The following is a 115,343-nucleotide window of genomic DNA, read 5'->3' on the forward strand; positions in this document are numbered from 1 at the left end:
TACATTATGATATATAAAAAGCCTGATATCAGGTATGTAACAGACTTTTTAGACAGAAATAATATATGATTCAACAAATTTAATATCAAAAAAATCATTTTTGAACAAAGTGTGAACAAGCTAGATAATAGACTATAATTTAATAAGCTATTTTTGCAAACAGTAAAATATAACTTTTAATAATTAAAACCTAATAAAGTATGAAGAACATCTTCTTTATTTGTATGTTCGCAACCGTTGCTTTTACCGGATGCGTAGATGATGATGATGACTTATTAACTGGTGAAGTTAGTCCAGGAGTAGAAATACTTCCTGAAAATAAACCGAATGAAGTAGTCGACTCAAAGTTATTTGAGATCATTAACCTCGATTACCCAGGATTAGAGAAAGTGAAAAAATTCTATGAAAGCGGAGAATACTATTATGCAGCTAACGAATTACTAGAGTATTATAGAACAAGAGTGGACGTAAATAACCCTAGCGTCAACTTGATTAACCCCACTATTTCTGAAAAAGATCAGCGAATTGCCGATCAAGCGCTTGAGCATCGTTTCTATGTAAAAGGATTCGCCGAAAGTGTAGATGAAGCAACCAAATTAGAAACATATTATTCTTTCTACGATGCATCTGCAAAAAAAATAGATTGGAGTGCCAACGAAGACAAGCAGAAGAAAGAGCAAGAGTTCAGATACCAGCTTCATCGTCATCAATGGATGCTTCCTCAAGCAAAAGCATACCGTATTAGTAAAGATGAGAAATACATTCAATCATGGATTGAAGCGTATGGCAGCTGGATAGAAACATTCCCATACACTCCCGGAACAGTATTTCCGCCGGCAGGTGGTTCAGAAAATGATGTAGACTATCAATGGAAAGGCTTGCAGGTAGCAGAAAGAGTCCTCTCTCAAGTAGACATCATGCCTTATTTCATTCATTCTACAAATTTCACACCAGAATGGCTTTCAACTTTCCTGGTTGCGTTTGAAAAAGAGGTAGAGTGTATTCGATTGAATTATTATCAAAGCGGCAATATCTTGATTTCTCAATATCAAGCCGTAGCCACTGCTGGTATATTAATGCCAGAATTTAAGAATGCATCCACATGGGCTACAGAAGGAACACAGGGCTTAAACGAATCATTAGATACACAATTTAATGATGACGGGGTAGAATATGAGTTGGATTTCAGCTATCACACTGCTGCCATTAGCGACTTTCGCGAAATATACCTTATAGCCCAAGCCAATAACAAGACAAATTTATTGTCTCCTAGTTATATTAGTAAATTAAAGAAAGCGACAGAATTTGTTATGGATATGATTTACCCTAATTATACCATAGACAATTTCAATGATACCCGTTCAGCTTCGTATGCTAAAAGTACGTTATTGAATAGACTAAAGGAGTATTCGGCTATGTATCCTGACGATAATGGATTATTATGGGTAGCTACAGAAGGAAAAAGCGGAAGTAAACCTTCATATACAACTAAGGCTTACAGCACTTCTGGCTATTACATGCTACGTAACGGTTGGGATAAAGATGCAACCATGATGATTTTAAAGAACAACTACAATCCGACCAATCAATGGCATTGTCAGCCCGATAATGGAACTTTCGGTTTGTATCGCAAAGAACGTAATTTCTTCCCGGACGCAGGTGTATTCACCTATAACACAGGAGCTGCCCGTAGCAAATATGCTTCGACTGTCAACCATAATACTATGACTATTATGAGTAAGACTATTGGAGTTGCTAAGCCAACCGGACAAGGTGGCGTAATGGAAGGGAAAATGATTAAGTTAACAACTAAAAACAATGTAGACATTTTAGTTACGGAAAACCAACAATCAGATGACATAACCCATCGTAGAACCGTCTTCTTTGTAAATAATAGAACGTTCTTTGTTATTGTAGACGAAGGTTATGGAGCCTCCACACTTGGAACAAAAACAAATATAAACTTCCATCTGCTTAGTGATAAAGATACCCCTTCTGTATTCGACAAGAATCTGCAAACATCTGTAAACAGCAATAAGTATTATCAAGCATATACCAATTTTGATAGTAATAACATTCTCGCTGCCACATTTACAGAAACGAGTCAAGATCTGACAGCTAAAGCATTATCTTCAACAGATGTGACCAATATAGTATCTACAAACACTGATAAAGAAGATGGTCCTATACGTCTAGGCTACCAAATTACTCTTCGTCAGCCTAAAATTACCCCTATCGAAATCAGTGCAACCCGTTATATCACAATTCTTTGCCCATTTGAGAGCGCAACGGAACGGGAAGAGCTGAAAGTTGATGCCAAATTCACTGACAATGAAGATGGGACAGCTGGAACATTCCATTCGGAAGGTGTATCTATTCAAGTAACAGTCAAAGGTACAGTATACGATCTTTCTTCAAAATAAATCTAACAATCATATAATATGAAATCTAAATTACTAAAAGACATTTCGCATTTTTTAGGTGTCTTGATGGCAGTTGTACTAGTTATGACTTATACATCCTGTTCAGATGAGGATACCACTGACACTACAGATTTTGCACTTTATTATTTGGGCATGACCGATATAGGTCCATCGATGAGTGGGATAATTTCAGAACCTTCTTACAAAGGAAGCGTTCCGTCTGATTTTACAATCACAGGTATCACATTAAATGGCGAGGCTTATACGGGTAGTGATTTTATTATCAATAAAGAAACCGGTGCTATTGAAATCAACAGCGCAAAGGACACCCCGGTAGGTTCATATAAAATATCCATTTCATGTATGGCCGGCGGTTCTTATCATGAATATAAGAATATTGTAGAAGTAAACATGATGAAACCTGTACCAGATGGTATTACTGTAGAACCTAATGAGATCCAAATAGAATACAGTATTGTTTCAGACGCAAAAAGCACGGAAGAATTACCTACTGCACAAGTAAAAACTGATGGAAATCATGTATCCATTACCAAATATGCAATTGCCAAAAGTGATATTTCTTCATTCTTCAATATCTCTCAAACAGGAGAAATAACGATTGTGAGAGGAAGTGATATTGCACCGGGAATACATACTCTTGCATTAAAACTCACTACAGGCGCATCGTCTGAAGACGAAGGCATTTTTGAGAACGCATTAACTATCAACGTTACCTCCAAACCTTTAGGATTGACTTATGAACCTAACGAAGGATTGATAGAAGCTGAAACAGCAGAAGAACCGGAAACGTCTTTTAAAAGCGAAACTCCAATGTTGAAAGGCTCTTTGGAAAACATAGCCTATTCTATTGAAAGCATTGAACCATCAACGGACAAAATTAAGATTGACCCAACAACAGGTGTACTTTCAGTAGATAAACATCACGGTTTTGAAATCGGTCAGGAATATGTTATATCTGTAAAAGTAGCAAACAAATATGCTACAGATGGAGTATCATTCAACAATGTATACACTCTCAAAGTAGTCAACAGAATTGTGCCTGTAGCAAACTTTAGCTATCCTGCTAATGTAGAAATATATGAATCGTCACCATTAAAAGTAACTCCTGATGAAGGACTTGAAGGAGATGGTATCACGTTCACATTGAAGGATGATTTAGGACAACAGTTGTCTGTTGACAAAAATGGAGTAGTATCCGCAAAGAAAGGTCACACCATACCAAACGGAGACTATATCATTACAGTCACTGCATCTAATACTAAAAATTCAAAAGAAGCGTCATTCAACCTGAAGGTTAAGAATAATCCGAATAAGTTCAGTTTTATACGCTACGGAAATAATATAGGCGTAGATGCTGAAAGCAACGCCAACCAATTTAGAATCACAGTAGACAAAGCTGCTAATGCTACTACCATTCTAAGTAAATTCACAATACCTGCTCCTACAACAGACATCACAGGAAAAAATGTACGATGGAGCATCAGAAATGGAAGGAACTGTGATAAGTTGGAAATAGATGAGAATGGTAAGATCTCATTTACCAATGCTATATGGCCAGGATTAGACGCAAAAGAGCCAGCAGCCACAAACGGTTCAGGATTCTTCTTTGTAACAGCCACTGTTGGTGAAGACAAAGATTCTGAATTCTCACTGGAAGTACCTGTATTTATACATTATGACTTGGTGGTAGCCGGTGTTCATGTATTATATAACCCATTTGTATTCCAGGTTAATCCAAAAACAATTGGCAACAGCACTTATTCTGAAAAACCAACTATTAAAGGTATAGATGCGGAAGCTTTATCATCGTTCACTTTAGACTATAGACGTTCATTCAATTATACGGCAATTAGCGGTACATTTACTAATGGTGATCCTAAAACTTCCAACTTCTTGAATACACTTTGGACTAAATTCGGAGAAGATTCCGGCAGAGGAGTTAATACAGGTTCCAGAAACGCCATTTCCTATTATAGCAATATAGATAAAAATAAAAACACATTAAGTTATGCTATAGGATATGTTGATCCGACTAATGGACTCGCCCTCAAATTGAATCCAAACAAATGGGTTTTGGACGGAGAGTATCCTAATGGTGTATTCACAGGCCAGATGACTTTCGATAAAAATGGAATAGATCCTCAGAAAGGTAGTCAGGTATTCCCGCTAATCATCTGGTTCGATCCTAACTTCTAAATACTAATACGTTAAAAATAGAAATTATGTATAACATAAACAATCTAATTAAATCAATAAGCATAAGAGGGTGGGTTACTCTCTTAGCACTGATGCTCACAATCAGCGTATATGCTCAAGAATTAACTTTAAAAGGTGTCATTGTAGACGAAACAGATACACCTCTTATCGGAGCAACGATACAAGCTAAAGGCACCTCAACAGGAGCTATTACGGACTTTGATGGTAAATTTACTTTAAAAGCAAAAAAAGGAGCTACCATTACCATTTCTTACATTGGTTATAAAACACAAGAGCTAAAATTCAATGGCCAGGGATCCATTAATATAAAAATGGTTCCGGATAACCAAGCATTGGATGAAGTGGTAGTTGTTGGATACGGCGCGATGAAACGTAGCGACTTAACAGGTTCTGTTGCTTCTGTTGCCGCCAAAGATATTGAAGGTTTCCAAACTAGTTCTGTAGCAGGTGCATTAGGCGGACAAATTGCCGGAGTGCAAATCACCTCTACAGATGGTACTCCTGGTGCGGGATTCAACATTAATATTCGTGGTGTAGGAAGTCTGACAGGTGATTCAAGCCCTCTCTATATTGTAGACGGTTTTCAAGTGGACGATATTGATTATATATCAAATTCTGATATTGAATCTGTTGAGGTGCTCAAAGACGCTTCATCTTCCGCCATCTATGGTGCACGTGCAGCTAATGGAGTTGTGATGATTACAACAAAATCAGGGAAAAGTGGTAGACCACAAATTAGCTACAACGGTTCTGCAAGTTACCGTAAAATATCTAAAATGCTAGATGTATTATCTCCCTACGAATTTGTGAAACTGCAAGGTGAAGTGAATAGTGACCTTTTAAACAGCTATATCTCCGACAAAGAATTTGACGACAACGGAAAACCTATCAGATACCATTCGCTAGAAGATTATGTAGGTGTAAAAGGGGTAGACTGGCAGGAAGAAACTTTCAACCCGACTTGGTCACAAGATCATAATATATCTCTTAGAGGTGGTAGCAATGACACACAATATAATGCAGCTTTTTCTCGTTATGTAGAAAACGGTATCTTTAACAACAGCGGTTTTGACAAAACAACAGCTAAATTCCGCATAGATCAGAAGATCAATAAAAATATATCATTCAATGCTACTATTAACTATGCTTTAACCAATCGTAAAGGTGTAGGAACAACAGCAGATTCCGGACGTTTCAATATGTTAGCTCAAATTCTTAGCGCACGTCCCACTGGTGGGAATAAACTGACCGATGAAGAATTATTGCATTCTGCTATTGACCCGGAAATGTTGGAGACAGGTGAAAGTTTGGCACAGGTTAACCCTGTTATGCAAACCCAATCCGTAACTAACAATAAACGTGGTGAAATGTGGTCAGGAAACGCATCTGTTAGCTGGCAAATCATCAAAGGTCTTACTTTTAAAAGTGCCGGAACATATAATACAACCAATAGCCGTACTGACATATTCTACAAGAATGGTTCTAAGGAAGCATATCGTAATGGCGAACAACCTTATGGACGGACAACAATGCAACGCGATGCACGTTGGACTAACTATAACACTTTAACCTGGAAACAAAAGGTAAAGAAACACAATTATGATGTATTGTTAGGTCATGAAGTATCCTACAGAAGCACAGAGTATTTGCTGGGTGAAGCAATGGGATTCCCTTTCGATCAGATGGGAAATGACAACATGGGGTTAGGCGCAACTCCAAGTAAGGTTGAAAGTACTTTCTATGATAAAACGTTATTATCATTTTATGCACGTACTAACTACAATTACGATAACCGTTATTTATTTACGGCAACTGTACGTGCCGATGGTTCTACCGTATTCTCGTCAAATAAGAAATGGGGATTCTTCCCTTCTTTCTCTGCAGCATGGCGTGTATCAGAAGAAGCATTCATGAAAGATGTCAAATGGATTTCTAATTTCAAAATTCGTTTAGGTTGGGGTACTGTAGGAAACGATAATATTCCTAACTATCTTTCTTTGGATCTATATGAAGCAAATAAATATGGCATAGGTAATAGTAGCGTTACTGTTTTAAATCCGAAACAACTCAGAAATAAGAATCTGAAATGGGAAGGTTCAAACACAACCAACTTAGGTATTGACTTAGGCTTCTTCGACAACCGTCTAAATGTAACAGCTGAATTCTTTATCAAAAATACAAAAGACTTGTTATTGTCACAATCACTGGCACATATTACAGGATTTGACTCACAAATGCAAAACGTAGGAAAAATCCAAAATAAAGGTATCGAATTAAGTTTAAACAGCACCAATATTCAAACCCGGAATTTTACCTGGCAAACCAACTTTAATATATCATTTATCAGAAATACATTAAAGTCACTGGCATCCGGAGTAAATTATATGCAAGCACGTTCTGGCTTCGATAGCAATTTCACATCATATGATTATATGGCTATCGTCGGACAATCTCTGGGTCTGATTTACGGATATGAATTTGATGGCATCTATCAATATTCTGATTTCTATTCTGTTCCGGGTTCCAGTACTTTGGTCTTAAAAGAAGGTGTAACGAGCAATCCTAGTCTTGGAAACAGATTGGCTCCAGGTGCGGTGAAATATAAAGATCAAGATGGTGATGGAGTGATAACAACAAAAGACCGTACAGTGATCGGTAATGCTTTGCCTAAATGGTATGGTGGTATCACCAATACATTCAATTATAAAGGTATTGACTTTAGCTTTATGCTGCAATTTAACTATGGCAATGACATTTATAATGCAACCCGTTTGTATGCAACTCAAACTAACACACAACGCAGAAACCAATTAGCAGAAGTGGCAGATCGTTGGAGTCCGACAAATGCTTCAAACAAAGTACCTAGCTATAACGGATACGTAGTAAATGATGTGTATTCACGATTTGTAGAAGATGGTTCTTTCTTGCGTTTGAAGAATATTACGCTAGGATATACACTTCCTCATAAATGGACTCGGAGTTTTCATGCATCCAAGCTTCGTATATATGCTACCGGACAAAATCTTTTCTGTCTTAACAACTACAGTGGATATGACCCGGAAGTAAGTACAGCTAGCAAGAGTCCTATGACCCCCGGACTGGATTGGGGTGCTTATCCTAAAAGTAGAGTATTTACATTTGGTATTGATTTACAGTTCTAATATGAGAAAATAATATGAAGAAATTAATATATTACATAGCGATGTCCATTCTGTGCATTTTACCTTATTCATGCTCATTAGATGAAGAGGCAAGAAGCGAAATGGAAAAGAAGAATTACATGACTAATGCTAAAGAAGCACAAGATGTTCTATTAGGAGTATATCGTACAACTGTTGAAGATGCTGCATACGGGTATCATCTATCTTTCTTGTTCAACATGGGAACAGATATATCTCAAGGAGAAGGCTCCGATATAACGAATTATCGTATCATTGTTAATAATGCTTTTCCTACTACCCAAGTAGAAATTCAACAAACATGGCAAGTACTTTATAAAGGTATCTACAGAGCAAACGATTTTCTGGAACGTATCAGTGGAAAAATAGACAGTTATACTGCTACTGATAAAAAAATAGCAACGCTTTATATAGCCGAAGCCAGAGCGTTAAGAGCTATGTTCTATTTCGAGTTAGTACGTCGTTATGGAAATATCCCTCTGATTACCAACACAGAGATGTCTTATCAAGCTCCCACCACTTATACGCAGGCCACTCCTGACAAAGTATATGAATTTATTGAAGACGATCTTCTTTACGCTAGTGAAGTACTACCGTATGCTGTCGATGATCAACTTCGCGATAACACATCATATCGTTTTAGTAAAGGAGCAGCACTTGGTCTCTTGGCAAAAGTATATGCTACATGGGCAGGATATCCTGTACAAAATACCGCTAAATGGGAAGACGCTGCCAAGACAGCCCGTATCCTCATAGAATCCGGTAAACACTCATTATTGCGTGATTACGAAAAATTATGGGAAAACACTTGCAGCAGTGTATGGGATCCTACAGAAAGCTTAATTGAGATTTCATTCTACTCTCCTACTGTATCTGGTTCAGGAGATCCCGTAGGACGTATTGGCAAATGGAACGGAGTAAAAACAACAGCTATCGCCGGTGTACGGGGAAGTTGTGCCGGAAATATGAAAGTAGTTCATACATTCGTTCTTGATTGGAGAGATGGTAAAAATGCGAATGACAAACGTCGTGACATATCAATAGCTAACTATAAGTATGATGATGATTATGTGTTGTGGGCTAAAGGTAAAAGTGATACGGAAGAATCTGCAAAATTAAAAGATCAAGATCCTACTCAAGCTCAAAAAGAGAAACAAAACTATACACCAGCTAAATGGGACCTTATAAAATATCAAAAGACAGGTGGCATTATCAATAATGATAAATCAAATGCTAATTGGTATTTCCTACGTTATGCAGACGTGTTACTTATTTATGCCGAAGCTTTGAACGAATGGAAACATGGTCCTACTACAGAGGCTTATGCCGCAATTAATGAAGTTCGTCGTCGTGGATATGGATATCCTAGCAATACAGGAAGCTGTGATCTTTCAAACTTAAATGAAAGTAGTTTCCGTGAAGCGGTCAGAAAAGAGCGTGCTTATGAATTGGCTTTTGAAGGTCATCGCCGCATGGACTTAGTCCGTTGGGGCATCTATTATGAAACCATACAAAAAACGAACGCTGCCTTAGCGAACTGGTGGGATTCTGCTGATAATTACAGATACCTGTTATATAAATATACAGAGAAAAACAAACACGAGTTACTGCCTATTCCACAACGTGAGAAGGACCTATGTACCCAGTTTGAACAAAATCCTGGTTGGTAACAAAAATCCCCATAAATCCTCTCCAATATGCCCTAATTAGGGCATATTGGAGAAAATTAAAACCTTTTTCAACAAAATCAAAACTTGAAAAGCAGAGTTCAAACTCCTTTTGGACAATCCTGCAACACAAAGTTAAGCCTTTCCACTACTTTTGTATCAGTTACAAAACTTCTAAAAACAATCACTTAAAATGAATAACATGAAAAAGAAACTTGTTCTCTTTGCTTCGGTTAGTATTGCACTTGCATCGTGCCAGACACCCCCAAAGGAAGACTACAGTTGGATAAAAAAAGGACTGGATGTAGCTTCTGCCCAATTACAACTTTCTGCAGAAGAGGTTAGTGGTACGGGAATGTTGCCACGCTCCATCCGTACCGGTTATGACATGGATTTCCTTTGCCGTCAGTTGGAAAGAGATTCATCAACATTCAAAGATTCACTACGAGCACAACCCACTGCTGACCAGCTAGGCAAACGTCGCCTCTGCAACGTTTATGACTGGACGAGTGGTTTCTTCCCCGGCTCATTGTGGTACGCATACGAACTGACAGGAAACGATACACTGAAAACTCAAGCCATCCAATATACAAATCTGCTGAATCCGGTACGCTATTATAAAGGTACGCATGATTTGGGATTCATGGTCAACTGCAGCTATGGCAACGCAGAACGTCTTTCACCCAACGACACCATTGCTGCTGTAATGAGAGAAACCGCCGATAATCTCTGCGGCCGTTTCAACGATTCTATCGGCGCTATCCGTTCATGGGATTTCGGAACATGGAACTTCCCGGTTATTATCGACAATATGATGAACCTCGATCTTCTGTTTAATGTAGCAAAAGCGACAGGTGACAATAAATACAAAGACATTGCTATCAAGCATGCTATGACTACCATGAACAATCACTTCCGTCCGGATTATACTTGCTGGCATGTAGTAAGCTACAACAACGACGGAACTGTTGAACGCAAGCAAACTCACCAAGGCAAGAATGACGATTCTTCATGGGCACGTGGTCAAGCATGGGCTGTATATGGCTACACAGCTTGCTACCGTGAAACAAACGACAGTACTTTCCTGAACTTCGCTATCAAAGTAGCTGATATGATTATGGATCGCGTTAAAACAGACGATGCTATCCCCTATTGGGATTATGATGCACCTGTGACTGAAGAAACTCCACGTGACGCTTCTGCCGCTTCTGTTACCGCTTCAGCATTGATCGAACTAAGCACAATGGTTCCCGACGGACAAAAATATCTGGATTATGCGGAAAAAATTCTGAAGAGTTTGTCAAGCGACGCATATCTTGCAAAAGTGGGTGACAATCAAGGTTTCATTCTGATGCACTCTGTCGGTTCACTGCCCAACGGTTCTGAAATCGACACTCCACTGAACTATGCTGACTATTACTATCTGGAAGCATTGAAGAGATTCATGGAATTGAAGAAGTTGAGGGTTGAGAATGGAGAGTTGAGAGTGATCCAATAATACAAAAGTAAGAGTGTTCTCAATCGTAAATAGTAAATCGTAAAATCGTAAATTATATCATGAATAAAACTTTAAAGTATATCGTTCTGCTGGCAATCGCTTGTTTTGTAGGCAAAGCTAGTGCCCAAGAACTGAAAAGCGAAGTATTTTCGCTTCTTAACTTGGACTATCCGGGATTGGAGAAAGTGAAAGCTTTGCATCAGGAAGGTAAAGATGAGGATGCTGCCAAAGCATTATTAGACTATTACCGTGCACGTACCAATGTAAAAACTCCGGATATCAATCTGAACAAAGTGACTATCAGCAAAGAAGAACAGCAGTGGGCAGATGACGGATTGAAACATACATTCTTCGTACATAAAGGTTATCAGCCTTCTTACAACTACGGAGAAGACATCAACTGGCAATACTGGCCGGTGAAAGACAATGAACTCCGTTGGCAGTTGCACCGCCACAAATGGTTCACTCCGATGGGAAAGGCTTATCGCATATCCGGTGACGAGAAATATGCTAAAGAATGGGCACATCAGTATATCGACTGGATTAAAAAGAATCCGTTGGTAAAGATGGACAAAAAAGAATATGAGCTGTTAAGTGATGGAAAAATCAAAGGTGAAATAGAAAACGTACGTTTCGCATGGCGCCCGCTGGAAGTTAGTAATCGCCTGCAGGACCAGACTTCACAGTTCCAGTTATTCCTTCCTTCTCCTTCTTTCACTCCGGACTTCCTGACAGAATTCCTGGTGAACTATCACAAACATGCTATACACATCCTTGCCAACTACTCTGATCAAGGTAACCACTTGCTGTTTGAAGCTCAACGTATGATCTACGCCGGTGCTTTCTTCCCTGAATTTAAAGATGCTCCGGCATGGAGAAAAAGCGGTATCGATATTCTGAACCGTGAAATTCATGTACAGGTATACGAAGACGGCGGACAATTCGAACTCGACCCACATTATCATCTGGCATCTATCAACATTTTCTGCAAAGCATTAGGTATCGCAGATGCGAACGGATTCCGTAAAGAATTCCCACAGGATTATCTGGATACTATCGAAAGCATGATTATGTTCTACGCAAACATTTCTTTCCCTGATTATACCAACCCATGTTTCAGCGATGCTAAGTTGACAACAAAGAAAGAAATGGTGAAAAACTACAAAGCATGGAGTAAACTATTCCCGAAAAACCAGGCTATCAAATACTTCGCAACTGAAGGTAAAGAAGGTGCATTGCCGGATTATATGTCTAAAGGATTCTTGAAATCAGGTTTCTTTGTATTCCGTAACTCATGGGGAATGGATGCTACGCAAATGGTAGTAAAAGCAGGTCCGAAAGCATTCTGGCATTGTCAGCCGGATAATGGTACATTCGAACTTTGGTTCAACGGCAAGAATTTGTTCCCGGATTCAGGTTCGTATGTATATGCAGGTGAAGGCGAAGTGATGGAACAACGCAACTGGCACCGCCAGACTTGTGTTCACAACACGGTAACGCTGAACAACAAAAACTTGGAAACTACAGAATCCGTTACTAGATTGTGGCAACCGGAAGGTACTATCCAAACTTTAGTGACCGAAAATCCTAGTTACAAAAACTTGAAACACCGTCGTTCCGTTTTCTTCGTTGACAGCACTTACTTTGTCATTGTAGACGAAATGATCGGTAGCGCCAAAGGTTCCATCAATCTTCATTATCAAATGCCAAAAGGAGAAATAGCCAACAGCCGCGAAGACATGACATTCCTGACACAATTTGAAGACGGCAGCAACATGAAACTGCAATGTTTCGGTCCCGACGGTATGTCGATGAAGAAAGAACTGGGTTGGTGCTCAACTGCTTATCGCAAACGTTACAAACGTATGAATGTATCTTTCAACGTAAAGAAAGACGGCGAAGAAGCTGTACGTTACATCACCGTTATCTATCCAGTTAAGAAAAGCGCAGATGCCCCTAAATTTGCAGCTAAGTTCAAGAACAAAGCGTTCGATGAAAACGGACTGGAAGTAGAAGTGAAAGTAAACGGAAAGAAACAGTCATTAAAATACAAACTATAATAAAGCTGACTAAAAAGTCGGTCGCATCTCAATTTCTCCTCCTTCCGGAAGGAAGGGAATTGGAGATGCAACCGACTTTTTAGTCACTCTCCTTCATCATTATGGAAAACTATTACATCCCCTCTGCCCTACTCCTCCCACTAGCTGCACTAAGTCTCGCTTCCTGCGGCAATCAAAAGAAAGAAGAGACCAGACAACCGAACATCATCTTCATGATGACGGATGACCATACCACTCAAGCAATGTCCTGCTACGGAGGAAATTTGATTCAGACTCCTAACATGGACCGGATTGCCAACGAAGGTATCCGTTTTAACAACTGCTACGCTGTCAACGCTCTTTCAGGACCTTCACGCGCCTGCATCCTCACCGGTAAGTTCAGCCACGAGAATGGTTTTACCGATAACGCCAGTACGTTCAACGGAGATCAGCAGACATTCCCCAAACTGCTTCAACAAGCCGGATATCAGACTGCAATAATTGGTAAATGGCATCTTATCAGTGAACCGCAAGGATTCGATCATTGGAGTATCCTTAGCGGCCAACACGAACAAGGCGACTATTACGACCCTGATTTTTGGGAAAACGGGAAGCATATTGTAGAAAAAGGATACGCCACGGATATTATTACTGATAAAGCCATTGAATTCCTCGAAGGTCGCGACAAGAACAAGCCTTTCTGCATGATGTATCATCAGAAAGCTCCGCACCGCAACTGGATGCCTGCTCCCCGTCATCTGGGTATATTCAACAATACCACTTTCCCGGAACCGGCTAATCTGTTCGACGACTATGAAGGCCGCGGAAGAGCAGCCCGTGAACAGGATATGTCTATCGAACATACACTGACAAACGACTGGGACCTCAAATTGTTGACTCGTGAAGAAATGCTGAAAGATACCACCAACCGTCTTTACAGCGTATACAAACGTATGCCTATTGAAGTTCAGGATAAATGGGATTCTGTATATGCCGGACGCATTGCCGAATACCGCAAAGGTGACCTGAAAGGCAAATCATTAATCAGCTGGAAATATCAGCAATATATGCGTGATTATCTGGCGACAGTTCTGGCAGTAGACGAAAATATCGGCCGACTGCTGAATTATCTCGAAAAAATTGGTGAGCTGGACAACACAATCATTGTCTACACCTCCGACCAAGGTTTCTTCCTTGGCGAACATGGCTGGTTTGACAAACGCTTCATGTATGAAGAATGTCAACGCATGCCGCTTATTATCCGTTATCCGAAAGCAATTAAAGCAGGAAGTACCAGTAATGCTATCAGCATGAATGTGGACTTTGCTCCTACTTTCCTCGACTTTGCCGGAATAGAGATTCCATCGGATATCCAAGGAGCCTCCCTGAAACCGGTATTGGTGAACGAAGGCAAAACTCCTGCCGATTGGCGCAAAGCTGCTTATTATCATTACTACGAATACCCTGCTGAACATTCTGTGAAACGTCATTATGGTATTCGCACACAAGACTTCAAATTGATTCATTTCTACAACGACATCGACGAATGGGAAATGTATGACATGAAAGCTGACCCAAGAGAAATGAACAATGTCTTCGGCAAACCGGAATATGCTGAAAAACAAAAAGAGCTGATGCAACTGCTTCAGGAAACTCAAAAACAGTATAAAGATACAGACCCGGATGAAAAGGAAAAGGTTCTTTTCAAAGGTGACAGAAGACTGATGAAAAATCGCTAAATGATTATTTTGCGGAGTGCCCTGAAAGGGCTTAATTATATAGCGTAGGGCAACGCCCTACGTAAAAACGACAATCTGAATTTGCGCCCTGAAAGGGCATAATTGTATACAGTTCCGCCCTTTCAGGGCTTGTGGCTGGTGTGCTTTTTTCGTAGGGCGTTGCCCTACGCTATATAATTAAGCCCTTTCAGGGCACCCCCAATAAATATATAATTGTAAGAACCGATAAATTCTTATTTAACCGATAAATTCTCATTTAACCGATAAATTCCCATTTATATAAATAAAGATTAACCAAAAACAATTATATCATGGATAGAAGAAAGTTTTTAAAAAACACAGGCTGGTCTTTCCTCGGACTGGCAGCTTCGGGCAGCTTGCTCGGTTCTTGCGCAGCAGGAAGCAAAGAGGCTAAGAAAATTATGCCATCAGCCAGCAACCTCAAAATGTATTGGGGCGACTTACACAACCACTGTAACATCACATACGGACACGGCGACATGCGCGATGCTTTTGAAGCAGCGAAAGGACAATTGGATTTTGTTAGTGTTACTCCTCATGCTATGTGGCCGGATATTCCCGGAGCAGATGATCCCCGCCTGAAATGGGTGATCGATTACCACACGGGAGCTTTCAAGCGTTTGCGTGAAGGCGGTTATGAAAAGTATGTAAAAATGACAAATGAGTATAACAAGGAAGGTGAATTCCTGACTTTTGTAGGATACGAAGCTCATAGCATGGAACATGGAGACCATGTTGCGTTGAACTATGATTTGGACGCACCACTTGTAGAATGTACTTCAATCGAGGACTGGAAAGAAAAAGCAAAAGGACATAAGGTATTCGTTACCCCGCACCACATGGGTTATCAGGGTGGTTATCGCGGTTACAACTGGAAATGCTTTACCGAAGGAGATATTACTCCATTCGTAGAAATGTATTCCCGTCACGGTCTGGCAGAAAGCGATCAGGGAGACTACCCCTATTTGCATGATATGGGACCACGCCAATGGGAAGGAACCATTCAATATGGTCTTGAATTGGGCAATAAGTTTGGTATCATGGCTTCCACCGACCAGCATTCCGGTTATCCGGGAAGCTATGGTGACGGACGCATCGGTGTTTTGGCTCCGTCACTGACTCGCGATGCCATTTGGGAAGCTCTACGTACCCGTCATGTATGTGCCGCAACCGGTGATAAGATTATTATCGACTTCCGCCTCAACGATGCTTTCATGGGTGATGTAGTTCGCGGTAACAGCCGTCGTATCTATCTGAATGTCACAGGTGAAAGCTGTATCGACTACGTAGATATTGTAAAGAACGGGCAGATTTTAGCTCGTATGAACGGTCCGTTGACTCCCGTTGCTCCGGAAGGTGATACGGTACGTTGCAAAGTTAAAGTTGATTTTGGTTGGAATCGTGAAGAGAAATACGTACATTGGCAGGGCAAACTGTCGGTAGACAAAGGACAGATTCATAGTGTAACTCCTTGTTTCCGTGGCGCAGCATTCACTTCTCCGCAAGAAGGTGAAACTGAATTCCACACACATGTCAACCGTATTGTATCCGTTGGCGACAAGGAAACCGAACTGGATATGTACAGCAGCAAGAATCCGAATACGACTACAGCAGCCATGCAAGCTGTAATCCTTGATGTGGAAATGCCAAAAGACGGTAAGGTCATTGCCGAATTCAATGGCAAGAAGTTTGAACATACGTTGGGCGAGTTGCTTGAAGGTTCACGTTCACACTTCATGATCGGTTGGTTGAGCGAGGCTATTCTCTTCAATCGTGCCATGCCGGAAAGCTGTTTCACTCTGGAACATTACATGGAAGATAAAGAGCCGCAGCGGGATACGGATTACTACTATGTACGCGTTCGCCAACGTGACGGACAATGGGCTTGGAGTTCACCGATTTGGGCGGAAAGAGTGTAGTTTTTAAGTATTAAGTATCAAGTATTAAGTATTAACGTGGTATGGAGAAAGAATACGCTATAGGAATTGACCTTGGCGGAACTTCAGTAAAATACGCCCTTATTGATAATGAAGGCGTATTTTACTTTCAAGGGAAGTTACCGTCGAAAGCCGATGTATCAGCAGAAGCTGTCATCGGACAGTTGGTTACTGCTATCAATGAAGTGAAAGCCTTTGCACAGGAAAAAGACTACAAAATTGATGGTATAGGAATCGGAACACCGGGCATTGTGGATTGTACGAACCGTATTGTTTTAGGAGGTGCGGAAAATATCAACGGCTGGGAAAACATTCACTTGGCAGACCGTATTGAAACGCAAACCGGACTTCCTGCTTTATTGGGAAATGATGCCAATCTGATGGGACTGGGAGAAACAATGTACGGAGCCGGTCAGGGAGCCACTCATGTTGTTTTCTTGACGGTAGGAACGGGTATTGGCGGTGCAGTAGTCATCGACGGCAAATTGTTCAACGGTTATGCCAACCGGGGAACGGAGCTGGGACACGTGCCTCTCATTGCCAATGGCGAACCGTGTGCTTGCGGTTCTGTCGGCTGTCTGGAACACTATGCTTCCACTTCTGCTTTGGTACGCCGCTTCAGTCAACGAATAATAGACGCAGGCATCTCCTACCCAGATGAAGAGATTAACGGTGAATTGATTGTCCGCCTTTATAAACAAGGAGATCCGATTGCAAAAATATCATTGGAAGAACACTGTGACTTTTTGGGACACGGAATTGCAGGCTTTATCAATATCTTCAGTCCGCAAAAGATTGTGATTGGTGGAGGACTCTCCGAAGCAGGAGACTTTTACATTCAGAAAGTAAGCGAAAAAGCACGTAGTTATGCCATCCCCGACTGTGCTGTGAATACTCAAATCATAGCTGCCGCTCTTGGAAACAAGGCCGGAAGTATTGGAGCTGCGTCACTTGTATTTACTCAATTATCTGCTCCAAACCTGATTAAATTATGAGAAAGAATTTAGGAATGTTGGCGCTGATTATGGCGTTTTGGTTCACCATCTCTTTTATTACTAATATTCTGGGACCACTCATTCCGGACATTATCCACAACTTCAATCTAAGTGACCTGGCAATGGCGGGATTTATCCCGACCTCTTTTTTCCTGGCCTATGCTATCATGTCTATCCCTGCCGGATTGCTCATCGACCGTTTCGGTGAAAAGCCGGTATTATTCGGTGGATTTCTGATGCCGTTCATCGGCACCATCTTATTTGCCTGCATGCACACGTATCCGATGTTATTGGCTTCTTCTTTCATCATCGGACTGGGAATGGCCATGTTACAAACGGTATTGAATCCGCTCCAACGTACCGTAGGAGGAGAAGAAAACTATGCATTTATCGCCGAACTGGCACAGTTCATGTTTGGCATTGCTTCTTTCCTAAGTCCTCTGGTATATACTTATCTGATTCGTGAACTTGATCCGGCAACATATACAGCAGGTAAAGGTTTCTTTATCGACCTGTTGGCCGATGTCACTCCACGGGAAATGCCGTGGGTATCTCTTTACTGGGTATTCACCATCCTATTATTAGTAATGCTGATTGCCGTCGGTGTCTCCCGCTTTCCCAAGATCGAACTGAAAGAAGATGAAAAAAGCGGGTCAAAAGATTCATACCTCGCTTTGTTTAAACAGAAATATGTATGGTTGTTTTTCTTGGGAATCTTCTGTTATGTAAGTACGGAACAGGGAACTTCTATTTTTATGAGTACATTCCTCGAACAATATCATGGAGTAAATCCGCAAACTGAAGGTGCACAAGCTGTAAGCTACTTCTGGGGGCTGATGACAGCCGGTTGTCTGGTAGGTATGATTCTACTCAAGCTGATTGACAGCAAACGGTTGTTACAAATCTCCGGAATATTGACCATCATCCTACTATTATCTGCTTTGTTCGGAAGCAAAGAAGTATCTATCATTGCCTTTCCCGCTGTCGGATTCAGCATCTCAATGATGTATTCCATCGTATTCTCATTGGCACTGAACTCCGCCTCACAACATCACGGCTCCTTTGCGGGTATTCTATGTTCTGCAATAGTAGGTGGTGCGGGTGGTCCGATGATTGTGAGTACACTGGCAGATGCTACATCGCTCCGCACAGGAATGTTATTTATCTTGGTTTTCGTAGGCTACATAACCTTTATCGGTTTTTGGGCACGTCCACTAATTAATAACAAGACCATCCGTCTGAAAGAATTGTTCAAACAGCGATAAACGCTGAATGATACATGATGAATAATAAATATTAAAATAAGATGATGAAACAACGAACGTCTATATTTTCTCTTTTGCTCGGTATTCTGCTATCCACCAATGGGTATGCGCAAAAAGGAATCATGCGTCTGACTCAACAGACATTGATGCACGAGGTCCGCGAAACGCCTTCGCCCCTGAACGGACAGCATATTACTGTCAATCCCCCACGTTTTATGTGGCCGGATAAGTTCCCGCACCTCGGTGCTGTATTGGACGGAGTTGAAGAAGAGGACTACAAACCCGAAGTAACCTACCGCATCCGTATTGCACGCGACCCCGAATTTAAATCGGAAGTGATTACCGCCGAAAGAAAATGGGCATTTTTCAACCCATTCAAACTCTTTGAAAAAGGGAAATGGTATTGGCAACATGCCTACGTTAACAAAGAAGGAAAAGAAGAATGGTCACCTGTTTATCATTTTTATATAGACGAACACATACGTACATTCAACCCTCCTTCTCTACAGGAAGTATTAACCAAATTGCCCAAGACTCATCCCCGCATCTTGCTTGATGCCGAAGATTGGGATAATATCATCGAACGGAATAAAAACAATCCGGAGGCACAGGCTTATATCCGAAAAGCCGATAAATGCCTGAACCACCCGCTGAAACATCTGGAAGAAGAAATTGATACAACCCAGGTTGTCAAGTTGACAAATATTGTTCAATATCGTTCTGCCCTGATTCGGGAAAGTCGTAAGATTGTAGACCGTGAAGAAGCAAATATCGAAGCCATGGTACGCGCTTACCTGCTAACGAAAGATGAGGTATACTACAAAGAAGGCATTAAGCGTCTTTCCGAAATTCTTTCCTGGAAAAAAAGTAAGTACTTTGCTGGAGATTTCAATCGTTCTACTATTCTGTCCATGAGCACTTCAGCGTATGATGCATGGTACAATCTGTTGACTCCGAATGAGAGAAAACTACTCCTAAGAACGATTCGTGACAATGGAAAGAAGTTCTATCATGAATATGTCAATCACTTGGAAAACCGCATTGCTGATAATCATGTCTGGCAAATGACTTTCCGTATCTTGAATATGGCGGCATTTGCTACGTATGGCGAACTCCCGATGGCTTCCACCTGGGTGGATTATTGCTACAATGAATGGGTATCCCGTCTGCCGGGCCTCAACGCGGATGGAGGATGGCACAATGGTGATTCTTATTTCCAGGTCAATCTTCGCACATTGATTGAAGTTCCCGCTTTCTACTCCCGTATCAGCGGATTCGATTTCTTCGCCGATCCGTGGTATAACAACAATGCATTTTACGTCATCTACCAGCAGCCTCCATTCTCAAAATCTGCAGGACAAGGCAATTCACATGAAAGCAAAATGAAGCCGAACGGTACACGAGTAGGTTATGCGGATGCCTTGGCACGTGAATGTAATAATCCGTGGGCGGCTGCTTATGTACGTACCATTCTGCAAAAGGAACCGGATATCATGGAAAAAACTTTCCTCGGAAAATCTGGAGACTTGACCTGGTATCGTTGTACAACCAAGAAAGTTCTCCCCAAAGAAGGACATACTCTTGCCGAACTACCCATGGCGAAAGTATTCAATGAAACGGGAATCGGTACGATGAATACCTCTTTGGGAGATATAGATAAGAATGCCATGTTATCGTTCCGCTCCAGTTCTTATGGTTCCACTTCCCATGCACTGGCCAATCAGAATGCTTTTAATACATTCTATGGAGGTAAAGCCATTTTTTACAGCAGCGGACATCGTACAGGTTTTACGGACGATCATTGTATGTATTCTTACCGTAACACCCGTGCACACAACAGCATTTTGGTAAATGGAATGACTCAAAAGATTGGAACGGAAGGATATGGCTGGATTCCGCGTTGGTATGAAGGAGAAAAAATCGCTTATATGGTAGGAGATGCTTCCAATGCTTATGGTAAAGTGACTTCTCCCCTATGGCTGAAACGTGGAGAACTATCCGGTACGCAATATACGCCTGAAAAAGGATGGGATGAGAACAAACTGAATATGTTCCGCCGTCATATCATCCAACTGGGAAGTACCGGAGTTTTCGTGATTTATGATGAACTGGAAGGAAAGGAGGCTGTTACATGGAGTTACCTTTTACATACTGTAGAATTACCGATGGAAATACAGGAACTGACCGATGAGGTGAAAGTAACCGGAAGGAATAAAGCTGGCGGTATCTCTGTTGCCCATCTTTTCAGTTCGGCAAAAACGGAACAGGCAATGGTAGATACTTTCTTCTGTGCTCCGACCAACTGGAAAAATGTGACGAATGCACAAGGAAAAGCAGTGAAATATCCTAATCACTGGCATTTCTCTTCTACAACTGTTCCTTGCAAAACCGCCCGTTTCCTGACTGTGATGGATACACATGGAGACAACCGTCCGGATATGCAGGTAGTTCGCAAAGGCAATATCATTCAAGTAGGTGACTGGACTATCACTTGCAACCTTACGGAAAAAGGAAAAGCCGCTATTCACGTTAGTAATAAAGTGGAGAAAGTTTCCTTAAACTACGATGCCGGTAAAAAGGAAGGTGCAACGACGGTAACAGATCAGGTAAAAGGGAAACAGGTTAATAAAGTCCTGACAGACTATTTACCGGATTTTGAGATTTAATCTCTCCCCCCAAAAAACTGTCCCGTTATTCAATTTATAGAAAATTGAATAACGGGATATTTTTTATAGAGAATAAAAGATAAAGAACAGAGTATAAAGTACATGATCCTATGAATTGTAACCAAGAAGAGTTCTCTCTACAAACATATACTCCTTTAAAAACGTTATATTTGCAGAGTAAAATAAATTAAGAAAGAACAATGAAATATATCGGAGCACATGTTAGCGCCTCTGGTGGCGTAGAGTTCGCACCCATTAATGCGCACGAAATAGGAGCAAATGCTTTTGCGTTATTCACCAAGAATCAACGTCAATGGGTAAGTAAACCTCTAACAGAAGAAAGTATCAGTCTCTTCAAAGAGAATTGTGAGAAATATGTTTTCCAACCGGAATATATCCTTCCACATGACAGTTACCTTATCAATCTGGGGCATCCGGAGGAAGAGGGACTTCAAAAAAGTCGTGCCGCTTTTCTGGATGAAATGCAACGTTGTGAGCAACTTGGATTGAAGCTTTTAAATTTCCACCCCGGTAGCTCTCTCAATAAAATATCAACAGAAGATTGCCTGTCGCTTATTGCAGAAAGCATTAATCTCGCTTTAGAAAAAACAAAAGGAGTAACAGCTGTTATTGAAAACACAGCCGGGCAAGGCAGTAATTTAGGAAGCGAATTCTGGCAATTGAAATATATCATTGATCGGGTAAACGATAAGAACCGGGTAGGTGTTTGTCTCGATACCTGCCATACCTATACCGCTGGTTACGATATTGTCAATGAATATGATAAAGTATTTGATGAATTTGATAAAGAAGTCGGATTCAACTACCTCCGTGGTATGCACTTGAATGATTCTAAAAAAGCATTAGGCACCCATGTTGACCGCCACGACAGCATTGGTAAAGGATTGATTGGCAAAGCTTTTTTTGAAAGATTAATGCAAGATTCCAGATTTGATAATATACCGTTGATACTCGAAACTCCGGATGAAAGTAAATGGAAAGAAGAAATTACATGGCTAAGAAGTATGGAATAATGAGACAAAAGAATAAAAAATACAAGTTATAGAATACATTTTCGAAAAATTATTCAACTTTTCGATGATTGTGTTGAATAATATATATATCTTTGTGCCCGTAAGCCTTTGACCTCCAAAGAACTTACGGGTTTATTTTAAAACACAAAACAGACTTAAATTATCGCATAAACAAAAAACAACGCATATGAAGAAGTTTTGGTTAGCATGTACAATGATTATTGCAATGGGTGTAAGCAGTTGTGTAGACAGTGACAAAGACTTATACCAGGAAGATCCAGGAACTGGTACTAATCCCTCTAGTTTCTCTACCGTACAAAAAGTACAAGTAGAAATTGACTATTCCGATTCTGAATCAAGAGTCCCTTTCTCCATTTATGATGGAAATCCATTAATTGAAGGTGAAAACACTATTGCCTTAAAAGAAAATGTTCAGGCATTAGACGGTGCATGGACAGACGAACAAGGTAAATTTACCGCAACGGTTGATTTGCCAGCTTATGTATCTGATGTATATATCGTTTCTACATCACCTTTCGCCAGACGAGCAATACCTGGGAAAATTGTTAATGGTGTTTTGAAAGTATCAGACACAGATGAGCAACCTACGACTAGAGCATCCTACAGAGAATCCACAAAATTTGATGAGAATAGATTTGATAATCTAGGATGGAAGACGAATCTAGGTAAATACGATGAGTACAGTGGAGTCATTTATTACGCTTATAAAGGTAAGGACCCTAAACTCACATTGAGTAAATCTGAAATGAATGAATTACGTACTACTGTAAATAAAGTATTGAATACTTTTAAAGATTGTCCTGAAGATTATCGTACTCAAGCAGATTTATATGTAGAGAAAGATGAAACAGCCGTAGTATTAACAGCATTGAAAGGTTGGACATGTTGGAACAGCTCATTAGGCTACTACTATTACCGAGCTGATCAGCTTCCTACTAGCCTGAAAGACGTAAAGGTATATGCTATATTCCCCAATACCCAAATGACGTGGAATAACGGGAGCCTCAAAGCTTCTCCTCAAGGTATAGAAGAAGGTACAGCTGTACAACTAAAATATTTTGATGATCCTGAACACCCGGAGGGGACGAACTTTCCCAAAGGATATAGCATCGGTTTTGTTCTCGCATGCAACGCATGGAACACTTATTTTACAGGTTTCAATAGCCATACTCTAACCTATGGATTTTATGCTTGCTCCACAAAAGGATTCAGCACAAAAGTTAATAGCGGTATAGATGTACGTACAGCTATGTTTAGAGATAAAAACAACAACATTGCTATTGCTTTTGAAGATTTCATGGACGACCAAAACTTTACAGATGTTGTGTTCTCATTAAAAGCTAATCCTGAAATAACCAATGTTCCTCCTGTAGATGAAGACTTGAATACAACCATCGAAAAAACCGGTGTATACGCATTTGAAGATGAATGGCCTAAAGCTGGTGATTATGACATGAATGACGTATTGGTTCAGTATACTTATCAAAAAGTTTTCAATATATACAATGAAATCTTAAGCGAGTCATTTACGTTTAAAACTTTATATAATAAGTATACAGTATTCACTAACGGATTAGGTTTCACCCTTTCAAATGCAGGAAATGCACAGTCAACCGAATACTTAATTAAGAAAGAAGGTGAAAAAGGGTTCACTGTAGCTTCGGGAACTGATAAATTTACCCGTGAAAGTAATGCAATCATATTGACTGATAATGTCAAAACAAACCCGAATGCCGAATATAAGGTAACGTTCAAATACGGAGATAAAAATTCAAATAAAAAACAGGAAACATCAATCGACGCATTCATTTATCGTCCCAGCAAAGAAGGTAATCGCTTGGAAATTCATTGCCCAATGCAAAAACCGACTTCCAAAGTCGACACTTCTTTCTTTGGACAAAACGATGACCGTTCCAAGCCCAATGAAGGTATTTATTATGTATCTAATCAAGAGAATATTTATCCTTTTGCATTCTATTTGGCAAATGCCAACGCTGATGATATTGCAGAATTAAAGAATTTCAATAAAAATGAGAAAAAGCCTATCAATGAAATCTATCCTAAATTTATAGATTGGGCTAAATATGGTACAAACTCCGATTGGTATAAGAAAAAATAAATACTTAATATACTAATACAAGAATAGCTGAAAGAGAGATTCTTTCAGCTATTCTTGTATATATCAAAGGATAAGAGTCAGACAATTAATAAATATTCGCCATACTGACTAAAGGTTCATACAGTTTCTCTATATCCTGCGAATCCATCTCTATTTGCACCTGATCGCCGGGCATTAATATCTGCCCTTTAGGAGGCAAATTCTTCCGGTCACGATGAACATTAATTATCACACAACGCTCCGGTAAACGAAGTTCATCTACTATTTTCCCGTCTAAATAAGAGCCGCTCATTATTTCTACAGACAATGTGTAACGCGGTTCTTCCTTAAATGCAGGCGAATGAATCATATCGTCATACAAAATAACATTGAACGGTTTGATTTGAAGCATTTCCGTAAAATAATAAGTTAATCCTCCTACAACAATAGAAGGATAAAAGACTTCCAAATGCCCCGTAATCTCGGTTATTAGTACAATAGCTGTCAAAGGGGTACGGATTACTGCAACAAGGAATGCAGACATACAAATCAACATGATATAACTAATATTCTCATAAGCAATAACACCCTGTTGAACCATAATTAATCCCACTATTTGTCCAAGAAGTCCTCCCGTCACCAGCGTCGGGATAAAACTTCCTCCCGGTAAACCCGAAGAAAAAGAAAAAGTGCTAAAAACAAAATGCAACAACATCATGCCGACAATCCAGAGAATATGCGTGTCCGGATGCATAGCTTGTGATAACAAGAACTGTTCCCCTCCTCCGGTCAGATTAAACTCGGCCATAGAAATCAGAAAAGCGATAAAAAGCAAATACAACATCTTCACGTATTCCGGATGCTTAATAGCAGGGTAAATACGTTTCACCTGAAGAGTGGTGACAGAAAAGAACTTTCCAAAGACAGAAACCACTGCTGCCAGCAAAAGAAACAATTTCACTTGCCCCCAGAAAGTCATCTCCGGTACAATAGCATCAATATGAAAATAAGGATTGATCGGGAAAATCCAACTGGCAACTCCACCTGCCACTACTCCTGCCAAAAGAGTGGTAATAGCTGTTTTAGGTGCATCGAACCGCTCGATAGATTCGATCACCAACAATGATGAAGCCAATGGGGCAGCAAAAGCAGCAGCTAACCCGGCACCGGCGCCGGCAGACAATAGTTGTTTCCGTTCACCACTAAGCACCCTCCCCCATTTGGATACCAAATATCCAACATACGAACCTATTTGCACGGAGGGACCTTCACGCCCCAAAGACAATCCGGTACTTAATGCAAGTATTCCACCTACAAACTTTGCCACCAATTCCAGAAAAGGATGTTTATAATCAACCCTACCATTGATAACTCCACGTGTTTGCGGAATACCCCCACCGGTAATAAGCGGCATTTTCTTTACCAACCAGGATACGAATACAAGTATTCCCCACATCAAAAGAAAAAGAGGTATGTACCAATACCATTTGGGACGAGAATCAAAGAAATCGTGACGGAGATTAAAGAAAAACTGTAATAGGTAATGATAAGGCACAGCCACAAGTCCTGTCAGTAATCCTACGAAGATACTGACAAAGTACAGTCGGGCATCAATCAACTTCAGTTTAAAAATGCGCCAACGACCTTTATCTTTTATCATTTTTATCAGTCGAAACATTCAGCCAGCCTTACATTGTTTTTATACGTAGGACATACAACAATCAAAACCCTGCTGTGGTTTTCAAACTAATGAAGATTTAATTTCTAATTATTTTCCCATCAAATTCAAACGAAGTATAGCATGCACCATAAAGTAAGAACCTAGCGCATTATAATCAGTGTCACGAATGGCAGTAGCGGTTATCGTGCGTATCATAGAAATGTCCTGATGAAGAATATCATATATTTTGAAGCGGATTAGTAACTGTTTCCTCTTCAAAAAGGCTTTTGACAGTTGGCAGTTCCACATGAAATTTGCTTTGGCATAACCCTCATAACCATATCCGGTACGAAGAAAATAAGTCAGGTCATTATATAACTCCATCCCCCAGGGAAGATAAAGCTGCAATTCGGTTCCTGCCTGATAATCAAAAGTTTCAGTACGTTTCTCCCATACGTCATTATAAGAATTGTTATAAGTCAGGCCAACAAGCCCTGTAAGTTCCATTTGGCGGGTACGATAAGTAATCCGTAGACGTTCACGTCCCGTTAAATGCTGTACGGAAGTTTTCACCGGTTCTTCTTTATTCAAGGTTGTATAGCCATTCTGATTCCGGTATTGCAGATAGGAGTAAGTACGAAATATCCAGTTACGATTCTTAAAAGGGGTATTGAGAGAAAAAGAACCCATGCCCCGCCAATTACCATTCATATTGACCGGAGATGTAGTTCGTACACCGGTTTCACTATCATAAGTCACCTGATTAGTTATATTGTTAATGGTATTCTCGAATAAAGCGGTAGCTACCATATTTCGCTGATATTTGGTATTATAAGAATTGAAATTCAGCGTAAAAGTATTCATATATGAAGGCTTCAACGAAGGGTTTCCGACACGGATATTCAAAGGGTTGGTACGGTCGGTCACAGGTTGGAGATCACGTATATTAGGCTGTTTCCCTTTTCCCCTATACACAATTTGCAAACGGGTGCGTTTTGAAAACTTATAGCGGAAATTGACAGTAGGCGAAAAATTCATGACCGATCTTTCCAACTGATCTTCGGGAGCATCACTCAACAATGAATGGCTAACAGACTTTTGAGGTTCAAAATCAACACCAATATTATAATTATACTTCTTTTGTGAAGTACGTATGGCAAGGTTCACTAAGTGATTACTGTATTGATTTTCAAAACGGTTACTAGAGTCTTCATCAAAGTCAGGAGCAAACTCTTCCAGTTCCTTATCCCAGTCATAGACAAAACGATCCGAATTGTTCACTCTATACTGATAGCTGTAACGAAGTTGCAGGAAATGCCGCCACGGCAATGGTTCTACATACACCAGTTGCACCCGGTAATTATAGCCGTCAACATCATCCTCTATTTTCTGATTCTGAATCTTCTTCGTATTATTTTTGAAGTACCGGGTGGTGGAAAGGCTCTTTCGGTCTGTAGCTGAAGCATTAGTACCATAGTCTACCTTCAAAGCAACATTTCTCCCCAAACGACTCAATTTCCGGCTAAGTTGCAACATCATCGTCAGATTATACCGGGAATTATGATTGGTGCCGGAGGACTCTCTTTCATTCAACAAGACATCATTCCCCCACCCTTCCTGAAAGCCACTATTCTCTCTGTCATTGGCTGAGAAACGATATTGAGGACGGAAAATCAATGTAGTAACAGAATCCATTTTCCATTCAAGAGAAGCATTGGCTACCAGTTCGTGATTCTGTTGTCGGCTATGACTCGTGCCCAGATTGATTGATTTATCTTCCCGGAGAAAGTTGTCGACTGTGGTACGGCTATCTTCCAAACGATCGGTGCCGACATATTGAATATTTGAACGTAATTTAACGCGCTTCCAATCATAAGTCGCATTAAGCCCCAATGAGCGGGAGGTAGTCAGTCCCATCCGGCTACGGATATTGCCTGTTGAACTGGAAGATTCATTCTGTAATTCCGAGAATCCCTGGTTATTGGTATTATTCAGATTCCCGATAATGGTTAATTGAGAGTTTTCACGAAAACGGTTCAAGGTATTGGCTAATTCATAACGGTCTTTACTTCCATATCCTCCCATAAAATTCTCCATCCAGCCCCGTTTCATATTTTTTTTCACAGACAAGTCCAGAATCATCTCTTCCTCTCCGTCATCTATTCCCGTAAGACGTGCCAAATCCGATTGACGTTCATACGCTTTTAACTTCTCCACCATCTCCACAGGAAGATTTTTAAGAGCAGCTTTCGGATCATCAGAGAAAAACTCTTTACCGTCCACCAAAATCTTTTGGCACTTATATACGACCCGACACTAGTGGGTTAGGTCATAACAAATAGTTATAGCTCGTAGAAATACGGGCTTTTTTATTAACTAAAANGGCACTTATATACGACCCGACACTAGTGGGTTAGGTCATAACAAATAGTTATAGCTCGTAGAAATACGGGCTTTTTTATTAACTAAAAAATTAGAAAGTATGAAATTTGATATTATTGATATAATTCATGTTTTAGGTCTTGTTTTTTTAAACTTTCTTTTTTTTATTATGTTCTATAATCCTAATAACAATAGAGGTAATAAAAATACCTGACATAAAAAATATGTAATTTATCACTATCTTCGATATGCCAACATTATTATCTACTATTTTTTCTAATATATATATGGAAAAAGAGTAAATAACTCCACCTGTGAATAAATACATTACAGAGCTGGTATCATAACGACCTAATATTATTGATACTATAAGTAAACCAAATATAGAAATGAAAAGAATAGACATATCTAAAGATAATGCAAAAATAGTTCTGTTTATGAAATCTTGTTGGGCAAAGAAATCACTATATATATACATAAAAGTATAGCATAGTGGTAATTGTATAATTAAACAAATAAGAGCACTTTTTTGCAGCTCATTTAACATCTCAAATATCTTTTCAAAATTCATAACAGTTTATTTTTGTGACAAATGTACTGTTTATAGTTTATAAGCAGTACATTGCTCTATATGTTGTATAAAAATGTTCTTTAGCATCCTTGCGAAAAACTTCCTTGAAAATATATTGCAAATTACTTGCTAATATCGTTGATTTTTAGTATATTTGGATAGCTAAAAATTTGACGTTATGAAAACCGATTTTACTCTTTTAACTCTATCTGAAAACTTTCCCGATGAAGAAAGTTGCATCAGATATTTTGAGAAGATGCGATGGGGAGATGAAGTCATTTCGCCTTATGACAGCAATTCTAAGGTTTATAAATGTGGTAATGGTAAGTATAAATGCAAGAATACTGGAAGATACTTTGATGTTAAAACTGGTACTGCATTTGCCAATACTAAACTGCCTATGAAAGCATGGTTTTATGCTATGATGTTATTCTTGTCACATAAGAGAGGTGTTTCATCATGTCAATTAGCGAGAGATTTAGGTATAACTCAAAAAACAGCGTGGAAGATGCTCCATAAGATTAGACAATATATGGAGATGGAGAATAGCCATACTTTATCCGGTGAGGTTGAAATTGATGAAGCGTTTGTAGGTGGGAAGAATAAAAATAGACATAAGGATAAGAAAGTAGAGAAATGTCAAGGACGTAGTTATAAGGATAAAGTTCCTGTATTCGGAATACTTGAAAGAGGTGGTAAGGTTGTTGCCAAAGTTGTTCCCAATACACAAGCTAAAACTATAGTTCCGATTATCAAAGAAAAAGTTGAATTAGGTAGTGTTGTTTATACTGATGGTTGGGATTACAGTGGACTGCATGGGAAGTATGTACAAAGGTCAGTAGACCATGAAAAACATTTCTATGGTACGACCTATGCAACAGATGAAGGCGAGATAATTGTTGTTAGTACGAACGGTATCGAAAATGTGTGGTCACATTTCAAGAGAATGATATTTGGGATATACTATCATGTAAGCAAAAAATATATGCAGAGGTATATTGACGAATATATTTTCCGATTTAATACTCGAAATTTTACCGATTCTCAAAGATTTAATTTACTTTTGCGTAATGCAGCTTAGTTATGGGAAAGAAAAAGAAACAAGAAATAGACCTAAGTAACATTAAAACAGTGAGGTTAGAGATTAACTTTTCTGTTCCTAAAGAACAGTTCGATGAACTGCTCCGAAAGATGGCGCACATTGCGGAAGGGAAAACACCGGATCAAGTCGAAGATGAGAAAGATAAAGACAAGGAGGAAAAGAAGAAGGACTAACAGTTTGTTATTTATGAAGTTATTCTTATATTTGCAGCGTATCATCGAATAGATGGTGCGCTTTTTACGTATTATAGCCTAATCGCCATCGAACTACCACATTGACAGCAATAAGGCTATTTTGGACTCACTTATGGGTGTATTGCGTTTATACGCCATATACTGGCGTAGACTTTTGCCTATAAGTGAGTAGGGTGTGGTAGCCCTCGATGGCGTTAGGCATTAGCTCTACGCCTTTTTCATATATATGCGTGAGGTGATGCTAACTAAATGGAAACATTATTATTTAGTATTAACCAATAAAACGCAAAATGTTATGGAAAAGCAATGTAAAAAGTGCGGCAAAAAGTTAGATAATGATTTTTCTGATTATTGTCTCGATTGTTTAAAGTTTAGCTACTCCAAGTTAGTTAAAGAAAAGCAAGAACAAAAAGAGGATTCTGTATTAAACTCATGTAACAAAGAAGAAGCTACTCTAATTGTAATTGCTAATATTGTACTTACGATAGGAATAATAGCTTCAATCGTTCTCACGTTTATTATGGCATACGATAAATATGGAGATATTCAATATACTGGATTAGCAATCACACTGTCTACTTTACTATCAAGTGTTGTAACTTGGGCTGTACTTTTATGTATAGCAAAAATATCCAAAAACATTAGGGAAATCAGAAATAAATTGCTATCTTAGCAGTCGAAAAAGAAACATGCTCTTTCCAGTTAACACCAACTAGAAAGAGCTTTTTTATTATAACTAAAAGTTATGGCACAAGGCTAGGTGTTGAGTCGTATATAAGTGCCANTTCCAGTTAACACCAACTAGAAAGAGCTTTTTTATTATAACTAAAAGTTATGGCACAAGGCTAGGTGTTGAGTCGTATATAAGTGCCAAAAATATTTATTGCTCATCTCCTTTTTACCTTTTTACTTTATAACCTTTTCATTGCTCTAAAAGCGATGCAAAGGTAAGCAGAAAGAGGGATGTCAAACAATCCCTATCTATTGGTAAAAATAAGACAACAAAAATGAGGTATATAGATATGTACAATACCTATATATAAGTAAATACTAGATAATTTAAATAAAAAAAGAAAAGAAACCCTACTTCAGCCAACTCGCCAACGCACGTTCCGTTACCTCCCACAACTGCTCTTTCTGTACATGATTCGTGTATTTATCAGACAAGTTTTTCCGGTGGTTATTAACATACAGTTGCCCTGTCACACCGGCTTCCTTCTCGTCCAACAGTAAACCGATTGCCGTAGAAGCCCCTTTCTTGGGTTTACGGATAAAAGGACGGAAAAAAATATCCGTCAACGGATCGAACCACTTGTGCATAGTGATGATATCAGTAGAAACAATTCCCGGATCGGCAGCATTGACGCTAATCCCTTTCTCTCGAAGTTGCTCGGAAAGTTCGAAAGTAAACAATAATAAAGCCAGCTTCGTGTTACTGTAAACAGGAATCCTCCAAAACGTTCCCGTTTTCCCTCTATGAAAGAAATCCGGGAAGTCGAGCTTGCCGATTGCGTATGTACAGGAAACCATATTTACGATACGCGCTCCACGCACCATCAGCGGAATTAATTTCCGGGTAAGCAGATAAGGTCCCATGTAGTTCACACTTACCGTTCGTTCGAATCCTTCGGAAGTAGTATGAAAACCTGTCTCCATCGTTCCGGCATTATTCATTAACAAAGAGATGGGAAGATTCCTTTCTAAGATCTGACTGGCAAAAGCAACTACGGATTGCATGGAAGATAAGTCAATAGCCATAACCTCCAAATCCGGGTTTCCGGTTTCCTTGCTCAAACGTTCACGAACAACCTCCGCTTTCTTCGGATGATAACAAGCCATTATGATTCGATAACCGGCTTTGGCTACGGCACGTGTTATTTCTGTTCCCATTCCTCCGTCCGCACCGGTGATGATTGCCCATTTCATTTCACTCATTTTTTCTCCAGTTTATCAATCTCCTTTTGTAAAGAGGAAGGTAATTGTTCTTTCAAATGTTGATGACAAGCCATTTCTATCGTATACATACGTCCTATGCAATAATTACTGTGTCCACAGTTGCAACGTGCTTGTTCCTCCTGTTTCATCCGGTTCACGAATCCCGGTTCGTTGAGTAACGCTCTCGCCATCTGCACGGCATCAAAACCGGAATCGAGCACTTCATCTATTTTCTGACGGGAAACAAGACCACCGACATAAATCAACGGCGCATCCGGAAGAGCCGCACGGAATTTCAATGCATCTTCAAGGAAATAGGCCTCTTTGAAGGGCACAGAGGGTATCATCCATTTGCCAAACATACGGACTCCGTATTTCAGCCACCAACAATTCATATAGTAAGACATCGAACGAATCGGCATGGCACCTCTCATTACATACATCGGCGCTTTGCTGACAAAACCACCACTCAACACCAATCCATGAGCACCAAGTTCCAACAGACGTTTGGCCACTTGTATGGATTCGTCTATCTCCATTCCTCCTTTGAAGCCGTCGCGCATATTCATTTTTACGAAAACTGCCATATCACTGCCTGCCGCTTTCATCACTTCTTCCATCACCATATCCATAAAACGCATCCGGTTTTCGAGCGAACCGCCATATTCATCTTTCCGATGATTGGTGTAGGGAGACAGGAATTGACTAATCAAATAGCCGTGCCCCGCATGTACTTCAACGGCGTCAAATCCGGCTTTCCTCGCCAGATTGACTGCATTTCCATACGCTTTCGCCATTTCCGGCAGCTCCTCTTTTTCCATTCCACGCACAAACGTAGGAGAATAGAGGTTGAAGCCTGAAGATGCGGATATAGGAGTGACACCACATATATTTTTATGGGACATATTTCCACAATGCCCGATTTGTATACCTACTGCGGCACCTTCATCGTGCACGGCTTTTGTCAGTTCGTGTAAACGGGGAATAATGGACGGACGCAACCACAACTGACGGTCGAAAGAAAGTCCGCTTTGTGTCACGGCAGCATAAGCCACTGTTGTCATACCCACTCCCCCCGCAGCTACCGACCGATGGTAATCCAGCAACATCTGCGTGGGAGTATTCTCCGGACACATGCTCTCAAAAGCTGCCGAACGGATCGTTCGATTCCGCAGCGTCAAAGGGCCAAAGGTGACCGGGCTAAAAAGTTTAGATTCCATAGTAGTTGATATTTTATTTAAGTCATACGTAAGTCATGATAAAAAACGCCCCTAATAAAGGAAAGGGAACACTCGTTTCCGTTCTCCCACTGCGTCTCCGAATTCTTCGCGGTAACGGCACCAAATGGCGTTGGCACGGGGAACAAGGTTAGCAATCGTCCACCAAAGGAAGACCAGACCGGAAAGTGAACAAGTGAGTATCGCCCAACCTGCCCATTCTACTATCTCGCCGAAATAGTTGGCGGAAGTGACATAACGGTACATTCCTTTTTGAGGCAGATAATGCCGGGTGTCTCCCGGTTTGCGCAAATGACGAATGATATAATCCGACTGCCAGTTCAACAGCATACCTGCGAAAAAGAGCAGTGCGCCGATAATAAACCACGGTGAAGTGAACCAACCGGCTTGATACATCGTTTCGGGAGCAAGATAGAAAATCCATTTTCCTTGCATATAACCATTCAGCAGATTAAAAAGAACTCCCATCGACATGATTGCCAGCGGCATCTTACTTTTTCCTTTCAATAGCAAAGGGAAGATGAAAGCACGCTGAAAATAGTGAATCTGAAAGAAGAGGAAGAAAGTGAAAATCACCGGTTCAAACCGACGTTCGGAATAGATCCACATCACGCACATCACCACAAAAACCGGAGCTTCCATCAATATCCAGGCTAGTTTATTGGAGATAGCTACTCCCCACGATGCTGTGCGGAAAATACCATATCCGGCTTTCACAAAGTAAAGGGCGATAAAAACAAACAAAGCAATCAGGCTCATCACCCCCAGAAACAGATTAAAAGTATCTATACTCATACCGATCTATTTTGTAACACGCAAAAATAACAAAAATGAGATAAACGACGATACAAAAAATAGAAAGAATCTGAAGTACATTCTTTTACGAACATAAAAAAGGAGAAAATATAAAATTTCCCGGATGCGCGTCTGAAATGATCGGGCACACATCCGGGATTACTTATCTATTTAATAAAAGGATTTGTTCTTATCAGCGTTTCTTAATTGGGATATAAGCCAAATCATCAAGTACATTTTTATAAGCCGGGCGGATAATCCGTTTACCGTCGAAGGTTAATTCTTCATTGCGGTGTGCACACCAGCCTACGATACGTGCCATGGCAAACAGTGGAGTGAAGATTTCCTGCGGCAAACCGATCATTTCATACACGAAGCCCGAATAGAAATCGATATTGCTGGACACTGTCTTTCCGTTGTTTTTAACCCGTCCGAAAGTAGCGATGGCACGTTCTTCCAACAGTTCGAGGAAAGCAAATTCGCTTTCTCTGCCTTTTTCACGGGCAAGGTCGCGAGCCAGTTCTTTCAATAGAAGAGCACGAGGGTCGGAGATGGTATAAACGGCATGTCCGATACCATAGATCAGTCCGGTTTTGTTATACACTTCTTTGTTCAACATTCGGGTGTAGTAAGTATCTATCTCATCTACACTTGTCCAGTCTTTGATATTTTCCTTCAGGTGCTGGAACATGTCGGCAACCTGAATATTGGCACCTCCGTGAAGCGGACCTTTCAGCGAACCGATACCAGCGGCGATGGCCGAATAAGTATCTGTTCCGGTAGAAGAAGTAACGCGAACGGTGAAAGTAGAGTTATTACCACCACCGTGCTCTGCCTGAAGAATCAGCAATAGGTCGAGGGTGCGTGCATCCAGTTCGGTATAGTCTTTTTTCAGCATATACAGGAAATTCTCGGCAATAGAGAGCTTTTCCTGCGGATGGCGGATATGCAGAGAACGTCCGAAAGTAGCATGACGAAGCATATTATAAGCATAAGCGATGATAGTGGGGAACTTTGAAATCAGTTCAATACTCTGACGCATCAGGTTATCCCGGGAGGTATCATCCGCATTTGCGTCAAAACGATACATTTCCAATACACTGCGAGAAAGAATATTCATGATGTTGTTTCCTTCCAACTCGATGATGTTCATTTTCGTTTTCTGTTCCAACGGCATATTGTCGTTAATCAACTCACGGAAAGAAAGCAATTCTTCTTTATCTGGCAGACGTCCGGAAAGCAATAGGTAAGCCACTTCTTCGAAGCCAAAGCGTTTCTCTTTGATTATAGCGTGAGAAATATCTTCTACATCATAACCGCGATAGAACAGTTTTCCCGGTATGGGTTTCAACCCACCCCCCGGAACACGTTCATATCCTACTACATTACCGATTCTGGTTAAACCTACCAATACACCTGTGCCGTCTTCATTACGCAATCCGCGCTTCACATCAAACTTGGAGAACAATTCTGTATCAATCCGGGTAGCTTCCTTCATTTCCTCGGAAAGCTTGTAAATCAAGTACTCTTTTTTCATCTTTCTTCGTTTTTTATTCGTTACTTTTGTTTTTCAATTCTTTCCACGATCTCACGAGTGAAAGCGGAAGTAGAGAGGGAGGTTCCATTCGGCATAAAACGGGCTAAATCGTGTGTAGCGCGAGCGTCCAGGAAGCTTTGTTCCAAGGCTTTCTCTATCAGAGCAGCCGCTTCTTTCCAGTCAAAATATTCGAGCATCATTACTGCCGAAAGGATAATAGAACAAGGGTTCACCACATCTTTTCCCGCAATATTGGGAGCTGATCCATGAGTCGCTTCAAAGATGGCATGACCTGTCTGGTAGTTGATATTTGCTCCCGGAGCGATGCCGATACCGCCTACCATGGCCGCCAGTTGGTCGGAAACATAGTCTCCGTTGAGGTTTAAGGTGGCTATTATGGAATATTCTTCGGGAATCAGGAGTGTATTTTGCAAGAAAGCATCCGCAATGCAATCTTTTATCACCAGTCTGCCATCTGCCAAGGCATCGCCAAATTCACGTTGCGCCAGTTCGTAGCCCCATTTTTTGAAACCACCTTCGGTAAACTTCATAATATTCCCTTTATGCACCAACGTTACGGAAGGCAAATGATGGTCGAGCGCATACTGGCAGGCAGCACGTACAAGACGCTCCGTGCCCTCACGTGATACAGGTTTCACACCGAAAGAAGAGGTTTCCGGGAAACGAACTTTTGTCACGCCCATTTCATCTTTCAGGAATTGATAGAACTTTTCAGCTTCCGGAGTTCCGGCTTCCCATTCGATACCTGCATAAATATCTTCCGTATTTTCACGGAACACACACATGTTCACTTTCTCCGGTGATTTGACAGGCGACTGTACTCCCTGATACCAACGAACCGGACGAAGACAGACGTATAAATCAAGTGTCTGACGCAGTGCTACGTTCAACGAACGGATTCCACCTCCGACAGGAGTTGTCAACGGACCTTTGATTCCTACCAGGTATTCCTGAAAGGTTTCCATTGTTTCATCCGGCAACCAGGAACCAGTCGCGTTGAAGGCACGTTCTCCCGCCAACACTTCTTTCCATTCGATCCGACGTTTGCCGCCGTATGCTTTCTGGATAGCTGCGTCCACTACGGCTTGCATGGCAGGAGTCACTTCGGCTCCTACTCCATCGCCGGTAATATAAGGTACGGTAGGCACATCGGGTACCAACAGCGTACCATCTGTTTGCATGGTTATTTTGCTCATTTTTTATCTTGTATTTAAGGCAGAACCGGCACGGAACCAAGCTATCTGCTGTTCATTATAGGTATGTTGCACTTCAAAACTTTCTTTCGTTCCGTCTTCGTGATGAAGAATAATCGTCAGATTGCGCCCCGGTGCGAAATGGACTAAGCCTGATACGGACAAAAGATCGTGTTCCCGAATCTTGTCATAGTCTACTTTATCTACAAAAGTAAGAGCAAGCATTCCTTGTTTTTTCAGATTTGTTTCGTGGATACGGGCAAAACTCTTAGCCAAAATGACACGTACATTGAGGAAGCGTGGTTCCATGGCTGCATGTTCACGGCTGGAACCTTCTCCATAATTCTCTTCGGCAACAACAATAGACGGAATACCTTCGGATTTATACATCTTTGCCGTACCGGAAACTGTTCCATAAGTATTTGTCGAACGATTCCAAACACTATTCGTTTCACCATTGAAAGCATTGACAGCTCCCATCAGCATATTGTCGGAAATATTCTCCAAATGTCCCCGGAAGCGGAGCCATGGACCTGCCATAGAGATATGGTCGGTAGTACATTTTCCCTGTGCTTTAATCAATAAAGGCATGTTCAGCAAGTCCTGTCCGTCCCATGCCGGGAAAGGAGTCAGAAGCTGGAGACGTTGGGAATCCGGTTTTACCCTGATTTCCGTTTTTGCTCCATGGGGGGCAATATATCCCTCATTTCCCTGTTCAAAACCTTTCAAAGGAAGTTCATCTCCTACAGGTTCGGAGAGTTTCACTTTTTCTCCGTTATGATTCACCAGTCTGTCTTTCAACGGGTTGAAACAGAGATCACCGGCTATTGTTAACGCCATCGTTAATTCCGGAGAAGCTACAAACGCGTATGTGTTGGGATTACCGTCAGCGCGTTTGGCAAAATTACGATTGAAAGAGGTGACGATTGAGTTTTTTCGTGTCGGATCATCCGTCTCACGTTTCCACTGACCGATACAAGGTCCACAAGCATTTGCCATAATCGTGGCTCCCAGCCGTTCAAAAGCCTCAATCATACCGTCTCTTTCGGCAGTAGCCCGAATTTGCTCCGAACCCGGATTGACGATCAGTGGAGAAGCGACGCTCAAATTCTTTTCTGTCACCTGCTTTGCCAAAGAAGCTGCACGGCTCAAATCCTGATAAGAAGAATTGGTACATGAACCTATCAAGCCTACCTCCATTTTACGGGGGTAGCCGTTCAATAACACTTTTTCTGCAAATTCAGAGATGGGAGTAGCGGCATCCGGTGTAAACGGCCCGTTTATATAAGGTTCGAGTTCTGACAAATCTATTTCAATCACACGGTCGTAATAGTTGGATGGTTCGTCGGTCACAATGTCGTCTGCACGAAGGTCTGCACCAACAGATTCAGCCCAATCGACTACACAATCTCTTCCGGTAGCTCTCAAATAAGTAGCCATGCGTCCGTCAAACGGGAACAAAGAGGTAGTAGCTCCAACTTCGGCACCCATATTGCAAATGGTAGCTTTCCCGGTAGCAGAAAGGGATTCGGTTCCGGGACCAAAATATTCGATAATAGCATTCGTTCCTCCTTTTACGGTAAGGATGCCGGCCAATTTCAGGATTACATCTTTCGGAGAGGTCCAACCGCTTAGTTTTCCGGTCAGACGGACACCGATAATCTTCGGCATTTTTAGCTCCCATTCCATTCCTGTCATCACATCCACGGCATCCGCGCCACCAACACCGATAGCCACCATGCCCAGTCCGCCTGCATTAGGCGTATGAGAGTCTGTTCCCACCATCATACCGCCAGGGAAAGCATAGTTTTCGAGCACTACCTGATGGATAATTCCTGCTCCCGGTTTCCAGAAGCCGATGCCATAACGGGAAGATACATCACGGAGGAAGTCGTATACTTCTTCATTGGTTAGTCTTGCCGTAGCAATATCCGCCTTTGCACCTTTATACGCCTGTATCAAGTGATCGCAATGTACTGTCGAAGGCACAGCCACCTGATCCTTACCTGCATTCATAAATTGAAGCAAAGCCATCTGCGCAGTTGCATCCTGCATAGCCACACGATCGGGACGGAAATTCACATAATCCTCCCCCCGTTTGTAATCTTTCAAATCGGCTACATCATACAGATGAGCATACAAAATCTTCTCGGCCAACGTCAAAGGGCGTTTCAGCATAGCCCGTACGTGTTCTACCTTTCCTTTATAAGCAGCGTAGAAAGCTTCTAACATAGTCACATCATATACCATATTGCTTTTTGTTTTTTTAGTCTATCTATTAAAATAACGAACGGCGTTCGAGTAATGTTTAACAAAATGAAATATTTTTTCTACCCGGAACGAAGATTTGTTACCTTTGCGCCTATTATGAGTAATAATCCGAAAAGTCCCATTATAGACCTTCAGCAACAGCAACTCCTCCTGCGGATGGAGTATGAATATGAGAAAGAAGAATTTAAGCGGCAGACCGAAACAATGGGCGTTGCCCGTAAAGTGAAGCGCGGTCTCTGCTGGTATCCTGTCTCTCTTGGCCGAAGTTACTACAATTCGCTGAATCAGCTTGTAATAGATATTACACGGACCGAAAATAAAGAAATAGAGCATTCCTTTGAGTTCGGCCGTCCTGTTTGCTTTTTCCACCAGTCATTCGAAGGAAAAGTGAAGTATATGGATTTCATCGCTACCATCAGCTTTGCCGACGAAGAACGAATGGTCGTTGTACTCCCCGGAGCGGGAGCTTTAGCGGAACTGCAAACTGACGGTATACTGGGAGTACAACTTTATTTTGACGAAACATCGTACCGGGCCATGTTCGAGGCACTGGAAGACACGATACGTGCCAAGGACAACCGCCTGGCGGAACTGCGCGACATTTTGTTGGGTACCCAAAAGCCGGGATTCCGCGAATTATATCCTGTCCGCTTCCCATGGCTGAACAGTACACAGGAAACAGCAGTCAACAAGGTGCTATGTACACGTGACGTATCTATTGTTCACGGTCCTCCGGGAACCGGGAAAACAACGACTCTTGTCGAAGCGATTTACGAAACGTTACACCGGGAACCACAAGTGCTTGTCTGTGCACAAAGCAACACGGCTGTCGACTGGATTTGTGAGAAACTGGTAGACCGGGGAGTACCCGTGCTCCGCATTGGAAATCCGACCCGAGTCAACGACAAAATGCTTTCATCCACCTACGAACGCCGGTTTGAAAGTCATCCTGCCTATCCGGAGCTTTGGGGAATCCGTAAATCTATCCGCGAAATGGGTAGCCGGATGCGCCGGGGTAGTTATTCTGAACGGGAAGGAATGCGTAATCGCATGAGTCGTCTCCGCGACCGTGCCACGGAGTTGGAAATACAAATCAATGCCGATCTTTTCGACAGTGCCCGTGTGATTGCTTCTACCCTAGTCAGCAGCAACCACCGCCTGCTCAACGGACGTCGTTTTTCGACTTTATTCATCGACGAAGCTGCACAAGCCCTCGAAGCTGCCTGCTGGATCGCTATCCGCAAAGCAGACCGGGTCATCCTTGCAGGAGATCATTGTCAGCTTCCGCCGACTATCAAATGTATAGAAGCTTCCCGTGGAGGATTGGATCATACATTAATGGAAAAAGTCGTTCAACAAAAACCTTCCGCGGTCTCTCTATTAAAAGTACAGTACAGAATGCATGAAACCATCATGCAGTTTCCCTCCGACTGGTTTTATCACGGAGAACTGGAAGCTGCTCCGGAAGTACGCTATCGGGGGATTCTTGATTTCGACACTCCCATGAACTGGATCGATACTTCAGAGATGGACTTTCACGAAGATTTTGTAGGAGAAAGCTTCGGACGCATCAATAAGCAGGAAGCCAACCTACTACTGCAAGAACTGGAAACTTACATCGAACGTATCGGCAAAGAGCGAATACTGGATGAAAGAATTGATTTCGGTCTGATTTCGCCATACAAGGCACAAGTGCAATATTTGAGAGGAAAAATAAAAGGAAGCAGCTTTTTACGCCCTTTCCGCAGCCTCATCACCGTGAATACGGTAGACGGCTTTCAGGGACAGGAGCGAGACGTTATTTTCATCAGTCTCGTACGTGCCAACGAGGACGGACAAATCGGGTTTCTAAATGACTTGCGAAGAATGAATGTAGCGATTACGCGGGCACGAATGAAACTTGTTATATTAGGAGATACCTCCACCCTTGCCAAGCATCCTTTCTATAAAAGGTTGATGTTATTCATTAAAAAGGAGGATTAAATACTTAATCCTCCTTTTAACAAAGCACACTTTCTCCCGAAACCACACTTTTTTTAACACAAACAAAACAAACAATATTTTACATCAGTACTATTCTTAATTTTTCACCCTCAAAGATAGTCGATTATTCCAATGCACTCCAACTATTTCCACCATTTTATTTGCGGATCGCGCGTTTTTGCCCATTCTGCAAATTTAGGATATGTTTTATCAATGCGCTGATTCTCCTTTTTAAGATCTAAATTCAAAATAGAAGCGTCCAAACGAGCATCTACATGAATTGCAAACGGAAAACCATCTTTGCAAATGAAATAGGTACCATCTACATCACCACGAGAAATATCAGCTCCGGAAGGGAAACGATTATTCGCACCAGTCGTCGGCTTATGATCTGTCAGATGGACTTCTGTGGCAGAGTTGAATACTTTTATAAAAGGGTTATAAGGAGCTACCACCACTGATTTATCAAGAGTAGGGTTATTAAATTGTATGGATACCGTATATGTCTTCTCTTGAATATTCTGATTAATCATATCCTCCGCATTCACATTGGATACTCCCAATTCAGCTTTAGCATCCTTGAATAATGTTATCACATTACCTGAATAGGAAGTAATTTCATCGCCATTGATTATTACTTGGGACGCTTTACTCAAATCGAAAGGAACCTCATACGCAAACGAGTTTTTATAATTAGCTCCCGTCCAAGCCAATGTGAACTTATCAATAATATTAAGAACTTTATTATCTATATTATAATCAACACTTGACTGATATTTCATGACTACATCATTCAAGTCATAATCTCCTTGTTCAGGCCAGTTATCTTCAAAGCCAAGCACTCCAGAATACTTTTCTGTTCCTTGTCGATCACCCGGATTAGGAACATCCGGAACTTCAATAGCAGCAATAGGATTAGAAGAGATAACGAAAGCAACATCATTATAGTCATTTTCACCGTTTTTCCAGTCTTCCATAGTGATAACATTCACTCTATCACCTGCTTTATTTTTTGCTGCAAAAATTGCAGTGTGAGAAATTTTGTCACTATTCAAAGATTTGGTTGAGTAGAACATATTCCCATTAGCCTTAACACCTCTCCAACCGTCATTCCAAATTAGGAAACCAATCTTTGTACCTGCTGGGATACGTTCCGGTTCTTCTTCCGGAAAGCTGCCTGTCTCATCAATATATTTCAAATTCACCGCAACCCCACTATAATTACCCAGACTACTTTTATGTACATTAGGGAAGATTACACATGCATGCTTTGCAGCTTGTCTTATTTTATCAATACTGGCATTTTCCGAATAACAATAGTAAGCAAACACACTTTGCGCACCTGTATCTCCTCCGAAATAGTTGACAACGACATTCGCATCTTCTTTTATCAGAATATCAGCATCATCAGAGACTAAATTAGTTCCTACATTATTCTTTCCTTCCGGAAAATATGTCGTTATATAACTCTTAAGCGTTGCATCCACATTTATTTTTTTGGAAGCATCCAGATAGTTAGGCCTACCAGTATTTACATTCCAAGTTCCTAATACATTCGGAATTACATTTGTAATAAATTTCAAAGAAGATCTTGTTTGTGCACTTCTCGTTGATGAATCCAAAGCAGTTACATCAAGAGCATTCTCAAAGGTTATTTTTGCGCTGACATCCGAACCGACAACTTTAGTTTTATACAAAGTCGGCACACCAAAATCCGGAGAATAAATATAAACTTCTGAAACTGCTGTCGGGAAAGAAGCCGGTTTGATATAACGTCCTTGTATATCTGTAAATCCGGTTGCAATGTGTGAAACCCCTGCTTTCTTTATAATCTGACCGCCTTCTGCCACATAAGAAAGCGGATTTTCAGCATAAACTTCAAAATAAGCCCTAGGACATTCCTTTCCATAATCAATATTCAATTGAATATTCTTAGTAGTGGCAAAGTCGAAATAGTTATCTAAAGTAACTTCTTCTTTATCTCCTGAATTAGCAGGATCATATACATCTTTCTGTAAACAGCTTGAGAAAACAACAGAAACAACACCGATAACACATGCTAATTTAGCAATGTTAATCATTCTTTGGGGTAAGTTAAAACACATCATACTTCTCGTTCATTTTATTTGATGGTGCAAATATAAACATAAACTTGCATATTTTAATCACATTATTGATATATTTTTCAAAAAAAAGTTTCTGCAAGTTTCACCTACCCATTTTAAATATCTTATTAATAAAAAAAGGAGAAAGCAAAAAGCCCTCTCCTTCTTTTAAAACTTGTATAATCTAGTCTAATTAATTATTCTCCGGACGAAGTTTACGAACAGTTACAGCAGTCTGCCACATTTCGCTTTCGCGTAATTGACGGAGTTCTTCGTTCAATTTTTCACGATAATCAGGTTGTGAATTACTGTCGATAGAAATCTGCGCTTCGTTACCAGTCTTCACACTGTTATACAACTTTTCAACTACCGGTTTGATAGCATCGTGGAATGGGCCCATCCAATCGAGAGCACCACGTTGAGCAGTAGTAGAGCAGTTAGCGTACATCCAGTCCATACCGTTCTTTGCGAACAACGGCATCAACGACTGTGTCAGTTCTTCCACTGTTTCATTGAATGCTTCAGAAGGACTATGACCGTTTTCACGCAATACTTCGTACTGTGCCAGCAACAAACCTTGGATAGCACCCATCAATGAACCACGTTCACCTGTCAAGTCAGAAGTAGCTTCACGCTGGAAAGTTGTTTCGAACAGATAACCGGAACCGATACCGATACCCAGTGCGATAGTTCTTTCGTAAGCCTTGCCTGTAGCATCCTGATAGATAGCATAAGAAGAGTTCAAGCCACGTCCTTCGAGGAACATAGTACGCAAAGACGTACCCGAACCTTTAGGAGCAACCATGATAACGTCGATATCAGCAGGAGGCACTACACCTGTACGGTCGTTCCAAGTGATAGCAAAACCGTGTGAGAAATAAAGAGCTTTTCCGGCAGTCAGGTAAGGCTTGATAGTAGGCCATACTGACATTACTGCTGCGTCAGACAACAGACACATTACAATAGTACCTTTCTCACAAGCTTCTTCGATACCGAACAAAGTTTCACCCGGAACCCATCCGTCTGCTACTGCCTTATCGTATGTTTTTCCTTCACGTTGACCAACGATTACATTGAAACCGTTATCACGCAAGTTCAGTGCCTGTCCAGGACCCTGTACGCCATAACCGATTACAGCGATTGTTTCATTTTCCAATACTTCACGAGCTTTTTCCAATGGAAATTCGTCACGGATTACTACAGTTTCAGTAGTACCTCCAAAATTCAACTGTGCCATTTTCTTTTTGTTTTTAGTTTTTGATGACTTACGCCATCTGTTATTAATTGATTTTATATTCTCACATTTATTCAAATATCACTTTCGAGCGGCAAACAACTTCGTTACCATTCTTCTTCACTTCTACGTGAAACTCGTTTGCGTTCACTTCATCGCAGAAGAAAGAGAGTTCATCACCAAAATAGCTTTCCGCCACATACGCCATTTCAAAACGACGGATACGCTTGGTCTTATACAATTCAATCGGGAACAAATCAAGGATATGCTCGATGTAACGGATGCTGTTTACATGACCGTTGATATCTATATCACTGTATTTTGCCGTCAGGGTAGCTATTGGCTGATCGCTTGTCACTTTGATGCGTGAAGGCTTTTCAATCGGACAAGGCTCATCACAGACATAGTCTACGATACTTCCCCCATGCAAAGTCAACAAGTCGGCAGGCTTGCGGGTATTAAGATTAATCATTGCCCATACAGAACGTGCGTAGCCAATCTTCTTCCCATCCTTATCAATAATAGCAAAATTACGGTCCGTAAACAAGCGGTAGACATTTTCCACCCACGTCTGAACCGAGAAATTCTCATACTGATAAGGCATTTCATCCAACTCAATAGCCAGACGTGAAAGCACCCATGTATAATTGTCCTCATTCAGCGTTGCAATACCAAAACCACGGTCATTGGCGTGAAAACCTGCACAATTCAGCAGATGATTTCCCAGTACCCCCATAGTCAAACGTCCGTTGAAGTCAACATGGAACGGTTCTGCCACAAACTGATAAGTCCCTATTCTATTTTCTTCATTCATTATTCTTATTGGTTTTTACTTTGGTTATACATAGCTTCCCGTCCATCGAGAAACTCATTCACCCGTTCAAAACAGCTGGTAGTAATCGCTACACGTCCCGAACGAACAAACTGCAAAACACAATTCAAAGCCTTCAGTTCACCATAGAGCGAAGTTATATCTTCGCTCATTCCATTTTTCTCGACAATGGAAAATACCGGATTGACTTCCACTATACGTGCATTGTATCTACGGATCAGCTTGGATGCTTCCGGATTCTCCTGAAAAGCAGGAGTAGACACCTTATATAATGCAATCTCGTGGAAATAAATTTCATCCTCTGTGAAATAATGTGCCTGAATCACGTCGATCTTCTTTTCGATCTGTTTCACTACCTTCTCAATGATGTCCTTATCAGTCCAGGCTGTTATTGTATACTTATGTACACCTTTAATAGAAGAAGCAGATACATTCAGACTCTCAATATTTATTTGCCGACGGGTAAATACAGCAGTTACCTGATTCAGCAACCCGGCTATATTCTCCGAATGAACAATGATTGTATATAACGTTTTATCACTCATAACTCTAATTTTTTAAATGCGAACCCTCAACTCTCCATTCTCAACTCTCAACTTCTCCTAGCACTCCAGCAACATCTGGTTTACCGAACCACCTGGAGGAGTCATCGGCAAAACATTGCCTTCTTCCACCACGCAAGCTTCGAGCAGGAACGGACCGTCCGTTGCCAGCATTTCAGCAATAGCTTCCTTCAGTTCTTCACGAGTGAAAGCACGTTTGGAAGGAATATCATAAGCCGAGGCCACTTTCATATAATCCGGATTCAACATCGGGGTAAACGAATAGCGACGGTTGAAAAACATAGCTTGCCACTGACGTACGTTTCCTAGGTAATTATTGTTCAGGCAGATAATCTTCACCGGAGCCTTCTGCTCCATAATCGTACCCAGTTCCTGAATATTCATTTGCAGTCCGCCATCTCCCATAAATACGCATACGGTGCGTTCCGGTGCTCCGAAAGTTGCCCCGATAGCTGCGGGAAGCCCGAAGCCCATTGTTCCAAGTCCTCCGGAAGTAATGATACTGCGTTCTTTCGTATATTTAAAGTAGCGTGCAGATATCATCTGATTTTGACCTACATCTGTTACCAAAACAGCTTCATGGTGAGTAGCATCACTTACCGCACGTACCACTTCCCCCATACTCAAAGAGTTTGTGGCAGGATGAAGTTCGGGACGGATTACTTTTTCCTCCTCTACTTTCTCATATTCTTTGAAGCTATCAATCCATTCGGTATGAGTGTTCTTTTTCAGAAGTTTCGTCACAGAAGCCAGTGTTTCCTTGCAATCTCCCAATACAGCTACATCTACCTTTACATTCTTATTAACTTCCGCAGGATCGATATCAAAATGAATCACTTTTGCCTGTTTGGCGTAAGTAGCCAAATTACCGGTCACACGGTCATCAAAACGCATACCAACAGCAATCAGCACATCACATTTATTGGTATTGATATTCGGTCCCAGATTGCCGTGCATACCCAACATACCTTTATTCAACGGATGTTCTGTTGGCAAAGCCGAAAGCCCGAGCAGCGTACAACCCGCAGGCATATCCGCTTTTTCGATAAACTCGCGCAATTCGCTCTGTGCATTTCCCAGTTCAACACCTTGTCCAACCAATACAAGCGGACGTTCAGCGTTATTAATCAGTTCGGCAGCAGCCTGTACAGACTCCTCGTCCGTATCGGGAACAGGAACATAGCTACGGATAAAATCGACTTTCGTCGGTTCGTATTTCGTTTTCTCTACTTGCGCATTTTTGGCAAAGTCCAGTACCACCGGCCCCGGACGACCACTACGAGCAATGTAAAACGCACGTGCTACCGCCCAGGCTACATCTTCCGCACGGCGAATCTGATAACTCCATTTAGTGATTGGCTGGGTAATACCTACCAAGTCAACTTCCTGAAAAGCATCGGTCCCAAGAAAGCCTGTTCCTACCTGTCCGGCAATCACCACGATAGGCGTACTATCGATCATCGCATCCGCAATGCCTGTTACCGTATTGGTTGCTCCGGGACCGCTCGTCACCAGGCAAACACCTACATCACCCGATACACGGGCATAACCTTGTGCGGCATGGGCGGCTCCCTGCTCGTGACGAACCAAGATATGGTTCAATATATTTTGATGATCGTACAAGGCATCGAATACCGGCATAATAGAACCACCGGGGTAACCAAAGATGGTAGTCACTCCCTGATGTTCCAAGGAGCGCATCAAAGCCTCTGCACCTGTTATTAAATCTTTCATATTAGTTGATAGTTGATAAATGATAAATGATAGTTGAGAAATGACAGTTGAAAATGAATGGTTTACAATCATTGCGCTAAGTGCTGCGCAGCTAACTATTACCTATCAACTATATTATATAATTCTCACTGCTCCCTTATCGGCAGAGCTTACCATGCTGGCATACGCCTTCAGGCTCTTCGGTACATAACGGTCACGAGTGACAGGAGTCATCGGACGGGCCGCCAGTTCTTCATCCGTCAGTCGCACGTTAATCTTCCGGGCCGGAATATCGATTTCGATAATGTCTCCGTCTACAATTTTTCCGATATTGCCTCCAGCTGCCGCTTCAGGAGAAATATGTCCGATACTCAATCCGGAAGTTCCACCACTGAAACGTCCGTCGGTAATCAAAGCACATTCTTTTCCGAGATGACGAGATTTGATATAAGAGGTAGGATAAAGCATTTCCTGCATACCGGGACCACCCTTCGGACCTTCGTGCGTAATGACGACTACATCGCCACTGACGACTCGGCCTCCGAGGATGCCTTCACAGGCTGCTTCTTGCGAATCAAATACTTTGGCAGGTCCGGTAAATTTCCAGATACTTTCGTCTACACCTGCTGTTTTTACCACACAACCGTCTTGGGCAATATTGCCTTTCAATACGGCCAATCCACCGTCTTTGCTATAAGCATGTTCCAAATCACGGATACATCCGTTTGCACGGTCTTTATCCAGTTCCTTATAGTACATGCCCTGTGAACCAAGTACGAGATTGAATCTATTTCCGGCTGCACTCGAATATTTTTTAATTGCCTTTTCGCTTACATTCGGGCTGGTGATTGAATATTCATTAATAGCTTCCGCCAATGACATTCCGTCTACCCGTCGAACAGATGTATCTATCAGACCGCCTTTTGCCAGTTCATCCATGATAGCAATAATACCACCGGCACGGTTTACATCCTGAATATGATATTTCTGTGTATTGGGAGCCACCTTGCAGAGACAAGGAGCCTTGCGGGAAAGCATATCGATATCATCCATCTTGAAATCTACCTCTGCTTCATGAGCAATAGCCAACAGGTGAAGAACTGTATTAGTAGAACCACCCATTGCTATATCCAGCGTCATGGCATTCAAGAAAGCCTGACGGGTAGCAATGCTACAAGGAAGCACACTTTCGTCTCCTTCTTCATAATATAACTTTGCATTTTTTACGATCAGTTCTGCTGCATCTTTGAAAAGCTGCGTACGATTCTCGTGTGTAGCTACGATGGTTCCGTTTCCGGGAAGAGCCAGTCCGATTGCTTCATTCAGGCAGTTCATTGAATTGGCGGTAAACATACCGGAACAACATCCGCAAGTAGGACAAGCATTTTGCTCGATATTCGCTACTTCCTGATCGCTGACACTTTCATCAGCCGATTTAATCATCGCGTCGATCAAATCCAGGTGCTGACCATTCCATTCTCCGGCTTCCATCGGACCGCCCGATACAAATACGGCAGGAATATTCAAACGCATAGCCGCCATCAACATTCCGGGAGTAATCTTATCGCAATTGCTGATACATATCATTGCATCTGCCTTGTGCGCATTAACCATATATTCTACACTGTCTGCAATGATGTCACGTGAAGGAAGCGAGTAAAGCATACCATCATGTCCCATTGCTATACCGTCGTCGATAGCTATTGTATTGAATTCCGCAGCGAAGCATCCCAGCTTCTCAATCTCTGCCTTCACCAGCTGACCGATTTCATGCAGATGCACATGTCCCGGAACAAACTGGGTGAACGAATTGACGATAGCAATAATGGGTTTACCCATCTGATTCTTCTTCATGCCGTTGGCTGCCCATAACGCACGGGCTCCCGCCATCCGACGGCCTTGTGTACTAAACGAACTGCGTAATTGCTTTTTCATTTCAATCTATCTTTTAATTAAAGAGCCTTCCTCACACAAGTGAGAAAGGCTCTAAATTCTATCTTTTATGGTACGAACACATACAACACAAAAACCTTTCTCACGCTCTTGATGGGACCACCACGACGCGAATAATATGCAGGACTGCTAGGTTAATAGATGTATGTAACATATTCATATCTTCTTTTCTTTATTTTCGTGCTGCAAAGGTAAGGGCTTTTTTATTATATCCAAACAAATCGAAGAAAAAAATCACTTAAAAGCGAACAATTGTAAGAAAAGAGAGGTATTATTTCTCTATTTTATCACTTAAAGGTTGAATTTACAACTATTATCTAACTGCGCGCCTCACTTTCTTTTTCTGACAAAAGCACTTAATAATCTGAAATTTACCCTCCCTATACCGGAGTACAAGCAAATAATTCGTATCTTTGTAGACCCGTATTTACGGGAATTATTAATCAGAAACAAAAAAGATCAGATGGAAACAGTAGAAAACAAGTACATTACCGTTGCATACAAACTATATACAATGGAAGATGGTGAGAAAGAGTTGTTCGAAGAAGCAAAAGCAGAACATCCCTTTCAATTCATTTCAGGATTAGGAACAACACTCGAAGATTTCGAAAATCAGATAACTGCTCTTTCTAAAGGTGATAAATTTGATTTTACCATTCCGGCAGATAAGGCTTACGGACAATATGACGAACAACACGTTATTGACCTCCCCAAAAATATATTTGAAATAGATGGCAAATTTGACAGCGAACGTATTAAAGAAGGTAACATCGTACCTTTGATGACTGGTGACGGTCAACGCGTAAATGCCAGCGTAGTAGAAATCAAACCGGATATTGTAGTAGTTGACCTCAACCATCCGTTGGCTGGTGCCGACCTGATCTTTGAAGGTGAAATACTGGAAAGCCGTCCTGCTACGAACGAAGAAATTCAGGAACTTGTGAAAATGATGAGTGGTGGTGATGGCTGTGGTTGCGGATGCGACAGCTGCGGTGATGGCTGTGGCGACGACTGCGGTTGCGAAGGCGGACACTGTCACTAAATAAAGTATTAAATTATAAAGTATTAAGTATTAATTCCGTGCGGACACAGCCGGGCTTTAATACTTAATACTTTTTTTATGCCGTTATTTGAGCTAATACTTAATACCTGATACTTAATACTTGAAATCAGCATCCTTTATGCGTCATGATGTCAAGCACCATTTTATCCGTTTCGTTCATGGCTTGCGAGCCGATCCTTGTCAGGTTGCGGATACTTTGATCTACATCTTCGTCGATAATTCCCTCTACGGAAGTCACACAACGGTCTTCCATTGCCATCATTGCAGATAATACGGCTGTCGAAACTCCGGTAGTTACTTTCAATGCACAACTCGGTTTTGCACCGTCACAAATCATTCCTGTCAGATTAGCAATCATGTTTTGAACGGCGAAGGCAACCTGATTGTAGTTTCCCCCCATCAACCAGGTGATTCCACAACTGGATCCGGTAGCAGCTACCACGCAGCCACACAAAGCTGACAGACGTCCTAAACTTTGTTTGATATATATAACAGTGAGATGGCTTAACATTAAAGCACGGATAAGTTCTTCTTCGCTCTTTCCGTTCTCTTCGGCAAAGACAACGACAGGGAGTGTAGCGGATATCCCCTGATTACCACTGCCGGAATTACTCATGACAGGAATCATTGCACCCGCCATCCGGGCGTCGCAAGCAGCTGATGTATAAGAGAGAATATGAGAAAATACGCTGTCACCCATCACTTTATGTTCGTAAGTTCCCCGAAGCATTTTACCTAAAGAATGTCCGTAATTACCTTTAAAGGCTTGCTCGGCAGCAGCTTTATTCAAACGGGCTGTATCAAGAATGAAACGAATCTCATCCAACGGAGCAGTCAGTGCAAAGTCATAGACTTTACGCAAGTTTAATTCGAGCGAAGCATCTTCCTCTTCCTCGCTGACTGTATGTTGCTTGTCGAGCAATGTCTGTTCATCTTTGGCTATATATATAAAGGTAGTATGCCCACCGGCAATGATAGCTTTAGCTGTTTTATCTCTCGCTTTACAAATCACTTCGATATAAAGCTTTTCCGTAATATCTTCTTTCAGAGAAATACAAATCCGTTTTTCTGCAATGAACCGTTTCCCCTGTTCCACTGCTTCCGGCGTACAGTCCCTCAACACCTCCAACTGATAGTCTGATTTGCCAATCAACGCACCTAAAGCCACAGCTATGGGAAGGCCTACCATACCCGTTCCCGGGATTCCGACTCCCATGGCATTCTTTAGTATATTAGCACTTAGCAAGACGTCTATCTTTTCCGGTTTCACTCCCAACGTTTCAGCAGCTTTAGCTACACAAAGCGCTACTGCGATAGGTTCCGTACATCCAATAGCCGGAATGACTTCTTTCTTAATCAACTCTATAATTTGCCTTCTTTCTGATTCAGTCATGGACTTATAAGTTTTGGTTCCACAAAAATAGGAAAATCTTTCTTTTCCAACATTCTATAATGAACAAATAAAATCTCATATTGTTATAAAATCTCCCATACACCAAACTTTAACAGAAAGAATTGATAGAAAAATGAAAGCAAAACACGTGATTCTCTATTTGCTACTGGCTATTGTTTCCTTTTCCTGTATCGGCGAAGAAGCTCTCAATGCAGAAGCAGACATATTAAGTTGCGCACTACCAGGAGTAGCCATGACAACCAGTCCTATTATTAACAATAATTCCATCACTATCTTCGTCGGTCCGGGAACTGATATTTCAGAACTTACACCTGAATTTACATTGACTCCGGGAGCTACAATTAATCCTCTTAGCGGTACGGAACGAAATTTCAATACTCCACAAGAATATACTGTTACAGCTGCCGATGGTGTTTGGAAGAAAACGTATATCATATCCGTTATCGACACGGAACTTGCCACGAACTATAATTTCGAAGATACGCTTGGCGGAAAGAAGTACTACATATTTGTAGAACGCGAAGGAGGTAAAGTCGTTATGGAATGGGCCAGCGGAAATGCGGGCTATGCCATGACCGGCGTAGCCAAAACTGCTGATGACTATCCCACTTTCCAAATAACGGACGGAAAAGCCGGCAAATGCCTTTCTTTAGTGACACGCAGTACCGGATTCTTTGGACAAATAGCAGGAATGCCTATCGCGGCAGGAAATCTGTTTATCGGTTCCTTTGATGTAAGCAATGCAATGAGTAATCCGCTTAAAGCAACTAAATTCGGTCTTCCTTTCCGGCATGTACCTACTTATCTGGCTGGCTATTATAAGTACAAAGCGGGAGATCAGTTTACAGAAGGAGGCAAACCTGTAAATGGGAAACGGGATATCTGTGACATATATGCCATCATGTACGAAACCAGCGAATCTGTTCCAACCCTTGACGGAACGAACGCATTTACCAGCCCAAACCTGATTTCAACAGCACGGATTAATAATGCCAAAGAAACGAACGAATGGACTTACTTTAAGCTTCCTTTCACCACTCTCCCCGGCAAATTCATAGATAAGGAAAAGCTAATGGATGGAAAATATAATATAGCCATAGTGTTCACCTCAAGTCTGGAAGGAGATCATTTTAACGGAGCAATCGGAAGTACGTTGCTCATTGACGAGGCCGAGTTAATCTATCACTCGGAAGATTAGTGGAACTAAATAACTTTATAACAACAAAAACGATGAAAATCTATCCGTATATATTCAGTTTACTAACCTGTATAGGAATAGCCCTCCCCGGCTATGCACAGGTTGATCGAAATGAAACACTGATCCGTTCCGCCCTTCACGGACTGGAATATGAGATAAAAGCAGGTTTCAGCATTGGCGGCACAGCCCCGCTTCCTCTTCCGGTGGAAATCCGTTCCATTGACGGATATAACCCGACATTAGCTATCAGTATAGGAGGTGAAGTGACCAAATGGATTGCCGTTCAGAACAAGCTCGGAATTATAGTCGGATTGCGACTTGAAAACAAAGCAATGACTACCGAAGCCACCGTGAAGAATTACAATATGGAGATTCTCGGGCAGGGAGGTGAAAGAATCAGCGGAGTATGGACAGGCGGAGTAAAAACCAAAGTACATACTGCCGGACTGACAATACCTCTGATGGCTACCTACAAACTAACCAACCGGTGGAACATCAAAGCCGGGCCTTATTTCTCCTATCTACTTTCAAGAGAATTTTCAGGACACGTATATGAAGGATATTTGCGGGAAGATGATCCTACCGGTCCGAAAGTAGAGTTTACCGACGGCAAAATTGCAACATACGATTTCTCGGACGATTTAAGACATTTCCAGTGGGGATTACAGGTAGGAGCCGGATGGCGAGCCTTCAAGCACCTCAATGTGTATGCCGATCTTACCTGGGGATTGAATGATATATTTAAAAACAATTTTAATACAGTCACTTTTGCCATGTACCCCATCTACTTGAATATAGGTTTCGGGTATGCTTTTTAAGTCCCGCTAGGCTCTGCCACCTGCTTCACTCCAGAGTAGGTTACTTTCACCGTCTGTTGCAATGCAGGCACTTTCACATTAATAGTCATGTCTGCATTTCCATCTTCTACAGCTCCCGTAACTGTTACAGGACAAGTACCCAAAGAGGCAGCATCTCCTTCAAATGTAAGATCTTGCTGTCCGGTGAATGTAGACACACCTTCCCCCTTTTTCACTTCACATTTATCAATGACAATATCTCCAAATTTTAATATCTGCTGGTTGATGAACAATTCAAAATCCTTCAGTTCAATCTTCACTTCCGTATTGCTGACCTGCGAGAGCGTGATAAACTTCTCTATTCCGTCGCCGATGACAATTTCCTGGTCAGAGCCATCCGGTATCATGGATATATCCAGATTTCCCCAATACGTTCCGATTACATCCGGAGCCGTTATCACAGCTTCCTCTTCAGGAGGATTCTCATTATTCTTGTTATCACTGTCGTCGTCATCACTGCTACAAGCAGCAAAGAGAGTAAGAGAACATACCAATGCCAATAAATACAATAGATTCTTTTTCATACGTCTTTGGTTTAGTTATTACAATAAATTCGTCCTTTATAAACTAAAAAGAAGAAAAAAGGTTCAATATGCTTCCTTTTTCGAAGTTATTTCGAGTTCGCAACTTTCTTACCGAAAACTTTGTTATATTTGCATATAGTAATTTTAAAAAAGCCACAACTATGTTTAATTCATTTGGCAATATCTTTCGACTCACAAGTTTCGGTGAGTCTCATGGAAAAGGAATTGGAGGAGTGATTGACGGATTCCCATCAGGAATTACCATCGACGAAGAATTTGTACAACAAGAACTAAATCGCCGTCGTCCGGGACAATCAATCCTTACCACCCCACGCAAAGAAGCTGATAAAGTAGAGTTTCTTTCAGGTATTTTTGAGGGGAAATCAACCGGGTGTCCTATCGGTTTTATCGTTTGGAATGAAAACCAACACCCCAATGACTACAACAATCTGAAAAATGTATATCGTCCTTCACACGCTGATTACACATACACGGTGAAGTATGGAATCCGTGACCATCGCGGCGGCGGACGTTCCTCTGCACGCGAAACGATTTCGCGCGTTGTAGCCGGTGCATTGGCTAAGCTGGCACTCCGCCAACTGGGAGTCAATATCACTGCCTATACCTCACAGGTAGGTCCTATCAAGCTTGAGGGTACTTACTCGGACTATAATTTCGACCTGATAGAAACCAACGATGTACGTTGTCCGGACCCTGAAAAAGCAAAAGAAATGGCAGACCTTATATATAAGGTAAAAGGTGAAGGCGATACCATCGGAGGTACACTGACCTGTGTCATTAAGGGATGCCCCATCGGATTGGGACAACCTGTTTTCGGTAAACTTCATGCTGCCCTGGGTAACGCCATGTTAAGCATCAACGCTGCCAAAGCATTCGAATACGGTGAAGGATTCAAGGGATTGAAAATGAAAGGTTCCGAACAGAACGATGTTTTCTATAACAATAACGGACGGATCGAGACGCACACCAATCACTCCGGAGGTATTCAGGGAGGATTGAGTAATGGTCAGGATATCTATTTCCGTGTAGTGTTCAAACCGATTGCCACGCTGCTGATGGAACAGGAAACTGTCAACATTGATGGCGTCGACACCACTCTGAAAGCACGCGGACGTCATGACGCTTGTGTATTACCTCGTGCCGTACCTATCGTAGAAGCAATGGCTGCCATGACCATACTCGATTATTACTTACTGGATAAAACGACGCAACTCTAATGAACGAGATTCAGAAATACATAGCGGCACACGAACCAAAGATGATGGATGACTTGTTCAGCCTTATTCGCATTCCCAGTATCAGTGCTCTGCCAGAGCACCACGACGATATGCTGGCTTGTGCGGAACGCTGGGCACAACTGTTATTGGAAGCAGGTGTGGACGAAGCATTGGTAATGCCCTCACAGGGCAATCCGGTTGTTTTCGCTCAAAAGATCGTGAACCCGGATGCAAAGACTGTATTAATCTACGCTCATTACGATGTGATGCCGGCCGAACCATTGGAACTCTGGAAAAGCGAACCGTTTGAACCGGAAATACGTGACGGACATATCTGGGCACGTGGAGCGGATGATGACAAAGGACAATCGTTCATTCAGGTGAAAGCATTTGAATATCTCGTCAAAAACGGATTACTGAAGAATAATGTGAAGTTCATCTTCGAGGGTGAAGAAGAAATAGGTTCACCCAGTCTGGAAGCTTTCTGCGAAGAACATAAAGAATTGCTGAAAGCAGACGTTATTCTGGTGTCGGATACGAGTATGCTAGGAGCTGAACTGCCCTCATTGACTACTGGTCTGCGCGGGCTGGCTTATTGGGAAATAGAAGTGACGGGACCGAATCGTGACTTGCATTCCGGACATTTCGGGGGTGCGGTAGCCAATCCGATCAACGCGCTTTGCCAGATTATTAGCAAAGTAACGGATGCCGACGGACGTATCACTGTTCCCGGATTCTACGATGATGTGGAAGAAGTGCCGCAAACCGAACGGGAAATGATAGCCCATATTCCTTTTGACGAAAAGAAATACAAAGAAGCAATCGGTGTAAAAGAGCTTTTCGGAGAAAAAGGATATAGCACATTGGAACGTAACAGTTGCCGTCCGTCTTTTGACGTATGTGGCATTTGGGGCGGATATACAGGAGAAGGTTCTAAAACCGTACTGCCTTCAAAGGCTTATGCTAAAGTATCTTGCCGGTTAGTACCGCATCAGGATCACCATAAGATTTCGCAAATGTTCGCAGATTATATTCTTAGTATCGCGCCTGATACAGTACAGGTAAAAGTGACTCCCATGCACGGGGGACAAGGATATGTGTGCCCGATTTCACTTCCTGCCTATCAGGCAGCAGAGAAAGGTTTCGAGATCGCTTTCGGGAAAAAGCCGTTGGCGGTACGCCGTGGCGGAAGTATTCCCATCATCTCTACTTTCGAACAGGTATTGGGAATCAAAACCGTATTGATGGGATTTGGACTCGAATCGAATGCGATCCATTCTCCGAACGAGAACTGCTCATTGGATATCTTCCGGAAAGGGATAGAGGCAGTCATAGAGTTTCATCAGGAATATGCCAGACGATAAAGCGGATAAATAACAATCAAGTTATAAACGATACATATAAAAGAGTGGTGAACAAGCTTGATTACAAGCATTTGTCCACCACTCTTTTATATATCTATCACACTGACAAATTACATGACCGGAGTCTCGAAAAGGAAGGTAAATGATTGGCTGTCTTTCAAATCCTTCACTGCATCACCTGCATAAATTTCGCCCTTTGTCAGAGACAGTTTCTTAATGCCGGCTTTCGGACTAAAATCAATTTTCTTCAAATCCAGCCAAAACAAATTCGGAGTCAGGGTAGATTCGAAATAATATACCTTATTCTTCTGATCGGATACGGAACGCCAACGGGTAGAAGATATATAAGGCTTCTCCGGTGTATTAATACCAAATGGCACGGAAACATTACGCATCACACTCAATACGCTGGAAACTGCAATCTTTGCATCCGCAATTTGGGGAATGGCATGAATGTAGAATGAAGCCCGTACAAAACGGTCGCTTGCCCGATTGGTTCCGGGTAACATCTGTAAGCCACCGATTTCTTTCCAGTAATCATTAATGGCCAACTGCTGTTCATATCGAGGAGAATTTGTCATCACCCGGTATTCTTTTCCTTCGTGAATACTTAATTTCCCATCCAGATATTCCAATACAGCCGTATTGCCTGTTTCATCGGTTATGGCCAGATGTAAGGTAGACTCCGGTCCTCCATTCGGCATACGGGGAGCATCAATGCGGAAAGTCTCCTTTTTCAATTCATCCACCGCTTCGCGTACCGTGGCAAAGTTATCAAGCACATACTGTGTCCAAATGCTGATGCCCATTGCCGGACGGGTATCGCCGGGAAGAGAGTAAATGGATTCCGGCAAGAAAAGCAGGCTAGCCACTAATCCTTTCTCGTTCATTCCGTCACAAGTACCTATATCATATCCTGTAGCAATCACACTTCCATATTTGGAAGTCCAGTTCACAGTTTTCTCTTTGTTATGTCCCATACGTTGGATACCACGCGGAAATACATAGATATTCGTCATGATATCTTCCTTCCAGTCCATTGTACGTCCTGTTATCACCATCTGGTCAGGGCCTATATACACTGCACGCGTACATGCTTCTACAGGCTGTATACTCATCAAAGAGACGGCAGCCAACACCAATGCAACTCCTGCTAATTTTTTCTTCATGTTCATTCTATTTAAATAATTGATCTTCTTATTTATAAATAACAAACGCGCCACGATTATTGCCTAAAAGAAAGAGGATTTTAATGAAAAAAAGGCATTTATTCAATGCAGGAAGAAATTTTGGGTTTTCAACGTATGAGGGTTATCATCACAAAGATCATTTCTTAGCGAAAAATATTAAATAAATTTAAGTGTTACTATTGCAGTCATTGCTACTTTAGTTCGTCCAATAAATAAACATACAATTATCATGATAAAAGGGTACACCAAACAAACTATAATCATTTGCTTTCTATTACAAGGAATCGCATTATCAAGCAGAGCGCAAGAACAACAAATGTGGCAACGATACCACGATAAATGTCGAAGAGAAGCAAGTATTATTGACACTCTCCCCTCCAAATTGGAAAAAGCCTTGCATTGGTCGCCGACAATAAATAAAGAACAAAAAGAGGTTATACGCTATATACTATGGAATATGGTTTATGTGGAAGGTGGTACAGCCAATCTCGGAGACAACAACAACTATCCCGTGGATGTAGCCTCTTTTTTCATCAACCGATATGAAGTTAGTCAGGATGAATGGTATGTCATTATGGGAGAAAATCCTTCTAACCAACACAGACGTAACTATCCGGTAGACCAAGTCAATTGGTTCAACGCTCAACGATTTACCCAAAAACTTTCTCAATTAAGCGGTCTACCCTTCCGTCTCCCCTTCGAAGCAGAATGGGAATATGCAGCACGTGGGGGACTAAAAACCAAGAATTTCATCTATGCCGGCAGCAATAATGCAGAACAGGTTGCCTGGTTTAGAGAAAAATATTACAATACTTACGTATCCAAAGAAACAGGAACGAAGAAGCCCAACGAACTGGGACTTTATGACATGAGTGGAAACGTATATGAATGGTGCATGGACTGGTATGACAGAAAGGTTCCTTTTACCGGAAACATCGCTCCGGTTATAAGCGAAAAAGATACGCATAAAGTGTTGCGTGGAGGTAGTTATTATACCTTCGAGAAATATTGTAAAGTCACCAGCCGCTACGGAGTTAACCCGCAACGATGGGATATTGATTACGGATTACGGTTGGTAATGTCACTACCAAATTAAAAGAGGAGCATATTATTCACTGTATTATTTTAGCTCCTCATTGTTCTAAATACTGTTATTATATACAAATGTCAAGTCGACTTATTGATCGGCCAGTTTATAGAGTTCATATCCTCCCAATGCCAGTACATAAGGCAGATTAAGAATAACGTCGGCATCCTTCTCTACCTCTTCGGGGTACTTTTGCAGCAATTCGTTGAAAGGCATAATGAGAGGATGTTGCAAGAAAACCTTATCTTTCACCTCGGCACGTCTCCAACCAGCTACCGTACGTTCGGCATTCCATCGGTATTTCTCCATGCGCACCAGTAGATACAAAACTTGAGACGGTAGATTCTCATTGAACATAGATCCGGATATGCGTGCCGGCGAACGGTCGCTCCGCTTAATACCGTAGCCTAGCGTACGACAAAATACACTATAGGCATCCAGTTGATAGCGGTTAGCCCAACGTAACGGCTCGCTCAATTTGTTCCACAGAAACTGTGCCTGATGATTCATCAAAATGAAATCGGCAGAGTGGTTGCCATAAGATTCATACATCTTCTTCAACACCTCTTTCTGCTTGAGGCTTTCATCTGTATAGCAGCAATCGTAGAGGTAATTCACATACAAAGCCAGTTTATCCTGCAAGATATTTTTCTTCATCCCCCTATCTACCATACCAAACACCTTGACATAACGATAACGCCCTTGCTCATCGTCCACTATCGACGACAAATCGTTATTGAAATCCTGACGGATAAGTACACGACATTGATGCTGATAAACCTCATGCGGCAAGTTGAGTCCTAATGAGAGACTCAAATCGGGATCATGCACGCAAATAGCCACTGTAAGCATACAGTGTTTATTTTGTGCCCATTGTTGTAGACGGGTGCGCATAGCAGTACTACAAATGTCGTCATGGCAATATTCTACCTCAATATCGCCTATCTGACTCTCTATATAAGGAAATTGAGCTTTGAAGTAGTCTTTCTGTGATTCCATCTCTCGATCTACTAAAGTGATGTGGGTACGTATGCGCTCATCTGTCGGCAGACGGTCATCGTAATTGGCATAATGGCAGATACGTAGTGCTTCAAGCAGCAACGAGCGTCCCATCCGATTGAATCCCACAATAACCAGATGCACATAGTCTTGACTAGTAGCAGTCCAGTTTCCATCAGGTTGTTGCGTTATGCTTATGGGGCGATAGTCTAGCGGATCATAATATCTTTCACTATCGGCAGCATAGAGACTCCATAGTTGCCGGGCCAAATTCTCGTGGAGGTTAAAGGGACGGAAAAAAATATTAGGTTTCCCCTCAATGCAAAACACCTCCGGCGGCAGATTCATTTTCTGTATGTTAGAGTACGAAGGGATACTGTCGAACTGCACATATACAGGCATCACCTTGCCATCGGAACATTTGCCACGCAGAGCACTCACCAAATGCACAATCGCTATATTTTTAGCATCGCGTCCGCAACGTTCTTCATCACCCAGTACATACACTTCACTCGCGCTCGCTATGTTCAACCGCTGAAGTTCTTCGATCGACTCAATGTTGCCAAAGTAAACAAGCACTTGCCGCTCTATTTCGACGGGCAAGGCAGACTGTATGCGATGGCGTACCGTTGCCGCCTCTATACCGCTCATCAGCAAGATACGTGCCGAAGGACATTCGTTATATAGTTCGCGTATCATATTGATAGTTAGTTCATTGAAGCCTATCAATACATAGTGTTGAGTTATGTTGCGGTAAGTCATTCGCCCCGTGTTTACCACATCCACACGCCGCTCTATAATGTTGGAAATGGTAGAGATGAGCACACCGCCCAATAAAATGGATCCCGAAAAGCTAACAATTCCCAGCAATAGCCTGCTGGACCAAGCTGTCTCGTTCATTTGGTTACCAGGATCCACAAAGTTGTTGTACACCACCCAGAGCCTTTCGCCCCATTCCTCATGTCCATACAATTGGATAGAAAAGAACATCACGATGATAAAGAAGATAGCCAGCACCGTAGCAATAGTAACGAGTAACAGGGTGAGCTGCGACTTGATACCTCCCGAAATGGTGCGATCCATATACTCTTGTGAGAATATCTTCTTGTAGTAGTTTATAAAACGGTTCATGCTTATAACTTATTGATAGCAAAACATACAAGTCCTGCCCATATTGTGTACATTTCGAGCTATTTGTTCTGATAATCGTACCATATCATGCACCAATACCATATAATCCGTATCAATGGGATTTGGTTGACAGTCGTGTTTCATAAATAGAATATTTAGAGTTGTGTACAAATATAGTATTTTTCAACAAATCAAATAGTTTTTCACTTAACTATTTTCAGCAGTGTACTTTACCTTGTTATCGTATGGCAGTATATAAAATGAAATTCACCAGTACAAGAAGACATTAATCGCAAGATAACAGCTATGGAACGAAGTAAAATTCGTATAAAAATGGAGTAAGATATTCTACTTCCATCAAATAATATCTCCATAACCTTTATTGTATCTAAGATTATTCAGTGCATAGATTTAAGATTTTCTATGCAGAAACTAAGAATCTTTTATGCACTCGAGTAGTCGTCACGTTACAACGGGACAATGGTCACCTTATAGAATGACTAATGTCACTTTATAAGGTGACCATCTATCTCTGAAAGGATGAAAATCACTAAAGATACAAAATAAATCAGTAAAAAGCAATAGTAAGATAGGAAATTTGCCTGGAATGCAAACGCACTTAATTTATCTCAGTACAGCATAATAAAGAGACCGCATTCATATCATGCAGATTAAATCTAACCTGCTAATTGCAGCACCTCCATCTCTCACTCTCTTCGTGATATGACGGACTTTTTACTTCCAATTATCTTATCCCTTTTCTATTAGAAATTTTTCCGGAAAGTACATCCATTTCTCCATTCCGAACATCCGTAAGCGGTTTTTCCTTTAATAATAATTCCCTTACCACAAAGCGGACATGGCTGACCTACAAACGTATCTACATCACCTGTAGCAGAAGGAATTGAAGCAGGAGTAGTAACCGGAGCCGGAGAAGGTGCCGAATTAGAACTCACTTCACTTGCCGCTTTTTCTGTTTTTGGTTTCTTTTCTTTCGGTGTACTTGGTTTTCGTTCACGCTTTTTAGGCTCTTTCTTTGCTTTCTCTTCGGCTTTTGCAGCTACTGCATCCTGAATAGTAATGCGTCGGTTTGTATTATCAGAAAGTACACTCATCACTATTTCCGAAACCATCTGTTTCAGTTCTTCGAGAAACTGGCGGGCATCGTATGTCTTCTTTTCAATTTCGCGAAGCTTCTTTTCCCAAATACCTGTCAGTTCCGCCGATTTCAATAATTCTTCGTGAATGAGCTGCACCAACTCCACTCCTGTCGGGGTGGCAATCAGGTTCTTTCTCTCCTTACGGATATAATTTCGTTTGAACAGTGTTTCAATGATGGCAGCACGGGTAGACGGCCGGCCGATACCATTCTCCTTCAAGGCATCACGAAGTTCATCATTATCCACCAGTTTTCCGGCTGTTTCCATTGCACGGAGCAGTGTTGCTTCGGTATAAGGTCTGGGCGGCTGTGTCCATTTCTCGTTCAAGTCGGGAATGTGAGGACCACTTTCACCCTTCACAAAGGTAGGGAGTACATTTTCATCCTCTTCCTCTTTTTCTTCAGTAGGATCTTTTACGTCCTTTGCAAACACGACACGCCATCCCGGTTCCAGGATTTGTTTTCCGGTTACCCGGAATTCTATCTTATCCACTTCGCCCATGACGGTAGTAGTAGAAATCTTACAGTCCGGATAGAATACGGCTATAAAACGACGGGCTATCAAGTCATAGACACGACGTTCCATATCCGTCAGGTTTTGAGCATAGACTCCGGTGGGGATAATGGCGTGGTGATCCGTCACCTTCGAGTTGTCAAATACCTTTTTCGATTTAGGAAGTGTAGTGCCGGCTAACGGAGCCGTCAAGACTTCGTAATCACGGAGTCCTTTCAGGATAGCGGGACATTTCGGGTAAATATCATCACTCAAGAAAGTAGTATCAACACGCGGATAGGTAGCTACCTTCTTCTCATAAAGAGACTGAATCAGTTTCAGCGTTTCATCAGCCGAATAAGCGAATTTCTTATTACATTCTACCTGAAGAGAAGTCAAGTCGAACAAACGTGGGGCAAACTCTCTCCCATCTTTCTTGCCAACACTAGTGACTACAAACGGAAGATCCTTTATGCGTTCTACCAATGCCTCGCCTTCTTCCCGGTTAGCAATAGGGTCGATACCCGGATTATCTATTTTCTTTTTTCCACCGTTCTTTTCTTCTTCCGCAGCAATTTCTTCATCACTTTTGCGGATAAGTGCGGAAAAAGTGGTATCCCGATAGTTGGTTTTCAGTTCCCAGTATTGCTTGGGTTCGAAATTAGCTATTTCCAACTGACGGTTGACAATCAGTGCCAGAGTCGGTGTCTGTACACGACCGATAGAGAGTACCTGTTTATTTTGACCGTATTTAATGGTGTAAAGACGGGTGGCGTTCATCCCTAATAGCCAGTCACCCATCGCACGAGAAAGTCCGGCTTCATAGAGTGACTGAAAATCTGTCTGATCTTTCAGCTTCGCAAACCCTTCCCGGATAGCTTCTTCTGTCAATGAAGAAATCCACAGACGTTTCACCGGACAGCGTGCACCTGCTTTCTGCATCACCCAACGCTGAATCAATTCTCCCTCTTGCCCGGCATCACCGCAGTTGATGATTTCATCTGCGTTCTGCATCAGTCCCTCGATAATGTGGAATTGTTTTTCGTAGGTAGGATTCTCTATCAACTTGATGCCGAAACGTGGAGGAATCATTGGCAGGCTACCTAAATTCCATGATTTCCAGTTAGGCGTGTATTCATGCGGCTCTTTCAGGGTACAAAGATGCCCGAATGTCCAGGTCACCTGGTATCCGTTTCCTTCTATATATCCTTCTTTTCTGGTATGAGCGCCGAGTACTTCGGCTATATCGCGTGCTACTGATGGCTTTTCGGCTATGCAAACTATCATTTTTTCTCTTCTTGTTTTTACACTAACAGCTTACAAAGTTACACGATTATTTCTCATTGACCGCATGAAGAGAGAAAAAAGTCCATAAAGGCATAGATCGGAGAAAGAATGATAACTTCAACTGAATAGTTTTCAAGATGTACCGCTTTCTCCTTTTTTATACCACTCCATTTGATGTTTGATAAGCTATATAATGAAGCTGCACAGTTCTACACACGATATGTGCATAGCTCTGTGCAGCCTCTCTATAACGTTTCTATTTTAAACCGGAGAAATCACAAAAAAGAGGATAATGTGTAGAAGCAACGGTCACATCTACTCCCGACAGACTTTCTATCACATCAGCCTGTGTCACATTTACGTTGTGACTCTTCAAAGACACGATAAAGTCAAGGCGACGTTTCTTACCACTGACTTCGGTAGACTTATCGGCACTAAGAAGATTCCAGTTACTCTTCACCATTTGGAAAAATTCGCTTTCCAAGTCGCCCTCATTGAAGTATCCTAACAAGAATGCAGGTTTATTATAGGCAGACAGTTTCGTTTCTAACGTTTGAAGGGCCTCTATACGCTTTGCCATATCCGTATCGAAGTTGGTACTGGCTACTACAAACTTTTCATATTCCACTACCATGGCTGCACGCATCTCGCTCTTTCCCGCCATTTGGTATCTGTCTACACTTACAGGTTCTTCTTTTGTCAGTATACCAACACCGAATTCACCGCCTTTATAATCAATGGCTTTAGCAAAGTAATCATACATATTTGCTTTCTGTGCCAGTACGTTCAACTGGTCGATACCTTCCGAACGTTCCGTCTCCTTATCCAGTCCCTGCAAGCAGACAATATCCGCATTCATTTTGGCGATAATACGTCCTGTCCGGTCGTAATCAATCACGCCATCTGTACCTTTACAATAGGTCAGGAAATAGTTACCTATGCGCAGGTCACCTTCTGCCTTCGGATATTCTTCAAGTCCGGTCGGCTTCTTAAAATCACAATAAAGTGGATAATGGTCGGAAGTTATTGCTACGTTGACACCATCCAGGTTGTATATTACATTCGATTTTACCACAGTGGTAGGTGGAGTTTTCAAAGTAACGACAAAATCAATCCGTTTGGTAGCCTGTCCGGTAGGAAAAGTGTTTTCTGTAGAACTGACAACCTCCCATTCTTTCTTCAGTTCCGTAAAGAATGTGCCATTCATCAAGTCCTCGTTAAAGTCACCAGCCATATAAACCACTTTATTATATGTTTTGGCAAGGTCTGTGAGCTGTTTTGCAGATTCAACTCTATTATTCTCTTCCAAAGCCAAGTGGGTGGAGATAACTACATAGTTCTCAAATTCGGCTATGGCAGCAGAACGGAGTTCGGCACCGGGAAGGGGATAAGTCTTCGTGCTGATCGGCGTCCCTTTGAACAAAAGGCCATTACCGTATTCACCACCCTGGTAAGCGATTGACTTACTAAAATAGTAATTCATGCCTGTTTTATCCGCCAAGGTTTTCAGTTGGTCGACTTTATTACTGCGGGTAGTCATGTAGTCCACTTCCTGCAGGCAAACGACATCGGGTTCCATTCCGTTGATAACAGCGGCTGTCCTGTCATAATTAATCACGTCATCGTTACCGGCACAATGCCTTATATTAAAGGTCAACACTCTAAGGTTCCCCTCCCCTTTCGGATAAGTATAGGAAACTTCCTGTTTACCGTAAGGTATCATATTATCGAATTTAGAGTTGTCCATGTCGTCGGCACAGGACAAGTTGGCAAACACGGTTGCCAAAAGACATATATAAGAAATCATATTTTTCATAAGAATTTATATTTCTGAATCTAATTAATTAAAGTTCAATCCGTCATTCCAACCGGGATTCTGTGTTATCACACCATTGGACAAAGTACGTTCGCTGATAGGAACAGGGTACAAATAATCTCTGTCTTCATTCCATTTCTTGGTAATCAGACTATGACAGATGATATAACCACTTTCGCCATTCGACAAGCGAATCTGCTCGCCGATCTCTAAATATAAAGGTACATTTCCGGCAGGTTTTGTTCCTACGTAGAAACAGACATCATCCGTACCGTCTTTATCTAAATCGTAAGTTCCGGGCCCGGGAACATAGATTCCCAGCAGATCGTTCTCAAATAGTTTACCTTCTTTCCAACGCATGATGTCGTAATAACGGAAACCCTCCATTGCCAGTTCGATGGTTCGTTCGCGACGGATTTCAAGGATTACTCCCTGATTGGCTCCTTTCACATTCGGATAACCTGTGGCGGCACTCATCAAATACGGGTCGGGTTTTGAATTTGCCAGTTCCATATCCAGATTAGTCATTCCTACCCTGTCTCTAAGTAATTTAATAGATTTATTGATGTCGGCTTGCTTCAAAGTGCCTAGTTCGGCTTTTGCTTCTGCAAAATTCAGATACACCTCTGCCGTGCGGAACAGGGGAATATCGTTGCACGATTTATTATATTCATCGTAGTTAGCCGTCATCGAATATTTTATCAGGTGATATCCGGTCATAGTATAAGCCAGGTTCGGGGCTTCTTTCTTTGTACTTCCGATTCTCGTATATCCAGGGGTACGAATGGTTTGTGCCAGTCGTGGATCCCGATTCTGACATTCCTGATCGAATGTCATCGTTTCATAACCGGCTTTATCCGTGAAACGGCTTCCGTCCGCCATCAGATAAGAATTCACAATCTTCTTGTTCATTCCCGGACGTCCCATTGTGGTGGAGTTCTCATAATTCTGCACATTATGAAGCACAGAAAGAGAAGCTTCATAGTCACGCCCGAAAATCACTTCATCCGCTTGTAGATTTATGGAAGCGAATAAATCCCTGTAAGGTGTGCTGCCCGATTTATAGAGTGTATATCCGCTTTCGTTCATAAAGGTTTCAGAAGCCGAGACACAAGCATTCAGGTATTTTTCACAATCCTCCAGTCCATGATATTTGCGGAAAGTACCCTCAAACAGGCAGACACGGGATTTCAGTGCCAATGCCGTCCACCGGGTCAGTACATACGCATTCTTCGTTTTCGGAAGATTGGCTATCGCAAAATCCAGGTCCTCCAGCATTTTCTGCATGACAAATTCACGTGAGTCCCGGGCTTTATACAATTCGGGATCATCCGAGTCGAGTGCTTTGTCATACCAGGGAATATCGCCATATCTCTTCACCTTCTCAAAGTAGAAATAAGCTCTGAAAAAACGGGCAACACCATCGTAACGGTTACGGGCATTCACTTCCGTGCAGTTATGGGAATACTGCAGATAGAAATTAATATCGCGAAGTGCCGTAAAATTCCAACCGTTTCCTTCATCGGGTATGATGCGCTGTCCGGACATTTCGAGCATCAAGTCGGACTTGACAATCAAATCGGACGACTCGGAATAAATATCGACAGCGGACGGAACCAGATTGTTATAAAACTGATTCGTAAATAATCGCAACTCATCTTCAGTCTTGAAATATACATCCGGATACAGGCGGTCTTTGGGTGTCTTATCCAACCAATCGTCGCAAGACACGAAAGATATCGCCAACGCGAACAACCAAGATACTATATAAACAGGTTTCATAATTCAAATATTAGTTAGTTTAAAAAGTTACGTTCACTCCAAAAGAATAGGTCTTTGACCAGGGATACAACTTTGCGTTACCATTTGCCGATTGGATGGAATTTTCTGCCGATGCTTGTTCCGGATCAATGTAGTCGCTCTTTAGCGGAGAGAAGGTAAACAGATTCTCACCACTGAAATAGATATGCAGGCGTTCTATCTTTACCTTCTTCGTCCATACGGCGGGAATCGTATAGCCTACTGTGATATTCTTCACTCTGCAATAAGCCAGATTCTGCAAATAACGGTCGTTCACCACTCCCAAAGAACGGTTATTGCCGAGGGCAAGATACCCTATCGGACGTGGGAAATAAGCATCGGGATTTTCCGGGCTCCATACCTGGCTCAAGAAATCGCGTGGAATGAACGATGAATACGGACGAGCGTATGGTCCCCAAAAGAATACAGAATTAGTACCCGGATACCAGTCTTGATGTCCTACTCCCTGAAGATAGATGGAGAAGTCGAATCCATACCAGTCGAAACCACCTTGAATACTGTATGTATAGCGCGGCAATGAGTTTCCGATTATTTTGCGGTCGCCCGGATCATCTGCCGTGTTCGAGCCGGAAGATATTGTATGGTCGCCGTCCAAATCAACAAATTTCATATCACCGGCGTGAAGTCCCGGATTCACCTGCGCTGTATTGATAACGAAGTTGACTGCTGTTTGGTCGACGTTATAGTTTGCCGCTTCTTCGTCTGTCCTGAAAAGTCCGTCTACTACATATCCCCAGATATCTCCCAATTTCTGACCTACATAATAATCACTCAATATCTTGGAAGGATTATCGAATTTGGTTATTTCCGATGTATTATCTGCCAAGCCTACGGACAGGTTATAACGGAAAGGTTTGTTTGCCAGTTTGAAAGCATCATTCCAAGTCAGCATCAATTCCCAGCCTTTGGTACGCAAGTTGGCTGCATTTTGCTTGGGCTCGTTGGCTCCATAAGCACCGGGAAGCTTTTTGCCGGAAGTTTGCATACCTTTAGTATCACGAACATAGGCATCGGCAGTCAGGTTCAGGCGGTTGTTCAGGAATCCGAGATCCAGTCCTACGTTCCAAGTCGAAACGGTTTCCCAGGTCAGGTCGGCGGAATTCGGGTCGGAGACACTTGCATAAGAGCCTTTCTTCTGATCGCCAAAGATATAATTCATTGTACCGTTGGTATTAATGGTTTGGATATAATCGTAATATCCTACCTGCTGATTTCCTAACGAACCGTATGAGAGACGCAATTTCACATTATCAATATTCTTCTTTAAATTCCCGAAAAACGGTTCTTCACTGATTCTCCATCCTACGGAAGCCGAGGGGAAGAAACCGAAACGGTGTCCGCTTCTGAAACGTGAACTTCCGTCATAACGTCCGCTTGTCTCAAATAGGTAACGACCTCCTTTATAGGAGTAATTAAGACGATAAAATGCTCCCAAAAGCGCATATTCATTCTGTCCGCCGGACATAGTCATCGCATCTCCGACTGCCAGATTTAAGTCATTCAAGTCATCGGAGAGCAAACCCTGGCGGGAGACTTTGATATCTTTCAGACGCTTGGTTTCATAATTGTAACCTGCCATGATTTTTATCTGATGGTCGGCAATATCCAGCATATAATCACCATAAACATTGAAAGCCTGATACCAATGATTGGTCTGTGTTTCCTTCAACTGATTCACACCGCTTCCGGTAGTCAGATAGGATATCTCACCCGGATATTTGGAATATGGTACATTTACTGTTCTGTTCATGGTCTGATAGTTATAGTGCAGGTAGCTGTAGTTTGCACGGACATTCAGGTTCTTCATTACATTGAAACTTGCTTCGAAAGTCGTGGAAAACTCATATCGCTGGTCTTCATTCTTATGTTTTCCATAAGCAAGGATAGCTCCCATGCCATCCAAAACAGCAGAATTGCTCAACGAAGTCAGATACACCGCACTGCCATCCGGATTAATGGGTACAAAGCTCGCCAGTGCATGATTCACCGCAGTATTGAAGTTGTTATTAATACCCGATAATCCCGGATAAGAGTAACTATTATAATGGTACTTCGTGTTATTGCTGATTGTCAGTCGTGGAGTGATCTTTGCCGAGATTTTACTTCTGAAATTATACACCTTGTATTTATCAGGATTCTGTCTGAAGATACCCGTTTGGTCAACTGTATTTCCTGATAAATAATAGTTCAACTTTTCATTTCCCCCACTGACACTGATATTGTGCTCCCACATCGGTCTGTTTTTACGATAAAGATAATTATACCAGTCGAAGTTACCGTAATAGACGTATGTATCTCTTCCGTCACGTTGGTCGGTAACTACCCAGGGACGTTCGGGATTCTCCGTTTTATCATTCCGGCGCAACCAAAGCTGGCGGTAGTCTTCTTCCGTATAGTTGGTATAAGGCTTTCCGTTATAATTGGTATAAAACAAGTCGTTGATGCCTGCCGAATAATATCCCCTGGTTTCAAAATCAGTAGAAGTCGTCTGATTGCTCCATGAATATCTTCCATCATACGAAACGGTAGTCTTGCGGGCGGAGCCTTCCTTGGTAGTCACGAGGATAACACCATAAGAAGCACGAGCCCCGTAAATAGCGGCCGAAGATGCATCTTTTAATACGGAAATGGAAGCGATGTCATTCGGATTCAAGCGGTCGATATCCCCTTCTATTCCGTCAATCAGCACTAATGGCGATGCATTGCCACTGATAGAATTCACACCACGGATATTGATAGTTGCCGAAGCTCCCGGATACCCAGACCCAAAAGTTACATTCATATTGGGCACAGTCCCTTGCAACATCTGTGAGGCTCTCGGCACGGGTCTGTCTTCCATCGCTTTACTGTCTACTACTGCAACAGCTCCCGTCAGGTTTATTTTCTTTTGAGTACCGTAGCCTACCACCACCACTTCTTCCAGCGTAGCCGTATCCTCCCGGAGTATTACTCTCGAAGATTTCTGCAAGTCGGAGACTTTAATTTCTTTCTTCTCAAATCCAATATAGGACACAACGACTAGGGCATTGGCCGGAACCGAAGATAATGTAAATTCACCATCCAAATTCGTGATCGTTCCCATAGACTGTCCCATCACCTGTACACTGGCACCGATTACCGGGTCACCGTTCACATCGACCACTTTCCCCTTAACCCGATGTAAAGGCTGCGATGGGACGGCAGTAGTATTACGTTCTGTTTTCTTTGTGATGATAATCATCCGGTTTTGTAGTTTATACTCTACATCCTTATCCAAAACAGTAGCAAGCACATTATTAACAGTTGCCTGCTGAAAGGAAGCCGTTATCTTCTTGTTTTCATTAACCTCGTCCGTTTTATAGATAATGGAGTACTTCGTCTGCCGCTCAACTTCTTTCAATACCGCCTTCAGCGGCTCATTTTTAAAGACCTTTGTAACTGTCTGCGCCCGTAGTGACTGGACGCCCAAACACAACAGAATCAGGAGAAACAGTCTAAAAAATGAGTTTCTTCGGTCATTCATAATTTTATCAATTAAGTTGTTACAATTTAAAGTGATTTATATTTAAGGATATATATATTCGATTGTAGTATTTCTCTGAATCGCTTCTATAAGATAAAACAACTCATCATTCATCTGCCCAACCCCTATAAAAGCAAAAAAGCAGATTATTTCTGCTTTTTTGTATCGACTGGCTTTATTTATTCAGACCACTGGAATATCGGATAACCGTTCGTTCCTTTTTTCCAAAGATTCGGATTCCAGGCTACGATGATATTCCCCAGTTCTTCCGCTGACTTCGCCACTCCGTGAAAAGTTGTTCCCGTGGCTGATGATTCGTCTGATGCGGTAATCGTTTTTTCATTCACTTTGAGTACAATACTTTCGCAGGCGTAACAATTCTCATAACTGCCTAATGAAGCAGAGACCCCAACAATGCGTCCTACGGTTGACGAAGCATCCACTCCGGTCAAGTTACTCCATGCTGCGCTGTTCTTGATAGCAATGTCACAACTTTTGTCGATTTGTCCCAAAATACCGCCTACGCCTCCTTTAGTTGCACTGACTGCTCCGTATGCATAGCAGTTCTCAATAAATCCGCCGACACCTACTTTCCGTCCGGCAATACCGCCTGCTTTTCCGCCACTTGCCGCCTGATCGCTGACCGTTGCATTTGAATAACAGTTCTTTATATAACTTTCTTGCCCATCATAGCTATTTGCCAATACACCGGCTATTCCACCTGCCGCACCAGAACCGATTACTTCGCCGGTCGTATAGCAGTTCACAATTCTTCCTGTCTTATTTCCGTTACCTTTATCTTTAAGTCCGAGATAACCGGTAATAATTCCAATCCCCTGCCGAGCAGATGATACAGAAGCATTCACAAAGCCCACATTACGACAATCACCGCACAATACTCCGAAGAAACTTGGATAATCACCGGCAGAACATTTGAAGTTCTTAATGACATGGCTGTCTCCGTCAAAATCTATTTCATAAGGAAAATCACCGGAACCATTCAACGACTGCCAGTCATCAATGCCTGCCATATCAATATCAGCACCTAACTGGAAATAAACTTTCATTCCCGATTTCAACACACTACGCATATTTCTGATCTGCGTAGCATTCATTATCATATAAGGTTTGCTGTCCGTTCCGTTTCCTTTCTCGAACAAACCGCCGGCACCGTCTCCGTCACCATCACTATTTCCGTCATCCGTTTCCGTTTTTTCGAACGGAACACGAGTGTATGAGTCCAAAGGATTAGGGTCAGAACACGAGATTGCAACAGATGCCATCATCAACAGCATCCCAAATCTGCCTATTTGAGTAATATTCATACTTGATTTCTTTACAATTAAACATTGAGTTCTTATCTTATATATATATCCTTTTCCTTATATTCTACTTTGATAGGTATGATTTCTTTCAGTGCATCCATTACATCTACGATTGTCTCTTTATTACGCAACGAAACACGGAACTTCATATCGCCCAATTTCTCCGACTCTAACTGAATATGCACATCGTACTGACGTGAAAGCTTCTTCACCATCTCTCCTAACGTAATGTCATCATATTCAATCCTGTCTTCCGCCCACGCCATTGCCTGACGTGCATTTACTTTCTTTCCTTTCAACTGTCTTGTTACCAAATCCAAAGAAATAGATTCTCCCGGAGACATCCGTATCTGATCTTCTTTATAATTCAACTCTACTGCTCCTTCCAGCAAGGTGGTTGTTATATACGAATCGTCTGAATAGGCAGATACATTAAATTTCGTACCTTTTACCACCACATCATATTCATGCGTCTTTACTGTAAATTGCTTTCCATTCTGTTTAGTCACCTCAAAATACCCCTCTCCTTCCAGCTCCACCACCCGGTCGGCTGTATTAAAATGATTCGAATATCTTAATACGGAACCTGCATTCAGCCATACAACTGTACCATCCGAAAGCTGTATCTTACTCTTATCCCCCAACGGAGCTTCGCAAACAAAAAAAGTCTTTGGCGTAAACAAGTAAATAGCCTGTTGAATACCCAACGTAGTACCGACAATCAATGCTATAACGGCAGCGATACGGGCTATCTTCCATATACCAGGTTTCGACTTTTTCAATAACGGGACAATCGCTTCCTGCGTATACATCTTATGCTTCAAAGCTTCCCATTCGGCATCTGTCTCCGAATCGGTATTCCGGTGATTCATCCATTCTCTCTCCCATTGACGGAACCTGCCATAGCCACCTTCCACCTGTTCGATATATTCGAACAGATTCTTTTCGTCAGCTCTTGATATGCGTCCTTCAAAATACTGAATAGCCAATTCACGGATATTTTCTTCTTGCTTCATTATATTCACTTTCTATAAGATGTAACAACCCATATTTCTTTTACCCAACCTCTGAAACAAAAAAAGCAGAAAAAAACTTTCCTGCTTCTTATTCTTTATATAATCGAAGAGTGCATTGATTATTTCTGCTCCATCATCAGCCATGCCAATATCACTATATACAGATCCACCGGATAGCGTTCGCTGAAATGCCGGGAGAAATATTGCAAAGCCCTTGCTATATGCTTTTCGACTGCTGTGGTAGATATTTGTAGTTTTTCTGCGATTTCTCTGTTCTTCAATCCCCTGAAACGGCTTAACAAAAAAATCTCACGCGACCTGTCCGGCAACTGATTAAGCACAAGGGCAATCTGCTCCTGCAATTCCTTGTATAATAATTTATGTTCTGCATCCTGCATAAAGTCTGCATAGTAGAGTCTTTCTTCCCCATCCACCTTTGCCAGGTACTCCACCCGGTACTTTTCAACAATCGAGCGATGCTTCAGATAATTTAGACATCCATTGCGGACCATAGAAAAAAGAAGAGAAGTAAGTGAGAAGGCAGATAACATTTCGCGACGTTCCCAAAATCGTAAGAAACACTCTTGAATAATATCACGAACCGTTTCTTCATCTTCTATAAAACGAATAGCATACCCTCGCAAACGAGGATAATAACTCTTGAACAGAAACTCAAAAGCTGCATTATTGCCTCTTTTCAGCTCTCCCAATAATTGTTTATCATCCATGAAATCTACCATAGTTTAGAAATTTATGCGCAAAGGTACGGGTCAACAGTTAACAAAGTGATGACAATATTATGAATATTTTTTCAATAAATCAAATTTGAGGTACTTTTTTATAAAACGCCAAAAAGGAAGTTTTCAATAATAGGATACAAAAAAAGGGTCAGTAACTGACCCTTTTTTCTATTAATTCATGGTTTCCCACTTATTGCATATACAATCTGTCAATAAGAAAGTTTTCCTTATTCTTCATCCATTAGGATTTCCAGAATCTGACAAGCAGCTTTCGCTACCGGAGTACCCGGACCGAAGATAGCAGCTACACCTGCCTTATACAAGAAATCGTAATCTTGTGCAGGAATAACACCACCGGCAATCACTACAATGTCTTCGCGACCCAGTTTCTTCAGTTCTTCAATAATTTGCGGAACCAATGTCTTATGTCCGGCAGCCAGTGAAGAAACACCTACTACATGAACGTCGTTTTCAACAGCCTCGCGAGCAGCTTCCGCCGGAGTCTGGAACAACGGTCCCATATCCACATCGAAGCCACAGTCAGCATAACCGGTTGCTACGACTTTAGCACCACGGTCGTGACCGTCCTGTCCCATCTTTGCAACCATGATACGAGGTTGACGCCCCTCTTTCTTCGCGAACTTCTCGGCCAGTTCACAAGCACGTTTGAAGTCGCTATCGTTTTTACTTTCTGATGAATACACGCCTGATATCGTTCTAATTATTGCTTTATAACGTCCTACTATCTGTTCGCAAGCATAAGAAATTTCACCCAATGTTGCGCGAACACGAGCTGCTTCCACAGCCAATTCCAACAAGTTACCCTTGCCAGTCTTCACACATTCGGTAATTGCTGCCAATGCTTTGTCCACTTCAGCCTGATTACGTCCATCTTTCAAACGTTTCAGGTTTTCAATCTGTTCAAGACGAACGGCTGTATTATCAATTTCAAGAATATCAATCGGAGCTTCTTTTTCCAGACGATACTTGTTCACACCGACAATTGTCTGCTGACCACTGTCGATACGAGCCTGTGTACGTGCAGCAGCTTCTTCGATACGCATCTTTGGAATACCTGTTTCGATAGCTTTCGCCATACCACCCAGTTTTTCAATTTCCTGAATATGCTCCCAAGCCTTGTGTGCCAGTTCGTTCGTCAGAGATTCTACATAGTAAGAACCACCCCATGGGTCAACGTTCTTGCAGATGTAAGTTTCTTCCTGAATGTAAATCTGTGTATTACGTGCAATACGTGCAGAAAAATCTGTTGGAAGAGCAATAGCCTCATCCAATGCATTGGTATGCAAAGATTGAGTATGCCCCAAAGCTGCAGCCATAGCCTCAATACAGGTACGTCCTACGTTATTGAACGGATCCTGTTCGGTCAGTGACCAGCCGGAAGTCTGCGAGTGAGTACGCAACGCCAGTGATTTCGGGTTCTTCGGATTGAATTGTTTCACAATCTTTGCCCACAACATACGTGCAGCACGCATCTTGGCTATTTCCATAAAGTGATTGGTTCCAATCGCCCAGAAGAAAGACAGACGCGGTGCAAATGCATCAATATCAATGCCTGCTGCCGTTCCTGCACGAAGATATTCCAAACCATCGGCCAATGTATAAGCTAACTCGATATCCGCGGTTGCGCCTGCTTCCTGCATGTGATAACCGGAGATAGAGATAGAGTTGAACTTAGGCATCTTCTGCGAAGTGTATTCGAAAATATCAGAAATAATCTTCATAGAGAATGCAGGCGGATAAATATAAGTATTACGCACCATGAATTCTTTCAGAATATCATTCTGGATAGTACCGGCCATTTCTTCGAGTTTAGCACCTTGTTCCAGACCGGCATTGATATAGAATGCCATAATCGGAAGTACAGCTCCATTCATTGTCATAGACACAGACATCTTGTTCAATGGGATACCATCGAACAGCACTTTCATATTTTCCAATGAACAGATAGATACACCGGCTTTACCTACGTCACCCACTACACGTTCGTGATCGGGGTCATAACCGCGGTGAGTAGCTAAGTCGAATGCCACTGACAAACCTTTCTGACCGGCAGCCAAATTACGGCGATAAAATGCATTTGATTCTTCGGCGGTAGAAAATCCGGCATACTGGCGGATGGTCCAGGGACGAAGAGTGTACATTACTGAATACGGACCGCGCAGATAAGGAGGAAGTCCGGCAGCATAGCCAAGGTGTTCCATTCCTTCGAGGTCTTCTTTTGTATAAACAGGCTTCACTTCAATGTGTTCCGGTGTTTTCCAGTCAGCGGAGATACCGTTAGCCTTTTGCCATTCAGCACCATTAGTCGGCTGAAATGCGGCATATATATCGATGTTTTTAAAATCTTTTCTCATCTTACTTCAATAGTTTAGCGTTAAACTCTTTCAAGGTATCCAATACATTGACACGAACATGGATGAAGTTTTCGATACCTGCAGCTTTCAGGTCGTCCATACAAGCCGGAGCACCGGCAACGATAAACATAGCACGACCATTCAGTGCTTTGAAAGCAGGAATTGCATATTCAGCATATTCATCATCGCTGGAACAGATAACAACAATATCAGCTTTTGCAGCCATAGCTGCCTCTACTCCTGCTTCTACTGTCTCAAATCCCAGATTATCAATTACTTCATAACCGGCACAAGCCAGGAAGTTACAAGAATATTGAGCACGTGCCTGACGCATTGCCAAATTTCCGATGGTTAACATGAACGCTTTCGGACGTTTGCCTGATGCTTCTGTTTCGAGACGCAATGCTTCAAACTGACTGGCAGCACGATCGAACACCAGAGTATCCACCTCTTTTTCGCAAGTATGAGAGTCACCTCCGCAACAACACTTACCTTCAACAGGTTGCTTATTGCCAGCCTTTTCATTGAAGTTCGGGAATTGGTTGGTACCCAACAGCACTTCACGACGCTGTGCAACTGCTTTATGACGAGCTTTGTTGCTCTCATTCACAGCAGCCTGAACAGTTCCTGCTTTCAATGCCGCATAGAAGCCACCTGCTTCTTCTACAGCAAGGAAGAGTTCCCAAGCCTGTTTTGCAATAGCCACAGTCAGATTCTCGATATAATAAGAACCGGCAGCAGGGTCGATCACTTTATCAAAATGAGATTCTTCTTTCAGCAGCAGTTGTTGGTTACGAGCCAGGCGTTCTGAGAACTCGTCCGGAGTCTCATAAGTCTTATCAAACGGAGTTACCGTCATAGAGTCTACGCCTCCTAATGCAGCACTCATGGCTTCAGTCTGTGTACGAAGCAGATTTACATGTGCATCAAACAAAGTAAGATTGAAAGTAGAAGTTTCGGCATGAACCGCCATTTTTGCTGCGCAACGACATTCTCCGTTAGGACCTTTATTCTCGCAATCACGCACACATTCAGGATTGTAAGAAGCTACAATATTTGCCCAAAGCAAACGTGCCGCACGGAATTTCGCTATTTCAAGGAAATAATTGGAACTGATACCAAAATTAAATTTGATTTTCTTAGCTACTATGGCAGCAGGAATACCGGCATCAGTCAATTGACCCATATATTCATTTCCCCAAGCCAGAGCATAACCCAGTTCCTGAGAAATATAAGCGCCTGCATTATTCAATGATAAAGCGTTTACATTCAGCACACGATAGAAAGGAAGCGGCTGAATGGCTTCAATCAAAGATTTGGCTGTTTGTACCATATCACCTTTCTCCTTGCCACGAGTCAGCATCTTGTTGAAGAAATCATAGTTGATAGAACCTTTCAGTTTCTTCACATCATAATCTTTCTTCTGGAAATAAGCTACCAGCAGATTAGCCAACTCAACCACATGCCCCTGACAGGTTGAGAAATTCAGTTCAACACACTCTGCCTGAATATCACTTAACAGTGTTTCAATATATTCCGCATTAAGTTCTTTTGCTTTCACATGGAAAGAAAGTGAGTCAACACCCTTATTTAGGATATCCAGTGCTTTCGCATTGGCTTCTTTCGGACATTCTACTCTAATTTCCTGACGAACCAACCATGCATTGTTGTCTTTTTTAGTTCCTCTTAAATAAGGGAACTCTCCAGGAAGTGCATCAGTAGTTTTTAAATCCTCCAGATCTTCCATCCGGTAAAAAGGTTTCACTTTAAACCCTTCGTTTGTTTTCCAAACGAGCTTCTTCTCAAAATCAGCACCTTTTAAATCGGCTGTAACCTTCTCCATCCATTGTTCGGTGGAGGCAGGAGAAAAGTCTGAGAAGAGTTTTTCTTTTTTGTCTGCCATAGTTTATTTAAAATTAAAACAAGATTAATATTGTCTTTATTTTTATCTATCTCTTTCTAAATGTCAGTCGTTCGACCTGCAAATATAACCAATAAGTTAAAACGAATCTCTTTTTTAGGGAAAATTCGCACAGGACGCCCCGATTCGTCAAGTGCATACAATCTGCATAGAAATTCTTCATTTTTAGTTCTTCTTTTATTTGATTAGCTCCAATGTTATGAGTAATTTTGCACTCGTTTTTAGAAAAACATTATAAAAACTGCTATATTATGGATTGGTTACAAAGTTTATTATGGGACCCCAGCTCCGTAGCTCACATCGTGCTCCTCTACGCATTTGTAGTGGCTGCCGGCGTGTATCTTGGTAAGATAAAGATATTCGGAGTTTCTTTGGGCGTCACATTTGTTTTGTTTGCCGGCATCCTAATGGGACATTTCGGCTTCACAGCCGATACACACATCCTACATTTCATCCGTGAATTCGGATTGATCTTGTTCGTATTCTGTATCGGTCTTCAGGTGGGGCCATCTTTCTTCTCCTCTTTCAAAAAAGGAGGAATGACATTAAACCTGTTGGCTGTAGGCATCGTAGTGTTAAATATTGCTGTCGCACTGGGGCTTTATTACCTCTGGAACGGCCGGGTAGAACTGCCGATGATGGTAGGTATCCTTTACGGAGCAGTGACAAATACTCCGGGACTTGGTGCTGCCAATGAGGCTCTGAATCAGTTGCATTATACCGGTCCGCAGATTGCTCTCGGTTATGCATGTGCTTATCCCCTCGGTGTGGTAGGTATCATTGGTTCTATCATTGCCATCCGTTACATCTTCCGTGTCAATATGGCGAAAGAAGAAGAAAGCCTGAAAATCCAAAGTGGAGATTCACACCACAAACCTCACATGATGAGCCTGGAAGTTCGCAATGAATCAATTAGTGGAAAAACGCTGATTGAAATCAAGAATTTCCTGGGCCGTAAGTTCGTTTGCTCCCGAATTCGCCATGATGGTCATGTAAGTATTCCCGACCATGAAACAGTGTTTAATATAGGCGACCAGTTATTTATCGTCTGCTCGGAAGAAGACGCTCCTGCAATTGTAGTATTTATCGGAAAAGAAGTGGAGCTCGACTGGGAAAAACAAGACCTCCCAATGGTTTCCCGTCGTATTCTGGTTACCAAACCGGAAATCAATGGTAAAACATTAGGTTCTATGCACTTCCGTAGTATGTATGGGGTCAATGTCACTCGTATCAACCGTTCCGGTATGGACCTGTTTGCCGATCCGAATCTGATACTTCAGGTAGGTGACCGCGTTATGGTGGTAGGACAGCAAGATGCAGTGGAACGTGTTGCCGGTGTACTGGGTAATCAGTTAAAACGCTTGGATACACCGAACATTGTTACGATCTTCGTTGGTATCTTCTTAGGTATCCTTCTGGGTAGTCTTCCGATTGCATTCCCAGGTATGCCGACTCCTTTAAAATTAGGTTTGGCAGGCGGACCGCTGGTAGTGGCAATTCTTATCGGCCGTTTCGGTCATAAGCTGCATTTAGTGACTTATACAACCATGAGTGCCAACCTGATGCTTCGTGAAATCGGTATCGTTCTCTTCCTTGCCAGTGTCGGTATAGATGCCGGTGCCAATTTCGTGCAAACGGTAGTCGAGGGAGACGGATTACTATACGTAGGTTCCGGTTTCCTTATCACCGTTATCCCGCTATTTATCATCGGCACCATCGCAAGATTATATTATAAGGTAAACTACTTCACCCTGATGGGATTGATAGCCGGTAGTAATACCGACCCACCGGCATTGGCTTATGCCAATCAAACAACCTCCGGAGATGCTCCGGCAGTGGGATACTCTACAGTTTATCCGTTATCAATGTTCCTCCGTATTCTGACGGGACAGATGATATTATTAGCAATGATGTAAATCAAGTTTAGCATATAAACAATAAAGCCGGCTATATCCAAATGGAATACGCCGGCTTTATTTATTTTTTCAATCTGCTTTTCTATCCTGTCATACAAGCTGCAGTTTCTTTACTACAAATTCTTCAATGAACCGCACTGTCTCTTCAATTCCCAAAGAAGAAGAATCGATGCACAAATGATAAGTAGCTGCTGCTCCCCACGTTTTATAGCTATAATAATTATAGTATTCCGAACGTCTCTTATCCGCTTTTTCGATCATTTCTTCTGCAGCTTCCGCATCAATATGATGCATGCCACACAACCGCGCTATGCGATCTTCTTTAGAGGCTGAAATAAAAACATTAGCACAACGAGGATGCTCTCGCAGAATATAATCTGCGCAACGTCCTACAAAGACACAAGATCTTTCTGCTGCCAGATGACGGATCACATCACTCTGTACTTTGAACAAAGCATCATTGCTCAAGCAGTTGTTACATGGCATAGCTCCCTCACTGATAAAAGGGAAACGCATACCGAACAGTCCGCCAATAATACCCTGCGAGGCTTTTTCATCAGCCTTTTCAAAAAACTCCTTACACAATCCACTTTCCTCCGAAGCCAGATTAATCAGTTCCTTGTCGTAGAAGTTGATTCCCAAACGGGCTGCCAACTTCTCTCCTATTTCTTTTCCGCCGCTACCTAACTGACGGCCGATATTGATAACATAATTACCGCTCATAGTACATTTTGTTTTATGGTTCTGTAGCAAACATACGACTTTTTTCTAAAAATCACATCATCAAACGAAAGTTATATTTGAAAGTGACTATGAAATATCCTTTTATTTCCTGGTTACGGAACTCATAAAAACCATCAGAAGAAGTCGTACGGCCGAAACTTTTCCTCTTCCCGAGAATATCCGCCCAATAAGCAGACAGTTCCGCTTCTTTCTTTTTCAAGAACCGCCAGCTGGCACTTGCATTCCACAACATCTGGTCATCTTCGCCTTTACGGATATTCGTACCATTACGGAAAGAATAAGCTCCGTCAGTCCGTAATTGCAAGCCAAAAGGAAGATCAACGTACCCCTCAAGACGAAAACTATAATTACGCGTATAGGTATCGTTATCATTGATAGAATTAAGCGAATACTGATAATTCCAGGAAGTAGAGAAATCAATACCTCCCCAGGTGGGCTGATAAGATACATTCGCGTCACACCCCAATCCGGTATCACGTGTCGTACTTTTCTTCGGTTCGAGGCTCTTGTCTTCATTAATCATACTGACACGATTGCTATGATTACCGTTCATATCCAACCGCAAGGAAAAATGTCCCAGACGCTTCCACCAGTTGGCACTTCCATATACATTCCAGTTTCCGTTAATATTAATAGGAGATGTCTCACGTCCGCCGGTTTTTGCATCATATAGCACTACCTGCGTCACACTGTTCTGTTCCATCTGCCCGCCGATATTCGCAGATATACCTTTTTTTGAATGTTGAAAGCTCACACGGACACTATGAGAAAACATCTGTTTCAAATCCGGATTTCCCCGGGTGATATACAACGGATTACTGTTATCCGTCAGCGGCATTAAATCTGATAAGGAGGGTTGCCGGGTTCTACCGCTATAATTGAAAGTGATCCGGGCCTCTTTCTTTTTCCAATTCACCCATATCATAGGCTGAAAGTCGATAGTATGCATGGTAGTGTCCGCATAGAGCTTTCCCATTTTCCGTTCAATGGCACGTTTTTGCGGAGTCATCCCTAATGAGGCATTAAACATCCAGGTATCATCAGAGTAATTAAGCCCCACATCCAGATTATGGCCATTCGTACGACTATGACTCCGATTACTCAAACTATCCACATACCCTGCTTCATAGTCGGGAGGTAGTTCACCAAAGACTTCCGACTTCGTCAGAGAAGATAATTCATACGTATCACGATTATCACGCTCATAGTTAGTATCCCAGTTATATGCTACCCGGAAATGCATCTTCTTACCAATAGGCTGGGCAAAGGTAATCCCGACTCTCCATGAATTATTTTTTTGAGGCGACTTCAAATACTGGTTACGAAAAAGCACCGAATCATTTCCCAATTTATCTTCAAGACGGAAATAAGTAGTTTTAGAAAGCGAAAAACTTTCATTATCTCCCCACGAATCCGAGTTCAGGATATTCAATGCCAGCGTTGTACCTTTTTCATTCAGACGTCTCATAATACTCATCATCCAGCTATAACGGTTCGACTGATTCTCCGAACGCGACCGGTTCTCACTACGATTCACTTTTATATCCCGGGGAATAGATTCAAAGTCATCAAACAAGCTCTCATGATTTATGCCGGGAGGAGCATCAAAGGATGCATTCTGGCTACTGTTTTCATTCCTATTAGGAGAGATTCCTAAATTACCGGTAAAATGTATACGTGTACGTTTATCTACTTCCCAGCTTCCTATGAAGTTAGAACTAATCGACCGCCCCTTAGAGTTACTTTCGTTAGTAGACGCAGAGTATTGATTACCTGCCGGTAAATACTGTTCCTGATAAATGGAAGAAAGATTTCCGTTCCGGTTCAGATTATAGTTCACACTTCCGGTCAGGGAGAATTTCTTACCGAATTTATGAGTCATATTCATTCCTACCGAATTGTTGATATTATCCTTGTACGTACTATTCTGGTATCTGTTGGTAGACTGTGCGATAAAAGAAAGATTATCTCCGTCTTTACTAAAATAATTCACTTGCCCCTCGAAATCCTTCTTCTGGTTATTCCCGTATCCTACCGTTGCATTTGTCAGCCAGGTTTTATTCAATTCATCCTTAGTCTGCAAGTCGAGTACATATTTCTTTTCTCCTGAACTAATTCCGGTGAACTCCTCTTCTTTCGATTTCTTATCATATACTTTCAACTTACTAATCAAGTCTGCCGGAAGATTTTCGAGTGCCGTCTTTTTATCTCCGGAGAAAAAAGCTTCGCCATTTACATTGATTTCACTGATGGGCTGTCCGTTGTATGTCAACGAATTATCTTTCTTATTATATACCAATCCGGGAACACGCTTCACTAAATCTTCCAGATAAGCTCCTTCACGAGTTTTAAAAGCGGCAGCATTGATAACCGTAGTATCTCCCTCCATCACTACTTCCTGCAATTTTCCCGTTATCGTCACTTCACTAATCTGAATATCATCATCTTTCAATACCACTGTACCGATATTCACCGATACAGAGTCTTCCAGTGCCCGGTATACAGATTGCATTCCCATAAAAGAGACCTTCAACAGGTATTTCTTTTTCTTCTGCGGTTGATAATTAAGAATGAAACGCCCATTCTTATCACTTGTTATTCCCTTGATAAAGGCAGAATCGCTTTTCGCCAAAATAACAATGCTGGCAGATGGTAATGCCCGCTTCTCATTACTGCCGGCTTCCACTGTCTGCACTCTTCCTCGCACAGTTCTCACTTGTTGAGCATACAGAGCAGTATGTCCCCAAAGTAGCAGCAAAAGCAATCCCACTAACTTACAAGCGTTCATATCCAATAGTAGTTAAGTCTGATATTTATGTTGATCTAAAACAAATCGGGACAAAGTTAATAACTTTTACGTAAAACGGTTAATCCCGGAGTTATTTTTTATACCTTTGTCCATCCATTATTCAATCAGCAACTTAATGAAAAGGATTATACTAATCACAGGAGGACAACGATCCGGTAAAAGTTCGTTCGCGGAAAATAAAGCGCATGAACTTACTACGTCACCGGTTTACTTGGCCACTGCCAGGATATGGGACGAAGAATTCAGAAAAAGGGTAGAACGCCATCAAAAGAACCGCGGTCCTGAATGGATAAATATAGAAGAAGAAAAAGAATTGAGCCGTCACAATGTAGCGGGCAGAGTCGTAGTGATAGATTGTGTAACTCTTTGGTGCACTAACTTCTTTATGGAGTTTGATTCTAACGTTGCCTCCTCATTGGAAGCCGTCAAAAAAGAATTCGACAAATTTACCCAGCAGGATGCCACTTTCATATTTGTAACTAATGAGATTGGTTGGGGGGGAGTTTCCGAGAACAAACTGCAACGTAAATTCACAGACTTGCAAGGTTGGACCAATCAATACATCGCATCGCATGCCGACGATGTATATCTCATGGCAAGTGGTATTCCCGTAAAAATAAAATAAACATGAAAACATTTCATATTCAAAAGCCGGATGAAGCTATCAAAGAAGCTCTGATTGACAAAATCAATAATCTGACCAAGCCTAAAGGATCGCTTGGAAGACTGGAAAAAATTGCTTTGCAAATCGGACTGATCCAACAATCCCTTTCTCCACGATTAACTCATCCTCAAAATATAATCTTTGCCGCGGATCATGGCATCGTAGAAGAAAAAGTCAGCCCATCTCCTAAAGAAGTAACCTGGCAACAAATCAGCAACTTTCTTCATGGGGGAGCAGGGATCAATTTCCTGTGCCGACAGCACGGTTTCACTCTTAAAATTGTAGACGCAGGAGTCGATTATGATTTACCTTATGAAAAAGGTATCATTAACATGAAAGTCGGAAGAGGAACACGCAATTTCCTTCATGAAGCAGCCATGACACCTGAAGAGATGGAACTTTGCCTGGAGCATGGTGCCCAATGTGTAGACACTTCTCACCAGGAAGGCTGCAATATCATTAGCTTCGGTGAAATGGGAATCGGAAATACTTCGTCCTCTTCTCTATGGATGACTTGCTTCACCGGAATCCCATTAGATCAATGTGTAGGTGCAGGAAGCGGACTCAATCACCAGGGAATAAACCACAAATACGAAGTTCTGAAAAGATCTCTCGAACAATATCCGGGAGAGCATTCCGCAGAAGAAATCCTCTGCCGTTTCGGAGGTTACGAAATGGTAATGGCCGTAGGAGCAATGCTCAAAGCTGCAGAACTGGGAATGGTTATTTTAATTGATGGATTTATAATGACCAATTGTATTCTTGCCGCTTCACGCCTTTATCCGGAAGTGATGAGCTACGCCATATTCGGTCATCAGGGAGACGAGAGCGGACATAAGCTATTATTGGATTATCTCGGAGCACGTCCCCTACTCAATCTCGGATTAAGACTTGGAGAAGGAAGCGGTTCCGTTTGTGCCTATCCCATTGTGGATTCCGCTGTGAAAATGCTGAATGAAATGGATTCATTTGCTCATGCTTCCATCACTAAATATTTCTAAAATGAACCAGATACTTGCCGCCCTCATATTCTTTACACGATTGCCTTTCTGGAAAATAAAAGAAGTTCCGCAGGAGTGTTTCAAACACGTTGTCAATTATTGGAGTTTCAGTGGCTGGCTGACCGGGGGAATGATGGCATTGATTTTCTGGGGAGCCAGTACTATTCTACCTCACGGAGTAGCCGTAATCCTGGCACTGACTTCACGTTTACTTATCACAGGAGCATTGCATGAGGATGGATTGGCCGATTTCTTCGATGGATTCGGAGGTGGGACGAACAGAGAAAGCACATTACGCATCATGAAAGATTCCCATATCGGAAGCTATGGAGTTTTGGGATTAATCATCTATTATTTATTTGCTTACAATCTACTGGTCGCACTTCCCTTAGCAGTTACTCCTTTCTTATTACTAAGCGGAGATACCTGGAGTAAATTCATTTCTTCCAATATCATCAATTACCTGCCCTATGCACGGAAAGAAGAAGATAGCAAATCCGGAACAGTATATACAAGAATGAGTTTTGGAGAGATCGTAATGTCTGCGATGGGTGGAATACTACCTCTCCTATTACTTCCTCCAAGCTACTGGCCCGTATGTATATTTCCCATTCTGGTATTCTTCTTTATCTGCCGGATGATGAAACGACGTCTGAACGGATATACCGGAGATTGTTGCGGTGCATTATTTCTCTTAAGCGAAATGAGTTTCTGGCTGGGAGCAGTGATGTCTATCTATATAAAATAAGTAAACCTATGAATATTTATCTAATCAGACATACCTCTGTCGACGTTCCTAAAGGTCTTTGTTACGGTCAGTCAGACGACGTTCCTTTACGTCCTACATTTGAGATAGAAGCAGCCGTAACCAAAGCTAAAATCGAATCCATTCACTTTGATATGGCTTACACCAGTCCTCTATCCAGATGCACCCGTCTGGCACAGTATTGCGGATTCGGAGATACCATCCGTGACCCAAGAATACTGGAACTTAATTTCGGAGATTGGGAAATGCAGTATTTTAATAAAATCAAAGACCCGAATCTCCAATGCTGGTATGACGACTACATGAATGTAAAAGCAACCAATGGAGAATCGTTTGCCGACCAATATAGACGAGTAGCCGCATTTTTAGACGAAATCAAACAAAAGGAGGCTGAAAATATAGTAGTATTTGCTCATGGCGGCGTATTGATTTGCGCACAGATTTATGCAAAGTTGATTCACCAGGAAGAAGCATTTCAGGCAGTACCTGCCTACGGAGGAGTTTTTCTATATCAAGAGTGCCCGTAAACAAACAGGTGTAGATATCTCTAATAAGTTTGCGATGTCTTTACCCTCACACCCTGTTTAATAATTACTTACTGGAGAATTTTCGGTTGACGGCAGTTCCACTTTATTTCATTACTTGGGACAAAGTGTTTCGCACCGAGAAACGAAATGTTTCAAGTAATGAAACGAAGTGTTTCACACCGAGAAACAAAATGTTTCGCTACTTGAAACTAAGTGTTTACCTATATGAACAAGCCATTATCTGCATAGATTCTGCAAATAACTACATACTTTCGATGGATTTACTATATCCTTATAAACTTCAGGTTTAACCTATCAACCAAATCAAGACGAGACAGGGTGAGAGTAACTGTTTACCCTCACCCTACTCTCACTCTTACCCTCACACCTGTAACTATGATGAATAAGCGGTTTGAGTCAATGGGTGAGAGTGCGAGGGTAAAAAGCATCTCCAAACTTTTTCTGAATCTTTAAGGTGCAGAAATTCTCTGAAGTAATCAGCAGACCGATAAACTTAATCCATTCTGCCTGCCTAAGGGGAGGATACATAAATAGGAATGATTTCGGAGAAAATGCAATAAAAAAAGAAAGAATATCTCCAAAGATACTTATCTTTGCCCCGCAATGTCAATCTTCAGACACCGAAAATTATTTATTCATTTAAAAGATACACGAATAAAGATGAAATCTCCTATTTCAATCCTCACATGGCTATGTCTTCTCTTCCTGGCTAGTTGTATATCCAACAAGAAGACTTCTCTCGAGGCTTTCAAACAGGATGTCTATACACCTGAATACGCAACCGGATTCAAGATTCTGGGTGCGGACAATACCGCCAGCACACTTATTCAGGTTTCCAACCCATGGCAGGGAGCCAAGGACGTGAAAATGTCTTATTTCATTTCCCGCAACGGTGAACAAGCGCCTGCCGGATTTACCGGTCCTACGATTCCTGCCGGAGCAAAACGTATCGTATGTATGGCTTCTTCCTACATCGCCATGTTCGACGCTCTAGGTCAAGTGGACAAAATTGTCGGAGTATCGGGCATCGACTATGTATCCAATCCATATATTCTCGCACATAAAAATTCTATCAAGGACATGGGCCCCGAAATGAATTATGAGTTATTATTGGGACTGAAACCGGATGTTGTCCTGTTATACGGTATCGGAGATGCGCAAACTGCCGTAACAGACAAACTGAAAGAACTGTATATACCTTATATGTATGTAGGAGAATATTTGGAGGAATCGCCGCTTGGTAAAGCCGAATGGCTGGTAGCTCTTGCCGAATTAACAGACAGCAGGGAAAAAGGCATCGAAATATTCCGTGAAATCCCTAAACGTTATCAAGTTTTGAAAGCGCTCACCGAATCGGTAGAACAACGTCCTACCGTTATGCTCAATACCCCGTGGAACGACAGTTGGGTGATGCCTTCCACACAAAGTTACATGGCACAATTGGTAACTGATGCGGGTGCGGATTACATCTACCAAGAAAACAAGTCTAACAGTTCCACTCCCATCGGACTGGAAACAGCTTACAAACTGATACAAAAGGCCGACTACTGGATTAATGTAGGCATGGCTTCTACGTTGGATGAACTAAAGACGGTCAATCCTAAATTTGTAGACGCCAAAGCTGTACGCGAAAAAACTGTTTACAACAATAATTTACGAACAACACCGACAGGAGGTAATGACTACTGGGAATCTGCAGTGGTACGTCCCGACGTCGTATTGCGTGACCTGATTCATATCTTTCACCCCGAACTCGTATCCGATTCACTTTACTATTACAGACATCTGGAATGAAACAGCCTGATAAACGCACTCCCTTTTTATTCATTACACTGGGTATAGTTGCCATACTGTTATTACTGATAGACATGGCAACGGGAGATACATATATTCCTATCACCAAGGTATGGGCTGTACTCACCGGAGGCGAATGTGACGAAATGACACGGAATATTCTCCTTTCTATCCGTTTCATACGGGTAGTGGTAGCGGCTTTAATAGGAATAGCACTCTCCGTTAGCGGTTTACAGATGCAAACAGTATTCCAGAATCCATTAGCAGACCCTTACCTGTTGGGAGTAAGTTCCGGTGCAGGACTGGGCGTAGCTCTGTTCATACTAGGTGCTCCATTACTTGGATGGGCGGAGTTTCCAATTCTTCAGTCGCTGGGTATCGTTGGCTCGGGCTGGGTAGGAACTGCCGTAATCTTATTGGGAGTAGCCATTATCAGCCGGAAAGTAAAAAACATTCTCGGTGTATTGATTATGGGAGTTATGATAGGCTACGTAGCAGGCGCTATCATTCAGATACTCCAATACCTAAGTTCTGCCGAACAACTGAAAATGTTCACACTCTGGTCAATGGGATCTCTTAGCCACATCACAGTCACCCAACTGGGAATTATGATACCGATGTTATGTATCGGTTTACTAATTTCCGTAGCCTGTATCAAATCGCTGAACCTGTTACTGCTCGGTGAAAATTATGCACGAACGATGGGAATGAACATTAAACGTTCACGCACGTTCATCTTCGTTTCTACCGCACTGCTGACAGGAACGGTCACCGCTTTCTGTGGTCCGGTAGGATTTATCGGCCTGGCAGTACCGCATGTCACACGACTGCTATTCAACAATGCCGACCACCGGATACTGGTCCCCGGCACCATGCTGACAGGGCTTATCAGCATGCTTCTCTGCGACATCATCGCCAAGAAGTTCCTACTTCCGGTTAACTGCATCACCGCCTTACTAGGTGTTCCGGTTATTTTATGGGTAATTGCTAAAAACTTGCGTAGATTCAAATGATAGAACTTAAAGAACTGACATTAGGATATGGACAGCGCACGCTGTTGGAAACGGTAAATGCCCGAATCACAGGCGGACAACTCGTTGCCCTGTTAGGACGTAACGGAACGGGAAAGAGCACCCTGCTCCGTGCTATGATGGGGCTGGAAAAGCCTCAATCAGGAGAGATTACTCTGCAAGGAAAAAACATAGCATCATTGAAACCGGAAAAATTAGCCCGGAATATAAGCTTTGTCACCACCGATAAAGTACGTATCGCTAATCTCCGCTGTAAAGATGTAGTAGCCTTAGGGCGTGCTCCCTATACCAACTGGATCGGCCAACTGCAACCGGAAGACCAAAAGCGGGTGGATGACGCTATGCAGCTAGTCGGTATGTCCGGTTATGCAGAAAAGACAATGGATAAAATGTCCGATGGCGAATGTCAGCGAATCATGATTGCCCGTGCTCTTGCACAGGATACTCCCGTCATCCTGCTTGATGAACCGACCGCCTTCCTGGACTTACCTAACCGCTACGAGCTCTGTTTGCTTTTAAAGAAACTGGCACAGGAAGAAAAAAAATGTGTCTTATTCTCCACTCATGACCTCGACATCGCCTTATCGCTTTGCGACTCCATCATGCTCATAGATAATCCGCAGATGTACACGCTGCCTACTCCGGAAATGGTGGCTAGCGGACATATAGAAAGACTTTTCCGAAATGAATCCGTCACGTTTGATGTGCAGGAGATGAGAGTACGCATCAAATAAACAAACAGATATCCGACAAGAATCAGACTGTGTATAAAATAAATAGGTAGCATTCATTTGGGTTCCTATATAAATTCGCTATCTTTGCCCCGAATTGGTTTCAGATAGCCATATCAACTATCTGAATTAAAAGGGAATCGGGTGTAAATCCCGGACAGTCCCGCTGCTGTGAAACTCCATTCAACTTCTTGATATTTACTTTTACCACTGACCAGGTATCGATAGTCAAGGTCGGGAAGGCATCAGGAAGGGAGTCAGTCAGAAGACCTGCCATTCATACCTTTATAGTTGTTTTTACTCGTGGGATAGGAAAACGGCAGACTGTAAAAAAAGAATCGAGTAGTCATGACATCGGAAATGATTGAAGGAGGATAAATTCTCTCTAGCTAAAATATCAAAAGGACGGCATTAGACCGTCATGCTCAATGTGTGCGTATCCCCGCAGAAGTGATTTCTCCGGGGTTACTTTTAGCTAAACTAAATATCATCATATAATAATCACAATGGAAGTTCTAAGAAATTTATTTGAAGGTTACCCCAATCTTTGGGGCGGCGGAGTGGCACACTCCGTACTGATTCTGTCACTAACCATAGCGTTTGGAATCATCCTTGCAAAAATCAAAGTGCGGGGAGTATCTCTGGGAGTTACCTGGATACTCTTTGTCGGAATCGTATTCGGCCATTTCAACATGAATCTGGACGAACACCTGCTCCACTTTCTAAAAGAATTCGGATTGATTCTGTTTGTTTACTCAATTGGTTTGCAGGTAGGACCCGGCTTTTTTTCAGCATTCAAAAAGGGGGGCTTTACCCTGAATATGCTAGCTATGCTCGTAGTAGTATTAGGAGTAACCATTACTATTATCCTGCACTTCACCACCGGAACTCCGATTACCACAATGGTAGGTATTTTGTCCGGAGCCGTCACCAATACTCCGGGACTGGGAGCCGCACAACAGGCCAACAGTGATTTGAATGGCATAGATGCTCCCGAAATTGCTTTAGGATATGCAGTCAGCTATCCGCTGGGTGTAGTAGGTATCATCCTTTCCCTGCTTGCTTTGAAATATCTCCTTCGCATCAATACTGCTCAAGAAGAAAAAGAAGCAGAAGTCGGTCTGGGACATCTCCAGGAACTTACCGTACGCCCTATCTCCATTGAAGTGAGAAACGAATCGGTAGACGGCATCAGGATTAAAGAACTCCGCCCGTTACTGAACCGTAAGTTTGTCATTTCCCGCATCAAACACCGCGAGGGTGGAGAAACCGAATTGGTCAATTCCGAAACAATTCTACATGTAGGGGATATCATATTAGTGATCTCTACCCCGATTGACGTGGAAGCAATCACTATATTCTTCGGAAAGGAAATCAAAATGGAATGGGAACAACTGAACAAAGAGCTCATTTCACGCCGTATCCTGATTACTAAACCGGAATTGAACGGGAAAACGCTTTCACAACTCAAAATCAGAAATAACTTCGGAGCAAACATCACCCGCGTCAATCGTTCGGGAGTAGACTTGGTAGCCTCTCCACAATTACAGTTACAAATGGGAGACCGTGTCACCATTGTAGGTTCCGAACTGGCTGTTGCCCATGCAGAGAAAGTACTTGGCAACTCCATGAAACGCTTAAATCATCCGAACCTGATTCCTATCTTTATAGGTATCGCTTTAGGATGTATTCTGGGAAGTCTTCCTTTCGCATTTCCCGGAATTCCGCAACCTGTGAAACTAGGATTGGCAGGCGGTCCGCTCATCGTTTCTATCCTGATTAGCCGTTTCGGTCCGAAATACAAGCTGATTACTTATACCACCATGAGTGCCAACCTGATGCTTCGTGAAATCGGTATTTCCATCTTCCTCGCTTGCGTAGGTTTAGGAGCAGGCGAAGGCTTTGTAGACACAGTCATTCATGGCGGAGGATATATATGGGTAGGCTACGGAGTAATCATAACCATCCTGCCACTTCTGATTACGGGATTGATAGGACGGTATTATTGCAAGCTGAATTATTTCACGCTTATCGGAGTTCTGGCTGGTTCTACCACCAATCCGCCGGCATTGGCTTACTCCAATGACCTGACCTCCTGTGATGCGCCTGCCGTCGGCTACGCTACGGTGTATCCGCTCACCATGTTTCTGCGAGTATTGACGGCACAAATATTGATTCTGTCGTTGGGATAACATATTAATATATCCTTTTCCATCCAATTGATTACTAACAAATGGAGAGAATAGGATCAGATGCCGGAATATTTGTTATTGGTCAATGGGATATTTTTTTAGAATAAAACAAACTAATTAATAAAAACTTTCTAACTTTGTGCCGTTAAGGTTTCCTTGAACAACTTTTGCGTTGTAAAGGAATGAAAAGGGAATGCCGTGTAAACCGGCAACAGTACCTGCTGCTGTAAATCTCCGCTCCTTGTAATCAAAGAGCAAAATTGCAACACAAAAGTCACTGGATAGTTTATCTGGGAAGGCGTTGCAAAATGGGATGAGTCAGAAGACCTGCCTTGATGCTCTGATTTACACCTGCGGGATTTCGGGTAGTAGTCAAATAGAAAATAAGCAATTATCTTTTATTTGGTATAATAGCTATATGTCCGTTTGTGTAGATTGAATTCAGATCTGAACAAACGGATTTTTTATACCTATAAAATAAAAGACATGCTTTCTATTCAAGTCCATTCATACAATAAGCATTATATCCATTTACGGTGGATATTATGTTTGATTCTATCTCTATTTACCACATTACCGGCCATTTCCCAGTCCAGGGTTCGGCATCAGACTTCTCTGTCTGATACACTTCTCAAACTCAAAGAAGTTACTATCTACAGCAACCGGATGCAAAAAAAGATGTCTCCTGTACAGATTCTGTCCGGCAAAGAACTTGAGAAGCTCAATGTTTACTCCGTTGCTGATGCTTTGCGCTACTTTTCCGGAGTACAGATAAAAGATTACGGAGGTATTGGAGGACTAAAAACCGTCAATATACGAAGTATGGGCAGTCATCATGTCGGAGTATTTTACGATGGTATTGAATTAGGAAATGCGCAAAATGGAGTCGTCGATCTAGGCCGTTTTTCATTAGATAATATGGAAGTCATTTCACTATATAATGGTCAAAAAAGTGCCATCTTCCAACCTGCCAAAGATTATAGTTCCGCAAGTGCCATATATATGCAGACACGAAAACCCCTATTCAAAGGGGAAAAGAAAAACAATCTGAACATCGGGGTGAAAGGCGGTTCATTCTCTACCATCAATCCGTCACTACTTTGGGAACATCGTTTCAACGAACGAATAAGCAGTTCCATCAGTACGGAGTATATGTATACATCAGGACGATATAAATTCACATACGCCAAGAAAGATGGTTACGACACAACAGCTGTTCGTCAAAATGGAGACGTAAGAATGTTACGTTTGGAGAATGCATTCTTCGGAAAAGTCCCCAAAGGAGAATGGAAAGCCAAAGCATACCTATACAATTCGGAACGGGGATACCCCGGAGCTGCGGTAAGAGAAGAACCGGGTAAGTTTCGCCATCAGGACCGGCAGTGGGATACCAATCTGTTTGTGCAAGGCTCTTTTCAAAACTATTTTAAGCCTTGGTACAGTCTGCTAGCCAACGGAAAATATGCTTATGACTATCTCCACTATTTATCCGATCCCAGACTGGATGTCACCACCATGTACGTAGACAATCACTACCGACAGCAAGAAATCTATGCTTCGGCCGCCCATTTATTCACCATCTATCCCTGGTGGAGAATGTCATTATCCAACGATTTTCAATGGAATGCATTACGGGCCGATCTCATAGATTTTGTCTATCCAACCCGTAATACAATCCTGACTTCTGCTGCCACGTCCTTTGACTTCAACCGCCTCATGTTGCAGGCGAGCCTGTTATATACTCATATCGATGACAATACACGTACCAAAGGAGCCAATGCAGGCACCAAAAACAAATACACTCCGTCTGTCATAGCCACCTGGCAACCATTGACCAAGCTCCCTCTGAATGTACGGGCCTTTTATAAGAAAGTCTTTCGCATGCCAACTCTCAATGATTTGTATTATACTTTTATAGGCAATAAGGACTTAAAACCAGAATATACCACCCAATACGATGTGGGTATCACTTTCTCTCACACCTGGAATAACCATTGGCTGAAAAGCCTGGACTTACAAATAGATGGTTACTATAATGAAGTAGATGATAAAATCATTGCCATGCCTACCTCCAACCAGTTCCGTTGGACTATGATTAATCTCGGACATGTGGAAATTCGGGGATTAGACGCAGCCATACGAGGAGAATGGGGCTTCGGAAAGGTGGAACTTAGCACTCTCTTCAATTACACCTATCAAAAGGCACAGGATTTTACCGATCCTACCAGTGAATGGTATGGAGGCCAGATTCCTTATATACCTTGGCATGGAGGTTCCATCATCCTCAATGGAAGTTACCAAACATGGTCCTGTAACTATAGTTTCATTTATACAGGTGAACGTTATGAAGCAGTCGCCAATATCCCGGAGAACTACGCACAGCCCTGGTATACCCACGATTTTTCCCTATCCAAAACTTTTCAATGGGGGAAAACGGGAATACGTGTAACGGCAGAAATTAATAATATCTTCAATCAGCAATATGAAGTAGTGCAATGCTATCCTATGCCCGGTACAAGTTTTAAAATCAAATTAAACGTCATGTTATGAGAATATCTGTTCTATCCATCATTATCTGTTTTGTTCTTCTATCGACTTCTTGTCGCGAAGATGAACGCATTATTCCGTCAACTCCCAACCAAGTTACTCCCGGAGTAAGCGGTACCTCTGTCAAAGGTTTCTTTCTACTCAATGAAGGAAATATGGGAAGCAACAAGGCTACCCTTGATTACTTTGATTACGAAACCGGTATCTATCATAAGAATATCTATGCGGAACGGAACCCGGGAGTCGTACAAGAATTGGGGGATGTGGGAAATGATATCCAAATCTATGGAAATAAGTTATATGCCATCATCAACTGTTCTCATTTCGTAGAAGTGATGAATGTAGAAACAGCAAAACACATCACGCAAATTTCCATACCTAATTGCCGTTATATCGTCTTTAAAGATAAATATGCATACGTCAGTTCGTATGCAGGCCCTGTCAAAATAGATCCCAACGCCAGACTGGGGTATGTAGCACGTGTTGACACTACCACACTGACTGTCAAAGATACCTGTGTGGTCGGCTACCAGCCGGAAGAAATGGTGATTGTGGGCAACAAACTCTATGTAGCCAACTCCGGCGGGTATCGCGTACCTAATTATGACCGCACGGTATCCGTCATCGACTTGAACACATTCAAAGTTATCAAAACCATTGATGTGGGAATCAATTTGCATAGAATGGAATTAGACCAATACGGAAATATTTATGTCTCATCCCGGGGAGATTATTATGACACTTACTCCGAAACATTTGTAATAGATTCCAATACCGATAAAGTAATCGAAGAATTACCGCTTCTTCCCAATACAGAAATGGCTATTTGCAGAGATTCACTGTATGTATACAGTACAGAATGGAGTTATTACACCAACAGTTGGACAGTCTCTTACGCCATCTATAATACAAAAACAAAGAAAACTGATACCCGCAATTTTATTACAGATGGTACGGAAAAATCTATCAAGATACCTTATGGAATAGCAATCAATCCGGAAACAGGTGAATTCTTCGTCACCGATGCCAAAGACTATGTGACTCCCGGCACATTATACTGTTTCTCCCGGGATGGAAAAAAGAAATGGTCAGTCATCACGGGGGACATTCCGGCACATATTGCCTTTACAGATAAGAAACTAAAAGAGATTCAATAATTCACAATTCTATTAATAATTAAAAACAAAAGCAATGAAGAAAATTCTATTTTTACTGCTCACTGTCGTTACAGTATGCAGTTGCTACAATGACGATGATCTCTGGGATAAAGTCAATGATCTCGACGGACGAGTAGAAACACTAGAAACAACAGTCAAGAAAATGAACTCTGAAATTACAACTTTACAGAGTTTGGTAGACGCATTAAATCAAGGGAAAGTAATCACCAACACGGAACAGACATCTGATGGCTACACATTAACTTTCAGTGATGGAAGCACCGTATCTATCAAAAATGGAAAGAATGGTACAGATGCTCCTGTGATTGGAGTGAAAGCTGACGAAGACGGAATATATTACTGGACCATTACTACCAACGGTACTACAGAATGGCTGCCGGATGCAACTAACAAGTTAAAAGTGACAGGTACAACTCCAGTTATGGGAGTTGACAGTGACGGATACTGGACCGTTGATACAGGCGAAGGAGCCAAACGTATTAACGGAACAGACGGAAAACCTGTGAAAGCGGAAGGACAAGACGGAGACTCTTTCTTCAAATCTGTTACAGTTAATGACAATCATGTACTAGTTACTCTTGCAGATGGAACGTCGTTCACATTGCCCAAAGGGGAAACATATACATTTGACATTGCCAATAGGGATTATACCTTGTTCTCGTCTAATGAAACAAGGACGTATCTTCTTACAACTGCCAATATAGACGACGCAACATTAATTGCTATTCCGCAAGGATGGACAGCGGTTCTTAATGATAAAGACTTAAGAATCACAGCTCCGGCAGTTTCAGGTGATGATGTCAAAGATGGTGAACTTAAAATACTTGTCACTCCGTCCAAAGCTTTCGGTAAAGTAATAAAAATGCAATTAAGAGCAGTGCGTGAAGCACACTTCTTGACATTCGAGGATGTTGATTATAAAGGTGATGCTAACATGGTAGGAGAAAGAAACTGGTCATCATTAATTGACAGCCAACAATATGGTGGCCCACTACTTTATCCTAAGAATAACCAACTCTATAACTGGAGTGATGCAAACAACACTTTTCTTGCTTCCGAACTTCCTAACGGATGGGGTGATTACCAATACTGGGGTGGCGGACACGCAATTTCCAATTATCTGGATATGGATCTTACTCATGGAGACTTCCAGCACCAACTAGCCGTTTATTATCAGGATGCAAAAACTGGTTTTGGAGGACATAATGGTTCCAAAAACTTCTGCGTACATTACGGCTATGCAGACAATTCCGGATATGCCAACGGTCCATTACCCTATATTTACTTTGGAGACGGAGTTGCTCGTGTAGTTGACCATATGTATGTGACTATGACGACCTACCTAGCCAACTGTGTGGCCAACGGTAACGGTTTGACCGCACCCGCAGGCAAAGATGATTGGGTGAAACTGGTTGCTATCGGTTATGATGAAGATGGAAAAGAAGTAGCTACACGTCCGGAATTTTATTTGGTTGGAGCCGAGGGTAATATACTTGAATGGACAAAATGGGATTTATCCGCATTAGGCAAAGTGGTCAAAATAGACTTTAATGTCACTGGAAGTAATGATAACGGATATGGTTTCAGCCAACCTGCCTATTTTGCTTATGATGATGTAGCAGTGAGATTCTAATGAAACATATTATACTTTTTTTATTTGTTCTGTTAGCATTAATATCATGCGTGAAAGAAGAGGAGGACTCTCCTCTTCTTTCCGCTCCTGTCATTACCTTGAAAGAAGAATCCCCCATCTATAAAACAAAAATTGGTCGGGAGATAACCATCGCTCCTGTTTATGAAAATACCGATTCGGAAACGACCTTTAACTGGACAATAGATGGAAAGAGTATCTGTACCACTTCCACCCTGACATTTTCAGCCGATGAAGCAGGCAGGTATTTCATTCTGATTTCTGCCACCAATGCCGGAGGGACAACAGAAAAGGAGATACGTATCGATGTCTTTCAACTTGATGTACCGACTATCTCTATTGCGGATGCCGACAAAGGTTTCAAAGTGCTTCAAGGCTCTGAACTAACCATTACACCTATAGTAGATTCTTTTCTGGAAACCAGTTACTCCTGGCAAATAAACGGTGAAGATATTTCGAACGAATTAACCTGTACTCTCCCCACAATCGAGCTTGGCGAATATCAAGTTCGTTTTGCTACTCACAATGAAGATGGCGATGACGAAGTAACTTTCAAAGTAGAAGTTTGTTCACCGGATCAAGTAGATTTCAACTGGACATTCCTGCAAACGGAATATAACATGTCAGCCGGCAGAACTATCCGTATCAAACCGGTTGACGTGAATAATGCACTGGATGCAGTCTATACATGGACCGTGGACAATGAACAAGTGCAATCCGGAGAAAATGATACTTATCTGTTTACATCCGAGCAGCAGGGAGAACACACGGTAAAGGTCGAAATGAAGAACTCATATATACTCGCTACGCAAACATTAAAAGTCAATGTTTGCCCTCCCGCAGGAACATACCAGCGGAAGATTAGCGCCACAAGTTCTGCGTCAATGAACAAAGTATATGAATATTTACCGGCTCCCGGTCAATTCATCAATGAGAATCATAACACAACAACTATGGCAGAAGCCTGCACCTATGCAGAAGAACGAATCAATCAGACGGCTTATGTTTCCCTAGGCGGATTCGGTGGATACATCATCGTTGGATTCGATCATAGTATCGTGAATGATGGAGATTACAACATTGCTATTACAGGAAACGCTTTTGATGGTTCGTCAGAACCGGGAATTGTATGGGTAATGCAGGACGAAAATGGTGATGGGTTACCTAATGACACTTGGTATGAATTGCGCGGATCCGAATATGGGAAAGCCGAAACCTGGCAGGACTATGCCGTCACCTATCATAAACCAACTGGTATTCAGCTTCCCACCCCATGGACAGACAATCATGGTCAAAGTGGGTCTATTGATTATCTGGGTGCTTTTCACCGGCAAGATTATTATTATCCCGCCTGGGTAAAGGAAAAACAATATACTTTGCGAGGTACTCGCCTGAAAGAGCGTAATTACGATCAATCCGGTAATGGTACTTATTGGGTAAATGATAGTTATGAATGGGGATATGCTGATAATTTCAGCGCCATTGATCGTCTGACAGATGATGACAACTATAATGCCGGACCGTCTGACAATCATTTCAAGATATCCCATGCTGTAACTTTCGACGGTAAGGATGCAAACCTGAAGTACGTTGATTTTATCAAAGTACAAGTGGGTGTTAATAGTAAAAGCGGTTGGTTGGGTGAAATATCCACTGAAGTTTTTGGAATAAAGGATTTCAACATGCTCAAATAATTGATAGAATATACATAAGAGATTCTTTTCCCTATTAAATATAGAGATAAAAATTACCATTTGGTAATTTTTATCTCCTCCCATAACCCTACCTTTGTCGCCATTTTCAACGACAAAGGTAGAAAGTTATGAAAGATAGTATTGATTTCGGCAGTATGAACATCTCCACGTTGTTCCGTAAGTTACTAATTCCTACGGTACTTGGGATGGTATTCTCGGCTCTGTTCGTTATTACGGACGGGATATTTGTAGGAAAAGGAATTGGCAGTGACGCGCTGGCGGCAGTAAATATCACTGCACCGCTTTTTATGATCGCAGCGGGTATCGGACTGATGTTCGGAGTGGGAGCTTCGGTGGTGGCTTCCATTCATTTATCTCAGGGAAAACGCAAAGTAGCAAGTATTAATATCACTCAGGCAATTGCTTTTTCCACATTGCTCATACTTATCCTGTCTGCTCTGTGCCTTTATTTTATAGAGCCATTAGCCAGATTATTAGGTAGTTCGGACCGATTGTTGCCGTTAGCTGTAGAATATATGGCATGGTACATTCCTTTTCTCGTATTCTACGAAGTCTTAAATATAGGTATGTTCTGCATCCGTCTGGACGGTTCACCCACCTATGCCATGATGTGTAATGCGGTTGCAGCCATACTCAATATCATACTGGATTATATATTCATCTTCGAACTTGGTTGGGGAATAATGGGAGCAGCTTTTGCCACCAGTCTGGGAACTGTCGTGGGAGGGTTGATGACACTGATTTACTTACTCCGTTTCTCTCGTACCCTCCATCTATGCCGGATAAAGTTAAGTATCAAAAGTCTGTTACTGACTCTTCGCAACATCGGTTATATGATTAAACTGGGAAGTTCTGCTTTTATCAGTGAAGCCTCCATTGCCTGTATGATGTTTCTGGGGAACTACGTTTTCATCCGCCATCTCGGTGAAGACGGAGTGGCAGCATTCAGTATTGCCTGTTACTTCTTCCCTATCATCTTCATGGTCTATAATGCCATTGCACAATCCGCACAGCCGATTATCAGCTATAACTTCGGAGCCGGACAACCCGAGCGTGTACGAAAGACACTGCATCTCGCCATTCGGACCGCTTTAATCTGCGGTATCAGCTTTTTCATTCTTACCGCACTATGCTGTCAGGACATTGTTTCGTTATTCATTGACCGCAGCTACGCTGCATTTGATATAGCAGTAAACGGGCTTCCTTATTTCGAAGTAGGATTCATTTTCTTTGCCGTCAACATGATTGGCATTGGTTATTATCAGAGTGTCGAAAGAGGTCAGCGGGCAACAATNATCACTCTTCTCCGGGGAGTCGTATTTATGTTGATCGGATTCTTTGCGCTCCCTCCGGTATTGGGTATACCGGGTATCTGGCTAGCCGTACCATTGGCAGAGTTATTAACCACTTTCTATATTTTCGGAATTTATTTGAAAGATCGTTTCATTGTCTGCCGACGATAAGTATCTTTGCAATATGAGAACATTCATTGAAAAACTTTGCGATAGATACAAGGTATCAGAAACCGATGTACAGTCTCTACTGAACTGTATGGAAGAGGTACATTTCAAAAAGAGAGATTTAATAGTACGCGAGGGGACAAAGAACTGTAATCTTTATTTTATCAAGACAGGAATATTGCGAGCCTATTATCATAAAGACGGAGTGGATACTACCATCTGGTTTGCTTCAGACGGAGAAGCTGCTTTCTCCGTCTGGGGCTATGTAGATAATGCCTACTCATTAATAAATATTGAGGTCATGTGTGACAGTGTGGCCTATTGTATTTCCCGAACAGCTCTGAATCAGCTATTCGCCTCATCCATCGGACTCGCTAATTTGGGGCTCCGCCTCATGGATCATCAGTTTCTTCAACAGGAGAACTGGCTTATCAGCTCGGGAAGCCCACGGGCTAAAGAACGCTATCTCAACCTTATCAAAGAGACTCCGGAATTATTGCAATATGTACCTTTAAAACATATTGCGTCTTACTTGTGGATAACTCCGCAGTCGCTAAGTAGGATTCGGGCGAAGATAGCATCTTCTTCTCTTTAATAGACGCCTCTAAAAGAAGTGGTTCTGTCAACATGATTAGTTATAACAGAACCACTACTCGGCATTATTCCAATCACTTAATAGAGAAATAACAACTGTTTTATTTCAATTATAAATCTGAGTCCGGAGCCAAATATTTAAGTTTTCCCCACGATTTATTGGGTTCATTGCCTAACCATAGCTCAAGCTTTCCTCCTTTCGTAAAGTCTGCATGATTAAATTGTGCATAATTCCATTCCATACCGTTCAATTGCGCACGTTGGATATAACAATTTTCAGCAGAATTATTGTGGGTAGTTATAGTAAATGTACTTCCTTCATAATAATCCCCATTCAGTTTGATTGTGATCTTATCAAAAATAGGTGAAGTAATATCGTAGTATGGAGTATCAGATTCCGTACCTGTTACACTAAATAGTCCAAGTGCCATCAATGTACTGACCCCTCCCATTTGACCTTCATCTTCATCATGACCACCGTACCCTTTATCTGGAGTAATTCCTCCATACGCACGTTCTTTTACCTGACGTACCCAATATTGTGTCAACCAAGGTTTTCCACCATAAGCAAAGATGTGTGCATTAGAACATCCGGGCTGATTAGCATAACTTACGTATCCTCCACTGTAAGCATAAACAAAATCTAAATCTCTTGCCTGCTCAAATGCGAAATTTAATTTCTCGCAAAACTTATCTGCTCCTCCCATCATCTTTACCAGCTTAGGCAGTTCATGAGACAAAGACCATGTGGCCTGCCAGGAATTCGCTTCCACCCAACCGTTTCCACTCAATGCATCCTGATGCAGCCATTCACCATTTCTCTTTTTCGGAAATACCAAGCCCAGTTCCGCATTGAATAAAGGAGTCCATGCTCGTGAGCGTTTTTCAAACATACGTGCATCCGAGTGTTTTCCCAACCTTGCAGCCATCCGGCTTGCTCCCCAATCTTGAAATGCCCATTCCAGAGTTTTACTTGCATTGTCCGGACAATAACCATGACTGATATAAAACTTTAAATCATCAGCACTCTCATAGCTCATCATTCCGCCAGGCATATGATTACGTTTTATGACATCAAATGTATGCAAAGGATCGGCTTTTTTCATAATTCCTTTCATATATGTACTTACCAGCAAGCTGGTAGCCGGACAACCGCTCATAATAAATGAATATCCACCCGAACATGCCCCACGAGGCAACAGCTTACCATTATCAGCATACTGAACTAAACAAGCAGATAAATCATCCATGACTTCGGGCCATGCCAGACCCCATAATACGTTTAAATTCCAGTGTGTCAACCAAAGCCCGTCAAAGCCATACATATTAAACTTAGGTTTTCCATCCGCCGTAAGTGGAAGACGACGTACCTTCATAGGTTCAGACGTACGTTTATTGACGTATTTATTTCCGGCATAATCCGGATAATAGCCATTCACATCATTTATTTTATGTCGCCCTAGCAATACATGCCAAAGGTCAGTGTAGAATTTGATGCGTTGAGCATCCGTACCACCTTCAACAGCTATACGTCCTAAAGCCTCATTCCAGACAGAACGGGTTTCTTTACATACCTTGTCAAAATCCCAATGGTTCAGTTCCGCATCCATATTGACTATTGCATTGTCTACGCTTGTATATGAGAATGCCATTTTAAAAAGCAACTCTTCAGCATTCAATTGTCCAAAGTTCAAAACCATACCGGCAGCATTCCCCGCAATAGCCTCAACATCGGGCAAGACACCTTTCTCATTCCATCCGTCAATGCTTTTTATGGGACGGTTACAATCTAGTACAAAGCTTATTTTTATGCTGTCAGGACCACCCCAAAAGCGTTCTGTCGTGAAAAATTCTCCTACAACACGTGTATTGCTGACACGCAGTAAGGTAGCTTTATCCATAGAGCAATTCCCTAAAACACTACCTACATCCACCAATAATTTGGCATTTACATTTTCGGTATAATTCAAACGGTAGAATGTAGCCCGCTCTGTTGCCGTATACTCCACCCAAGTCTTATACCGGTCCAAATACAGACGATGATAGCCTGGCTGAATTATTTCACTTTCATGTTTAAAAGGTGATTTCCATCCTGCCATACCTTCAGTAGGATTTATTTCCCCTACAACCGGCATAATGTTCGGACCGGAAATCATCCATTCATTTATTTGAGAGAATCCTAAGATATCCGGAAAATTATAATTATATCCGCCACCTCCCTGATTTTTATTGCGGGTGAAAGCATGAGCAGCCACCATACCAAAGGGACGTCCGCCCGGAGTACAGAAAAACCACCGTCCCCGGGTAGTTTCAATATAAGGGTCAACCCACTCTACATAGTCAGTTTGATTACCATGTGCGGCAAAAACTTCGATTTCAGACAACCCCAAATTCTTTCCATTCCCATCTGTTGCCTCAAAACGAATCCATTTCACCTTTTTCTTAGGGAAAGAGATACTTTTCGGGCTTCCATCATTGGGAATAGCTGTTACACTAAGCTGAGATCCATCACTGAAATGAAGAGTTCCACCGGCAAGGTGTTCAGCAAGAGATACCCGGTCATACAGCACCACTCGATCCACACACACTTCTTCATCCCATTCCAACTGTGCCCACGGGGTATACATGACTCCCCACGATGTAACACTTCCCTTGCAAGCCCACTCGCCCTTATCATCATACATTATTTTACCGTCAACCAGGTTGTCGGCAGCATAATTCTCATTCAACACATTAGATACCGTGACATGCGCCCGTGGGGCTATATTATCTTGTGCTGCCTGAAGTACAAGAATATTGCTGCACCATATAGCAGCTACTAGCAATCCTTTTATTATGTTTTGATTCATCATTATATTTTTATTTATTATATGTCTGCTCTCCACATTTCCGTTCTCCTACCGCAAAAGCACAATAGGTGAGATACAACACACAAAGTAAAATGACAATAACTCCAGCCGTAATTCCGGCGTTATCTATTGCAAACCCAATAACAGGAGTTACCACTCCCCCTCCGGCTACAGCCGTCAGCATTAACCCGGAAATCTGATTCATTTTTGTGGGACACTCTTGAAATGCCATCGAGTAAATAATAGAAAATACAGACGAAGCAAAAAAGCCAATTCCGCCAATACATAATAGACTAACAGCGGGATTCTGAACACTAATCAATAATACAAGCATCATGATACATGCCAGAATATTGACTTTGAAATAGCGGGCACCTGCAATGCGGGTCAGCAAGAAAGCACCGAGAAGAGCACCAACCGTTCTACTAAAGAAATATACTTGTGGAGCAAACTTCACTTGTTCCGCAGTCCAATCATACCGGATGCTCATTAATTTTGAACTGACATAATTTGTAGCGACATCCACACCTACAATAAAGAATATTCCCAAAAAAAGAATGAGTATGGTTCTATTTTTCAGCAGGTTGAAAGAATCAGAAACAGATACTTTACTCTCTTCCACCTGCTCTCTCCGAATGGGAGTAAACGTCAACCATAAAGCAAAGAATAATGTAATAGCGCCTAAAATGGGGAAACAATAATACCATTTATCATCACCAAAATGCAGGGTAGCAAATAATACAATTTCAGGACCTACCAACGAAGAGACAGCCTTGATAACCTGTCCGGCCGTCAGACTGCTAGTCAATAGCCGAGGGCTGGAAATAACATTATTCAATAACGGATTTAAAGAGATCTGTAATATGGCGTTCCCTATACCTAGCAAAACATACGCAATAACACATGTTACACTACTGTAGACCAACAATGGCAAAAACATCCCAACAACTGTTACCGCCATACTGGCGAGTACTGTATTTTTCCGTCCGTATTTACTCATTCTGTTACCAACAGGAATCCCTAAAAATAGAAACCAGATAAATACCATTGAAGGAACAAAACCTGTCATAGTTGGAGACCAATTAAAGCTCTTCTGCATATAGTCGGATGAAATACCGACTATATCACAGAATCCCATAACAAAAAAAGCGGCAAGCACGGGAATGGCTTTCAAATAAGAGTTATTCTTTACCATAACTATCACTTTAATATATGATCTACGGGTACCCAGAAGAAACGAGGCTGGTACAATGATGCCTTCTCAAATACCTTCTTCAAATCATAGGTATTAACGTTATAACACATCAATATTTTATCATTTTTCATGTATTGAGGATGTACCATTGTATTATAAGTCATCATACTGTCTTTTTCAAAATTAGGTTCATCGACCGTATAGAGCAATTTCTCATGACTAAATGCACCTTCAGGGCTGTCGGCAATATAGGAATAAATTTCTTTGGCATTTCCCGAACGATTTTGGGAAACCAACACAATTTTTTCATTTAGACTAAATACATTGAATTGCTCAGAGATATTTTTCTGAAGTCCTTCAAGTTTCGCTGTTTTAGTAGCATCCGCCTGCCAGCTAGCCCCATCCCAATACACAAAGTTCGCCAGCTTATTATCAACCAATTCAGCCTTCGCCACATGAACAACTGCCTTTGCTCCTGTCGAGTCCGACTTTGTTCCGTAAATGTAGATTGCATTTTGATAAGGCATCACTGCATGTCCATAGTGTACACCATTCTGATTGGCAGCAGGGATATTCATCTTATCAATGATCTTCATGGTTTTCACATCCAGACGAAAATAGTCACAACACATATATTCAAAACCAAAAGATCCCTCACCCACTTTCCTGAACTTGGACATGAACAAATGAAGAATACCATCTTTCACAAATCCATCTCCAGGCCAATACCAACGGGGTGAATCCCCATCCTGCTCTGCCAGTATATATGCAGAAGGATTCTTCAAATCACCACTATACAAGGTCTCCAGTTCTCCTTTCTCATTGATAATCGTAAAAGTGTTACCCATCACAAATTTAGAGTCTTTACTCCTTTTATCATCGACAACATCTCCAAAAAACGAGTCACCCCACATAAAAAGATTCCGTCCATCCTTCAAGTCTATTGATATAGCACCGTCACCTCCTGTCACTCCACTGCCAAGTCCAGGCATCAACCGTGTACACCACATTGAATCCAGTTCGACTTCCATCTGTGTTACAGATGACTTATTGTTGTTTTGGCAAGATACAAATAATGTACAGGCCAACAAATAGATAAACTTATTCATAATTCTATCTTTTTGGTTATTGTCCATAGCCTTCATTCTGCGTAATCATGTTTTGTGACAGGTCTATTTCTCTTTGAGGAATAGGAAATTTCACATGGTATTCTTTAGGAGTAGATTCCGGTTTGGCAGCCTTTATGATAGACACAAATTCTTGCGGTGTACACATCCTGGTCAAATCAAACCAACGATGTCCTTCCATCACAAATTCATGACGATACTCATTCAATACGGTCTTCTTAAATCCCTTATAGTCAGTAGGTACAGCCGTGGTCAGTCCGGCACGGTTCCTTACAGCATTAATTGCGATTACCGCCTCCTCATTAGCTCCTTGATTTATTTCATTCAAAGCTTCGGCTATAATCAAATACATCTCTGCTGTACGAATTGCCGGAAATATAGCCTCTGTATTATTCCCTTTAGGTTCGGCTTGACTATCCCAATACTTAAAAACATAGGGCTTATCGAAATCCTTAATGCTACCATCACTATAAGTAAAACTTCTCTTCAAAGTAACATCCAGGCGCTGGTCATTCTGCCGGTCAAAGCTATTCCATAAATCTTCGGTAGCATTTTCCCATCCTTGGGCATTGCTTACTCCGTCAAGGGCAGGCAATAAACGTACCAAAAACTGTGCACCTTTCCAACCTTCACTCAACGTTGCGCTAAAGTTTACTCCCCAGATTATTTCCGTATTAAAACGATTGGCCACTTTAAATAAATCACCGTAGTTTTCAAGCATAGGGAAATTCGGGATGACAGATTTAGCCTTGTCTACAGCAAGCTGGTAATGCTCCTGACTATGATGTTCTGCTGCATAAGTTAGATAAACCCTGGCTAACAAAGCTGATGCAGATGCAGGATAAGGTCTTCCTCCGCCAAAGCGTTCAGTGTACTTCAAATCGGTTTCAGCAGTCTTAAGATCCGAAAAGATCAATTCATAAATTGTCTCTTTGGAGGTCCGGCTAGTTGCATCTTCCTCTGCACTTTCAACATTATGTTCGCGTAAAGGAACATCACCAAACATCCGGATCAAATCAAAATACATCATTGCTCTAAAGAATTTTGCTTCGGCCACCAACTGATTTCTTAAAGTCACATCCATATCAATAGATGGAACTTTATCAATCACGACATTACAACATTTTATCGTTTGATAAAAATCTCTCCACAGCAATTCTACAGGCTGATTATATTGGTCTATTTGCATATTTTCCACCGATTGGTAGTCAATGCTGGTCTGATTAGTTTCCGAATTATCAGCAAACATATCCTGAAGAACCCAATAATCATTGTAGAAAGTACCACCATAGTTTTTATCCCATAACCCATTCGGAGCATATCCGATAATCAAATAATCATAAATAGCATTGGTGGCGGATATAGCATGCTGAGCTGTTTTATAATATCCTTCACTTGTAATATTCCCTTTAGGCACTTCGTCGAGGAAATCCGAACAAGCAGTGAACATGAATGCTCCACTCAATAAAATGCTTAATATGTATTTTTTCATAATCTATTCTTTTTTAAAAATTCATTCTTAAACCAAACTCATACGATTTAGACATCGGATAAGAACCATAATCAGCTCCCATTGAAAGATTGTCGTTAGAAAAACGACTTACCTCAGGATCATATCCGGAATAATTGGTGAACGTATAAATATTCTTTAATCCGGCAAAGATTGTAAGTCCCTCACAATAAAATTTCTGAAGGATGCTTTTGGGGAAAGTATAACTTAACGTGATATCTTTTATTCTGAGATATGAACCGTCTTCCACATAATGATCGGACAAAATAGTACCAGATGATTTAGTCGTGGCACGAGGATATTTATTAGTAGGATTCTCAGGAGTCCATCTTTCCAATGCTGCCACAGAATTATTTTTATGTCCGTCAAAACTTTCCAATGAAAACTTATTGAAGTTCACAATCTCATTACCTACCGCACCTTGCAAATAGACTGTCAGCCCAATGGATGAATGATCGCGCAGGTTATAAGTAAAGGTATTATTGAATCCGAAAGTAAAATCCGGATTAGCATTTCCCAACTCATATAAATCGTCCTCATTAATCACATTATCACCATTCTTATTGACATATTTACGATCACCATGTTTCAAGGTTTTTCCAGAGAAATATGGAATTTTAGACAAGTCTTCGCTCAATTGTGCTATTCCATCAGTTTTATATCCATAAATTGTACCGATAGGCTTACCCTCATTTATTTTAGTCCAATAGGTTACTCCCAAAATAGATGCCCCCGAAAGATTTTCCTGGCTTCCAGCTAAATCTGTAATTTCATTCTTATTGTAACCGAGAGTAAAATTCATATCCCAGCCGAATTTACCGGCAAAAGGTACTGCACCCAAAGCAAATTCAAAACCCTCATTACGCAGACTGCCAACATTCTTTACGGCTGTATCATAACCGGTATTAAACGACACAGGCATAGCAAGCAGCAAGTCGCGCGTATTTTTTCGGTAATAGTCCGCAGTTAAGGTAAGACGATTATTAAATAAACCCAAGTCAAAACCAAGATTCACCTGCGAAGTTGTTTCCCACTTCAAGTCTTGATTACTCAATGTATAAGGCACCACGCCGGTTGCCACTTCACTATTGCCAAAATACGCTTCTGTGTTATACATCAGCCCTTGCGAACTATATGGAGGAATTCCTTCATTGCCCACAATACCATAACTTACTCTCAACTTCATATTTGAAATGGCTTGCGCCCGCTTCATGAAATTCTCTTCTGAAATTCTCCATGCACCCGAGATTGAAGGGAAAAAGCCATATTTATTGCCCTTACCAAATTTTGAAGATCCGTCAATACGACCGGTCAGACTCATTAAATAACGACCACCGTAATTATAATTCACACGAGCCAAATAAGATAACATCTGCCATTCGGAGATACCCGAACTTGCAGCTTGACGCAACGCTCCTGATTGTATTGAGTTGAATCCTAAAAATCCGTCTGTAAAATCAGCTGTTGAAACTGCCGAATTTTCCGAGACAAAAGCTTGCGCTGTCATACCGGCCAAAGCGCTAATCGTATGCTTCTCAAAAGTGTTTGTATAGTTGACGGTATTCTCCCATACCCAGTTGTAACCGTCACGATTTCCTATGCTGGCATAGCCACCATTCGATTCTGCACGTTTAATCTCCCCGGGAGCAAAAGCCTGATCCTTTATATAGAAATAGTCAACACCGATACTAGTCTTAAAGGTTAGATTTTTAATTGGAACCCATTCTAAATAAGCATTAGCCAATGTCCGGAATGAAGTATTTCTATTTTTCGCTTCATAGGCATCTTGCACAGGATTACCCACATTATTAGTTGTAGTCAAATTGTTTTCATAAATGTAATCTCCGGATTCATTTCTCACGGGAAGAGCCGGATTCATTTCCAACGCCCAAGAAGTGATAGAAGAAGCAAATCCTCCTTCCGAGTTCGTTACTACACCATTTGAACGGCTATAACTCAGATTTACAGAAACGCCAGTCTTCAGCCATTTATTTATTTGCTGCCCCAGGTTAATACGAAAGCTTCCTTTTCCAAAATCTGAACCAATAATTATACCATCTTGCAACAGTAAATTACCGGAAACAAAATAAGTAGTTTTATCATTTCCACCTGATACTGAAATATCATAGTTCTGCATAGGTGCTGTACGGAATATCTCATCTTGCCAGTCCGTATTTAGTTTGGACAGATTATTCAACCCAGCAAAAACGGGATTTCTTTCTTCACCAGCATTGTCCGTTGCCTCATTTCCCAACTCGGCCAATTGGACCGCATTCAGCATATCCATTTTTTTAGTTACCTGCTGCAATGTGTATTTAGCTCCGATAGAGACTTTAGGCTTTCCATTCTTACCTTGTTTGGTAGTGACCAGCACCACACCATTCGCCCCACGGGCACCGTATATGGAAGTTGCAGAAGCATCTTTCAAAATTTCAATAGATTCAATATCATTGGGATTGATATTAGTCAAAGGATTAAGAGCCGGATTCTTTAAAGTCCCGGTGCTGAATGTATTTGCATCACTAATCACAGGAACACCATCAATCACATACAAAGGTTCATTGTTTCCATTAATAGAACTGGTACCTCTGATTCGAATAGAAGTTCCGGCACCTGGCTGACCCGAAGTGTTTAAAACAGCCACACCGGCTGCTCTTCCCTGAATACCCTGATCTAAAGAGGTTATCGAAGTGGAAGATAATTGTTCTGACTTAATAGTAGAAATTGACGAAGTCAGATCACTTTTCTTTTGCACACCATATCCTACCACTACCACATCAGCCAATACTTGCATATCATCTTCCAGCACTATGTGAAATTCTCTCTTTTGTGCGGTAACTTTAACGATCTTTGTTTGGTATCCTACAAAAGAAATCTCAAGTACTGATTTGTCGGGAACAGATAATGAAAACTCTCCATCCTTATTAGAAATGGTTCCATAAGTTGAACCTTGCTGTAAAATAGTAGCTCCGATAATGGGGTCACCCATTGCATCACGAACTGTACCCTTGACGTTCAAACTTTGATTCTGTGCACTAACACTTCCCAGAATAAACATCAACAACAATAAAGTTATGCTCCTAAATAAATTATTCATGTGTTTTTATGATTAGATTGTTTATTAATAAGATCCCGGATTACAAGACGCTACAATATAGTTATCCGGATTTTGTCCCCGATAAGGAGTAAAATCTTCAGTTTTGGATACTGGCGTATAAACTTCCAACACTCTTTCATTTGAAGAATAGCCATCCCCCAGCCCTGAAAGGTCTTGATAACTTTCCAATATCATTTTACGATCCGACAACTGTAATACATTATAATGAGTCATCAAAGCTTGGGACGGTGAAAACACATTATAGTGAATGGTAGATAGAGTCTTGACAGTAGCGCCGTCCATGGTAACCTGCCATGCACAATAGGAGTTTAATGTTTCCAAAGCAGCACTTGAGAATATGAATCCCCAATCAACCTGCCAAGTCAGGTCTGAATTAAACCGATGTATATCATCTTTCAAATCGGGAGTAGCTGTATCTTCTCCTTTAATAGTTTGTGATGCCAATACCCAGTCATATTTTAGCAATAACGGAATCTGCGCCAGCTCCACTGTTAAAACCAGATCTGCGGCATCCACCACACTATTATTCTCATCCATTCCATAAAAGGAGTACACTAATATTCCATTTTCATCACCGGCGATAATCTCCTCAGTGAATGTATATGGAAAGCTCAATTCCTTCACATTCAGTTCCTTTAAATAAGAACTGACTTCTTTTCCTTCGATACTTTTCTTAACCACAATTTTTGAAATCAAATCAGGATGAGACAATGACAGTTCTACAGAAACATAATCCCCAATCTTAATTTTCCCCTCCAAAATACTTAAGGTCAGTAACCCTGTCTGTTGCTTATCATCACTCTTACACGAAATAATTAATGATGATATCATTCCTAATACAATAGAAATGAAAATGATTTTTTTTAGTGTTTTCATATGATATTTAGTTTACGAATATTACGTTAAATCTATTTTTTGTAGCGCATAGGCATAAGCACCTCGCATAATAGAGCGGCTAGCACCTTCTTTACTGCACAGCACCAAGGTCTGTTTTAATTGATGATAGGTAGTAGTCAAATGAGTACCAGGAATGACAACCTGACTATCAGATAAACTCAAGAAACGAGCTCTCTCCGATTCATCTTCTCCATTATATACTTGCATAGAAACGCATGGAAACTTATTTCCCGAAAAAGTTGTCAGTTGTGCCCTAAGTTCTGTTATCAGAGCTGGTAATATATATTTTGAGGCTCCTGCGACTCCTCCACCTATAACCACCAGACCATCCACAACATTCAGTACCGAAGCAATAGCAGCACCTGCCATTATACCAAGTTCATTAAAACTTGCGATTGCTGCATGACTGTCACCTTCCTTTATACCTTCAGCAATGTCATAAATATCTTTTGGACTTAATGAAGCAGAGCTTTGTCCGGACAAATCGCTGTATACTCTTCTCACAGCGCGTATGCTAACACTTTCTTCAGCAAGCATATCCGGATATTTCTTATTTCTCATAAGCCAGATGTCCCCTCCACAACCATTATCTCCGGTCAACAAGACTTTATTTATAACAACTCCTGCACCGAATCCGGTTCCCAATGTTATACCAATCAAATTTTTATATTCCCTGCTGCAACCAGCTAAAGATAATTCCCTGTTTATCATAGGCAATGCACCCGATAAGGCTTCACCGTAAGCAAACAGATTTCCATCATTTTCTATAAAAACCGGAATTCCGTATTTATGCTTCAAAAAAGGACCTAATGCAACACCTCCTCTAAATGAAGGAAAATTGGGCAAATCTCCTATGATTCCATTCTCATAATCAGCAGGGCCCGGAAAAGCAAAACTGATCGCAACTGGGGGAACTGGTATAGCAGCTATCACTCTATCAAATCCTTTCACCAATACTTCCAGGCACTCGTCTAAGTTATCAGAAACTGCCGGAAGCCCTATTGGACTTATCATTTCATTATTCCCTTGAATGGCAGAAAATACAAAATTTGTTCCTCCTGCATCCAGAGTCAAAACTACCCGTTTATCATATTCATACATATACTATTTTAGGTTTAAAAGTTCAAGTACTAAAATCTGACATATGCCTTGATAGTGACACATTCCTTATCGCGACACTTTCCATAAGGTTTGATTGTATATTCGCCAACAGAAGCAGGAATGATAAATGTTTCCGCATAATGCACCACGAAAGGTTCAAAGGCGTGAGTAGGACTCTCAACGACGGCCTCTTCTCCCTCCAGCAGATTCAGCACATTTACACTGTCGTTTGTGTGATGCAGCACCGGTGACGAGAAACGGTGACGGCGGGTTTCGATAAATTCATTCGGATGCAATCCGGTACGTTCCTCAATCCACCCATCTCCGGAAGCCACTTCTTTAAACTGGTTGCGAAGATGTTCATTTACATATCCCGTATCCCGGTTCCAGTTGATTACGCATTTACCACGTTCCACATTGATTGGGCGTGGTTTTCCATCCAGTCCCAGACGTTGCCAGTCCCATAGTTTGAAAGTAAAGAGGTTCGGAGTCGAACTGATTTCAAGTACCATACTATTCGCACCGGAACAATGAATCGTTCCTCCCGGAATCAGGAAGTGATCGTGTTTCTTTGTCGGAATCT

Annotated in this window: 75 protein-coding genes, 1 pseudogene and 2 riboswitches (1 of these 78 cut by a window edge); of the genes and pseudogenes, 38 read left to right on the forward strand and 38 right to left on the reverse strand. The window is 41.7% G+C overall.

The window, feature by feature from the left end:
* Nucleotides 1–200 precede the first annotated feature (200 nt).
* The 13 genes from hepC (KQP79_RS03750) to KQP79_RS03810 all read left to right on the forward strand — a co-directional run bounded on the left by hepC (KQP79_RS03750) (nt 201) and on the right by KQP79_RS03810 (nt 24,841).
* The gene (gene hepC, locus KQP79_RS03750) at nt 201–2,423 is read left to right on the forward strand and encodes a heparin-sulfate lyase HepC (RefSeq protein ID WP_015532602.1); all 2,223 of its coding nucleotides are present in this window, start codon (nt 201–203) and stop codon (nt 2,421–2,423) included.
* An 18-nt stretch (nt 2,424–2,441) separates the two neighbouring features.
* A complete protein-coding gene (locus KQP79_RS03755; RefSeq protein WP_061447616.1) occupies nt 2,442–4,640 on the forward strand; it encodes a surface glycan-binding family protein in 2,199 nt (732 codons plus the stop codon).
* A 26-nt stretch (nt 4,641–4,666) separates the two neighbouring features.
* Complete coding sequence (locus KQP79_RS03760) at nt 4,667–7,822, forward strand: SusC/RagA family TonB-linked outer membrane protein (RefSeq protein WP_061447617.1); 3,156 nt, start codon at nt 4,667–4,669, stop codon at nt 7,820–7,822.
* A 14-nt stretch (nt 7,823–7,836) separates the two neighbouring features.
* Nucleotides 7,837–9,510, forward strand: coding sequence for a RagB/SusD family nutrient uptake outer membrane protein (locus KQP79_RS03765; RefSeq protein ID WP_061447618.1), 1,674 nt, complete (start codon nt 7,837–7,839; stop codon nt 9,508–9,510).
* A gap of 190 nt (nt 9,511–9,700) precedes the next feature.
* Nucleotides 9,701–11,005: a DUF4995 domain-containing protein gene (locus KQP79_RS03770; RefSeq protein ID WP_061447619.1), complete on the forward strand. Its 1,305-nt coding sequence runs from the start codon at nt 9,701–9,703 to the stop codon at nt 11,003–11,005.
* A gap of 59 nt (nt 11,006–11,064) precedes the next feature.
* A complete protein-coding gene (gene hepC, locus KQP79_RS03775) occupies nt 11,065–13,065 on the forward strand; it encodes a heparin-sulfate lyase HepC (RefSeq protein ID WP_061447620.1) in 2,001 nt (666 codons plus the stop codon).
* Between the two features lie 101 nt (nt 13,066–13,166).
* On the forward strand, nt 13,167–14,783 hold the full coding sequence (locus KQP79_RS03780) for a sulfatase (RefSeq protein ID WP_061447621.1): 1,617 nt from the start codon (nt 13,167–13,169) through the stop codon (nt 14,781–14,783).
* A gap of 311 nt (nt 14,784–15,094) precedes the next feature.
* The gene (locus KQP79_RS03785; protein ID WP_004312967.1) at nt 15,095–16,723 is read left to right on the forward strand and encodes a Tat pathway signal sequence; all 1,629 of its coding nucleotides are present in this window, start codon (nt 15,095–15,097) and stop codon (nt 16,721–16,723) included.
* A gap of 41 nt (nt 16,724–16,764) precedes the next feature.
* Complete coding sequence (locus KQP79_RS03790; protein WP_061447622.1) at nt 16,765–17,736, forward strand: ROK family protein; 972 nt, start codon at nt 16,765–16,767, stop codon at nt 17,734–17,736.
* Nucleotides 17,733–19,001, forward strand: coding sequence for a sugar MFS transporter (locus KQP79_RS03795; protein WP_061447623.1), 1,269 nt, complete (start codon nt 17,733–17,735; stop codon nt 18,999–19,001). The genes KQP79_RS03790 and KQP79_RS03795 overlap by 4 nt, the downstream gene beginning before the upstream one ends.
* A 41-nt stretch (nt 19,002–19,042) precedes the next feature.
* Nucleotides 19,043–21,667 (forward strand): DUF4962 domain-containing protein, encoded by a 2,625-nt coding sequence (locus KQP79_RS03800; protein WP_004312482.1) that lies wholly within the window; start codon nt 19,043–19,045, stop codon nt 21,665–21,667.
* 200 nt (nt 21,668–21,867) lie between these two features.
* Nucleotides 21,868–22,701 (forward strand): deoxyribonuclease IV, encoded by an 834-nt coding sequence (gene nfo / locus KQP79_RS03805; RefSeq protein ID WP_004312483.1) that lies wholly within the window; start codon nt 21,868–21,870, stop codon nt 22,699–22,701.
* A 187-nt stretch (nt 22,702–22,888) separates the two neighbouring features.
* Entirely contained in the window at nt 22,889–24,841 is a 1,953-nt protein-coding gene (locus KQP79_RS03810; protein WP_004312484.1) for an LruC domain-containing protein, read from the forward strand.
* Nucleotides 24,842–24,926: 85 nt separating this feature from the next.
* Here the strand turns inward: KQP79_RS03810 and KQP79_RS03815 are convergent, their stop codons facing one another.
* From KQP79_RS03815 to KQP79_RS03825, 3 genes and pseudogenes are all read right to left on the reverse strand, one after another.
* Nucleotides 24,927–26,498, reverse strand: coding sequence for a ClC family H(+)/Cl(-) exchange transporter (locus KQP79_RS03815; RefSeq protein WP_022199059.1), 1,572 nt, complete (start codon nt 26,496–26,498; stop codon nt 24,927–24,929).
* Nucleotides 26,499–26,588: 90 nt separating this feature from the next.
* Nucleotides 26,589–28,775: pseudogene (locus tag KQP79_RS03820) on the reverse strand (outer membrane beta-barrel protein); the annotation flags it as partial.
* Nucleotides 28,776–29,010: 235 nt separating this feature from the next.
* Nucleotides 29,011–29,433 carry a hypothetical protein gene (locus KQP79_RS03825; protein ID WP_138344048.1) on the reverse strand — a complete coding sequence of 141 codons (423 nt, stop codon included), beginning with the start codon at nt 29,431–29,433 and terminating at the stop codon, nt 29,011–29,013.
* 178 nt (nt 29,434–29,611) lie between these two features.
* Between KQP79_RS03825 and KQP79_RS03830 the strand changes: the two genes are divergently transcribed.
* The 3 genes from KQP79_RS03830 (at nt 29,612) to KQP79_RS03840 (ending at nt 31,402) form a co-directional block, all read left to right on the forward strand.
* Nucleotides 29,612–30,514 (forward strand): IS1595 family transposase, encoded by a 903-nt coding sequence (locus KQP79_RS03830; protein ID WP_134985920.1) that lies wholly within the window; start codon nt 29,612–29,614, stop codon nt 30,512–30,514.
* Nucleotides 30,515–30,516: 2 nt separating this feature from the next.
* Nucleotides 30,517–30,708, forward strand: coding sequence for a hypothetical protein (locus tag KQP79_RS03835; protein WP_118023722.1), 192 nt, complete (start codon nt 30,517–30,519; stop codon nt 30,706–30,708).
* 316 nt (nt 30,709–31,024) lie between these two features.
* Complete coding sequence (locus KQP79_RS03840) at nt 31,025–31,402, forward strand: hypothetical protein (RefSeq protein WP_121960406.1); 378 nt, start codon at nt 31,025–31,027, stop codon at nt 31,400–31,402.
* Between the two features lie 410 nt (nt 31,403–31,812).
* On the opposite strand, the gene KQP79_RS03845 is transcribed toward KQP79_RS03840, so the two are convergent.
* The 6 genes from KQP79_RS03845 to KQP79_RS03870 all read right to left on the reverse strand — a co-directional run bounded on the left by KQP79_RS03845 (nt 31,813) and on the right by KQP79_RS03870 (nt 39,698).
* Nucleotides 31,813–32,664, reverse strand: coding sequence for an SDR family oxidoreductase (locus KQP79_RS03845; protein ID WP_061448602.1), 852 nt, complete (start codon nt 32,662–32,664; stop codon nt 31,813–31,815).
* A complete protein-coding gene (locus KQP79_RS03850; protein ID WP_004315786.1) occupies nt 32,661–33,884 on the reverse strand; it encodes an NADH:flavin oxidoreductase in 1,224 nt (407 codons plus the stop codon). The genes KQP79_RS03845 and KQP79_RS03850 overlap by 4 nt, the downstream gene beginning before the upstream one ends.
* Before the next feature lie 51 nt (nt 33,885–33,935).
* Nucleotides 33,936–34,697 carry a DUF1295 domain-containing protein gene (locus KQP79_RS03855; RefSeq protein ID WP_061448601.1) on the reverse strand — a complete coding sequence of 254 codons (762 nt, stop codon included), beginning with the start codon at nt 34,695–34,697 and terminating at the stop codon, nt 33,936–33,938.
* A gap of 193 nt (nt 34,698–34,890) precedes the next feature.
* Nucleotides 34,891–36,234 (reverse strand): citrate/2-methylcitrate synthase, encoded by a 1,344-nt coding sequence (locus KQP79_RS03860; protein ID WP_004299485.1) that lies wholly within the window; start codon nt 36,232–36,234, stop codon nt 34,891–34,893.
* Between the two features lie 20 nt (nt 36,235–36,254).
* Nucleotides 36,255–37,451 (reverse strand): NADP-dependent isocitrate dehydrogenase, encoded by a 1,197-nt coding sequence (gene icd, locus KQP79_RS03865; RefSeq protein WP_061448600.1) that lies wholly within the window; start codon nt 37,449–37,451, stop codon nt 36,255–36,257.
* 3 nt (nt 37,452–37,454) lie between these two features.
* Nucleotides 37,455–39,698, reverse strand: coding sequence for an aconitate hydratase (locus tag KQP79_RS03870; RefSeq protein WP_061448599.1), 2,244 nt, complete (start codon nt 39,696–39,698; stop codon nt 37,455–37,457).
* A 66-nt stretch (nt 39,699–39,764) separates the two neighbouring features.
* Here KQP79_RS03870 and KQP79_RS03875 point away from each other — a divergent pair, with 66 nt between their 5' ends.
* Nucleotides 39,765–41,702, forward strand: a complete 1,938-nt coding sequence (locus KQP79_RS03875; protein WP_061448629.1) for an AAA domain-containing protein — start codon at nt 39,765–39,767, stop codon at nt 41,700–41,702.
* A 143-nt stretch (nt 41,703–41,845) separates the two neighbouring features.
* Here KQP79_RS03875 and KQP79_RS03880 read toward each other — a convergent pair whose 3' ends face one another.
* The 6 genes from KQP79_RS03880 to ilvD all read right to left on the reverse strand — a co-directional run bounded on the left by KQP79_RS03880 (nt 41,846) and on the right by ilvD (nt 50,084).
* Complete coding sequence (locus KQP79_RS03880) at nt 41,846–43,810, reverse strand: LruC domain-containing protein (RefSeq protein WP_032850944.1); 1,965 nt, start codon at nt 43,808–43,810, stop codon at nt 41,846–41,848.
* A gap of 190 nt (nt 43,811–44,000) precedes the next feature.
* Complete coding sequence (gene ilvC / locus KQP79_RS03885) at nt 44,001–45,044, reverse strand: ketol-acid reductoisomerase (protein WP_008641144.1); 1,044 nt, start codon at nt 45,042–45,044, stop codon at nt 44,001–44,003.
* Between the two features lie 67 nt (nt 45,045–45,111).
* Nucleotides 45,112–45,855: an acyl-[acyl-carrier-protein] thioesterase gene (locus KQP79_RS03890; protein WP_008015591.1), complete on the reverse strand. Its 744-nt coding sequence runs from the start codon at nt 45,853–45,855 to the stop codon at nt 45,112–45,114.
* A gap of 5 nt (nt 45,856–45,860) precedes the next feature.
* A complete protein-coding gene (gene ilvN, locus KQP79_RS03895; protein WP_004299476.1) occupies nt 45,861–46,418 on the reverse strand; it encodes an acetolactate synthase small subunit in 558 nt (185 codons plus the stop codon).
* 57 nt (nt 46,419–46,475) lie between these two features.
* Nucleotides 46,476–48,170, reverse strand: a complete 1,695-nt coding sequence (gene ilvB, locus KQP79_RS03900) for a biosynthetic-type acetolactate synthase large subunit (RefSeq protein WP_055236386.1) — start codon at nt 48,168–48,170, stop codon at nt 46,476–46,478.
* A 114-nt stretch (nt 48,171–48,284) separates the two neighbouring features.
* The gene (gene ilvD / locus KQP79_RS03905; protein WP_061448598.1) at nt 48,285–50,084 is read right to left on the reverse strand and encodes a dihydroxy-acid dehydratase; all 1,800 of its coding nucleotides are present in this window, start codon (nt 50,082–50,084) and stop codon (nt 48,285–48,287) included.
* A gap of 481 nt (nt 50,085–50,565) precedes the next feature.
* Between ilvD and KQP79_RS03910 the strand changes: the two genes are divergently transcribed.
* The gene (locus KQP79_RS03910) at nt 50,566–51,144 is read left to right on the forward strand and encodes an FKBP-type peptidyl-prolyl cis-trans isomerase (protein WP_004306740.1); all 579 of its coding nucleotides are present in this window, start codon (nt 50,566–50,568) and stop codon (nt 51,142–51,144) included.
* 127 nt (nt 51,145–51,271) lie between these two features.
* Here the strand turns inward: KQP79_RS03910 and KQP79_RS03915 are convergent, their stop codons facing one another.
* Nucleotides 51,272–52,558 carry a serine dehydratase subunit alpha family protein gene (locus KQP79_RS03915; RefSeq protein WP_004312413.1) on the reverse strand — a complete coding sequence of 429 codons (1,287 nt, stop codon included), beginning with the start codon at nt 52,556–52,558 and terminating at the stop codon, nt 51,272–51,274.
* 133 nt (nt 52,559–52,691) lie between these two features.
* Here KQP79_RS03915 and KQP79_RS03920 point away from each other — a divergent pair, with 133 nt between their 5' ends.
* Nucleotides 52,692–53,777, forward strand: a complete 1,086-nt coding sequence (locus tag KQP79_RS03920; protein WP_022199492.1) for a PCMD domain-containing protein — start codon at nt 52,692–52,694, stop codon at nt 53,775–53,777.
* A 32-nt stretch (nt 53,778–53,809) separates the two neighbouring features.
* Nucleotides 53,810–54,595 (forward strand): porin family protein, encoded by a 786-nt coding sequence (locus KQP79_RS03925; protein ID WP_004312411.1) that lies wholly within the window; start codon nt 53,810–53,812, stop codon nt 54,593–54,595.
* Here KQP79_RS03925 and KQP79_RS03930 read toward each other — a convergent pair.
* On the reverse strand, nt 54,592–55,158 hold the full coding sequence (locus KQP79_RS03930; protein ID WP_004312410.1) for a calycin-like domain-containing protein: 567 nt from the start codon (nt 55,156–55,158) through the stop codon (nt 54,592–54,594). The two genes, KQP79_RS03925 and KQP79_RS03930, sit on opposite strands and share 4 nt — an antisense overlap.
* A 161-nt stretch (nt 55,159–55,319) precedes the next feature.
* Between KQP79_RS03930 and aroC the strand changes: the two genes are divergently transcribed.
* A complete protein-coding gene (gene aroC / locus KQP79_RS03935; RefSeq protein ID WP_004306728.1) occupies nt 55,320–56,396 on the forward strand; it encodes a chorismate synthase in 1,077 nt (358 codons plus the stop codon).
* Nucleotides 56,396–57,760 (forward strand): dipeptidase, encoded by a 1,365-nt coding sequence (locus KQP79_RS03940; RefSeq protein WP_004299465.1) that lies wholly within the window; start codon nt 56,396–56,398, stop codon nt 57,758–57,760. Before aroC ends, KQP79_RS03940 begins: the two co-directional genes overlap by 1 nt.
* Nucleotides 57,761–57,870: 110 nt before the next feature.
* On the opposite strand, the gene KQP79_RS03945 is transcribed toward KQP79_RS03940, so the two are convergent.
* On the reverse strand, nt 57,871–58,929 hold the full coding sequence (locus tag KQP79_RS03945; protein ID WP_022199491.1) for a linear amide C-N hydrolase: 1,059 nt from the start codon (nt 58,927–58,929) through the stop codon (nt 57,871–57,873).
* Nucleotides 58,930–59,179: 250 nt separating this feature from the next.
* On the opposite strand from KQP79_RS03945, the gene KQP79_RS03950 reads away from it, so the two are divergent.
* Complete coding sequence (locus KQP79_RS03950) at nt 59,180–60,046, forward strand: formylglycine-generating enzyme family protein (protein WP_061448597.1); 867 nt, start codon at nt 59,180–59,182, stop codon at nt 60,044–60,046.
* 81 nt (nt 60,047–60,127) lie between these two features.
* Here the strand turns inward: KQP79_RS03950 and KQP79_RS03955 are convergent, their stop codons facing one another.
* From KQP79_RS03955 to mutA, 10 genes are all read right to left on the reverse strand, one after another.
* Nucleotides 60,128–62,167, reverse strand: coding sequence for a hypothetical protein (locus KQP79_RS03955; protein WP_061448596.1), 2,040 nt, complete (start codon nt 62,165–62,167; stop codon nt 60,128–60,130).
* A 764-nt stretch (nt 62,168–62,931) separates the two neighbouring features.
* Nucleotides 62,932–65,106 (reverse strand): DNA topoisomerase 3, encoded by a 2,175-nt coding sequence (locus KQP79_RS03960; RefSeq protein WP_022199129.1) that lies wholly within the window; start codon nt 65,104–65,106, stop codon nt 62,932–62,934.
* 256 nt (nt 65,107–65,362) lie between these two features.
* Entirely contained in the window at nt 65,363–66,922 is a 1,560-nt protein-coding gene (locus KQP79_RS03965; protein WP_061448595.1) for an endonuclease/exonuclease/phosphatase family protein, read from the reverse strand.
* 24 nt (nt 66,923–66,946) lie between these two features.
* Nucleotides 66,947–68,704, reverse strand: coding sequence for a RagB/SusD family nutrient uptake outer membrane protein (locus KQP79_RS03970; RefSeq protein ID WP_022199127.1), 1,758 nt, complete (start codon nt 68,702–68,704; stop codon nt 66,947–66,949).
* A 19-nt stretch (nt 68,705–68,723) separates the two neighbouring features.
* Nucleotides 68,724–72,245 carry a SusC/RagA family TonB-linked outer membrane protein gene (locus KQP79_RS03975; RefSeq protein WP_022199126.1) on the reverse strand — a complete coding sequence of 1,174 codons (3,522 nt, stop codon included), beginning with the start codon at nt 72,243–72,245 and terminating at the stop codon, nt 68,724–68,726.
* Between the two features lie 179 nt (nt 72,246–72,424).
* A complete protein-coding gene (locus KQP79_RS03980) occupies nt 72,425–73,570 on the reverse strand; it encodes a hypothetical protein (protein ID WP_022199125.1) in 1,146 nt (381 codons plus the stop codon).
* Nucleotides 73,571–73,602: 32 nt separating this feature from the next.
* On the reverse strand, nt 73,603–74,586 hold the full coding sequence (locus KQP79_RS03985; protein ID WP_004299446.1) for a FecR family protein: 984 nt from the start codon (nt 74,584–74,586) through the stop codon (nt 73,603–73,605).
* A gap of 119 nt (nt 74,587–74,705) precedes the next feature.
* Entirely contained in the window at nt 74,706–75,326 is a 621-nt protein-coding gene (locus tag KQP79_RS03990; RefSeq protein ID WP_004312400.1) for an RNA polymerase sigma-70 factor, read from the reverse strand.
* 227 nt (nt 75,327–75,553) lie between these two features.
* On the reverse strand, nt 75,554–77,701 hold the full coding sequence (gene scpA, locus KQP79_RS03995; RefSeq protein WP_004299440.1) for a methylmalonyl-CoA mutase: 2,148 nt from the start codon (nt 77,699–77,701) through the stop codon (nt 75,554–75,556).
* 1 nt (nt 77,702) lies between these two features.
* Nucleotides 77,703–79,604, reverse strand: a complete 1,902-nt coding sequence (gene mutA / locus KQP79_RS04000) for a methylmalonyl-CoA mutase small subunit (protein WP_004312399.1) — start codon at nt 79,602–79,604, stop codon at nt 77,703–77,705.
* A 269-nt stretch (nt 79,605–79,873) separates the two neighbouring features.
* Between mutA and KQP79_RS04005 the strand changes: the two genes are divergently transcribed.
* Complete coding sequence (locus tag KQP79_RS04005; RefSeq protein WP_004312398.1) at nt 79,874–81,538, forward strand: putative transporter; 1,665 nt, start codon at nt 79,874–79,876, stop codon at nt 81,536–81,538.
* A gap of 90 nt (nt 81,539–81,628) precedes the next feature.
* Here KQP79_RS04005 and KQP79_RS04010 read toward each other — a convergent pair whose 3' ends face one another.
* Together KQP79_RS04010 and KQP79_RS04015 are read right to left on the reverse strand one after the other, a co-directional pair.
* Nucleotides 81,629–82,261: an AAA family ATPase gene (locus KQP79_RS04010; RefSeq protein ID WP_004299434.1), complete on the reverse strand. Its 633-nt coding sequence runs from the start codon at nt 82,259–82,261 to the stop codon at nt 81,629–81,631.
* A gap of 52 nt (nt 82,262–82,313) precedes the next feature.
* Nucleotides 82,314–85,070 carry an outer membrane beta-barrel protein gene (locus tag KQP79_RS04015; protein ID WP_022199123.1) on the reverse strand — a complete coding sequence of 919 codons (2,757 nt, stop codon included), beginning with the start codon at nt 85,068–85,070 and terminating at the stop codon, nt 82,314–82,316.
* A 136-nt stretch (nt 85,071–85,206) separates the two neighbouring features.
* Here KQP79_RS04015 and cobU point away from each other — a divergent pair, with 136 nt between their 5' ends.
* The 14 genes from cobU (at nt 85,207) to KQP79_RS04085 (ending at nt 102,964) form a co-directional block, all read left to right on the forward strand.
* Nucleotides 85,207–85,716: a bifunctional adenosylcobinamide kinase/adenosylcobinamide-phosphate guanylyltransferase gene (gene cobU / locus KQP79_RS04020; protein WP_004312396.1), complete on the forward strand. Its 510-nt coding sequence runs from the start codon at nt 85,207–85,209 to the stop codon at nt 85,714–85,716.
* A gap of 2 nt (nt 85,717–85,718) precedes the next feature.
* The gene (gene cobT / locus KQP79_RS04025) at nt 85,719–86,756 is read left to right on the forward strand and encodes a nicotinate-nucleotide--dimethylbenzimidazole phosphoribosyltransferase (protein WP_004312395.1); all 1,038 of its coding nucleotides are present in this window, start codon (nt 85,719–85,721) and stop codon (nt 86,754–86,756) included.
* A 1-nt stretch (nt 86,757) separates the two neighbouring features.
* The gene (locus KQP79_RS04030; RefSeq protein ID WP_004321880.1) at nt 86,758–87,504 is read left to right on the forward strand and encodes an adenosylcobinamide-GDP ribazoletransferase; all 747 of its coding nucleotides are present in this window, start codon (nt 86,758–86,760) and stop codon (nt 87,502–87,504) included.
* Between the two features lie 8 nt (nt 87,505–87,512).
* A complete protein-coding gene (gene cobC, locus KQP79_RS04035; protein ID WP_022199122.1) occupies nt 87,513–88,049 on the forward strand; it encodes an alpha-ribazole phosphatase in 537 nt (178 codons plus the stop codon).
* A 681-nt stretch (nt 88,050–88,730) separates the two neighbouring features.
* Entirely contained in the window at nt 88,731–89,864 is a 1,134-nt protein-coding gene (locus tag KQP79_RS04040) for an ABC transporter substrate-binding protein (RefSeq protein ID WP_004312392.1), read from the forward strand.
* Nucleotides 89,861–90,877, forward strand: a complete 1,017-nt coding sequence (locus KQP79_RS04045; RefSeq protein ID WP_004306690.1) for a FecCD family ABC transporter permease — start codon at nt 89,861–89,863, stop codon at nt 90,875–90,877. Before KQP79_RS04040 ends, KQP79_RS04045 begins: the two co-directional genes overlap by 4 nt.
* Complete coding sequence (locus tag KQP79_RS04050; RefSeq protein WP_004299412.1) at nt 90,874–91,629, forward strand: ABC transporter ATP-binding protein; 756 nt, start codon at nt 90,874–90,876, stop codon at nt 91,627–91,629. The genes KQP79_RS04045 and KQP79_RS04050 overlap by 4 nt, the downstream gene beginning before the upstream one ends.
* A gap of 78 nt (nt 91,630–91,707) precedes the next feature.
* A riboswitch (cobalamin riboswitch) is annotated at nt 91,708–91,919 on the forward strand.
* A 213-nt stretch (nt 91,920–92,132) separates the two neighbouring features.
* Nucleotides 92,133–93,818 (forward strand): putative transporter, encoded by a 1,686-nt coding sequence (locus KQP79_RS04055; RefSeq protein ID WP_004312390.1) that lies wholly within the window; start codon nt 92,133–92,135, stop codon nt 93,816–93,818.
* Between the two features lie 131 nt (nt 93,819–93,949).
* Nucleotides 93,950–94,168: riboswitch (cobalamin riboswitch) on the forward strand.
* Between the two features lie 136 nt (nt 94,169–94,304).
* Nucleotides 94,305–96,368, forward strand: a complete 2,064-nt coding sequence (locus KQP79_RS04060; RefSeq protein ID WP_061447795.1) for a TonB-dependent receptor — start codon at nt 94,305–94,307, stop codon at nt 96,366–96,368.
* Nucleotides 96,365–97,522, forward strand: a complete 1,158-nt coding sequence (locus KQP79_RS04065) for a DUF5074 domain-containing protein (RefSeq protein WP_004312388.1) — start codon at nt 96,365–96,367, stop codon at nt 97,520–97,522. The genes KQP79_RS04060 and KQP79_RS04065 overlap by 4 nt, the downstream gene beginning before the upstream one ends.
* Nucleotides 97,523–97,556: 34 nt before the next feature.
* On the forward strand, nt 97,557–99,176 hold the full coding sequence (locus KQP79_RS04070) for a PL29 family lyase N-terminal domain-containing protein (RefSeq protein WP_004312387.1): 1,620 nt from the start codon (nt 97,557–97,559) through the stop codon (nt 99,174–99,176).
* Nucleotides 99,176–100,888, forward strand: a complete 1,713-nt coding sequence (locus KQP79_RS04075) for a PKD-like domain-containing protein (RefSeq protein ID WP_004312386.1) — start codon at nt 99,176–99,178, stop codon at nt 100,886–100,888. The genes KQP79_RS04070 and KQP79_RS04075 overlap by 1 nt, the downstream gene beginning before the upstream one ends.
* A gap of 128 nt (nt 100,889–101,016) precedes the next feature.
* Nucleotides 101,017–102,372, forward strand: coding sequence for an MATE family efflux transporter (locus KQP79_RS04080; protein WP_264386619.1), 1,356 nt, complete (start codon nt 101,017–101,019; stop codon nt 102,370–102,372).
* A gap of 13 nt (nt 102,373–102,385) precedes the next feature.
* Nucleotides 102,386–102,964: a Crp/Fnr family transcriptional regulator gene (locus KQP79_RS04085; protein WP_008776272.1), complete on the forward strand. Its 579-nt coding sequence runs from the start codon at nt 102,386–102,388 to the stop codon at nt 102,962–102,964.
* A gap of 109 nt (nt 102,965–103,073) precedes the next feature.
* On the opposite strand, the gene KQP79_RS04090 is transcribed toward KQP79_RS04085, so the two are convergent.
* The 8 genes in view from KQP79_RS04090 to KQP79_RS04125 are tightly spaced (at most 29 nt apart) and all read right to left on the reverse strand, a layout consistent with a single transcriptional unit that may run on beyond the window.
* Nucleotides 103,074–105,812, reverse strand: a complete 2,739-nt coding sequence (locus KQP79_RS04090; protein WP_061447794.1) for a GH92 family glycosyl hydrolase — start codon at nt 105,810–105,812, stop codon at nt 103,074–103,076.
* A gap of 10 nt (nt 105,813–105,822) precedes the next feature.
* A complete protein-coding gene (locus KQP79_RS04095) occupies nt 105,823–107,007 on the reverse strand; it encodes an MFS transporter (RefSeq protein ID WP_004312382.1) in 1,185 nt (394 codons plus the stop codon).
* Between the two features lie 5 nt (nt 107,008–107,012).
* Nucleotides 107,013–108,116 carry a DUF4185 domain-containing protein gene (locus KQP79_RS04100; protein WP_004312381.1) on the reverse strand — a complete coding sequence of 368 codons (1,104 nt, stop codon included), beginning with the start codon at nt 108,114–108,116 and terminating at the stop codon, nt 107,013–107,015.
* Nucleotides 108,117–108,132: 16 nt separating this feature from the next.
* Entirely contained in the window at nt 108,133–109,626 is a 1,494-nt protein-coding gene (locus KQP79_RS04105; protein WP_004312380.1) for a RagB/SusD family nutrient uptake outer membrane protein, read from the reverse strand.
* Between the two features lie 13 nt (nt 109,627–109,639).
* Entirely contained in the window at nt 109,640–112,741 is a 3,102-nt protein-coding gene (locus KQP79_RS04110; protein ID WP_004312379.1) for a SusC/RagA family TonB-linked outer membrane protein, read from the reverse strand.
* A 24-nt stretch (nt 112,742–112,765) separates the two neighbouring features.
* Nucleotides 112,766–113,638 (reverse strand): hypothetical protein, encoded by an 873-nt coding sequence (locus KQP79_RS04115; protein ID WP_004312378.1) that lies wholly within the window; start codon nt 113,636–113,638, stop codon nt 112,766–112,768.
* A gap of 21 nt (nt 113,639–113,659) precedes the next feature.
* The gene (locus tag KQP79_RS04120; RefSeq protein WP_004312377.1) at nt 113,660–114,760 is read right to left on the reverse strand and encodes an ROK family protein; all 1,101 of its coding nucleotides are present in this window, start codon (nt 114,758–114,760) and stop codon (nt 113,660–113,662) included.
* A 29-nt stretch (nt 114,761–114,789) separates the two neighbouring features.
* On the reverse strand, nt 114,790–115,343 hold the 3' end of the coding sequence (locus tag KQP79_RS04125) for a class I mannose-6-phosphate isomerase (RefSeq protein ID WP_061447790.1). 1,177 nt of this gene lie beyond the right edge of the window; 554 of the gene's 1,731 nt are visible here — the last part of the coding sequence; its start codon lies beyond the right edge, outside the window; the stop codon is at nt 114,790–114,792.

The sequence above is a fragment of the Bacteroides sp. DH3716P genome, from assembly GCF_025914115.1.
GTDB lineage: Bacteria > Bacteroidota > Bacteroidia > Bacteroidales > Bacteroidaceae > Bacteroides > Bacteroides ovatus.

Coding starts and splice junctions, on each gene's coding strand:
- hepC (WP_015532602.1), top strand. CDS start 201: ATGAAGAACATCTTCTTTATTTGTATGTTCGCAACCGTTGCTTTTACC.
- KQP79_RS03755 (WP_061447616.1), top strand. CDS start 2,442: ATGAAATCTAAATTACTAAAAGACATTTCGCATTTTTTAGGTGTCTTG.
- KQP79_RS03760 (WP_061447617.1), top strand. CDS start 4,667: ATGTATAACATAAACAATCTAATTAAATCAATAAGCATAAGAGGGTGG.
- KQP79_RS03765 (WP_061447618.1), top strand. CDS start 7,837: ATGAAGAAATTAATATATTACATAGCGATGTCCATTCTGTGCATTTTA.
- KQP79_RS03770 (WP_061447619.1), top strand. CDS start 9,701: ATGAATAACATGAAAAAGAAACTTGTTCTCTTTGCTTCGGTTAGTATT.
- hepC (WP_061447620.1), top strand. CDS start 11,065: ATGAATAAAACTTTAAAGTATATCGTTCTGCTGGCAATCGCTTGTTTT.
- KQP79_RS03780 (WP_061447621.1), top strand. CDS start 13,167: ATGGAAAACTATTACATCCCCTCTGCCCTACTCCTCCCACTAGCTGCA.
- KQP79_RS03785 (WP_004312967.1), top strand. CDS start 15,095: ATGGATAGAAGAAAGTTTTTAAAAAACACAGGCTGGTCTTTCCTCGGA.
- KQP79_RS03790 (WP_061447622.1), top strand. CDS start 16,765: ATGGAGAAAGAATACGCTATAGGAATTGACCTTGGCGGAACTTCAGTA.
- KQP79_RS03795 (WP_061447623.1), top strand. CDS start 17,733: ATGAGAAAGAATTTAGGAATGTTGGCGCTGATTATGGCGTTTTGGTTC.
- KQP79_RS03800 (WP_004312482.1), top strand. CDS start 19,043: ATGATGAAACAACGAACGTCTATATTTTCTCTTTTGCTCGGTATTCTG.
- nfo (WP_004312483.1), top strand. CDS start 21,868: ATGAAATATATCGGAGCACATGTTAGCGCCTCTGGTGGCGTAGAGTTC.
- KQP79_RS03810 (WP_004312484.1), top strand. CDS start 22,889: ATGAAGAAGTTTTGGTTAGCATGTACAATGATTATTGCAATGGGTGTA.
- KQP79_RS03815 (WP_022199059.1), bottom strand. CDS start 26,498: ATGTTTCGACTGATAAAAATGATAAAAGATAAAGGTCGTTGGCGCATT.
- KQP79_RS03825 (WP_138344048.1), bottom strand. CDS start 29,433: ATGAATTTTGAAAAGATATTTGAGATGTTAAATGAGCTGCAAAAAAGT.
- KQP79_RS03830 (WP_134985920.1), top strand. CDS start 29,612: ATGAAAACCGATTTTACTCTTTTAACTCTATCTGAAAACTTTCCCGAT.
- KQP79_RS03835 (WP_118023722.1), top strand. CDS start 30,517: ATGGGAAAGAAAAAGAAACAAGAAATAGACCTAAGTAACATTAAAACA.
- KQP79_RS03840 (WP_121960406.1), top strand. CDS start 31,025: ATGGAAAAGCAATGTAAAAAGTGCGGCAAAAAGTTAGATAATGATTTT.
- KQP79_RS03845 (WP_061448602.1), bottom strand. CDS start 32,664: ATGAGTGAAATGAAATGGGCAATCATCACCGGTGCGGACGGAGGAATG.
- KQP79_RS03850 (WP_004315786.1), bottom strand. CDS start 33,884: ATGGAATCTAAACTTTTTAGCCCGGTCACCTTTGGCCCTTTGACGCTG.
- KQP79_RS03855 (WP_061448601.1), bottom strand. CDS start 34,697: ATGAGTATAGATACTTTTAATCTGTTTCTGGGGGTGATGAGCCTGATT.
- KQP79_RS03860 (WP_004299485.1), bottom strand. CDS start 36,234: ATGAAAAAAGAGTACTTGATTTACAAGCTTTCCGAGGAAATGAAGGAA.
- icd (WP_061448600.1), bottom strand. CDS start 37,451: ATGAGCAAAATAACCATGCAAACAGATGGTACGCTGTTGGTACCCGAT.
- KQP79_RS03870 (WP_061448599.1), bottom strand. CDS start 39,698: ATGGTATATGATGTGACTATGTTAGAAGCTTTCTACGCTGCTTATAAA.
- KQP79_RS03875 (WP_061448629.1), top strand. CDS start 39,765: ATGAAATATTTTTTCTACCCGGAACGAAGATTTGTTACCTTTGCGCCT.
- KQP79_RS03880 (WP_032850944.1), bottom strand. CDS start 43,810: ATGATGTGTTTTAACTTACCCCAAAGAATGATTAACATTGCTAAATTA.
- ilvC (WP_008641144.1), bottom strand. CDS start 45,044: ATGGCACAGTTGAATTTTGGAGGTACTACTGAAACTGTAGTAATCCGT.
- KQP79_RS03890 (WP_008015591.1), bottom strand. CDS start 45,855: ATGAATGAAGAAAATAGAATAGGGACTTATCAGTTTGTGGCAGAACCG.
- ilvN (WP_004299476.1), bottom strand. CDS start 46,418: ATGAGTGATAAAACGTTATATACAATCATTGTTCATTCGGAGAATATA.
- ilvB (WP_055236386.1), bottom strand. CDS start 48,170: ATGAAAGATTTAATAACAGGTGCAGAGGCTTTGATGCGCTCCTTGGAA.
- ilvD (WP_061448598.1), bottom strand. CDS start 50,084: ATGAAAAAGCAATTACGCAGTTCGTTTAGTACACAAGGCCGTCGGATG.
- KQP79_RS03910 (WP_004306740.1), top strand. CDS start 50,566: ATGGAAACAGTAGAAAACAAGTACATTACCGTTGCATACAAACTATAT.
- KQP79_RS03915 (WP_004312413.1), bottom strand. CDS start 52,558: ATGACTGAATCAGAAAGAAGGCAAATTATAGAGTTGATTAAGAAAGAA.
- KQP79_RS03920 (WP_022199492.1), top strand. CDS start 52,692: ATGAAAGCAAAACACGTGATTCTCTATTTGCTACTGGCTATTGTTTCC.
- KQP79_RS03925 (WP_004312411.1), top strand. CDS start 53,810: ATGAAAATCTATCCGTATATATTCAGTTTACTAACCTGTATAGGAATA.
- KQP79_RS03930 (WP_004312410.1), bottom strand. CDS start 55,158: ATGAAAAAGAATCTATTGTATTTATTGGCATTGGTATGTTCTCTTACT.
- aroC (WP_004306728.1), top strand. CDS start 55,320: ATGTTTAATTCATTTGGCAATATCTTTCGACTCACAAGTTTCGGTGAG.
- KQP79_RS03940 (WP_004299465.1), top strand. CDS start 56,396: ATGAACGAGATTCAGAAATACATAGCGGCACACGAACCAAAGATGATG.
- KQP79_RS03945 (WP_022199491.1), bottom strand. CDS start 58,929: ATGAAGAAAAAATTAGCAGGAGTTGCATTGGTGTTGGCTGCCGTCTCT.
- KQP79_RS03950 (WP_061448597.1), top strand. CDS start 59,180: ATGATAAAAGGGTACACCAAACAAACTATAATCATTTGCTTTCTATTA.
- KQP79_RS03955 (WP_061448596.1), bottom strand. CDS start 62,167: ATGAACCGTTTTATAAACTACTACAAGAAGATATTCTCACAAGAGTAT.
- KQP79_RS03960 (WP_022199129.1), bottom strand. CDS start 65,106: ATGATAGTTTGCATAGCCGAAAAGCCATCAGTAGCACGCGATATAGCC.
- KQP79_RS03965 (WP_061448595.1), bottom strand. CDS start 66,922: ATGAAAAATATGATTTCTTATATATGTCTTTTGGCAACCGTGTTTGCC.
- KQP79_RS03970 (WP_022199127.1), bottom strand. CDS start 68,704: ATGAAACCTGTTTATATAGTATCTTGGTTGTTCGCGTTGGCGATATCT.
- KQP79_RS03975 (WP_022199126.1), bottom strand. CDS start 72,245: ATGAATGACCGAAGAAACTCATTTTTTAGACTGTTTCTCCTGATTCTG.
- KQP79_RS03980 (WP_022199125.1), bottom strand. CDS start 73,570: ATGAATATTACTCAAATAGGCAGATTTGGGATGCTGTTGATGATGGCA.
- KQP79_RS03985 (WP_004299446.1), bottom strand. CDS start 74,586: ATGAAGCAAGAAGAAAATATCCGTGAATTGGCTATTCAGTATTTTGAA.
- KQP79_RS03990 (WP_004312400.1), bottom strand. CDS start 75,326: ATGGTAGATTTCATGGATGATAAACAATTATTGGGAGAGCTGAAAAGA.
- scpA (WP_004299440.1), bottom strand. CDS start 77,701: ATGAGAAAAGATTTTAAAAACATCGATATATATGCCGCATTTCAGCCG.
- mutA (WP_004312399.1), bottom strand. CDS start 79,604: ATGGCAGACAAAAAAGAAAAACTCTTCTCAGACTTTTCTCCTGCCTCC.
- KQP79_RS04005 (WP_004312398.1), top strand. CDS start 79,874: ATGGATTGGTTACAAAGTTTATTATGGGACCCCAGCTCCGTAGCTCAC.
- KQP79_RS04010 (WP_004299434.1), bottom strand. CDS start 82,261: ATGAGCGGTAATTATGTTATCAATATCGGCCGTCAGTTAGGTAGCGGC.
- KQP79_RS04015 (WP_022199123.1), bottom strand. CDS start 85,070: ATGAACGCTTGTAAGTTAGTGGGATTGCTTTTGCTGCTACTTTGGGGA.
- cobU (WP_004312396.1), top strand. CDS start 85,207: ATGAAAAGGATTATACTAATCACAGGAGGACAACGATCCGGTAAAAGT.
- cobT (WP_004312395.1), top strand. CDS start 85,719: ATGAAAACATTTCATATTCAAAAGCCGGATGAAGCTATCAAAGAAGCT.
- KQP79_RS04030 (WP_004321880.1), top strand. CDS start 86,758: ATGAACCAGATACTTGCCGCCCTCATATTCTTTACACGATTGCCTTTC.
- cobC (WP_022199122.1), top strand. CDS start 87,513: ATGAATATTTATCTAATCAGACATACCTCTGTCGACGTTCCTAAAGGT.
- KQP79_RS04040 (WP_004312392.1), top strand. CDS start 88,731: ATGAAATCTCCTATTTCAATCCTCACATGGCTATGTCTTCTCTTCCTG.
- KQP79_RS04045 (WP_004306690.1), top strand. CDS start 89,861: ATGAAACAGCCTGATAAACGCACTCCCTTTTTATTCATTACACTGGGT.
- KQP79_RS04050 (WP_004299412.1), top strand. CDS start 90,874: ATGATAGAACTTAAAGAACTGACATTAGGATATGGACAGCGCACGCTG.
- KQP79_RS04055 (WP_004312390.1), top strand. CDS start 92,133: ATGGAAGTTCTAAGAAATTTATTTGAAGGTTACCCCAATCTTTGGGGC.
- KQP79_RS04060 (WP_061447795.1), top strand. CDS start 94,305: ATGCTTTCTATTCAAGTCCATTCATACAATAAGCATTATATCCATTTA.
- KQP79_RS04065 (WP_004312388.1), top strand. CDS start 96,365: ATGAGAATATCTGTTCTATCCATCATTATCTGTTTTGTTCTTCTATCG.
- KQP79_RS04070 (WP_004312387.1), top strand. CDS start 97,557: ATGAAGAAAATTCTATTTTTACTGCTCACTGTCGTTACAGTATGCAGT.
- KQP79_RS04075 (WP_004312386.1), top strand. CDS start 99,176: ATGAAACATATTATACTTTTTTTATTTGTTCTGTTAGCATTAATATCA.
- KQP79_RS04085 (WP_008776272.1), top strand. CDS start 102,386: ATGAGAACATTCATTGAAAAACTTTGCGATAGATACAAGGTATCAGAA.
- KQP79_RS04090 (WP_061447794.1), bottom strand. CDS start 105,812: ATGAATCAAAACATAATAAAAGGATTGCTAGTAGCTGCTATATGGTGC.
- KQP79_RS04095 (WP_004312382.1), bottom strand. CDS start 107,007: ATGGTAAAGAATAACTCTTATTTGAAAGCCATTCCCGTGCTTGCCGCT.
- KQP79_RS04100 (WP_004312381.1), bottom strand. CDS start 108,116: ATGAATAAGTTTATCTATTTGTTGGCCTGTACATTATTTGTATCTTGC.
- KQP79_RS04105 (WP_004312380.1), bottom strand. CDS start 109,626: ATGAAAAAATACATATTAAGCATTTTATTGAGTGGAGCATTCATGTTC.
- KQP79_RS04110 (WP_004312379.1), bottom strand. CDS start 112,741: ATGAATAATTTATTTAGGAGCATAACTTTATTGTTGTTGATGTTTATT.
- KQP79_RS04115 (WP_004312378.1), bottom strand. CDS start 113,638: ATGAAAACACTAAAAAAAATCATTTTCATTTCTATTGTATTAGGAATG.
- KQP79_RS04120 (WP_004312377.1), bottom strand. CDS start 114,760: ATGTATGAATATGATAAACGGGTAGTTTTGACTCTGGATGCAGGAGGA.